Source organism: Variovorax sp. CF079 (assembly GCF_900101545.1).
Taxonomy (GTDB): domain Bacteria; phylum Pseudomonadota; class Gammaproteobacteria; order Burkholderiales; family Burkholderiaceae_C; genus Variovorax.
Genome location: NZ_FMZU01000005.1, coordinates 109,266 through 219,718, shown reverse-complemented (window position 1 = coordinate 219,718; position 110,453 = coordinate 109,266). Strand labels below are relative to the sequence as shown.

Below are 110,453 nucleotides of genomic sequence, written 5' to 3'. Positions count from 1 at the left end.
CCGAGATTCCGCGCACCCTCTCGGGCAAGAAGCAGGAGCTGCCGATCAAGAAGCTGCTGCTGGGCCAGCCGATCGAGAAGGTGGTGAACCGCGAGGCCATGGCCAATCCGGGCAGCCTCGAGTGGTACGTGGCCTTCGCCGTGCGGCATGCGCAGGCGCGGAATGCCGAAATAGGACATTGATGCCGCAGCGCAGCAAATAACAGCCGGGCGTGCTAAGGTCGCGTGACCTAGGGTTAACCCCTAATTCGCGACCGCGCCGCCATGTCCGCACCCTCCCTGCCTTCTTCCGCCTCTGCGCCCGGCTTCGTGCGCGCGATGCTCGCGCTCGGCGTCGGCGGCTTCGCCATCGGGACCGGCGAATTCGTCATCATGGGCCTCCTGCCCGAGGTGGCGCGCGACATCGGCACGAGCATTCCGCAGGCCGGCCACGTGATCAGCGCCTATGCGCTGGGCGTGGTGATCGGGGCGCCTGTGCTCGCGGTGCTGGCCGCCGGCTGGCGCCGGCGCGCGCTGCTCATCGCCTTGATGGCGGTGTTCGCGCTCGGCAATTTCGCCAGCGCCCTCGCGCCCGGCTACCTGTCGCTCAATCTGCTGCGCTTCGCGAGCGGCCTGCCGCATGGCACCTACTTCGGCGTCGCAGCGCTGGTGGCGGCCGCGCTGGCGCCGCCGGACCGCCGCGCACGCGCCGTCGGCCTGGTGATGCTGGGACTCACGGGCGCCACGCTGGTCGGCGTGCCCATCGCGGCCTGGCTGGGCCAGCTCTTCGGCTGGCGCGCCGCCTTCGTCTTCGTCGGCCTGATCGCCGTGCTCGCGATGGTGATGCTGCGCCGCGACCTGCCGGACCTGGCCGCGCCCTCGGGCGCCAGCCCGCTGCGAGAACTGGGGGCGCTCAAGCGCAAGCAGGTCTGGCTCACCTTGGGCATCGGCGCGATCGGCTTCGGCGGCATGTTCTCGGTGTTCAGCTACATCAAGCCCACGCTCACCGAAGTGGCGGGTCTGCCCGTGGCCGGCGTGCCGCTGGTGCTCGCGCTGTTCGGCTTCGGCATGGTGGGCGGCAACCTGGTCGGCTCCCGGCTCGCCGACAAGGCGCTGATGCCCACCATCGGCGGCCTGCTGGTCTGGGCGGCGCTGGTGCTGACCACCTTCAGCTTCGCCGCGCATCACGTGGCGACCGCGGCGCTCAACGTGTTCCTGATCGGCACCATCGTTGCCATCGGCCCGGCGCTGCAGATCCGGCTCATGGACGTGGCCGGCGATGCGCAGACGCTGGCCGCCGCGCTCAATCATTCGGCTTTCAATACGGCGAATGCCCTGGGCGCCTGGCTCGGCGGCGCCGCCATCACGGCCGGCCTGGGCTGGACCTCGACCGGCTGGGTGGGCGCCTTGCTCGCGCTGGCGGGGCTTGGCGTGTTCGCCTGGTCGCTGGCGAGCGAGCGCGGCAGCTTGCGCGCGGTCGCTGCGAGCGCGGGCCGCTGATTCCGTCCCGCGGAGTGGGGCGCGGCGGTTGCCCGTCTCGCTGAACTTCCGTCTGCGTCTTGGCCCGTGGGCAGGGCGCGTTCCAGAATGTGCACGCACGGAGACAAGCATGTACATCAGCGAACAACTGCTCAACCCCGACGAGCGCCGCCTGCGTTTGTCGACCCAGCTTGGCGTCGAGCACGTGGTGCTCGACAACCGCGGCACCGAGCTGGTCTCGGCCCGCGGCGGCGTGAGCGAATGGGACGCGAGGAAGCTGGCCGACTACCGCCAATGGGTCGAGGGTTTCGGCCTCGAGCTCGACGTGATTGCGCTCGATGTCGGCTCCATCCTGCTCGATTCGCTGGTCGACCTCGAAGGCGCGAAGAAGCAGCGCGCCACGCTGGCTGCGAACATCTGCAAGGCGGCCGATGCCGGCATCGGCTGCCTCAAGTACAACGTCCAGATGGTGGGCATCACGCGCACCGGCCTCAAGCCGGGACGCGGCGGCGCGCAGAACTCCGGCTTCGTCCACGCCGAGTACTCGGCGGAGGACGACCGCAAGCATTCGTACTGGGGCGTGGGCTATCCCACAAGTCAAGTCAGCCCCCAGGCGTCGAACATACCGACGACGCCCCCGAGGGGGGCGCGCCGCCTTGGGGCGGCCCGGCGCCGGCGCGGGACGAAGGCGATGCCGAGGCTGCGATGCTCTGCGGGCAGAAGCTGGCGCGCGAGGTGCCGCCGGTCAGCGAGAAGGCCGGCTGGGATGCGATCGAGTTCCTGGTCGAGGGCCTGGTGCCTGCGGCCGACGAAGCCGGCGTGCGGCTGGCCTGCCATCCGCACGACCCGGCCTATCCGGTGGGCGGCTTGAACGGCATCGAGCACGTGGTCGGCTCGGCCGACGGCATTCGCAAGTTTCTTGCGCTGAGCCCGAGCCCGAACCACGGCCTCAACTTCTGCCAGGGCACGGTGGCCGAGATGTGCAGGGAGCCGGGCAAGCACATGATCCCGGTGATCGAGGAGTTCGCCTCCGCCGGCCGCATCTTCATGGTCCATTTCCGCAACATCCGCGGCGGGTACCTCGATTTCCAGGAGGTGTTTCCGGACGAGGGCGACGTCGACACATGTTCGAGGCCGTCAAGGCCTACCAGCGCGGCGGCTACAAGGGGCTGCTGTGCCCCGACCATGTGCCGGTGTCCGATCTCGACGAGAACCGCGAACGCTTCATGGCCTTCGCGCTGGGCTACGCGCGCGGACTGCTGCAGGCAGCGGGAGTCGGTCAGGGCGCGTAGCGGTTGACGACGATGCCGCAGTCGTAGGAGGCCGACCCGATCAGCTGGAGCTGCGGGCCTTCGGTGTGTGCATCCTCGAAGATCGAACGCCCGCTGCCGACGGCCGTCGGATTCACGAAGAACTGGAACTCGTCCACCAGGCCCGCGGCAACGAGCGAAGACGCGAAGCCGACGCCGCCGAAGGCGATGATGTTGCGGCCGGGCCGGCGCTTCAGCGCATTCACCTCGTCGACCATGCTGCCGCGGACGATCTCGGTGCGATCCCACTTCGATGCCTTGAGCTTGCTCGTGAGAACGACCTTGTTCGTCTCGACGATCTTTCGTGCGAAGGCGTAGTGCGGATCCGCAGGATGGTTCTGCGCCACGCGGCCCCAGTGGTCGAGATAGCCTTCCTCGACCATCTTGCGGCCGAGCAGGATGCAGTCGATCGATTCGAAGACGGCGTTGAAGTCGCGCTTGAGCTCGTCGTCCCAGTTCCAGTCCTCGCCCCAGTTCCAGACCTGCCAGTCGAGCGCCGGACTGGCGGCGGCGACATAGCCGTCCAGCGACATCTGCATCTGCAGGATGAGTTTTCTCATGCCGGTCTCCTTGAATTATTGATTGCGAAATGCAAGCAGTTGCAGTATCGAAAGATCGATACGAAAATGCAAGCAGTCTTTGAAAGAAAGCAATGGCCATCCAGCAGCGCTCGCTTTGTCCGATCAATCTCGCGCTCGAAATCTTCGGCGACAAGTGGAGCCTCCTGATCGTTCGCGACCTGATGTTCGCCGGCAAGCGGCACTACCGGGAGCTGCTGCAGTCGGAAGAGGGCATCTCTTCGAACATCCTGGCCGAGCGCCTGGGCAAGCTGGTGGAGGCCGGCATCCTCACGAAGGAGGAGGACCCGAGCCACAAGCAGAAGGCGATCTACAGCCTGACGCCGATGGGCGTCGATCTGCTGCCGGTGCTCGCGAACATCGGCATCTGGGGGCGCAAGTACCTTCCGGTCACCAAGGAGAGCGGCGCGAACGCGGCCGCGCTCGAGAAGGGCGGGCCCGCCCTCTGGAAGCAGATGCGCTCAGAACTGCGCCGCACGCATTCGGGCCACGGCGCCTAGCGCGGCCGGGGAACTCACAGCCAGTTCCCGCCTTGCGGCATCTGGATGGTGGTGGCCGGATCGCCGCCACTGAAGAGCGCATCGAAGAGGATGCTCAGCAGCGACACGAAGATGCTCGCGAACAGCGCGGTCCAGAAGCCGGAGACCTTGAAGCCCTTCACCAGCGCCGCCACCAGCAGCAGCACCAGTGCGTTGATCACCAGCAGGAACAGGCCGAAGGTGAGCAAGGTCAGCGGCAGCGTGAGCACGATCAGGAGCGGCTTGACGATCGCGTTGGCAAAGCCCAGCAGCAGCGCGGAGACCACCAGCGCCGAGGTGCTTTCGAACGTGATGCCGCGGAAGATGTGGCTCGCCACCCAGAGGGAGAAGGCGGTGATGGCCCAGTGGAGGAGAAAGGGCGCCAGGTTGTTCAGCATCTTGCGGATCATATCGGCGCCCCCATCCGCGAGCGGGTCCCACATGCCGGGACGAGCGCGCCGGTGCAGCGCCGGCCGGCCTTGCGACGAGGGCATGGATCACGAGAATGAAAATACATTCGAAAACGGTGATTCCGCGCACCCAAGGAGACAGAGACATGCTCAGCAAGCGATCCTTTTTCATCGCCGGCGCGTTGGCCGGCCTGCTCGCGCTGCCCCTCGCAGCGCAGGCGCAGGACGACTATCCGAGCAGGCCGGTGCGGGTGCTCGTCCCGTTCCCGGCCGGCGGGACCAGCGACATCATGGGCCGCCTGATCGCCGAGGAACTCGGCAAGCAGCTCAGGCAGTCCTTCGTGGTCGACAACAAGGGCGGCGCCGGCGGCACCATCGGCACGGCCGAGGCGGCGCGCGCGGCGCCCGATGGCTACACGCTGCTGCTCTCGGGCATCGGCAGCAACGCGATCGCGCACGGCTTCACGCCCAAGCCGAGCTACGACTCCTCGCGCGATTTCATCCAGATCTCGCAGCTCGCCGCGGGGCCGAACGTGCTGGTGGTGCATCCGAGTTTTCCGGCCAAGACCTTCAAGGAGTTCATCGCCTGGGTCAAGGCCAACCCGGGCAAGTTCAGCTACGGGCAGGTCAATTCGTCCTCGGGGCATCTCACGACCGAGTACCTGAAGCAGACCGCGGGGCTCGACATGGTCGGCATCCCCTATAAGGGCGGTGCGCCGGCGCTCAACGACGTGCTGGCCAATCAGATCCCCGGCATGTTCACCAACCAGGACGCGGTGCTGCAGCACGTCAAGGCCGGAAAGCTGCGCGCATTGGTCGTTACCGGCGCCGAGCGCAACCCGCTCTACCCTGATGTGCCCACCGTGGCCGAATCGGGCTACCCGGGCTTCACGGCCGTGTCGTGGACCGGCCTGTCGGCGCCCAAGGGCACGCCCCAGGCGGTGGTCGACAAGCTCGAGGCCGCGATGGTCACGGCCTTCTCGCAGCCCGCCGTGCGCGCCAAGCTCGAAGGCAATGGCTTCGTGGTGGTGGCTTCGAAGTCGAGCGACTACAGCGAGTTCGTGAAGAAGGAAATCGAGCGCTGGTCCAAGGTGATTCACACCGCCGGCATCAAGGCCGACTGAATTGCAGCAAGGTCATTTCGCAGACAGACAGGAGTTTCAAGTGAGCACCGAACAAAGCGTTTCCTATGCCCGCCAGGCCGTCGGCGAGCGCACCGCCGCCGATGCGGCCGACCGCATCGACTGGGTCAAGCTGTCGCTGATCTACCTGCCGCTGGCCGTGCCGGTCAGCGATGCCAAGGTGCTCACCGGCCGGCAGAAGCCGCTGACCGAAATCGCCTTCATCTTCGCCGAGCTCCGCACGCGCGACGGCCATGAAGGCATCGGCTTCGGCTACTCCAAGCGCGCCGGCGGCCCCGGCATGTATGCCCATGCGAAGGAGCTGGCGCCCAACCTGCTGGGCGAGGACCCGAACGACATCGCCAGGCTCTTCACCCATCTGCTGTGGGCTGGCGCCTCGATGGGCCGCAGCGGCCTGACCACGCAGGCCATCGCGCCCTTCGACATCGCGCTGTGGGACCTGAAGGCCAAGCGCGCCGGGCTGCCGCTGGCCAAGCTGCTGGGCGCGCAGCGCAACTCGGTCCAGTGCTACAACACCTCGGGCGGCTACCTGCACACACCGCTCGAACAGGTACTCAAGAACGTCGGGATCTCGCGCGAGAGCGGCATCGGCGGCATCAAGATCAAGGTCGGCCAGCCCGACATCGCGACCGACCTGAAGCGCGTCGCGGCCGTGCGCGAACTGCTGGGCCCCGACTTCCACCTGATGGTCGACGCCAACCAGCAATGGGACCGCACCACGGCCCAGCGCGTGTGCCGCCGCCTCGAAGAACACAACCTCACCTGGATCGAAGAGCCGCTGGATGCCTACGACATCGAAGGCCATGCCGCGCTCGCCGCCTCGCTCGACACGCCGATTGCCACCGGCGAGATGCTCACCAGCTTCGGCGAGCATGCGCAGCTGATCATGGGCAACGCGTGCGACTTCGTGCAGCCCGATGCGCCGCGCGTGGGCGGCATCACGCCCTTCCTGCAGATCATGCAGCTCGCCGACTTCAAGGGCCGCAAGCTCGCGCCGCATTTCGCGATGGAGATCCACCTGCACCTGGCCGCGGCCTATCCGCAGGAGCCCTGGCTGGAACACTTCGAATGGCTGGAGCCGATGTTCAACGAACGCCTGCAGCTGAGGGACGGCCGCATGTGGGTGCCGGACCGGCCGGGCCTGGGCTTCAGCCTCAGCGAGCAGGCGCTGGCCTGGACGGCGGACAGCGCGGAGTTTGGCAAGCGGGCCTGAGCGCTTGCGTTCGCCCCGGCGCTACTCGTTCGCGTCGGCGGACGGCGCCGGGCGCGAGAAAAGGCGCCGCACCCACGACTCCGAGCGCGAAAGCTTCGCCTTGGCGGCAGCGGCTTCCCGCCCGTTGTAGTAGGCCTCGCGCTCGGCCTGGAGCACCGAAGCGAGGGCCGCGAGATTCGTCGGGTTGTATTCCCACAGCCCGGCGACCACGAAGTGGCCCATGTGCTCGGCGTCGGGCTTGGGCGTGATCATGATGTGGCCGGCGCCGATGCTCTGCAGAAACGCGGAGCGCGCGCCGGCGAGCCGCATGCCGTCGCCGTAGCCCTCGATCTGGCGGCTCAGCGAAAGGCTGATCGCCTGCACGGAGGTGAAGTTCTCGGCGACGAACATCACCATCTCGACCAGCGCGAGCTTGCTGATTTCCAGCTTCTGCTGGCTGACGAGGATCGATGGCGTGAAGTGCTCGATGTGGACCTCGGTGCCTTCGCGGTTCACGGGAACCGGATCCAGGATGCCGATATGTGTCGAGCCGTCGAACAGGTGCATGGGAGCGCCGAGCACGTAGGGGCTCGATTCGGGCCCCGTGATTCGCAGTTTCGCTGTGCTCATGATTCCCTTGCGTGCCTTCGACTTTAGACGCGAGTGCCTCTTCGCGGGCTCTCTTTGTCGCCGATTTCGGCAATTTTGTGACTATTTGGCGATCATGGAGGGCCCCGGGGGGCCTCGTCTTCCGCCATACGGCCTATGGCGCCGGGTCGCGCTTGCGCATACCGGCGGTAGCATGTCTACCTTTTGCTTACATTGTGTAACTGTTTGTACTCTATACCCCACTCCTGGGGTTCGAGAGGCAGATACAACTTGCGTCGTAGCTGAGCAAGTGGAGTAATGCGCAGGCCGGCGAGATTTCGCGACGCTTGCCGGCTCCCCATCACTTCAAGGACACGGTCATGCAACTCTCCGAACTCGAGGAATATCAGGACCAACTCGTGCTGCACCTGGAAGCGTCCGGCCTGAACGTGAGCTTCGGCGACGATCTGGCGGTGCTGCTGAAGACCTATGAAGTCGCCACGGGCACCGGCTACGTCCAGCTTCCTTTCGTTCTGGAAGATCCGAAAGACTTCAATCCCTACAACTTCTGGGTCTGCTTCGACGACGGCAACGCACCCGTGGCGCTGACCGGCTTCCGGACCATGCAGAACAGCGGCGAGACCCGGCGTGTCGGAGAGGCCTACAGCCAGGGCGCGCTCTACCGCCCCAAGAAGCCCGAAGGCTGGTTTCCGGACAGCGGCCCCGAGCTCAGGCCGCACGCGTTGTACGGCTACATCGGCGCCGGCTGGGTGCATCCCCGCTTCCGCGGCCACAATCTCGCCGGCTTCATCGCTCGCATCGCGCAGTCCGAAGCGCTGATGCGGACCCGGGGAACGCTGTCGATGTCGACGGCGATGACTGCGGAGGCGCTGTTCCGCTCCGGCATGAACCTGCGGGCCAGCGGCCTGCATCACCTGCACGTCGAGCAGGTGCTCGGCGGCTACCTGGCCATCGCGGACCACGACATGAAGCTCTTCCTGTCGTACAGCACCGGTACCGAGCTGATGAGCTTTTATGAGCGCGAGCTGGCCATGCTTCGCGAGGGCGAGGTCATCCCCTGGCTGCACGAACACGACAAGGCGTCGGCCGAGGAAGTGATCGCCGCCGTCCCGCAACGCACCAGCGAAGAGGTGCCCGTCAGTACCATGGCCGGCCTGCTGGTCTGAGAGAAGTCAGGGCCCACTCTCCAGCGCGAAGCGCAGGCTGAAGGCCGCGCAGAATTCCCGCGTCCCGCTGATCGACAGCGTGACCGTGCGCCAGCCGGCTTCCTGCGTGTCCTGCAGGTCGTAGTCCCAGTCGCTGCCGTCGCCCACCGGGCCGCGGCGATCCGGAAAGCTGGCGCTCGCCCAATCGAGCACCAGGGCGATCTCCGCATCCACGGCTGCCGCCTGATCCGGCGCCGTGGAGGCCATCGCGTCGAAGACACCGATGCCCTGTGTGTCCTCGCTGTACTCGAAATCCAGGTAGTTCAGCGTCATGGCGCCTCCAGCAGGTGGCGCAGCATGAGCTGCGCATTGGAAGGCAGGTCTTCGCGGCGGCGCACGCAGACCATCAGGTTGCGCACGGCCCAGTCGTCGGTGAGCGCGATGCGCGCGATCTTCATCGACCTGGCGCAGCGCGCGGCCACCGTCTGCGGCACGATGCCGACGCCGATCCCTTGTTCGACCATGCGGCAGACCGCTTCGAGGTGGCGCACGCGCACGCGGTAGGCAAGCCGCCGGCCCAGGCGCTTCGCGTGGTGCGAGACGAGTTCCTGCAGCGGGCTGCTGCCGGTCAGGCCGACGAACTCGCGGTCCACCATGTCGCGCAGCGCCGCCCGGCGCCGCTTCGCCAGCGCGTCGCCGCGCGGCACCACCAGCACCAGGTGGTCCTCCCTGAAGACGAAGCTCTCCAGGCCGGCCAGGTCCACCGCGTCCGACACGATGCCGATGTCGCCGAGCTCGCTGCGCAGCGCCTCGACGATTTCGTGGCTGGCGCGCTCTTCCAGGTCGACCGAGATGCGCGGATGGAGCGCCAGGAAGCTGCTCAACGCCTCGTGCAGATGCTCCGTGAGGGCCGAGGTATTGCACAGCAGCCGCACATGGCCCTTGAGCCCCGCCCCGTATTCGCCCAGTTCGCCGTGCATTCGCTCCATCTGCAGCAGCACGGCGCGCGCATGGTGCAGCAAGGTCCGACCGGCCTCCGTCGGCTCCACGCCGCGCGGGTCGCGCACCAGCAGCGCGACGCCGAGTTCGGCCTCCATGCCGCGCACGCGCTCGCTGGCCGAGGCCAGCGTCATGTGCGTGCGCTCCGCGCCGCCGGTGATCGTGCCGGCCTGGACGACGTTCTGGAAAAGCCGCAAGTCGGTGAGGTCGAAGCGCATGGCATCACCGTATCACGCAGCCCTCAGCCGCTGCCTGAGGCGGCCTTCGCAACTTCCGCATTTTCAGAGGAGGCGCTGGCACGACAGACTGGGCGCCCCATGCTTCCAAGGAGAGATCGATGAACAGCGAATGGCATGCAAGCCTGCGGATCGGCTGGCGCTGCGCGCGGGTCGCCGCGACGGTAGCGATCGCCCTCGCATCGATGCCGAGCGGCGCCGCTGGCACGGCCGCAGTGCCGCTGACGCCCGAACAGCGCTTTGCGCTGGCGCTGGAAGCGCAGACCGAGAAGGACTACCGCGCCATGCTGCGCTGGCTGCGCACATCGGCGGAAGCCGGCTTTCGCCCTGCGCAGGAGATGCTGGGCATGGCCCTGCTGGGCGGACCGGCGCTGTTCGGCAACGCGGTGCAGCGCCAGCCCTGCGAAGCGCTGGACTGGTTCATTCGCGCCGCCGACCAGGGCAGCGAGATCGGCCGGGCGCATCGCAACCTGCTGAACCGGCAGCTGCTGGGCCGGCGCTGCCGCTGAAAGCTCAGCCGGCCGGCTGCCATGCGCTGATTGAGCGTGAGGTCGGTCCGGTCCTCGTGCAGGTGCGGATGCAGCACGCCGACCCGGTGCGAACGCGGGATCACGCGCAGGCAGCAATTCTCTACAGTCGATTCCTCGAGCGCCACCCACGTGCAATTGGCCAGCGGCCGGATCGGCCAGTAGTGGCCGTCCTGGTGCCAGGGCGTTTCGTAACCCCCGGCGGCCGGCTTGATGCTGCCTGCCGGCTGTGGCACGCTGGCGCGAAGAGTGAGGTCCACATGCCGACCCGAGCCGTGGCTGCGCTGAGTGCCCTTGTGCTGTCGCTGCTGGTGTGCGGCTGTGCCAGCCTGCCGAGCGTCGTCGAACGGCCGGTATCGACCAGCATCGCGGCCCCGGCCGATGCGCCTCTGCCGGCGCTCGCGCGCGAGCTGGCCATCCCGCCGGGCCAGTCGGCGCTGCGCTCGATCCCGATGCCGCATCACGCGCTCGCGGCCCGGCTCGAACTGATCGCCCGCGCGCAAAGCTCGCTCGACCTGCAGACCTACCACATCGCCGACGACGCCACCGGCCGGCTGTTGCTGCGCGCGCTGCGCGATGCGGCCAAGCGCGGCGTGCGCGTGCGCCTGCTCGTCGACGATTTCCATACCGAAGGCCTGGACGAGCTGCTGCTCGGCCTGGCCGCCCACCCCGGGGCGGAGGTGCGCCTGTTCAATCCCTTCGCCTACGGCCGCGACGCGTCGCCGGTGCGGCTGTGGCAGTTCCTCACCGACTTCGGCCGCCTCAACCACCGCATGCACAACAAGCTCTTCGTCGCCGACGGCGTCTTCGCCATCGCCGGCGGGCGCAACCTGGTCGACGACTACTTCCTGCGCAGCGCGCGGTCCAACTTCATCGACTTCGATCTGCTCGCGGCCGGCGCGCTCGTGCCCGAGCTCTCGCGCTCCTTCGATGCCTACTGGAACAGCGAGCGCGTCTACCCGCTGCAGGCGGTGGCGGGCAACCGCCTCAATGCGGCGCAGCGCCGGGCGCGCTTCGAGCAGCGGACCGCGGGCGATACCAGGGGCTCGGTGCCGGGGCTCTCGGAGGTGGCCGCCGGCAACGCGCTGCGGCCGCGTCCGGACCCGAGCAACGAGGGCCTGTTTGGCTTCTTCATCGCTCCGGCGGGTGCCTTTGCGGACGCGCCGGTCAAGCTGCGCAACGACAGCTACGAGCCGGGCGCGGACTCGGTCACCGGCCGACTGATCCGTCTGCTGGCCACCGAAGCGAAGTCGGAAGTTATCCTGGTCTCGCCCTACTTCGTGCCCGGACGCGTCGGCATGGCGCATCTGCGGCAGCTGCGTGCGCGCGGTGTCGACGTGCGCATCTTCACCAACGCCACCGGCGTCAGCGACGAGCCGCTGGTCGGCGCCGGCTACGAGCCCTACCGCCTCGAGATGCTGCGCCTGGGGGTGCGGGTGTTCGAGGTCACCTCGGGGCGCCTCAAGCGCGACGCCGGCCTGCGCAGCGTGCTCGGCAGCTCGACCGGCCGGCTGCATGCCAAGCTCGGCTTCGTCGACCGGAAGATCCTGCTGGCCGGCTCCCTGAACCTGGACGGCCGCTCGGCGTTGATCAATACCGAGCTGGGCTTGCTGGTGCGCAGCCCCGGGCTCGTTGCGCAGCTGCTGGACTTCTACCGCGTCGACACCAACGTCGGCGTCTACGAAGTCCGCCTCAAGCCCGATGGACAGAGCCTCGAATGGATCGGCCTCGATCCGGAGGGCGAACCGGAACGGCTCGACGAGGAGCCGGAATCGACCTGGCTGCTGCGGCTCAAGCTGCGCCTGATATCGCTGTTCGTGCCGGAGGAGCAGCTTTAGCGGCGGCCGCGAGCTCAGGGCTCGCGCCCGGCTTTCAGCGGATAACCCGCCTCGCGCCAGGCCTTCATGCCGCCATCGAGCGCGACCGCGTGCAGGAAGCCCATGTCGCGCAAGGTTGCGGCCGCCAGCGTCGAGATGTAGCCCAGCTCGCAGCAGCTCAGGATGCGCCGCGTGGGATCGGGCAGGTCCTGGTTGACGCGCAGCTCCAGCTGGCCGCGCGGCAGCAGGCGCGCGCCGGGAATGTGGCCGCCCTCGTAGGCCTCGCGCTCGCGCACGTCGAGCACGATGAGATCGTCCTCGCCGGCCTCCACGCGCGTCTTGAGCTCGGCCAGCGACATGAAGGGCACCGTCGCGCCCGCTTCGGCCAGGAGGCGCGCCACCGTCTTGCCGCCACTCATGTTGGTGCGCAGCGCCTCGGTCACATGTGTGGGCATCGTGAGATTGAGGCTGTTCATCATGTCGACGAACTCGGCGCGCTCGCGCTTCTGCAGGCGCGGGTTCGATGCCAGCTCCTCGCCGATGGTCGAATGCGTGCGTCCTTTGTAGTCATGCGCCGGACAGACTTTGAGCGCCGGGTCCAGGCGCAGCACGCGGTTGAACAGGCTGTCGTAGAGCGCTTCCGGGTCGCCGCTGGGCAGGTCGGTGCGGCCGGTGGCGCCGATGAGCAGCGTGTCGCCGGTGAACAGCCGGTCTTCCACCTGCAGGCACATCGAGTCGGCGGTGTGGCCCGGCGTGTGCAGCACTTGCAGCCTGAGCTTGCCCAACACGATCATCTCGCCGTCGCCCAGCCGCATGTCGACGAAGGGAGCCGGGCTCTTGCGGTGCATCACCACCGGCACCTTGAGCTGGCGCGCGAGTTCGTGCGTGGCCGAGAAGTGGTCGGCATGCGTGTGGGTGTCGATCAGGTAGCGGATGCGCACGCCGTCGCGGGCGGCGAGCGCGATGTAGTGGTCGATCTGGCTCAGTTCCGGATCGATCAGCGCGGCGACGCAGCTCTGGTCGCAACCGACGAGGTAGGACTGGCAGCCCCCGGTCGCGACCTGTTCGAAGAGCATACCGCGCTCCCGGTTCAGCCCGGTTGCTTGACCACCCGCAGGTAGGGCTTGGGCGCGTCCCAGCCGCCCGGGAACAGCTTCTTCGCGTCGTCGTCCGACACCGAGCCGGCGATGATCACGTCCTCGCCCTGCTTCCAGTTCACCGGCGTGGCGACCTTGTGCTTGGCGGTCAGCTGCATCGAGTCGAGCACGCGCAGGATTTCGTCGAAGTTGCGGCCGGTGGTCATCGGGTAGGTCAGCATCAGTTTGATCTTCTTGTCCGGGCCGATGATGAAGACCGAGCGCACGGTTGCGTTGGTGGCGGCGGTGCGGCCCTCGGAGGTGCCGGGTTCCTCGGCCGGCAGCATGTTGTAGCGCTTGGCCACGGCGAGGTCGGTGTCGCCGATCATTGGGTAGGTCGGCAGGTAGCCCTGCGTTTCCTCGATGTCCTTGGACCAGCGGTCATGGGCATCCACCGGATCGATGCTCAGGCCGATCAGCTTGGCGTTGCGCTTGGTGAACTCGGGCTCGATCTTCGCCATGTAGCCCAACTCGGTGGTGCACACCGGCGTGAAGTCCTTGGGGTGCGAGAACAGGATCGCCCATTGGTCGCCGATCCATTCGTGGAAGTTGATATCCCCCTTGGTCGTCTTGGCCGTGAAGTTGGGGGCTTCGTCGTTGATGCGCAGTGACATGTTCGCTCCTCGAAAAGGTTTGACCTACAACAAACGCGTGCTGCCGACGATGCGGCAAGCCTCAAAGCATAGAAGAGCGCCGGGCCGGATGCCTAGCTCTTCTTGGATGTCCTGGCAAAGAATTGTGTCGGCACCGGCTGGACCGTCTCGCTGCCGCATTTGGGGCAGCGCAAATGGACGGTGGCATGCTCGGCAACATGTTCGGCGTGCTCGAAGACCTCGCCGCATTTCTGGCAACGGTACTGATAGGTAGGCATCGCGCGTCTCCATCCTTGACCGGGACTCGGGGACTCGGGGACCCGGGACGCGATTCTCTTCCTTATTCGCTCTTCAGGTGATAGCCGCGACCCGCATAGTCGAAATCGACCAGCTCGTTGATCGCCACGCTCTTGTCCGCCGGCGAGGCGTAGTAGGCGCGGATCTCGGCGATCCGGCCGCTTTCGGGATCGAACTCGTACCACTCGGCGCCGCGCAGGGCGGTGCCGCTCCTGTTCTTCCAGTGGGTCCACTCGATCATGGCCTCGGGCTTGTCGTGGCTCACGATGATGCGCTCGATGGTCCAGTGCGAGCCCAGGGTCTCGACGCACCATTGCCATTTCTTCGCGATGGTGTCGGCCGTGCGCCAGGGAATCTCGGGCAGGCCGGCGGGGAAGTAGTGCACCGCGTCGGGCGTGAAGCAGTCGACCAGCGCCTGGTAGTCGGCGGCGTTGCAGGCGTCGAAATAGCGGCGGATGAGGGCTTCGTAATAAGCGGGGGTGAAGGCGGTCATAGCGGTCTCTGGTTGGGAACGAGAGGCGGGCGGCCGGCGGCGACCCATTCGCGGTGCTGCTGGCGCGTCGCCTCGCTCGGCGGGTACAGGCCCCACAGCGCCTCGCCGGCGCGCACGCGCAGCGCGAGATAGGCCTCGATGTCGTCGCGCTGCTCGCACAGATCGGCCATCTCCTCGGCCAGGTGCGCCGGGATCACGGTGATGTTGTCGCCGTCGCCGTGGATCACGTCGCCCGGGTAGATGGCCACGCCCGCGCAGCCGATCGGCACCTGCAGGTCCGCCACGTGGTGGAAGGCCAGCCGGGTGGTCGCGGTCACGCCGGTGCACCAGATCGGGAAATCCATCCCGCGCAGCTCGGTGCCGTCGCGGAAGCTGCCGTCGGTGACCACGCCGCGCGCGCCGCGCACCATCATCCGCGTGATGAGCATGTTGCCCATCGAGGCGGCGCGGCCGTCCTTGTTGCTGTCGATCACCAGCACGTGGCCCGGCTCGAGCTGCTCGACGCCCACCCACTGCAGGTTGTCGGCGCTCGGTTCGGTCTTGAGGTTGCCGTAGACGTCGACGTCCTCGCGCGCCGGGATGAAGCGCATCGTGTAGGCGCGGCCCGCGAAAGGCTTGATCCTCCGGTTGAGCGGCGTCAGGCCATGCAGCACCGGCTGGCGAAAGCCCTTGATGTAGAGCTGCGTGGTCAGCGAGCCGCTGCTGGCGCGGGCCAGGCGGTCGAGCACCGCGTCGGGCACATGGGGCGCCGGCGGGCGCTGCGGAATCGCGGCAGGCGGCAAGGGAGCGTGGGCGGTCATGGTCTGTCTCAACATGTGGAACCGAAAGGTGGGCCGGCACCCGGCGCGGGGGAACAGGCATCGTAGTGAGAGGTGGCCAAAAATAGAATCGACGCCACCGCCTGCGCAGGCCTGATCGGCGGGCCAGTACCAGCATCTGAGACAAACTATGGCCACATCCTCCGGCGAAGGCACCGGCGCCCTCGAAAAGGCGCTCGACGTGCTCGACGCGATCGGTTCCGCGCCCGAGGGCCTGGGCCAGAGCGAGCTGGCCGAGCGCCTCGCGCTGCCGCGCACCACCGTCTACCGGCTGCTGGCGACCCTGGTCGCGCGCGGGCTGGTGCGGCGCGATCCGCTGCGCAAGGCCTATTGCCTGGGATTCCGCTGTTTCGAGATGGCGCGCCAGGCCTATGCAATGCCCGACCTGGTGGCCGCCGCCGCCTTCGAGCTGCGCGCGCTGCGCGACCTGACCGGAGAAACCACCTACCTCGCCGCGCTCGACGGCCGCGAGGTGATCTCGCTGGAGCGCTGCGACGGCGCTCACAGCCAGCGCTCGGCCGCGGTGCTGGGCCAGCGCAAGCCGGTGCATTGCACCAGCCAGGGCAAGGCCATCCTGTCGGCCATGCCCGACGCGGCGCGCGATGCGATCGTGCGCGATGCGGTGCTGAAGCCACTCACGCCGCTCACCATCACCGACCGGCGCCGGCTGCAGGCCGAGTTGCGCATCACGCGCTCGCGCGGCTATGCGATCGACGACGAGGAGATCGCGCTCGGCGTGCGCTGCGTCGGCGCGCCGGTGGTCGATGCGGCGGGGCAGGTGCGCGGCGCGATCAGCGTGGCCGGCCCGGCCTGGCGCCTCACGCGCACTCGGCTCGAACTGCTGGGTCCCGAAGTGGCGGAGGCCGCGCGGCGCGTCGGTGCGCAGCTGCAGCCGCAGGGCGCCGAGGCCGCGGCGCAGAGCGAAGCCTCGGTCTCGGCGCTGCCGGGCCCGTGGGCCTTCCATGGTGCGCACCCCTTGTGGTGGGCGGACGGCCAGCGCCTCTGGTGGGCCGACGTGCTCGCGCCCTCGGTGCGCGTGTGGGACGGCGAACAGGATCGCGAACTCGCCACGCTCGAAGCCCCGGTGGTCGGCCTGCTGCGGCGCGGCGATGCACTGGTGGCGGTGCACGAGCACGGCGCCTTCGTGGTCGCGGCCGATGGTTCGACGACTCCGCTGGCGTCCTGGCTGAAGGGCGCGGTCCTCGCGGTGTGCAACGGCAAGGACGATGCGGTCTGGGCCGCCGTCGCGCTGCCCGAAGCGGGCACCGCGATCGGCCTGGTGCGCGAGGACGGCGGCCTGGATGTGAAGTGGCGCATCGGCGAGCCGGTGCAGTGCCTGCGCTGGCGCGGCGACGACCGCACGCTCTATGCGGCGGCGCCGGGCTCGGGGGCCATCCTGCTGATGCAGGCCGGCGCGCCCACCGTGCGCCGGCTGGCCACCGTGCCCAGGGGCTCGGGGCGGATCAGCGGCCTGGCCTTCGATGCGGCGGGCGGCATCTGGACCGCGCTGTGCGACGGCTGGTCGGTGGTGCGCTTCAGCGCCGACGGCCAGCTCGATCGCGTGGTGGGGCTGCCGGTGCCGTGCGCGACCGATCTGGTCTTCGGCGGGCCGGATGGCCAGCAGCTCTACATCACGACCGCGCGTCAGAGCGTGGCACTGGACACGCTGGCGAGCGCGCCGCTGTCGGGGCGCCTGCTGGCCTTGCCGGTCTGATCGGCGGCCGCGCACTGCTCGACCAGCCACTGGCGAAAGAACACGAGCGCCGGGCGCTCGTCGTGCGTCGCGGGCGTCACCAGGAAGTAGCCGCGCTCCGCGCGCAGCGGCCGATTGCAGGCCACGACCAGCTCGCCGCGCGCAAGCTCGGGCTCGATCAGCATGTGCGGCATCAGCGCCATGCCGAGCCCGTGCGCGGCCGCGATCGCCAGCATCGAGAACAGCTCGTAGCGCGGGCCGCTGCGCGCGCGCGGCGCGTCCACCCCCTGCGCGTCGAACCACTGGTGCCAGCCGTCGGGCCGGGTGCTTTGCTGCAGGAGCGGCAGCCGTGCCACCGCGGCCGGCGAGAGCTGCTTGCGCGGCGCCATCAGCGCCGGGCTGCACACCGGCACCACGTCTTCATGCAGCAGAAGGGTCGACTGCGTGCCGGCCCAGTTGGCCGTCTGCGCGATCGTGCCCGCGTAGAGCGCGGCATCGAAGGGGGTGTCGTTGAAGAGAAAGGGACGGGTGCGCGTTTCGATGTGCACCGTGATGTCGGGATGCAGGGCGGCAAAGCCGGGCAGCCGCGGGATCAGCCAGCGCGTGGCAAAGGTCGGCACCGCCGCGAGCTGCAACGAGCCGCCCAGGCCCTGGCGCGCCATCGCGTCGAGCGTGTCGCGCTCCATGGTGTCGAGCTGGCGCGCGATCTGGCGTGCGTAGTCGGCGCCGCCCGGCGTCAGGGCCACGCCGTGGCGCGTGCGGCGGAACAGCGCCATGCCGAGGAAGTCCTCCAGCGCCGTGATCTGGCGCGACACCGCGCTCTGCGTGAGCGCGAGTTCCTGCGCCGCGCGCGTGTAGCTCTCGTGGCGTGCGGCCGCTTCGAAGCAGATCAGGGCCTGGGTGGACGGGATTTTTCGACGCATGGTATGCGAGTGCTACATAGTTGAAGCAACGGCGCTTCCAATGGCAAGACGCTCCGGCATTGTGCTCTGAAGTGAGCAGAACGCATAACTGGGTGTGGAATCCTCGTTTGCGCTCGCCATGCCGCGCGCTTACGATCGCGGACGAACCTCAAGCCCCCTATACCGGAGACCGCCATGGCCCACGCCGCCTTTCACTGGGAAGATCCTCTTCTGCTCGACCAGCAGCTCACCGCCGACGAACGCATGGTGCGCGACGCTGCCAATGCCTACTGCCAGGAACGCCTGGCGCCGCGCGTGCTCGACGCCTTTCGCAGCGGCGAGACCGACCCCGCGATCTTTCGCGAAATGGGTGCGCTCGGCCTCCTGGGCCCGACGATCCCCGAGCAGTACGGCGGCCCCGGCCTCAACTACGTCTGCTACGGCCTGATCGCGCGCGAAGTCGAGCGCGTCGATTCGGGCTACCGCTCGATGGCCAGCGTGCAGAGCTCGCTGGTGATGGTGCCGATCAACGAGTTCGGCACCGAGGCGCAGAAGCAGAAATACCTGCCCAAGCTCGCCACCGGCGAATGGATCGGCTGCTTCGGCCTGACCGAACCCGACCACGGCTCCGACCCCGGCAGCATGGTCACGCGCGCCAAGAAGGTGGCCGGCGGCTACTCGCTCACCGGCGCCAAGATGTGGATCAGCAACAGCCCGATCGCCGACGTGTTCGTGGTCTGGGCCAAGGAAGTGAGCGAGAGCGGCACGGTCGGCCCGATCCGTGGCTTCGTGCTCGAGAAGGGCGCCAAGGGCCTCTCCGCCCCGACGATCCACGGCAAGGTTGGCCTGCGCGCCAGCATCACCGGCGAGATCGTGATGGACAACGTGTTCTGCCCCGAAGAGAACGCGTTCCCCGAAGTGCAGGGCCTGAAGGGCCCGTTCACCTGCCTCAATAGCGCGCGCTACGGCATCTCCTGGGGCGCGCTCGGCGCCGCCGAGGACTGCTGGCACCGCGCGCGCCAGTACACGCTGGACCGCAAGCAGTTCGGCCGCCCGCTCGCGGCCAACCAGCTGGTCCAGAAGAAGCTGGCCGACATGCAGACCGAGATCACGCTGGGCCTGCAGGGCTGCCTGCGCCTGGGCCGCATGAAGGACGAGGGCACGGCCTCGGTCGAGGTCACCTCGCTGCTCAAGCGCAACTCCTGCGGCAAGGCGCTCGACATTGCCCGCCTGGCGCGCGACATGATGGGCGGCAACGGCATCAGCGACGAGTTCGGCGTGGCGCGGCACCTGGTCAATCTCGAGGTGGTCAACACCTACGAAGGCACGCACGATATCCATGCGCTGATCCTGGGACGTGCCCAAACCGGCATCGCCGCTTTCGCCAATTGACATGGCTGCCGCAGCACTCGACGGCATCAAGGTTCTCGACCTCTCCCGCGTGCTCGCGGGTCCGTGGTGCACCCAGATCCTCGCCGACCTGGGGGCCGACGTCGTCAAGATCGAACGCCCCGGCGTCGGCGACGACACGCGTACCTGGGGCCCGCCCTTCCTGAAGGACGCGCACGGCCGCGACACCGACCAGGCCACCTACTTCACCGCCTGCAATCGCAACAAGCGCTCGGTCACCATCGACATGGCCTCGCTCGAGGGCCAGGCGCTCTTGAAGAAGATGGCCGCGCAGAGCGACATCGTGGTGGAGAACTTCAAGACCGGCGGCCTCAAGCAGTACGGCCTCGATCACGAAAGCCTGCGCGCGGCCAATCCGCGGCTCATCTACTGCAGCGTGACCGGCTTCGGCCACGACGGCCCGCATGCCTCGCGCGCCGGCTACGACCTGATGATCCAGGCCACCAGCGGCATGATGAGCATTACCGGCCGGCCCGACGAGGTGCCCGGCGGCGGCCCGCTGCGCGTGGGCGTGGCGCTCACCGACCTGTTCACCGGCGTCTACGCGTCGAGCGCCATCCTGGCCGCGCTCGAGGTGCGGCATCGCACGGGCGAAGGCCAGCACATCGACATGGCGCTGCTCGACGTCGGCATGGCCATCCTCGCCAACCAGGCCAGCGCATTCCTCAACACCGGCGTCGCGCCGCAGCGGCAAGGCAACAGCCACCCGAGCCTGGCGCCCTACCAGGACTTCCATACGAAGGACGGCGCAATGCTGCTGGCCATTGGCAACAACGGCCAGTTCGCGCGCTTCTGCGAGGCGGCCGGCCATGCCGACTGGGCCAGCGACCCACGCTTTGCGACCAACACGCTGCGCGTGCGCCATCGCGAGGTGCTGATCCCGCAGATGGAGGCCGTCACGCGCACGCGCACCACCGCCGAGTGGATCGCGCTGCTCGAGGACAAGGCGGTGCCCTGCGGCCCGATCAACGACATCGCGCAGGCCTTCGAGGACGAGCAGGTCAAGGCGCGCGGCCTCGCGGTGTCGATGCCGCGCCAGGCCGGCGACGGCATCGACCATATCGTCGGCGTGGCGAGTCCGCTGCGCCTGCAAGGCACGCCGCCGGTGCAGCGCCATGCGCCGCCGGCACTCGGGCAGCACACCGACGAGGTGCTGGCCGAACTGGGCATCGACGAAAAGCAGCGCGCCGCGCTGCGCGACGCGGGCGTGGTCTAGCGGCGCGGAAACAGCGTGAACGGCCCAACGCAGGACGCGATCGTCGGCTTGGCCGTTGCGTTGGGCGCGGGCCTTCTGATCGGCATCGAACGCGAGCGCCGCAAGGGCCGCGGTGCGGACCGGGCGGCCGCGGGCCTGCGTACCTTCGCGCTGGCGTCGGTGGCAGGCGCGCTTGCGCAACTGCTGCCGGTGTCGGGTCTGGTCGTCGTGGGCGCGGCGGTGATCGGGCTGCTCGGCGCGCTCTCGTACTGGAAGAGCCGCTCGCGCGATCCGGGGCTGACGACCGAGGTGGCGCTCTTCGCCACCTATCTGGTCGGCGTGCAATCGGTGCTCTCGCCGGCGCTGGGCGCCGCCTGCGGGGCCGGCATCGCGCTGCTGCTGGTTGCACGCACGCGGCTGCACCGTTTAGCGACGCAATGGCTGAGCCAGCAGGAAGTCCATGACGCGATCCTGCTGGCCGCGCTCGCGCTGATCGCGCTGCCGCTGATTCCGTCGCAGCCGATCGCCGCGCTCGGCGGCATCGAGCCGCGGCCGCTCGCGGCACTGGTGCTGCTGATCATGGGAATCCAGGCCTTCGGGCAGCTGGCGCTGCGCTGGCTCGGCGTGCGCGCCGGCCTGTTGGTGTCCGGCCTGCTGTCGGGATTCGTCTCGAGCACCGCGACCGTGGCCTCGTTCGGCGGCCGGGCCCGCGCGCAGCCCGCGCAGACGCCGGTGCTGGCATCGGGCGCCGCGCTGTCGGCGGTGGCGACCTGGGTGCAGGCCCTGCTGATGAGCGTCGCCTTGTCGCCCGTCGCCGCCGCCGCGCTGCTGCCCGCCGCACTCGCCGGTGCGCTCGGCGCGGCGGCCGTCGGCCTGCTGCCGGTCTGGTCGCAGCGATCGGCGGGTGACGCCGAGCAGCCGGAGAGAAAGGGCAGCGCGCTGCGTCCGCGCGAAGCGCTCGCCGTCGCCGCGATGCTGGCGGTGGTCGCAGTGCTGGTGGGCAGCGCACAGCGCCGCTTCGGCGATGCCGGGCTCGGCACCAGCGTCGCGCTCGCCGCCTTGGCGGACGCGCATGCGCCCGTGGCGTCCTTGGCCTCGCTGCATGCGGCCGGCGCCTTGCAGGCCGAGCGTTTCGTGCTCGGCGTCTGCCTGGCGGTCAGTGCCAACACGCTGACGCGCTGCACGGTGGCCGCCATCTCCGGCGGTGCCAGCTATGCGCTGCGCGTCTCGGCCGCGCTCATCGCCAGCCTCGCGCTGGCCTGGGCCGCAGCCTGGTGGACAGTGGTTCGCTGAGGTTTCGGGGTACGCGTCCGCGTCTGTTTGCGGAGATTACGGAGCCTATTCTCCGCATATTTCGCGGTAAATCTTGCGGCGTTTGCGGAGAATAGGGCGCACTATCTCCGCATGAAAAGCGGAGATAGTGAAGCAGGCGTCTATATCTGGCAGCACCCCAGCTGGCCGCGCCTGCGCTACGACCTGTCCCGCCTCGCCGGGCTGCTCGCTGCAGTCCACGGCGCCCAAGGCCATCTGCTTGGGCGGATGACGGCCATGGGCATGCCGGAGCGGGATGCGGCCACCCTGCGGGTGCTGAACGACGACGTGCTCAAGACGAGCGAGATCGAAGGCGAGCAGCTCAACCCGGAGACCGTGCGTTCGTCCATCGCACGCCGCCTGGGCCTGGACATCGGCGCGCTGGCGCCGGCCGACCGGCACGTCTACGGCGTGGTGGAGATGGTGCCCGACGCCACCGGCGCCGCTGGACAACCCCTGACGCGCGAGCGCCTGTTCGGTTGGCATGCCGCGCTTTTCCCGACGGGGTACAGCGGTCTCTCGCCGATCCGCACCGGCGAGTGGCGCGACGATGCGGCAGGGCCGATGCAGGTGGTGTCGGGCCCCGTCGGGCGGCGCAAGGTGCCCTTCGAGGCACCGCCTGCGCAGCAGCTCGAGGCGGAGATGGCCCCGCTTCCTTGAATGGTTCGAGCTGTCGACTGGCGGCGATCCGCTCGTCCACGCGGGCCTGGCCCATCTGTGGTTCGACACGCTCCATTCCTTCGACGACGGCAACGGACAATCGCGCGCGCCGTGGGCGACATGGCGCTGGCCCGCGCAGAAGGGTCGAGCCAGCGCTTCTACAGCCTCTCGGCGCAGATCCAGCGCGAGCGCAAGGACTACTACGAGATGCTGGAGCGGACGCAAAAGGGCACGATGGACGTCACGCCATGGCTGGCCTGGTTCCTGGGCTGCCTGTTGCGCGCGATCGAGGGCGCGGAGACCTCGCTGTCGGCCGTGCTGGGGGGCAAGTCACGCTTCTGGCAGCGCTGGGCCGAGACGCCGCTGAACGAGCGTCAGATCAAGCTCGACAACCGGCTGCTCGATGGTTTCGAGGGCAAGCTGACGAGCAGCAAATGGGCCTCGATGGCGAAGTGTTCGCCCGATACCGCGCTGCGCGATATCAACGAATTGGTTGCACTCAGCGTTCTGAGGAAATCCGACGCCGGCGGACGGAGCACCAGTTACGAACTAGGCTCCTAGCGCGGCCCTCAGAGCACGCGCCCGACGAGCGCCAGCGCGAACACCGCCACGCCGAGCGCCAGGTTGGTCGCCACCAGCTTGCGGATGGTGCCGAGATTCGCCGCCGCCGCCGGCCAATCGCGCACCGCGACCGCGCGCTGCAAGCGCGGGTAGGGCGCGAAGCGGACGTGCAGGAACAAGGCCATCATCACCAACCCGACGGCAAGCATGGCATGCACGCTCCAGTGCACGCGCGCGAAGCCGCCCGCAAGCATCAGCATCCAGAGCCCGCTCGCAAGCAGGACGCCGATGGCGATAGCCACGCCGACGAAAAAGCGCGACAGCGTGTCCGCCATGAAGGGCAACCTGAGAGGCGGCTCGAGCGTGGCAACGGCGGCCGGCCGAACGGCGAAGTGCATCGCGGCCATGCCGCCGACCCAGAAGGCGGCAGCGAGCAGATGCAGGAACAGCAGGATGGCGGGAAGAACGGGCATGGCGAAGGGTAGACCAGAACTCACCCGAGTGCTGCGCGCAGCCTGGCCACCAGCCGGCGCGCCTCGGCGGCCGAGGCGATGTTCGTGAAGCCCATCAGCAGCCCTTGCGCGCCGCCGGCGCCGATGCTGCGCAACGACAGCGCCTGGCAGTTCAAGCCGGCCTGTTGCGCGCGGCCTGCCAGCATGTCGTCGTTGCCGAGACCGTCGAGGCGCGCGATCAGGTGCATGCCGCCGCGGCGAAGGTCGATGCGTACGTGCTCGCCGAAGACCCGCAGCAGCTCGGCCGCCAGCATCGCCCGGCGGCGCGCGTAGAGCAGCCTCATCTTCTTGATGTGGCGCGAGAAATGGCCTTCCTTCAGGAAGTCGGAGACGATGGCCTGCATGAGCTGCGGACATCCGTTGGACCCGATTCGCGCGGTTTCCGCGCAGCGCTCCACCAATGGCTCGGGCACGACCACGTAGCCCAGGGCCAGGCCCGGATAGAGAACCTTGGAGAAGCTGCCGGCGTAGAGCACACGCTCGTGCGTGTCCAGGCTCTTGAGGGCTGGCAGGGGATGGCCGGCATAGCGGTACTCGCCGTCGTAGTCGTCCTCGACGATCCAGGCCTTCGCCTTCGACGCCCAGTCGAGCAGCTGGAGGCGGCGCGCCATGCTCATCGAAAAGCCGAGCGGTGCTTGGTGCGAGGGCGTGACGATGGCCATCCTCGCCTTCGCCGCCCGGCGTGTGCCTTGCGCGACCACGATGCCTTCCTCGTCCACCGGCACCGGCACGCTGCGATGGCCAGCGCTGCGGAGCACTTCGCGCGTCGGCGGAAAGCCCGGGTCCTCGATCCAGACCGTGTCGCCGCGCCGGAGCAGCGCATGCGAGACCAGCGCCAGCGAGGCGCGGTAGCCGGCCGTGACGAAGACCTGCGCCGGCCGGCACGCGACGCCGCGCGAGACCAGCAGGTAGGCGGCGATGGCTTCGCGCAACGGCCCGTAGCCCGAGGGGTCGCCATAGAACATGTCAGCTGCGCTCATCGAGCGCATCCTGCGCGCTGCCAGCCGCGACCAGAGCTTGCGTGGAAAGGCATCGAGCGCAGGAATGCCCAGCTGGAAGGGCAGCGGCACCTCGGCCGCGCCCGGCGGCGCACCGGCAGGTGCCTTGGCCGAGGCGCGGCCGGCGCGCACCGGCCTGCGCTGTGCCAGATGCGGCGAAACCACGGTGCCCGCCTGCCCGCGCGCAACGAAGTAGCCCTCGCCCGCCAGCTGGCCGTAGGCGGCCTCGACCGTTGCGCGCGCCACGCCGAGCTCGCCGGCGAGGCTGCGCGCCGAGGCCAATCGATCGCCCGGCCGGAGCATGCCTTGTTCGATGGCGGCGCGAAACCGCTCGTAGATCTGCCGGTACAGCGGCGCCTGCCGCGTCCTGTCGAGCTCCAGCATGCCGGTAGGGAAAGGGCGCTTCATCATGGCCTGGTCATTCTGTCGATTCTTGGCTCTTTTGCCTGGGGCATCGTAGACCTAAGCTGGACGCCGTGAACTTGAAAGAGAACATGCAATGAGCGAGAAGACGGTATTTCTGGCCGGCGCCACGGGCGCCATCGGCAGGGCCCTCGTGCCGTTGCTGACCGGCGCGGGCTACACGGTGCATGGCAGCACCCGGCGGGTGGAAAGGGCGAAGGCGCTCGAGGCGCAGGGCGTGCAGCCGGTGGTGATCGATGTCTTCGATGCGCCGGCACTGGCCGCGGCCCTGAAGCGCATCGCGCCGGCGGCCGTGATCCACCAGCTCACCGACCTGCCGGGCAGCCTGGACCCGAAGGCGATGGCCGAGGCGGTGGTCCGCAATGCGCGCATTCGCACCGAGGGCACGCGCAACCTGGTGGCGGCGGCGCTCGCGGCCGGCTGCGGCCGCATGATCGCGCAGAGCATCGCCTGGGCCTATGCGCCGGGTCCTAAGCCCTGCCGCGAGGAGCAGCCGCTCGACCTCGATGCGCAAGGCAGCCTCAGTATCAGCGTGCGCGGCGTGGCCGCGCTGGAGCAATCGGTGTTGGGCTCGGCCGCTTTGAAGGGCACCGTGCTGAGATACGGGCAGCTCTATGGACCGGGCACTTGGAGGACGGCGCCCGAAGGCACGAGCCCGGTTCACGTCGAGGCCGCGGCCTGGGCCGCCCTGAAGGCGCTTCAGCGCTCGCCGGGCGGCAGCATCTTCAACATCGCCGAGGATGGCCCGGAAGTCAGCAGCGAAATGGCCAAGCGCGAACTGGGATGGCATGCCGGGCTTCGCCTGCCGCAAGGAGCGATGCAATGAACGCGTTCTCCCTTCACGGCCGTCGCGGCGCCGGGCTCGCCGCGCTGCTCCTGGCCGCCAGCTGGATGCTGCTGGCACCCGCGGCGCCGCGCTCCGCGGTGCAATGGTTCGGGGATCTCTGCACCTCGCTCGGCCGGCCGATGTTCGCGTCGGCCGCAACGACGGCGGGTGCCGGCGCGCGGCCCGCGACCATCGTCAAGCCGCTGTCTTGCGAGCCCTTGCCGAACGTGCCGGGCAAGAACGTGACGACCGTCAGCGTCGAGTTCCCGCCGCTCGCCTACTCGCCGGCACACCGGCATCCGGGCTCGGTGACCGCCGTCGTGATCGAGGGGACTGTGCGCTCGCAGCTTGGAGGCACTCCCGCGCAGGACTACCGGGCCGGCCAGACTTTCTTCGAGCCGCCGGGCACGCTGCACGTGTTCGCGGAGAACCCCGACCCCGTGCGCAGCGCGAAGCTGCTCGCCTTCTTCGTCACGGACGAGAACTGCGGGCCTCTCCTGATTCCCGAGTGAGCGCGGCGCCTCAGATCGCCGCGCAGCCGCACCGGTAGCGCCAGGCACCCCGGTCGCCGATGATGATCGGAGCCGTTGCAGCGCTTCCGCAGCAGCCCGTGCCATGCGACGACGCGGTGCTGCCGGCGCGGCGGTGCTGGTAGCCGCCGTAGACATTGACCGGCAGCCAGTCGGGCATCGGCTTGACGATGGCCGGTGCCTGTGCCGCGAAGGGTCCGCTCGCGTGCACCACCTCGCCGCCGACCATGGTGAGCACGGCCGTGATGTCCTTGATGGCGTCCTCCTTGATCGCGAAGAAGTCGTCGGACAGCACCGCGAAATCCGCCAGCTTGCCGGGCGCGATCGAGCCCTTGCGGGCGTCCTCGCCGGTCAGTGCCGCACCCTCGAGCGTCCACATCCGAAGCGCGACCTCGCGGCTCACCAGGTTGCGCTCGGCGTTGAGCCGCGTGTCGCCCAATGTCTTGCCGGTCACCAGCCAATGCAGCGAGACCCAGGGGTTGTAGCTGGTCACGCGGCTCGAGTCGGTGCCGCAGGCCACCGGCAGGCCCATGGCGCGCATGCGGCCGATCGGCGGCGCATCGGCCGCGGCCTCGCGGCCCCAGGTCTGCGCGTACACCTCGCCGTCGAGCGACATGCGGTTCTGGATCGCGATGCGGCCGCCCATCGCAGCCACGCGCTCCATCGAGCGCGGCGACAGGCCTTCGCAATGGTCGAGCGCCCAGCGCAGGTTCTTGAGCGGCACCTCGCGGTTCACCTTCTCGAGCACGTCGAGGATGCGCGCGGCCGTGCCGTCGTAGCTCGCATGCATGCGGATCGGCCAGCCCTTGCCGGCGAGGTAGGTCGCCACCTCGGTCAGCTTCGATTCCATGATGGCGGGCGCCTGCGCGACGCTCTTGCCGAAGTTGGCCGGATCGGTCGCGGCCCACAGGATGTATTCGCCGGCGCCCACCATGCGCAGATGGTCGTTGCCCTGGCCGGGCGAGACTTTCTGCGACCACAGCTTGTAGTCGTCGATCTCCTGGCCCGGGCGCTGCGCGAACAGGTTGTAGGAGATGCGCAGCGTCATCCGGCGTTCGCTCGCGAGCCGCTGGATGCCGCCGTAGTGCTCCGGGTAGTTCTGCCCGCCGCCGCCCGCATCGACCACGCTGGTGAGGCCCAGCCGGTTCATCTCGCGCATGTAGAGCTCGGTCGACAGCGCCTGGTCCGCATCCGACAGCTTGGGCACGCGCGCGAACAGCGCGACCAGCCCGCCCAGGCTGGTGGTGTTGACCACCAGGCCGGTCGGGTTGCCGGTGGCGTCTTTTTCGAGGGTGCTGCCGAAGGGATTCGGCGTGTCGCGGTTCCAGCCGAGCACGCGCAAGGCCGCGCGATTCAGGAACGCGCGGTCGTAGAGGTTCATGACGAAGCAGGGCACCTCGCCGGTGGCGGCGTTGATCTCGTCCAGGGTCGGCAGCCGCTTCTCGCGGAACTGGTAGGGCGAGAAGCCACCCACCACCTGCACCCAGTGCGGCGGCTGGGTGCGCAGCGCCTGTTCGCGCAACATGCGCAGCGCATCGGCGAGCGTTGGCACGCCGTCCCAGCGCAGCTCCTGCGTGTAGGTGAGCCCGCCGCGGATGAAGTGCGCATGCGAGTCGATGAGGCCCGGCGTGATGCAGCGGCCCTCTGCATCGATGACACGCGTGCGCGGGCCGACCCAGCGCGAGATCTCGCGGTCGCTGCCGACGGCTGCGAACTGATCTCCCGCGATGGCGAAGGCCTGGGCACGCGGTGTCTTCGCGTCCATGGTCGCGACGCGGGCGTTCAGCACCACCGTGTCGGCCGGTGCCGCGGGCGATGCGGTGGCGCAGCCGGAAACCCAGAGGCCCGAAAGGCCGCCGGCGGCGACACCGAGCGAGGTGCGCAGGAATTGCCGGCGCTCCGGTGCCGCAACGGCGGCGTCTTCGGCGTGCGCGCATTCCGCGTCGCACCAGTGCTGCCAGGCGCGTGACGACGCGCCACCGAACAAGCTCATGGCCTTCAATCGACCTTGATGCCGGCCGCCTTCACGACCTGCTGCGCCTTCGCGGTTTCGTCGACGATGAACTTGTCGAACTGGGCTGAGGGCATGGTGAAGGGCTCGGCGCCGAGCTTGTCCAGGCGCTCCTTGAGATCTGGCGCCGCCATAATCTTCGCCACCTCGGCCTGCAGCCGGTCGACCACCGGCTTCGGCGTCTTGGCCGGCGCGAACAGGCCGACCCAGAACAGGTACTCCGAGCCGGGCACGCCGGCCTCGACTGTGGTGGGCAGCTGCGGCATCACGCCCGAGCGCTTGCCGGTGCCGACCGCCAGCGCCTTGAGCTTGCCGTCCTTGACCAGCGGCAGCGCCGACACCATCGGCGCGAAGAACCAGTCGATGCGCCCGCCCATCACCTCGGTCATCGCCTCGGGCGTGCCGCGGAAGGGCACGTGCTGCGCCTGCACGCCGGCGGCCAGGCGGAACACCTCGGCGTTCATGTGGGTGGCCGAACCGTTGCCGGCCGAGCCGTAGTTGAAGCCGCCGGGCTTGGCCTTGACCTGCGCGACCAGGTCCTTCGCGTCGGCAAAGCGGTTGGGCGCCACCACCAGCATGTTGGGCAGGCTCGCCATCGGCGTCACGCCCGCGAAGTCCTTCAGCGTGTCGTAGGAGAGGTTGGGATAGATGGAAGGATTGACCAGGTGCCCCGCCGAGTGGACCAGCAGCGTGTAGCCGTCTGCCGGCGCCTTTGCCACCTGCGCGGCGCCCAGCGTGCCGCCGGCGCCCGGCTTGTTGTCGATGATCACGCTGGTGCCCAGCGCCGGGCCGAGCCGTTCCGCCACCAGCCGCGCCACGATGTCGGTGCCGCTGCCGGCGGTGAAGGGCACGATCAGCTTGACGGTCTGGCCGCGCGGCCAGTCGCCTTGCGCATGCGCGCCGGTGAAGGCGCAGGCGGCGAGCGCCGCTGCGATCAGTTGGCGGCGGCCGGGTAGGAATGTCGTCATGGCTTTGTCTCCGTTGGAATCGTTGGGGGAAAGAGAAGAAGGGCTCAGCCGGCGGGCGGCGCGTTCGCCATCACCAGCGCGACCAGCACGGGCCGGTTGCTGCGGTTCACGAGCTGCCGCTTCTCGCCCGGCGCGAAGCGGCAGGAGTCGTAGGGGCCCAGCACCTGCTCGTCGCGCCGGCCCTCGAACTCGGCCACCACGTGCAGCTGGCCTTCGAGCACGAGGTAGAGCTTCTCGATCGGCGAGCCGTCGAGGCCGGTGTGGCCGCCGGGCAGGATCTGGCTCATGCCCATCCACATCTGCAGCGAAGGCCCGGCCTCCTTGCCCTGCAGGCGCAGGCAGCGCATGTCGATGTGGTTGGGCGCCTCATAAGTCGGCGCCTGTTCGAAACGGGTGACGTGCATGGCGTTGTTTCCTCAGGGGCGCAGCACGACGCGGTCGGTGCTGCCCGAGAGCACCAGGCGGTAGGCCTCGGCCGCGTCTTCGAGCGCGTAGGCGCGCGCCACGGGGAAGGGCTTCAGCGTGCCGCGCTCGAAGCCCTCGCGCATCGCATCGAGCTGCCCGGTGGCGGCCACGCAATCCAGCGCCAGCGAGTCGATGCCCACGTAGGTGTGCATGCCGCGGTAGAAGGCGAAGATGTCGAAGGGCACGGCACGGTCGTGCGTGGCGATGAAGATCTGCGTCGCGCCCTTGGCCATGGCCTTGTTCGCGGCCTCGAAGTAGGCGCTGCCGACGGTGTTGTAGACGATGTCGGCGCCGCGGCCGTTCGTGAGTTCGCGCACCTGGGCGGCGATGTCGCCGGCGCCGGCATCGATCACGTCGACCGGGCCGCTCGCGAAACCTTCGAAGGGGCCGGCGCGCCGCTGGACCGCGATCGCGCGCGCGCCGCCTTGCGCAGCGAGTTGCACGGCTGCTTGCCCGACCTTGCCGTTCGCGCCCAGCACCAGCACCGTCTGGCCGGCCTGCGGCATGCCGCTGCGGCGAAAGCCTTCATAGGCGGTGACGAAGGGCACGCCGACGGCGCCGGCCTCGTCCATCGAGATGCTGCGCGGCCGATCGCGCAAGGCCTCCACCGGCAGCAGCAGGAAGCGCGCGTGCGAGCCGTCGCGCGTGATGCCGATATCGCCGCCCGAGCCGTAGACCTCGCGGCCCACCCATTCGGTCGGGCCCGCGACCACCACGCCCGCGAAGTCGCGTCCCGGCGTGCGCGGCCACACGGCTTGCGGCATCAGGCCCAGGCTGGCCTTCACATCGCTCGGGTTCACGGCGGCCGCGCCGACGCGCACCACCGCGAAGCCGGGCTTGGCGACGGGCTCGGGCTGGTCCGCGAAGTCGAGCTTCAATGCGTCGAGGTTCGCGGCCTTTTCGCGGACGCGCACGGCGCGTGCGACCGTCGTGTTGAGCACGGCGTTCATTGCTCAGCGCCCTCCCGCCAAGCCGAGCATCGTGCGCGCCTCGCGCGCACTCGCCACGTCGCCGCCGAGGCTCCGGATGATGTCGCGCGCCTTGGTCACCAGCTCCGCGTTGCTCTTCGCGAGCACGCCCTTCTCGAGATAGATGTTGTCTTCCATGCCGACGCGCACATGGCCGCCCAGCAGCCAGGCCTGCGCCACGATCGGGAACTCCATGCGACCGATGCCGAAGGCGCTCCAGAAGGCGCCGGGCGGCAGCATGCTGCGCGCGTACATCACGGCCTCGGGCGTCGGCATGAAGCCGTACTTCACGCCCAGCACCAGGGTCCACATCGCAGGCCCTTCGAGCGTGCCGTCGGCGATCAGGTCCAGCGCCATGTGGATGTCGCCGGAGTCGAAGATCTCGAGCTCGGGCTTGACGCCCGCTTCGCGGATCACGCGCGCCATGCGGCGCACGTTCTTCGGCGTGTTGATGACCACGTCCGGGCCCGAGTTCATGGTGTTGAGGTCGAGCGAGCAGACGTCGGGCTTGATCAGCGCGATATGCTCGACGCGCTTTTCCGGCGGCAAGAGGCTGGTGCCGGGCGCGTAGATCTTGGGGTCGTCCTCGCTCGGAACGAAGCGGCCACCCGGCCCGGTCGTGAGGTTGATGACGACTTCGCGGTTCTGCCGGCGGATGCGGTTCACCACATCGCGGTAGAGCTCGACCTGCATCGAGGGCTTGCCGCTTTCGGGATCGCGCACGTGGATATGCACCTGGCCGGCGCCGGCCTCGGCCGCGGCCAGGCATTCGTCGGCGATCTGTGCCGGCGTGATCGGCAGGTGCGGCGTCTGTTCGGGCTTCACCAGGTTGCCGGTGACCGCGCAGGTGATCAGAGTTTTGCTGTTCACAGGTGTCTCCCCCCATCGACCACGATGCGCGTCCCGGTCACGAAGCGCAGCGTGGTGGCCAGCGCTTCCACGGTCGCGGCCACGTCCTCGGGCTTGCCGATGCGGCCGAGCGGCGTGGTGCTGGCCATCTTGGCCTTGAACTCTTCGCCGCGGCCCGGCACGAAGGCCGATTCGACCGCACCCGGCGACACCGAGACCACGCGCACCGCGGGCGCCAGCGCCTTGGCCAGCGCGTCGCCGACCACGTCGAGGCCGGCCTTGGCCGCGACGTAGGCCAGGTTGCTGCCGACGCCGGTGAAGCCGGCGATCGACGAGATGTTGACGATCAAGCCGTCGCCGCTCGCCTTGAGCAGCGGCGCGAAGGCGCGGATGGTGGCGAAGACGCCGCGGAAGTTGGCGGCAAGCAACTCGTCGATGAGTTCATCGCTCAGCGCGTCGAGGTCGCCGGCTGCGATGGGCTGCGTGTGGCCGGCGCTGTTGACCAGGATGTCGCAGCGGCCGTAGCCCTCTTGCACGTCGGCCGCGGCCTTCTGCAGGCTGGGCGTGTCGACGATGTCGGCGCGCAGCGCGGCATGGCGCTGGCCTTGTGCAGTTGGGAGTGCGGTCGCGCGTTCGGCCGCGTCGTCGCCCTTGCGATGCAGCAGCACGCAGCTGGCGCCAAGCGCCGCGAGGCGCTGGGCCGTTGCCCAGCCGATGGCGCCGAGGCCGCCGGTGATGACGGCCACCTTGCCGTCGAGTCGAGGTGTGGGATCGAAGCTCATGCGAGTGAAGTCCGTGGAAGTTCAGGGAATGGGAGGACGGGGAAACTTCATCTCCCCGGGTTCGAGCACGAAGTCGTACTGGAGCGTGGCCTGCTCGCCGCCGCGCTGGGGCTCGAAGCAGCCGATCAGCCTGCGCGTGACGCCGAACACCGGGTCGCTCTCGAGGTTCTCGTCGTCGTCGGCGAAGACCTGGCTGATCAGCACCTTGTGGCCGGGCTTGCTGACCATGAAGTGCAGGTGCGCCGGGCGGTTGGGATGGCGCTGCTGCGCGCGCAGCAAGACGCCGCAGGGCCCGTCGGTCGGCACCGGGTAGCCGGCCGGACGCACCGTGCGGAAGTGGTAGCGGCCCTCGGCATCGGTCTCGAAGCGGCCGCGCAGGTTCATGTCGTCCTGCTCCGGGTCCTGGTTCTCATACAGGCCGACCGGAGAGGCCTGCCAGGCATCGACGATGGCGCCGGCGAGCGGCCGGCCTTGCGTGTCACGCACCACGCCGCGCACCTCGAGCGGAACGCCCGGTGTGCTCGAGCGCGCGATCGACTCGCCGGCCTGGCACAACGGCGCATTGGCGCGCCAGAAGGGGCCCAGCAGCGCGGCCGGCGATTCGCCCTGCGGGTCCTGGTTGTTGAGCAGCGCCACCAGCGTCGAGACGCCCAGCAAGTCGGCGGCCAGCACCACCTCGTTCTTCTTCTCGCCGGTGGCCTGGCCGATGCCGACGATGAATTCGAGCGCCTGCTCGAACTCCTCTTCGCTCAGGTGCACTTCCTGGACGAAGGCGTGCAGGTGGCGGATGAGCGCGGCCATCACGGTGCGCAGGCGTTCGTCGGGCGTGCGGGCCATCGCGGCGGTCGCGATCTGGAGCACGGAATCGGGGGTGGTCACGATGTTCATGGGGCTGCCTCTTTCTTTGCAAACGTTTGCAGATTATGGCGAGGATTAATTTCCACGCAAGAAAGGGGTTTGCGAGAGCCCCCAATGAAATCAAGGCGATACTCTGTGTTCTCGCCAAGATCAATCGTTTGCAGTAAATGAGCCCATCACCGTCTTCCCCGGTCACCATCCGCGACGTCGCGCAGGCCGCCGGCGTGCATGTCTCGACCGTGTCGCGCGCGCTCAATCCGGACAAGCGCGCGCTGATCAGCGAGGAGGTGCTGCGCGTGGTGGAAGAGGCAGCGCAGCGCCTGGGCTACCGGCCCAACCGCGCGGCCTCGGCGCTGCGCACCGGCCGCACCCACACCATCGGCGTGCTGGTGCCGGACATCACCAACCCGGTGTTCCCGCCCATCCTGCAGGGCATCGAGGCCAGCGCCGCGGCACGCGGCTACTTCGTGTTCGTGACCAACGTGATGGACCATGCACTCGCGCGGCCGGTGGTCGAGCGCATGCTGGCGCAGCAGGTCGACGGGCTGGTGATGGCCATCGCCACGCGCGACGATCCGCTGGTCGACTACCTCAAGAAGGCCGGCATGCACACCGTGCTCGTGAACCGCGCCGACGAAAGCGGGCGCCTGCCGGCGGTGGTCAGCGACGACCGGCTGGCGATGAAGCTGGCGGTCGACCACCTGGTGTCCCTGGGGCACCGCCGCATCGCACACCTGGCCGGGCCGCAGAACGTGCCGACCGGCGTCGCGCGCCGGCAGGGCGTGGAGCAGGCGCTGCGCGATCGCGGGCTCGAGCTGGCTTGCGTGGCGGAATGCGAAAGCTACAGCCGCGAGGCCGGCCGCAAGGCCATGGCGCAACTGCTCGCGCAGAACGATCGGCCCGAAGCCGTGGTCTGCTGCAACGATCTGGTGGCGCTGGGCGCCTACGACCTGCTGCGCGCGCAAGGCCTGCGTGTGCCGCAGGACATCTCGATCACCGGCCACAACGACATGCCGCTGGTCGACATGGTCGATCCGCCGCTCACCACCATCCGCCTGCCGCATCGCGAGCTCGGCTGGCGCGCAGCCGAGATGCTGTTCGACGAGATCGAGGGCAAGGCGCTGTCGGCCTCCACCGTCGTGCTGCGGCCCGAGCTGGTGGTGCGCGCGTCGACGCGCCAACTGGTGCCGCGCTGAGGCCTGGGCCGAGCGGGCACGGGGCACGGGGGAGAATGGCCCCATGAATCTGCGCTTCGTCGAAGCTTTTCACTGGGCCGTGGCGCTCAAGAGCGTGACGCGCGCGGCCGAGAAGCTGCACCTCACGCAGTCCGCGCTGTCCAGCCGCATCGCCGCACTGGAGCGCGAGCTCGGCGTGCTGCTGCTCGACCGGCGCGACAAGCAGTTCCGCCTCACGGTGGCCGGCCAGCGCTTCCACCGCCTGGCGCAGCGGCTGCTGGAAATGCAGCAGCAGATCAAGTCCGAGATGGGATCGGGCACGGTGCGCGCGCAGGTGCTGCGCATCGGTGCGATCGAGTCAGTGGTCCACACCTGGCTGACCGACTGGCTCAAGCACATGCAGGCCACGCATCCGGACTTCGAGCTGGAGCTCACGGTGGAAACCACGCCGGTGCTGGTCGACCAGCTGCAGCGCGGCAAGCAGGACCTGGTGTTCGCCGCACTGCCGGCCAGCGGCGAGGGCGTGAGCACGCATGCACTGCCCACCATGGAAATGAGCTTCGTCGGGCACCAGGTGCTGCATCCGCGGCGGCTCTACAAGCTGCAGGACCTGTTCGGCTTCGACCTGCTGACCTTCCAGCGCGGCTCGCAGCCGCATGTGGCGCTGCTGGATCTGTTCAGGCGTGCCGGCCTGGAGACGCCGCGCGTGCATGCGATCTCGTCGATCTCTGCGATGGCGCAGCTGGTCGAGGCCGGCTTCGGCATCGCCACCTTGCCCCGGGCTGCGGCCGAACATCTGGCGCTGCGCTTGCCGCTGCGCGTGCTGAAGTGCGACACCGCGCCGGCGCCGCTGCCGATCCACGCGAGCTACCGCGAAGACCCGACCTCGCACCTGACCGAGGCGGCGCTGGCCTCGGCCTTGCAGTTCGCGTCGCCCAAAACTGGGTCACACAAAAAATCGATGAGCTGAGCAAGAAATTTTGCGTTGGAGTTGGCGCGCGTTAATTTCCACAATGCGTCCCGTCACAGAGCTTTCACACACGAAAGCCTTTTACGAGGATGCACGATGCCCGCAGAACCTACCGCCAACACGAATGCCAGTCCGACTCTTGATGCCGCTTCCGATGCGCTGAGCGTCCGCCGCGCGGCGCGCAGCGGCGCGCTGGCCACGCATACCAGCGGCCTGGCGCGCGAGTACGTGCAGGGCAACGTGGTGATCCTGCCCGAGGCGCTGGCCGGCGATTTCCTGCGCTACTGCCAGCGCAACCCCAAGCCCTGCCCGCTGCTGGCGGTGTCCGAGCCCGGCGATCCGATGCTGCCCGGCCTGGGCGCGGAACTCGACATCCGCACCGACGTGCCGGCCTACCGCGTCTGGCGCGAGGGCGAACTGGTCGAGCAGCCCACCGACATCCGCACGCTGTGGCGCGACGACCTCGTGAGCTTCGTGATCGGCTGCTCCTTTTCCTTCGAGCATGCGCTCTTGGCCGACGGCATCCGGCTGCGCCACGTCGACCAGGGCCGCAACGTCGCGATGTACCGCACCCATATCCAGACCGCGCGCGCCGGCGCTTTCCACGGGCCGATGGTGGTGTCGATGCGGCCGCTCAAGGCCGTCGATGCGATCCGCGCGGTACAGATCACCTCTCGCATGCCCGAGGTCCATGGCGCCCCGGTGCATCTGGGCGACCCGGCCGCCATCGGCATCGCCGACCTGGCCCACCCCGACTACGGCGACGCGATTGAAATCCGCGCCGGCGAGATCCCCGTGTTCTGGGCCTGCGGCGTGACCCCGCAAGCGGCCATCGCCCAGGCCAAGCCGGCGTTCTGCATCACCCACGCACCGGGCGCCATGCTGGTGACCGACCTTCTCAACCGGCAGCTGGGCCGCTGCTGATCCCCATCCCAAGGAGACTCCCCATGAAGATTCGCTTCTCTGCCGCCCTCGTGGCTGCGCTGGCCGCCACCGCCGCCACGGCCCAGACCAAATGGGACCTGCCGTCCGGCTACGGCGCCAACACCTACCAGGTGCAGAACCTGCAGCAGTTCGCCGACGACGTGGACAAGGCCACCGCCGGCAAGCTCAAGATCGCGGTGCACCCCAACGCCTCGCTGTTCAAGGCCAACGAGATCAAGCGCGCCGTGCAGTCGGCGCAAACCCCGATCGGCGAATTCATCCTCTCCAGCGCCGCCAACGAAGCGCCGGTGTTCGGGCTCGATTCGGTCCCCTTCCTGGCCACCAGCTATGCCGAAGCCAGGCGCCTGCACGAGGTGTCGCAGCCCTACCTGACCAAGACGCTCGCGGCGCAAGGCCTGAAGCTGCTGTACGCCGTGCCGTGGCCGCCGCAGGGCCTGTACTCCATCAAGCCGGTGGCCTCGACCAAGGACTTGAAGGGCACCAAGATGCGCGCCTACAACCCGGCCACTTCGGCCATCGCGCAGTCGGTCGGCGCGCAGCCGGTCACGATCCAGCTGGCCGAGCTCAGCGCGGCGCTGGCCACCGGCGGCGTCGACAACTTCCTGACTTCGAGTGCCAGCGGCGTGGACAGCAAGCTCTACGAGCAGGCCAAGTACTTCTACGACGTCAACGCCTGGCTGCCGCGCAACGCGGTGGTGGTGAACCAGAAGGCCTTCGACACGCTCGACAAGGCCACGCAGGACGCCGTGCTCAAGCAGGCCGCCGCCGCCGAGCAGCGCGGCTGGCGCATCAGCGAGGAAAAGGACGGCGAGTACATCAAGCAGCTGGCCGCCAAGGGCATGAAGATCGACGCCACCAGCGAAGTCCTCAAGCAGGAACTCAAGCTCGTCGGCACGCGCATGACCGAGGACTGGCTGCGCGTCGCCGGCGCCGATGGCAAGGCCATCGTGGACGCCTACAAGAAGTAAATCCCCCCACCGGAGACATCCATGCAAACACCGGCACCGAGTGCCACGGTGGAGGGAGCGGCGCGCCTGCCTTCCGACATCGGCACCTTCCCTGCGGCCAGCGCCACCGCGCTGCGCCGCCTGCTCGACGGCCTCTTTCTCGGTGCCGGCATCCTCGGCGCCGGCTGCGTGGCGCTGATCTGCCTGCTGATGGTGGTGCAGAGCCTGGGGCGCCAGTTCGACGTCGCCACCGGCGCCATCACCGACGTGGTGGCCTGGCTGTGCGCAGCAGCCGCCTTCCTGACCATGGCGCATGCCTTCAAGCACGGCGACTTCGTGCGCGTGACGCTGCTGCTGGAAAAGCTCGGACCCGGTGCACGCCGCGTGCTGGAGCTGCTCTCGCTGGGCATCGCGACGCTGGCCACCGCCTACCTGGCCTGGTGGGCCTGCAGGTTCACCTACGAGAGCTGGGCCTTCAACGAAGTGGCGCAAGGCCTGCTGCCGCTGCCGATCTGGATTCCGCAGCTGAGCTTTGCGCTGGGCGCGCTGCTGCTGGTGCTCGCAGTCGTCGACGAATTCGTCATCGTGCTGCGCGGCGGCGTCCCGACCTTTGTGCGACTGGTCGAGGAACGCCATGCGCAGGGCGACTTCTCTTCCGACCTTTGACCTGAGGCCCGAATCATGGACATCCTGATGGTCGGCGGCGTTCTGCTGCTGTTGATGCTGACGCTGCTCTCGGGCGGCGTGTGGATTGCGATGACGCTGGCCATCTGCGGCTGGGTCGGGCAGGCCTTCTTCACCTCGACCCAGCCGGGCCTGAACCTGTTCTCGGCCTTCTGGGAAAGCAACGCGAGCTGGGAGCTCGCCGCGCTGCCGCTCTTCATCTGGATGGGCGAGATCCTGTTTCGCACCAAGCTCAGCGAGGAGATGTTCGAGGGCCTGGCGCCCTGGCTCGGCCGCGTGCCGGGCCGGCTGATGCACACCACCATTCTGGGCTGCGGCATCTTCGGCTCGGTCTCGGGCTCCTCGGCCGCGACCTGCGCGACCATCGCCAAGGTGGCGCTGCCCGAGCTCAAGAAGCGCGGCTACGACGAGAAGATGGCGCTGGGCTCGCTGGCCACGGCCGGCACGCTGGGCATCCTGATCCCGCCCTCGATCACCATGGTGGTCTACGCGGTGGCGGCCGACGCCTCGATCATCCGCGTCTTCCTGGCCGGCTTCCTGCCGGGCTTCCTGTTAATGCTGCTGTTCTCGGGCTACATCATGTGGTGGGCGCTGCGCAACCCGAAGCGCATGCCGCCGGCCGAGCCCGCCATCGGCTTCATCGAGAAGCTGCGCCGCTCGCGCAACCTGATTCCCTGCGGCGCGCTGATCGTCTTCATCTGCTGGGCGCTGGTGGCCGGCTGGGCGACGGCCACCGAATGCGCGGCCTATGGCGTGGTCGGCGCGCTGGCGCTGGCCCTGTGGAGTCGGTCGCTCACCTGGCGCAACTTCGGCGAAGGCCTGATGGGCGCGGCCCGCACCAGCTGCATGATCATGTTCATCCTGGCCGGCGCCGCCTTCCTGACCAAGACCATGGCCTTCACCGGCATCCCGCGCGAGCTGGCGCTGTGGGTCGAAGCCATGCACCTGTCGCCCACGGCGCTGATCGCGGCGCTGGTGGTGGTGTACCTGGTGCTTGGCACCGCGCTCGACGGCATCAGCATGATCGTGCTCACGGCCGCCGTGGTGCTGCCCATGGTGCAGAAGGCCGGCTTCGACCTCGTCTGGTTCGGCATCTTCGTGGTGCTCTTGGTCGAGATCGCCGAGGTCACGCCGCCGGTGGGCTTCAACCTGTTCGTGCTGCAGAACATGACCGGCAAGGACAGCAACCTGATCGCCAAGGCCGCGATTCCTTTCTTCTTCTGCCTGGTGGTGTGCATCGCGCTCATCACGCTGTTCCCGGGCATCGTCACCTGGCTGCCCGACTACGTGATGGGCGTGGCGAAGTGATCGATCGCAGAACCCTTTGCGGCATGGCCTGCGCGAGCCTGCTGCCGGCGGCCCGCGCGCAGACCGTCTGGAAACTGGCCACCGGCTATCGGGCCGAGTCCTTCCATGGCGAGAACCTGCAGCAGTTTGCCGCCGACGCGGCGGCTGGCCCGGGCGGGCTGAGGATCGAACTGCACCCGAACAACAGCCTGTTCAAACTGAACGAGATCGCGCCGGCCGTGCGCGCGGGCAAGCTGGAAGCCGGCGAGACCATCATGGCGAGCCTGGTCAAGGACATGCCTGTCGCCGGCGCCGATGCGGTGCCCTTCATCGTGCGCAGCTATGCCGATGCCCGCCGCATGTGGCGCCACCAGCGGCCGGTGATCGAGGCTAAGTTCGCGGCAGCGGGGCTCAAGGTCCTCTACGCGGTGGCCTGGCCGCCGCAGGGACTCTATACGCAGAAGCCAATCGCCCGCGCGGCCGACCTGCGCGGCGGCAGGATGCGCACCTACAACCGCACCACCGAGCGCATCGCCGAGCTGATGGGCGCCAGTGCCGTCGACGTCCCCATGGTCGAGGTCGGCAAGGCGCTCGCCGACGGCCGCATCGACAGCATGATCACCTCGGCCGTGACCGGCGTGGAGAACCGGGTCTGGGACCACGTCAGGCACTACTACGAGATCAATGCCTGGTTCCCCAAGAACATCGTGTTCGCCGGCGAGACTGCCTTCAAGGCGCTGCCGGCACCCGCGCAGCGCAGCCTGATGAACGCCGCCGAGGCCGCCGAAGCACGCGGCTGGGCTGCCAGCGAAAGGGCCGCCGTCACCTCGGTCGATGAACTTCGCCGGCGCGGCTTGAAGGTCGAGCCCATCCCGCCGGATCTGCTCACCGACGTCAAGCGCCTGGGCGAGCGCTTCTCGCTCGAATGGGTGCGCGAGGTCGGCGCCGACGCCAACTACATCTTCGTTCCCTACTTCACCCAGCAATGAACAAGCAAGCACACTCCCTCTGGCAGTTCTGGATCGACCGCGGCGGCACCTTCACCGACCTGGTGGGCCGCGCGCCCGACGGCACGCTGCACACCCTCAAGATGCTCTCGGAAAACCCCGAGCACTACCGCGATGCGGCCGTCGAAGGCATCCGCCGCCTGCTCGGCCTGAAAGCCGGCGAGCTGATCACCCCCGGACGCGTCGAGTGCGTGAAGATGGGCACCACGGTCGCCACCAACGCGCTGCTGGAGCGCAAGGGCGACCGCACGGTGCTGGTCACCACGCGCGGCTTTCGCGATGCGCTGCGCATCGCCACCCAGGCGCGCCCGCGCCTGTTCGACCGCCACATCGTGCTGCCCGAGCTGCTGTACGAGCGCGTGATCGAGGCGAAGGAGCGCATCGGCGCCCAGGGCGACGTGGTCCAGGCGCTCGACGAAGCGGCCCTGCGCGCCTCGCTGCAGGCCGCCTTCGACGCCGGCATCCGCGCCTGCGCCATCGTCTTCATGCATGGCTGGCGCTACACCGCGCACGAGCTCGCGGCCGAGCGGATCGCACGCGCCATCGGCTTCACCCAGGTCTCGGCATCGCACAAGACCAGCCCGTTGATGAAGCTGGTGCCGCGCGGCGACACCACGGTGGTCGATGCCTACCTCTCGCCCATCCTGCGCCGCTATGTCGACCAGGTGGCGGCGCAGATGCCGGGCGTGCGCCTGTTCTTCATGCAGAGCTCGGGCGGCCTCACGCAGGCGCAGCGCTTCCAGGGCAAGGACGCCATTCTTTCCGGCCCGGCCGGCGGCATCGTCGGCATGGTGCGCACGGCTGTGCAGGCCGGACACGAGAAGGTGATCGGCTTCGACATGGGCGGCACCTCGACCGATGTGTCTCACTACGCGGGCGAGTTCGAACGCGCCTTCGAAACCCAGGTGGCCGGCGTGCGCATGCGCGCGCCGATGATGAGCATCCACACCGTGGCGGCCGGCGGCGGCTCGGTGATCCGCTTCGACGGCGCGCGCCTGCGTGTCGGCCCCGAATCGGCCGGCGCCAACCCCGGCCCCGCGAGCTACCGGCGCGGCGGGCCGCTCGCCACCACCGATGCGAACGTGCTGCTCGGCAAGATCCAGCCGGCCTGGTTCCCCAAGGTGTTCGGCCCCGCGGCCGACGAGGCGCTGGATCGCGAGGCGGCGAGGCAGCGCTTCGAAGCCATGGCACAAGAGATGAGCGACGCCACCGGCCGCAGCGTGAGCGCCGAGGACGTGGCCAGCGGCGCCTTGCAGATCGCGGTGGCGAGCATGGCAAACGCGATCAAGCGCATCTCGGTGGCGCGCGGCTACGACGTCACGCATTACACGCTGCAGTGCTTCGGCGGAGCCGGCGGCCAGCATGCCTGCCTGGTGGCCGACGCGCTGGGCATGCGCACCGTGTACGCGCATCCGTTCGCCGGCGTGCTGTCGGCCTACGGCATGGGCCTGGCCGACCAGATCGCGATGCGCGAGGCGGCGGTGGAGCGCCAGCTCGACGCCGCGGGTCTCGCAGCGGCGGCCGAGGCCGCCGGGCGCCTGCGTGCCGCGGCCGAAGACGAGCTGGCAGCGCAGGGCGTCGGCCGCGCCGGCATCGAAAGCTTCCATCGCGTGCAGGTGCGCTACGAGGGCACCGACACCGCGCTGCCTTGCACGCTGCCGTTGAGCATGACACCCGACGAAGCGGTCGCCGCGATCAGCGACGAGTTCGCGCAGGCCTACCGCCAGCGCTTCGCCTTCCTGATGCCGGATCGGGCGCTGGTGATCGAAGCCGTCTCGGTCGAGGCCGTGGGCGCCGGCGAACGCAGCGTATCGGCGCCGCAGGCCGATCCGGCCGAGGGCCATCGGCCCGAGCCGGCCAGCCACGTCTCGATGTACTGCCAGGCCGACGAGCAGCCGGCCGGCTGGCGCCAGGCGGCCCTCCATGTGGGCGAGTCGCTGGCCCCCGGCGCACGCATCGACGGCCCCGCGATCCTGGCTGGCAAGAACGCCACCACCGTGGTCGAACCGGGCTGGCAGGCGCGCGTCACCGCGCTTGGCGTCGAGCTGAAGCGCATCAAGCCGCGCGTATCGGCCCACGCCGTAGGCACCGAGGCCGACCCGGTGATGCTGGAGGTGTTCAACAACCTGTTCATGAACATCGCCGAGCAGATGGGTCTCCGGCTGTCGAACACGGCCTACTCGGTCAACATCAAGGAGCGGCTCGACTTCTCGTGCGCGCTGTTCGACGCCACCGGCAACCTGATCGCCAATGCGCCGCACATGCCGGTGCACCTGGGCTCAATGAGCGAATCGATCAAGACCGTGATCGACGGCAACCCCGGCATGCGTGCGGGCGACGTGTATGTGCTCAACGATCCCTACCACGGCGGCACGCATTTGCCCGACATCACGATCGTCACGCCGGTGTATCTGGAGCAGCAAGACGCCAGGCCGTCCTTCTTTGTCGCCTCGCGCGGGCACCATGCCGACATCGGCGGCATCACGCCCGGCTCGATGCCGCCGTTCTCGACCACCATCGCCGACGAAGGCGTGCTGATCGACAACTTCAAGCTGGTCGACCAGGGCCTGCTGCGCGAGGAAGAACTGCGCGCGCTGCTGGCCGGCGGCGCCCATCCCTCGCGCAACATCGAGCAGAACCTGGCCGACCTGCGGGCCCAGATCGCCGCCAACGAAAAAGGCGTGCAGGAACTCGGGGCGATGGTCGCGCAGTACGGCCGCGCCACGGTGGCCGCCTACATGCAGCATGTGCAGGACAACGCCGAGGAGTCGGTGCGCCGCGTGATCACCGCGCTGTCCGACGGCGAGTTCACGCTGCCGCTGGACAACGGCGCGCAGATCCGGGTGCGCGTGCATGTGAACACCACCGCGCGCAGCGCGACGGTCGACTTCAGCGGCACCAGCGCGCAGCTCTCCAACAACTTCAACGCGCCCAGGTCGATCACCATGGCTGCCGTGCTCTACGTGTTTCGCACGCTGGTGGATGACGACATTCCGCTCAACGCCGGCTGCCTGAAGCCGATCCACGTGGTGGTGCCCGAAGGCTGCATGCTCAACCCGACGCCGCCGGCCGCCGTGGTGGCCGGCAACGTGGAGACCTCGAGCTGCGTGACCAACGCGCTGTACGGCGCGCTGGGCGTGATGGCGGCCAGCCAGTGCACGATGAACAACTTCACCTTCGGCAACGCGCAGCACCAGTACTACGAAACCATCTCGGGCGGTTCGGGCGCCGGCTCGGGCTTCGACGGCACCAGCGTCGTGCAGACCCACATGACCAATTCGCGCCTGACCGATCCCGAGGTGCTGGAATTCCGCTACCCGGTGCGGCTCGACAGTTACGAGATCCGCGCGCGCTCGGGCGGCGCCGGCCGCTGGCGCGGCGGCGACGGCGGCGTGCGCAGGATCCGCTTCCTGGAGCCGATGACCGCATCGATACTCAGCAACGGCCGCGACCACGGCGCCTTCGGCATGGCCGGCGGCCAGCCGGGTGCCGTCGGCATCAACCGAGTCGAGCGCGCCGACGGGCGCATCGAAGCGCTGGGCCACAGCGCGCAGGTCGAGATGGCGGTGAACGACGTGTTCGTGATCGAAACGCCGGCAGGCGGCGGCTATGGCACGGCCTAGACGGGTTCGCGGCGCGCGCTGGTGTGGCCGTTCAGCAGCGCCGGCACTTCGCTGCGTCCGATGCCGAGGTCGAGCAGCTCGTGCTCGCTCATGGCCGCGAGCTGCAGCGCCTGGTGGCGCTCGCGGCGCTTGGTCAGCGCACGCGCGAACCAGTCGATAAAGGCTTGCAGCGGTTCCTTTGCGGGCAGATTCATCCTGAGTTCCATCGCGTCTCTCCTTGAGATGCAGCGATGGTGCAACGCCGCGTGCTATTGTGGAAGTTGAGATTTCTGAAGCTACTAATCAGGATTCCTGATGCGACAGCTGAACCTGGACCAACTCCGCACCCTGGTATCGATCGCCGACCTGGGCACCTTCTCCGCCGCCGCGCAGGCGCTGCACCTCGCGCAGCCGACGGTGAGCCTGCACATCAGCGAGCTCGAATCGCGGCTCGGCGCGCCGCTGGTGGTGCGCGGCAGCCGGCGCGTGACGCCCACCGCGGCCGGCGCGGCGCTGGTGGAGCGGGCGCGACGCCTGTTGCGCGATGCCGACGAGGCGGTCGATGCGGTGCGGCGCCAGGCCGAAGGGCGCGTGGGCCGCGTGCGCCTGGGCACCTCGACCGGCGTGGTGGTCGACCTGCTGCCGCAGGTGCTCGAAGCGCTGGAGGAGCATCACGCGGGCATCGACGTCGAGGTCAGCATCCTCGGTTCGAACGAGGCGATGTCGCGGCTGGCGGCCGGCACGCTCGACATCGGCCTGGTCGCGATGCCGCAGCCGCCGCTGCGCGACCTGGTGGTCACGCACTGGCGCAGCCAGGCCATGATGGCTTTCGTGCCGCAGCGCTGGAAGGCGCCGAAACGGGCCACGCCGCAGTGGCTGGCCGCGCAGCCCTTGATCTTCAACGACGCCACCACCCACATGTATCGGCTCACGATGGAATGGTTCGCCGCCGCCGGCCACTCGCCGCGCGCCCGCATCGAGCTCAACTACGACGCGGCGATCCGAAGCCTGGTGGCCGCCGGCTACGGCGCCGCGCTGCTGCCGCTGCAGCAGACCACGGATGCGCCGCTCAACGAGCGCATGCAGGTCCTGCCGCTTTCCCCGCGCCTGGTGCGCCGGCTCGGCATCGCGCACCGGCCGCGCGCCACGCTCGACGGCGCCACCGAGAGCGTGCTTGAAATCCTCGCGCGCTTCGGGCAGGCCTAGGCCGTGGCGGCGTGGTGCTCCAGCCGGGCGCGGTCCAGCAGCTCGATGCTGCGGTAGCCCACGCGCAGCGTCCCGTCCTCTTCCCACAGCTTCAGTTGCCGGTTCACGCTCTGGCGCGAAACACCGAGCATGAAGGCGAGGTCTTCCTGCGACACGGCGAGCAGGGTACTGCCGGCGCGCGCATCCAGCGTCAACAGCCGATGCGCGAGCCGGACCGGCAGCGGCATCAGGATCGCGTCGTCGATCCAGGCCAGGGCCTGTCGCAGGCGCAGGCACACCAGCCGCGTGAACGCCATGTGCACGTCCGGACGCGTCGCGATCAGGTGATGGAAGTCGCTCGCGGCCACCACCGCCATCTCGGTGGCGTCGACAGCGCAGGTGTCGTACACGCGCTCGCGTCCGACCAGGAGCGATACTTCGCCGAACCAGTGGCCGGGCTCGAGCATCGAGATCACTGCCTCGCGCCCGCCGGAGGCGACCACGCTCACGCGCAGCGAACCGCTCACCACGCCGAACAAGGCATCGGGCGAGGAGCCCTTGTGGAAAAGCGAATCGCCGCGTGCCAGCGTCCGGCGATGGGCCACGGCGAGCAGGGTTTGCTGAATGTCTTCGGGCAGGCGCATGTCGTCTGCGCCTTGGCCGGGCGGGGGCGTCGAGTCTGGCATTGCGGGTTTCTCCGGAGAAGCAACTGCCAACAAAGGACAGTCTGCGCGCAGACGCCTGCCGATAGTACCCACGATGAACAACCCCACACCACTCCAAGCGCTGCGCGAGCGACTCGTGCTCGACCATTTCGCCGACGAAACCCGGCAGGACTTCGATGCCGTGCTCGGCACCTTCCCGCATCCGCACTACGAACTCATCGCCAGCGGCGAGGTGCACGACGGCATCGACAAGGTGCGTGCGTACTACGCCGAGACGCGCAAGGCCTTTCCGGATCAGCGCCACGAGATCATCCGGCTGCGCCACGCCGACGATTCGGTGGTCGTCGAGTTCTGGCTGCTGGGCACCCATCGCGGGCCGCTCAAGGGCCTGCCGCCGACGGGCAATGCCTTCCGCTGCCGGATGGTCGCGTTCTTCATCTTCGAGGGCGAGCGGCTGGTGTGCGAGCGCGTCTACTACGACACGCTCAGCATGCTCCGGCAGCTGCTGGTCGGCATGCCGAGTACGGCGCTGCCGGGTTTGATCGGAGCGCTGCTCGGCCAGCCCCGGGCCGAGGCGGCGACTGGGGCGGCGCTGGCCTGATCGTGCCATGAACGCAATCGATCTCAAGGAGCGCCATGCCGTCGTCACCGGCGGCGCGCGCGGCATCGGGCTGGCCATTGCACGTCGTTACCTGGAGGCCGGCGCGAGCGTCGCGCTGTGGGACCTCGAAGCCGGCGCACTCGCCGAGGCCCGTGAGCTGCTGGCGCCGCTCGGGCGGGTGCACACTGCGGTGGTCGACGTGCGGCAGGAGGCGCAGATCGAACAGGCCGCGCAAGAGGCGCACGAGGCCTTCGGCGACGTGCACATCCTGGTCAACAACGCGGGCGTGCTCGGCCCGGTGGCGCCGAGCTGGGACTACACGCCGGCGCAATGGCGCGAGGTGCTGGACATCAATCTCACGGGCGCGTACCTCTGTTGCCGTGCGCTGGTGCCCCCCATGCGGGCCGCGCGCAGCCGCGAGCCAAAGCGGGACCCGGGCGCACCGGCGAGGCAGCGCGTGATCAACATCGCCTCGGTGGCCGGCAAGGAGGGCAATGCCTTCAATGCCGCCTACTCGGCATCCAAGGCCGGGCTGATCGCCTTCACCAAATCGCTGGCCAAGGAGCTCGCCGGCGACGGCGTGCTGCTCAACTGCATCACGCCGGCCTCGGCCGACACCGCGATCTTTGCCGGCGTTGCGCCCGAGCACCGCGAAGAGATGCGCCGCGTACTGCTGGCGCGTGTACCGATGGCACGCTTCGTCGAAGTCGACGAGGTCGCCGCCATGGCCTGCTGGCTCGCTTCGGCCGACTGCTCCTTCAGCACCGGCGCCGTGTTCGACATTTCGGGCGGGCGCTCGGTCTACTGAGCGGCACCCGGATCAAGAAAAGAGGAGACAAGCCATGATCCGCGATCCCCATCGGATCGGCCTGCTGCCGATCACCGACTTCGACGGCGCCCGCAGCGCGCCGATGCCGCAGGACCGGCTGCGTGCGCTGCGCCATCGCGGCGCACAGTTCCGCGAGCGCTTTCTCGACGAAGCGCCGGTGCGTTGCGCGCGCAGCGTCGACCTGCTGCGCATCCCGTATCCGGCCTGGTACGCCTTCAGCGGCGTGTATGCGCAGCAGCTGCTGAAGCCGCACATGGTCCACCTGCTGTCGCGCACCGTGTTGATCCAGTTCGAGGACTTCGAAGGCCAGCTTCGCACGCTGCTCTTCACGCCGGCCGACTTCGAGGCTGGCGGCGAGACACCCTATTTCAAGCGGCTGAGCGAGCAGACGCCGAAATTCCTGCACAGCACCATCGCACCGATCTATTCGACCGTGCCGCAGGCCCTGGCGAACATGGGCGTGGCGCCGGCGCAGATCGACTACATCAGCTATGACCACCTGCACACGCAGGACCTGAGGCGTTGGCTCGGCACCGGCACGACGCCGGGCCTCATGCCCAACGCGAAGCTGCTGGTGCATCGGCAGGAGCTTGCGAGCGTGCAGGGCTTGCTGCCCGTGCAGGCCGACTGGTACTGCCCGCACGGGCTGGACGGCATTCCGGCCGAACGCATCCTCGGCTTCGAGGGCAGCGTGCAACTCGGCCGCGGCGTGGCGCTGGTGCATACGCCCGGCCATACCGAAGGCAACCATTCGCTGGTGTACCGCACGCCCGACGGCATCCGCGTGAGCAGCGAGAACGGCGTGTCGGCCGACAGCTGGGCGCCCGAGCATTCGCGCCACAACGGCATTCGCCGCTACGCTCTTGCTACGGGCGCGGAAGCGATCCTCAACGGCAACACGCAGGAAGGCAGCAACGACCAGTACCTCTCGATGGTGCTCGAGAAGACCATCGCCGGCGCCTCGGCCACGCACGAGTTCAGCAACGTCGTGCCGTCGAGCGAGTGCACGCCGCACTGGCTGTTCCCGGGGGCGCCCGCGAGCCACCTGTGGGGCGAGACCGCCTTCGGCACGCCGGTGGCGGCCCGAGACGCGCGCACGAAACACGACAACGAAGGAGAAACCCGATGAACACCGCAACCCTCGCCGGCTCCCTCACCGGCGCCCCGCACGAAATGGCGGCGCGCGCCGACGACGCGCTCTTTCGCAAGATCACCTGGCGGCTGATCCCGCTGTTGTTCGCGTGCTATGTCCTCAACTACCTGGATCGCACCAACGTCGGCTACGCGCAGTTGCAGATGAAGGACCAGCTGGGCTTCAGCGATGCGATCTTCGGGCTCGGCGCCGGCATCTTCTTCGTCGGCTACGCGCTGTTCGAGATCCCGAGCAACCTGATGCTGGCGCGCATCGGCGTGCGCGCGACGCTGCTGCGCATCATGGCGCTGTGGGGGCTGACTTCGGCCGCGATGATGTTCGTCAGCACGCCCACGCAGTTCTACGTGCTGCGCTTCCTGATCGGCGTGTTCGAGGCCGGCTTCGCGCCCGGCGTGCTGTTCTACCTGACGCTCTGGTACCCCTCGCGCCGCCGCGCACAGGTCACGGCGCTGTTCTTCATGGCCTATGGCGCCGCGCCCATCGTCGCGGGGCCGATCGCCGGGCTCACGATGACCTATCTCGACGGCGCTCTCTCGCTCAGGGGCTGGCAATGGCTGTTCCTGCTGGAGGGCCTGCCGAGCGTGCTGCTGGGCATCGCGGCCTTCTTCTGGCTTTCCAACAGCCCCGCCGATGCGCCCTGGCTCAGCGGCGCCGAAAAGCTGCGCGTGCTGCGCACGCTGGAGGAAGACCAGGCCGCGCAAGGCCCGGCCGGGCGCCAGACCATCGGCAGCGCGCTGCGCGACGCGCGCGTGTGGCTGCTGGGCTTCATGTCCTTCCTGATCATCCTGGGCAGCTACGCGCTGGCGTTCTGGCAGCCGACGATGATGAAGGCCATGGGCCTCAGCGTGCTGCAGATCGGCTTCTATTCCATCGTGCCTGCGGTGGTCGGCATCGCGTCAAGCATCCTGGTCGGCCGCCATTCCGACCGCACGCGCGAGCGACGCTGGCACTTTGCGGTGGCGGCAGTCGTCGGCGCGCTCGGCTTGTCGCTCACCACGCTGTTCATGCACAACCCGCCGGCCGCGGTGGCCTGCCTGGCGCTGGCCGCGGCGGGCATCGGCAGCGCCTTCATCATCCTGTGGGCGGTGCCCGGATCCTTCCTGTCGAAGAACGCTGCCGCCACCGGCATCGCGCTGATCAGCACCGTGGGCGGGAGCGCGGGCATGGTGGCGCCGATGATGGTCGGTGTGATCAAGACCGCGACCGGCGGCTTCGGCTTGAGCCTCTACATCCTGAGCGGCGCGCTCGTGCTGTCGGCGCTGTTGATGCTGCTGGCGCTGCCGAGGAGCGCGCTGCCGCAGGCTCAGCGCGGTTTCTGAAAGTCGCCTTCGATCCACGCCGCCGCGCTGTCGGCATTGAGCTTGAAGCCCGGGGCCACGCGCACCTCACCCAGCTGCGCGCCGAGTTCGTCGTGCGCGCGGAGCACGGCATGCGGGTTGTCCTCATCCGGCACGATCTGCAGCGAGACGCGGATGCGCTCCGACCCCGCGCCGACGCTCACGCTCTTGTTGAGCTGCGCATGCAGCTGCTGCTCGTGCCGGCGCAGCACCTCGGCAGCCGTCTTGACCAGCGTGTGGAAGGCCGGCGCATCGAGCGGCTTGGGATTCTTCTTGTCGCGGCCCATGGTCCAGGGCCCGACCAGCGCTGGTTCGGGGTCGCCGTGGCGCGTCATCGAAACGGCCCAGCCGTCGTCGTCTTCGTTCTTGATCACGCGGGCGGTCCAGCGCTCGTCGCTCCAGAGGGTGGCTTCTTGAATGAGGGTGGTCTGTTCTGTCATGGGGGTGGGTCAGAAGATGGAAAGGCCGGTGCGCGCAACGAAGAGTTCGAGCGCCTTCATGCCCAGCAGCGAATTGCCCGTGGCATCGAGCGCGGGCGACCAGACGCACAGCGTGAGCTGGTCGGGCACCACCGCGACGATGCCGCCGCCGACGCCGCTCTTGCAGGGCAGGCCGATCGAGAAGGCCACGTCGCCGGCGGCGTCGTAGGTGCCGCAGGTCAGCATCAGTGCGTTGATGCGCCGCGCATGGCGCTCGGTCGTGATCTCCGGCTCGCCGTCGCGCGGGTGGGCGCCGTCGCGGCACAGGAAGCCGGCGGCGCGCGCCAGTTGCACGCAGCTCATGCGGATCGCGCACTGGTGGAAGTACATGTCGAGCACGGCCTCGACGCCGTTGTCGAGCTTGCCGAAGCTCTTCATGAAATTCGCGAGCGCGTAGTTGCGGTAGCCCGTCGCGGCCTCGGAGGCTGCCACCTCGGCATCGAAGCCGATGGGCTCGCCGCACAGGTTGCGCATGAGTTCGAGGATGTCGGCCTTGGCATCGCCCTGGCTCACGAGCCGGTCGGCCACCGCGATGGCGCCGGCATTGATGAAGGGATTGCGCGGTCTGCCCTGCTCATGCTCGAGCTGCACCAGCGAGTTGAATGGATTGCCCGAAGGCTCGCGGCCGATGCGCTCCCACAGCGCGTCGCCCATGCGCCGCATCGCGAGCGTGAGCGTGAAGAGCTTGGAGATGCTCTGGATCGAGAAGGGCGTCGCAGCATCGCCGGCAGATGCCTCCTGTCCTTGGCAGGTTCGCAGCGCGATGCCGAACTGCTGCGCCGGCACGCGCGCGAGCGCGGGGATGTAGCTGGCGACCGTGCCGCCGGCGCCCAGCAGGGGGCGGATCTGCGCGTTGATCTCGTCGAGGATGGGTTGGAAGTTCATGAGCGTGGGCGTGACGCATTCATTTCGGTGGATTCTGCAGTCGCTTCCACGGAATGACCGGCCAGTCGCTGCGCATCTGGGCCGTCTCGCCGCCATAGACAACACTGCCGCCTTCCAGCGCATCCGGAAATAGCGCAGAAAACCCCGACAGCCCCCTGAAGTAGTCGGAGTTGACCGTGGCGCCGGCCTTGATCTCGACCGCGCGGAATCGACGTCCGGATGGCAGCAGCAGATCGACTTCGTTGCCGGTGGCGTCGCGGTAGAAATACATCTCCGCCGTCTCGCCGCGGTTGAAACGCGATTTCAACGCCTCGATGACCACGAAGTTCTCGAACAGGCTGCCGAACAGCGGATCGCGCGCGACCTGTTCCGGCGTACGCAGGCCGAGCAGCCAGCACGCCAGCCCCACATCGTGGAAGTAGAGCTTGGGACTCTTGACCAGACGCTTCGATGTGTTGGTGAACCAGGGCGGCAGGACGTGCACGATGTAGCTGGTCTGAAGCAGGTCCAGCCAGGCTCGCGCAGTCGCGTGCGAGACGCCGGCATCGTTGCCCAGGCTCGTCAGGTTCACGAGCTGGCCGATGCGACCTGCGCACAGGCGCACGAAGCGCTCGAAGCGTTGCAGGTCGTGCACTGCAGCCAGCTGGCGCAGATCGCGTTCCACGTAGGTGGCAAAGTAGTCGCCGAGGGCCTGCGAAGGATCCAGGCCGCGGTCGTGGATGCGCGGATAGAAGCCCGTAAGCAGGGTCTGTGGAAGTTCGGGAACGGGATGGATCTGTGCGACTTCCGCGAGCGAAAACGGCAGCAGGCGCAGCACGGCCGTTCGGCCCGCCAGCGACTGGCTTACGTGCGACATCAGTTCGAATTGCTGGCTGCCGGTCAGGATGAAACGGCCCGGCGACGTATCCTCGTCGACCAGCGATTGCAGATAGGACGGCAGTTGCGACGCGCGCTGGATCTCGTCGACGATGGCGCCGGCTTCGATGCCCTTCAGGAAGCCGCGCGGATCTTCGTGCGCAAAGCGGCGGGTGTCAGGGTCTTCCAGCGTGACATAGCGCTTGCCGGCGAACAGCTCGCGGCACAACGTGGTCTTGCCGCTTTGCCGTGGACCCGTGAGAGTGAGCACCGGGTACTGCTGTGCCAGGCGTGCGGCCAATGGGGCGATGTCGCGCGGGATCATGCCCCGATTCTAGGCAGGTCGTGCAAATTGAAGAAATTTTCTTCAGTTTGCACGACCCATTGATTCAGGCTTTTCCTTCACGCCCGCGCGTCGGTTCACCAGCAAGATACCCAGGGCCACGCCTGCCAGCGCCAGCACCAGCTGCAACGTCAGCGGCTCCTTGAGCAGTACCACGCCGAACACCAGCGCGAACAGGGGCGTGAGAAAGGTGAAGGAGGAGATGCGCGTCGCCGGATAGTGCCGGAGCATCCACATCCAGGCCAGGTAGCTCGCGAAGGCGCCGATCGCGGTCTGCAGGAAGATCGAGAACCAGGCGTAGGTGGAGTATGAGAAGCCCCACCGCTCGCCGAGCGCGAGCGACAGCAGCGGCGAGACCGCCGCGGTGACCGCGATCTGATAGAAGAGCGTCTTCTCGGCGCTGGCGGTGGCGAGCCGGGTGGTGCGGATCGCGAGCGTCGTCAGCCCCCACAGCACGCCGGCCGCGAGCGCGAGCGCATCGCCGAACAACTGGCCCGAGCTGCTGTGGCCGAAGCTCTCGCTGAAGGCCAGCACCACGCCGGCGAAGGCGATCGCAAGCCCGATCCATTGCATGCCGCGCAGCCGCTCGGCCGGCACGAAGCGCGGCAGCAGCAATGCCACCACGAAGGGCGAGGTATAGAGAAACACCGTGAGCCGCGAGGCGGTGGTGTGCTGCAGCCCTATGTAGATGCAGGTGAACTCACCCGCGAACAACAAGCCCGCGAGCAGGCCGCCGGCGAGCGTGCCGTCGCGCTCGAACAGCGGCACGCGGCGCCACAGGCACCACAGCCAGAGCAGCACCACCGCGCCCACCATGCGGATCGATGCCTGCCACAGAGGAGGCACCTCGGTCACGGTGGTCTTGATCAGGATCTGCTGCAGTCCCCAGAAAGCGCAGCAGGCGAGCAGCAGGGTGGTGGCACGGGTGTCAAGGTGGTGTCTTCTTTCAATCATTCTTTTCTTCTGGGACTTGTCTCTGTTCTGGGTGGGGCAAGCGCATACGAGGGCTTGCCGTGCGTGCCGATCATCAGGTCGTCGACGACGAGCTCGACATCGGGCACGGCGCGCGCCGCCTGCGTCAGCCGCTGCGCCAGCGCGCGCGATGGCACGCAGCCTTGCAGATAGACCCAGCGCCGCTGCACCACGGCCCAGACGCTCGCGCGCTTCACGCCGGGCACTGCGCCGAGCGCGGCCTGCACCTTGGGTGCCAGAACCTTGTCGTAGCGGTAGGCGTTGCTGTCGCTGCACTTGCCTTCGAGCCAGCAGCTGGTGCCGCGCTCCAGCCGCGCATGCATCTGGCTGCGGCGCTCTTCGGCGGTGTAGAGCGGGCCTTCGGGCACGGGGCAGCCGTGTGCACCCGACGACACCTGGAAGAAGGGATCGTCGAACCAGTTTTTCTTCTCGGAGCTGGCGATGGCTGCTGCGCAGGCCATGGCGAGCAGTGCCACCGGCGCGGCGCGGCGCAGGCGTAAAGGCATGCGCCGATCGTAGCCCGCCTGCGCGATTCCTTCAGGCGGCAGCCGGGGGACGTTGCTGCGCGCGGTGCAGGTCGGTCGTGGGATGCACGCGCTGGATCGGCGCGCGCTGGACATCGCGGCGCGCAATGGCGGCCACTTCGCTCATCAGCGCGCGCGCATCCCAGGCTGGCGGCCAGCCCTTCCACAGGCGCAGCGCGCCGTTGACGAACACCGCCTCGATCTGGTCGCGGTTCGCGAAGCGCACCAGCTCCCATGTCAGGTCCCAGCTCGGCACGAACTCCGGCACGTCGAGGTCCAGCAGCAGGAAATCGGCGGCCAGGCCGCAGGCGATGCGGCCGGTGACACTGCCCAGGCCCGCGGCCTCGGCACCGCGGTGCGTGGCGTGATCGAGCCAGAGCCAGCCGCCACCGCAGGAGGAGTCGCCGTTGGCCAGGCCGTGCGTCAGGCGCTGGGTGGCCTCGGCCGCGTCCATCAGCCGAAAGCCGTCGGCGCGCGTGCCGTCGGTGCCGAGGCCGAAGGGCACGCCCAGCATGGCCAGCAGGCCGGCATCGAGCACCGCGTTGCCTTTCCATTGGCTGGCCACCGGGTTGTAGGCGACGGCGGCGCCGCTGTCGCGCAAGAGGCCCATTTCACGCGGCGTCAGCAGCGTGGCATGCGCGAGCAGGGCCGAGGCGTTGAGCGCGCCGCAGGCATGCAGCAGTTCGAGCGGACGCTGGCCGCGCGCGACCAGCGAGCGTTCGACGGCAGCCAGGTGTTCGTTCACATGGGTCTGGAAGCGGCGCCCGCTTTCCTGCGTGAGGGCCGCCACGTCGTGCAGCATGCGATCGGTCGCGGCCTCCGGGATCGAGATCGCGAGCGAGGGATGCACCAGCGGGTCGTGTTCGAGCCGGGCCAGGAAGGTCGCGGCCGCGTCGAGGATGCACCGGGTGCCGGCCTCGTCGCCTTCGAGGCCCGCGTCGTTGCAGATCATGCCGAGCACGCAGCGGATGCCGGTGTCGCGTGCCGCGCTCGCCACGGCATCCAGGCCGGCCTCCGACCGGGTGCCCGCATCGACCACCGTCGTGAAGCCGCCGCGCAGCGACTCAAGCGCCGAGAGCTTGGCGGCGAGGTAGGCCGCTTCGGCACCGAGCATGGATTCCATCGGCACCCAGATGCGGCGGAAGATCTCTGAGGGTTCGCCGAAGGCGAGCGCCTTGCCGAAGGACTGGGTCAGGTGCGTGTGGGTGTCGACCAGGCCCGGCATCAGGAGCCGCTGGGGCAATGCGATCGGCGCCAGGCCCGGATGCGCCGCGCTCACCTCGGCCAGCCGGCCCACCTGCGCGAAGCGGCCGTCGCGCACCAGCACGGCCATGTCCTGCTGCGGGCCCTCGGGCAGCATCAGCCATTCGGGGGCCAGCAACAAGTCCTTGCGTGTATCGAGTTGGTCAGGAGACAGCATGGTCGCTCCGTTGAAAGTTTCAGGCCAGCAGCAGCCAGGCGAACCAGGCCCCCACGGCCAGCAGCAGCAGGGACACCATGCGCTGCATCTGCCGCACGTCGAGCAGGGCCGCGGCGCGCTGCCCCGCGATCGAGCCCGCCAGCATCAACACGCCGCAAAGCAGCGCAAGTGAAAGATCGAGCCGGCCTTCGATCGCATGCACCGTGCTGCTCGCCAGCGCCACTGGCAACTGGATGGCCTGCGCCGCGACCACCGCGAAGGCGAGCGGCTGGCGCAGCAGCATCAGGAGCGGGATCACCAGCACCGGCCCGCCGGTGCCGGTGAGTGCGGAGCCGAGCCCCACCAGCGCACCCAGCGCGAGCAGGGCCGTGGTGCCGAGAGGCGCCGCGGATGCGGGCGCCGGGTTCGATGCCGCCATCAAGCCGCGCCAGCCCGCGAAAAGCACCAACGCCGTCACGCCGGACATGAGGAGGCCGGCCGGCAGCCAGCGCAGCATCAGCGCCCCGGCGGCGGCACCCGCGAGCGCGCCAGCGAGCAGCGGCACGCAGCGCGCGGCCAGGGCGCGCTCCCGGCGCAGCGGGCCGAGCGCGACCAGTGCGGGCAGCGCGAAGCCCAGCGATGCCGCGGCGATCGCCTGCGGCAGCGGCACCGCGCCCAGCTGGGTCAGCACCGGCACCAGCAGCACGCCCCCGATGCCGCTGGCGCCGATCAGCGCGCCGGCCAAGAGCACGGCCGGCAGCACGATCCAGGCGCTGGTCATCGTCATCAGCATCGGGACACTCTCGTTACTCGGCCTTGATGCCGGCGGTCTGGACCACGCCGGCGATGGTCTTGCGTTCCTTGGCCAGGTAGTCGGCGAAGGCCGGTCCGGCGATCAGCTGCGGTTTGACCGCGACGTCGCCGAGCTTGCGCGCGATCTCCGGGTCCTTGAGGGTGGCGTCGAGCGCGCTCACCCAGGCCGCGATCACGGCGGGTGGGGTGCCGGCCGGGGCCAGCACGCCGAGCCACGAATCCATCTCCAGGCCCTTGAGCTCCGGCGTCTCGGCCAGCGCCGGGATCGCCGGCGCACTGGGCGAGCGGGCCAGCGAGGTGACGCCGAAGGCCTTCACCTTGCCGTCCTTGATGAAAGGCTGCGCCAGCGTGAGCGGCAGCACCGCCAGATCGACCTGGCCGCCGGCCACGTCGGTCAGCACCTGCGGCCCGGACTTGTAGGGCACGTGCACGATGTCGATGCCGGCGCGCTGCTTGAACATCTCGGCCGTGACGTGCAGCGAGGTGCCGACGCCGTCGGTGCCGAAGTTGAGCTTGCCCGGCTGCGCCTTCGCGAGCTGGATGAGTTCGCCCGCGGTGCGCGCGGGCAGCGCCGTCTTGCCGATCAGCACGAAGGGCGAGGTGCCCACCGTCGCGATCGGCACGAAATCCTTGAAGGTGTCGTAGCGCACGGCCGAGGGTGCGACCAGCGGCGCGACGTTGAGCGGGCTGGCCACCGCGAACAGCAGCGTGTAGCCGTCGGCCGGCGAGCGCGCGGCCTTCTGGGTGCCGATGGTGCCGGCCGCGCCGGCCACGTTCTCGATCACCACCGGCTGCTTGAGCAGCTCGCCGAGCTTGGCAGTCAAGAGGCGCGCCGTGGCGTCGACGCCGCCGCCGGCCGAGAACGGCACAATCAGCGAGATCGGTTTGGCGGGGTAGCCCTGGGCCTGGGCGGCGCCGAGGCTGGCGCCGAGCGCGAGCGCGGCGGCGGAACGGAAGAAGGCGCGGGTTGCAAACATGGTCGTTTCCTCGGTCGATGGAATGAACGGAAAAAAAGCACCCAGACAGTGCGAGATACTACTTGTTATGACATGTCATAACAAGCCATGCAAACCCTATGCCAAATCAAATCCCAGGGTGACGAATGTCTGAACTTCCGCAATCGCTGCATGCGCAGCTTCGCGACGCGCTGCGTGCGCGCATCCTCGACGGCCAGCTCGCGCCGGGGGCCAAGCTGCCTTCCGAATCGGAATTGACCGCCGAGCACGGCGTGAGCCGCATCACCGTGCGGCAGGCCCTGGGTGCGCTGCAGGCCGAGGGCCTGATCGTCAAGCTGCACGGAAAAGGTGCCTTCGTATCCCACCCGAAGGCGGCGCAGAGCCTGAACCGCCTGCAGGGCCTCAACGAGGCGCTGGCGCTGGAGCAGCACGCGGTCAGCAGCAAGCGGCTCGCGTGGCGCGAAGTGAAGGCGCCGGCTGCCGTGGCGCGCCAGCTGCAGCTCACTGCCGGCGAGACCGTGTACCACCTGCAGACGCTGCGCTACCTCGACCGCGAGCCGCTCTCGGTCAACAACTCCTACCTGCCGCGCTTCCTGGGCGAGCGGCTGGCGCGCGTGGACTTCTCGCAGCGCGACCTGATCGAGATCTTCGAGCACGAAGGCGGCCTGGAGATCGGTGAGGCGCAGCTGGAGATCGGCGCCGGGCTGGCGCGGCCGCAAGAAGCGAAGCTGCTGCAGCTCGCGCCCGGCTCGCCGGTGCTGCAGGTCGAGCGGCTGGTGCACGCGGCCGGCGGCGGGCCGGTGCACGTGGAGATCGCGGTCTACCGCGCCGACACCTTCCGCTACAAGCTCAGCCTGCGGCGCTGAGCGCTGCCTGCGCTACAGCGGATGCTCGGTGTAGAAGCGCCCGCCGTGAAACAGCAGCGGCGAGGCGCCCGGGTTGTGGGTGCAGCGTTCGACCTCGCCGACGAAGATCACGTGATCGCCTTCGTCGTAGCGGCTGCGGTTGAAGCACTCGAAGCTCGCAGCCGCGCCCACCAGCACCGGCGCACCGCCCACGCCCTCGCTGAAGGCGACATCGGCCCAGCGGTCGACGTCCTTGGTCGCAAAACGTTCGGCCAGCTCCTTCTGGCTGGCGGCGAGGATGTTGATCGCGTAGTGCGAGCCGGTGCTGAGCGCCGCCATCGAGGCCGCGCCGCGCGCCAGGCTCCACAGCACCAGCGGCGGGGCCAGCGACACCGAGTTGAAGGAGTTGGCCGTCAGGCCGACGAGGCTGCCGTCGGCGGCGCGCGCCGTGACGATGGTCACGCCGGTCGCGAACATGCCGAGCGCCTCGCGGAATTCGTCGGACGTGAAGGAAGGCGGTTGCGCCTGGGCGGGAGCGGTCACGGGGAAGCGGGGAAGTGAAAGCCTATTCTGGCCGATCGCCTCGGATGGCGCTGTCGCAAGCTTTCAGCCGAAGAACCAGTAGCCGACGGCGATGGCGCCGACCACGCCGGCCAGTTCCGCCAGCAGCGCACACCCCACCGCATGCCGCGCGCGCTGGATGCCCACGGCCCCGAAGTACACGGCCAGCACGTAGAAGGTGGTCTCGGTGCTGCCCTGGATGGTGGCCGCGACCCGCGCCGCGAAGCTGTCGACGCCCTGGCTCTGCATGGTCTCGATCAGCATCGCGCGCGCCGCGCTGCCGGAGAAGGGCTTGACCAGCGCCGTGGGCAGCGCATCGACGAAGCGTGCGTCCCAGCCCGTCAGCCCTACCAGCCAGCGGATGCCGGCGAGCACCATGTCGAGCGCGCCCGAGGCCCTGAGCACACCGACCGCGCACAGCATCGCGACCAGGTAGGGCAACAGGTTCTTCGCGACGTCGAAGCCTTCCTTGGCGCCCTCGATGAAACACTCGTAGACCTTCACGCGCCGCAGCGCGCCGGCCAGCAGGAAAGCGAGCACGATTCCGAACAGCGTGAGGTTGCCGAGCAGCGAGGACAGCGAAGCCAGGGCAGCCGATGAAAGCGTTGCCAGCAGCGCCATGAAGCCGCCGAGCAGCAGCGCGCCCGGCAGCAGGTAGGCCAGCACCACCGGATCCCACAGCCTGAGGCGCTGCACGAAGGCCACCGAGAGCAGCCCGACCAGCGTGGAAGCGCTGGTCGCGATCAGGATCGGCAGGAACACCAGCGTCGGATCGGCCGCGCCCTGCTGCGCGCGGTACATGAATATCGTGACGGGCAAGAGCGTCAGCGAGGAGGCGTTGAGCACCAGGAACAGGATCTGCGCGTTGCTTGCCGTGGTCGCGCTCGGATTGAGCGTCTGCAGTTCGCGCATCGCCTTCAGGCCGATCGGCGTGGCCGCGTTGTCCAGGCCCAACGCATTGGCCGCGAAGTTCATCGTGATGAGGCCCAGCGCCGGGTGGCCCGCGGGCACCTCGGGCATGAGGTGCCGGAACAGCGGCCCCAGCATGCGCGCGAGCCCGGCCACCAGCCCGGCTGCCTCGGCGATGCGCAGGAAGCCCAGCCACAGCGTGAGCGTGCCGAACAGCAGCACCATCACTTCGACCGACAGCTTGGCCATCGCGAACAGGCTTTCGACCAGGGCGGCGAACACCGCGGCGTCGCCGCCGACGAGCCAGCGCACAAGCGCAGCCAGCGCTGCCGTCAGAAAGAAACCGAGCCACAGGCCGTTGAGCACGCGTATCCCTTGTTGAATGCGCGCCGATCATAGGGGGCGGTGCAGCGTTACATTGCGGCGCATGTCGAAGCTCGCGAAATTCGGCGCCGTGCTGATGTTCCTCGCTCCCCTGCTGCTCGGCGGCTGTGCCACGCTGCCCGCACCGGTGCCGGGCGTGCCGACGCACGCGATCACCGACGTCGCAGATACGCACCTGGCGCAGCTCGCTGCAAACGCTGCCCCGGCTGGGCAGTCCGGCTCCTCGGGCTTTCGCCTGCTGCCCGAAGCGCCCTTCGCCTTCGATGCGCGCATCTCGCTGGCCCGCCATGCCCGGAAGTCGCTGGACGTGCAGTACTACCTGATCCACAACGACGAAGTGGGCCTCTTCTTCCTGCGCGAGCTGCGCGACGCGGCCGCGCGCGGTGTGCGCGTGCGCCTCTTGATGGACGACCTCTACACGGGCGGCCAGGACGAGCTGCTCCTCGCGCTGGCCGCGCACCCGAACGTCGAAGTGCGGCTGTTCAATCCACTGCCTTCACGCGGTGGGTCGCTGGTCATGCGGGTCCTGTTCTCGCTGCATGAATTCGGCCGCATCAACCACCGCATGCACAACAAGCAGCTGGTGGCCGACAACAGCTTCGCGGTCTCGGGCGGCCGCAACATCGCGAGCGAATACTTCATGCGCAGCACGTCTGCGAATTTCATCGACGTGGACCTGCTGTCCTGCGGACCGATCGTGCGCGAGATGTCCGACGCCTTCGACCGCTACTGGAACAGCGAGCAGGTGCGGCCGATCGGCAACGTGGTGCCGGGCGCGATGCCGCCCGAGCTTGCCCGGCGCCGTTTCGACGAGCTCGCAAGCGCGGCCGCGCCCGATGTGCCCCTGCGCCCGCGCGACGTGCTGGACCGCAGCGCCGTCGGCCAGCAGCTCGAGGCGGGCGCGCTCGACCTTTACTGGGCCAGCGCGCAACTGTTCGCCGACGATCCGGCCAAGATCACGCGCGCGAGCAGCGAAGAAGCCTATCGCGGCAGCGTGAACGAAGGCGCGCTCGGCGTGGTGAATTCGGCACGCAAAGGGGTGATGATCGTGTCGCCGTACTTCATTCCCGGCGAGCGTGGCATGGCGATGATGAAGACGGCGATGGCGCGGGGCGGACGCATCGAGCTCGTCACCAACTCGCTGGGCGCCACCGACGAACCGTTGGTCTACGCGGGCTACGCGCGCTACCGCGCCGACATGCTCAGGATCGGTGTGACCATTCGCGAGATCGGGCCGGTGCTCAGCGGAAAGTCCGGCCGCTTCGGCGATTTCGGCAAGTCGATCAGCCGGCTGCATGCCAAGCTGGCGGTGATCGACGACAACCGCCTCTTCATCGGCTCCATGAACCTGGACCGCCGCTCGTCCTCGGTCAATACCGAGACGGGCTTGGTCGTCAACAGCGCCGAGCTGGTCGCGGACTTCAGGCGGCTCCTGTCAGGCACGCGGACCAACATCTCGTACCGGCTCCGACTCGCACCCGACGGCCAGCACGTGCAGTGGCTCGAGTACGACGAGGCCGGCAAGGACATCGTCCATGATGACGAGCCGGGCGGCTACTTTTGGCTGCGCTTCCAGAACTGGATGTTGTTGCCGCTGGTGGGCGAAGAGCTGTTGTAAGGAGTGCCATGAATCTCAGCCGTCGAGACCTCAATCGTGCCGCCCTGTGGCTTGCGCTCGCCGGCTGCGCTGCACCGCTGGCCGCCTGCGCGCAGGCCGCGCCGCGCTGGCGCTCGAACCCCTTCACGCTCGGGGTCGCGAGCGGCCAGCCGCGGCCGGACAGCGTCGTGCTCTGGACCCGGCTGATGCCGGATGCCGAAGATGAATCGGCCCGCAATGCCATGCCGGCCTGCACCGTGCGCTACGAGATCTACGGCGACGCCGCGCTGCAACGCCTGGTCATGCAAGGCGAGGTCGTGACCGATGCCTCGCGCGCCTTCAGCGTGCACGTCCACGCGCAGGGCCTGGCGCCGCAGCGCGACTACTGGTATCGCTTCAGCTGCGGCGACGCGCAAAGTCCGGTGGGCCGCACGCGCACCGCGCCGGCGCCGGATGCGGATGTGCGGCGGCTGCGCTTCGCGCTCGCCTCCTGCCAGAACTACGAGCATGGCTTCTATGCCGCGCACCGCGAGATCGCCGGGCGCGAGCTGGACTTCGTGCTCTTCGTCGGCGACTACATCTACGAGGGCAGCAGCACGGCCCCCGAAATGCGCCGGCACGGCGCGCCCATACCGCACACGCTGGGGGCCTACCGCGAGCGCCATGCGCTCTACAAGCGCGATGCGGACCTGCAGGCGGCGCATGCCGCGCATCCGTGGATCCTGACCTGGGACGACCACGAGGTGGTCAACGACTATGCCGACGATCGCGACCCGGCCTATACCGAGCCCGCACTTTTCCTGGCCCGCCGCGCCGCGGCCTACCGGGCCTATTTCGAGCACATGCCGCTCGCGCTGCCGCCGCAGGGCGCGGCGATGCGCATCCACGACCGCTATGCCTGGGGCCGGTTGGCCGAGCTCTGGACGCTGGACTGCCGCCAGTACCGCAGCCACCATGCCTGCGCCGATCCGGCCCGTGATTCCGGCCGTGGGGTGATCGGCTGCGCGGAGCTCGCGGACCCCGCGCGCACCATGCTCGGCGCCGAGCAGTCGCAATGGTTCGCGCAGGGCCTGGCCGGTTCGAGGCGGCAGTGGAAGCTTTTCGGCCAATCCACCCAGATGAGCCCCACTGGCCTCGAGACGCCGCAGGGCCGCCAGACCTGGACCGACGGCTGGGACGGCTATCCCGAAGCGCGCCGGCGCCTGTTTCAGGGCGTCGCCGACGCGGGCGTCAAGGATGTGGTGGCGCTGGGCGGCGACGTGCACCGCTACGTCGCCGCCAATCTGCGCGTGCAGCCGAACGATCCCGGCTCGCCGGTGGTCGCGAGCGAATTCGTGGGCGGTTCGATCAGCTCGCGCGGCGCGAGCCAGGCTGCGATGGCGCGCATGCGGCGCGACAACCCGGACGTCGTGCATGCCCGCGGCGACGAGCGAGGCTATGCGCTGATGGAGCTCACGCCCGAGGCGATGCAGTGCGAATTCCGCGCGACCGCGTATCCGGTAGCGTCCGATGCGAGCTTCCACACGCAGGCGCGCTTTGCGGTCGAGGCCGGTCTGGCCGGGGTGCTGCCAGCCTAGATTCTTTCAGCGACGCGGCACTTCGATCAGCAAATCGGGCCTGAAGCCCTCCTGTTCGCCCTTGCCCATGTACCCCAGCGGGTTCGCGACCACGCGGCAGCCGTTCTTCACGTAGTCAAAGGCATGGTGAAGATGCCCGTGCAGCCAGAAGTCGGCGCTCGGCAGCAGCTCATCGAGCGAATTGCAGAAACCTGCCGTTCCCGGACTCAGGCCGTAGCGCGGATCGGCGCTCGCCAGCGTGGGTGCAAAGTGCGTGATCGCCACGGTGGGGCCGTCGAAGGGTTGGGCGAGCGCGCTGCGCAGCCACGCTTGGCACGTCAGTGAGTGCTCTCTCAGTGCGTCTGCCAGGAAGATCTCGCCCGAGCGCAAGGTGGCGGCTTTCTCGAGGTAGAAGTTCGCCGCGCGCATCGCCTTGCCGCGTTTCCTGAGCGCCTCGGTCATGGTGTCGGCCGGTTCGACCAGCGCATCGAAGTCGGCCCACAGCGTGGTGCCGATGAAGCGCACGCCCTCGATGACGCGGCTTTCGCGCTCCAGCCACAGGATGTCCAGCGCTTCGCAGAGTTCGCGCAGGCGGGCATGAACCGTGTCGAAATCGGCGTTGTCGTATTCGTGATTGCCCGGAACGTAGAGCACCGGCATCGGCCAGCCATGGCGAGGCGAAAAGCGGGTCAGCCCGAAATCGGGCTCGATGATGCGTGTTCCGGGCTGATAGGAGCCGATATCGCCCGCAAGAACCAGCAGATCGGCGCCCGGCGCGGGTGCAATCTGGAGCTGGGGATGCACTTCCAGGTGCAGGTCCGAGAGCAGCTGAAGCTTCATGGCGCGCCAGTCTAGGCGAATATCCTCATGCGTAACGCGCATGAGAAGGGACTGGAAATACTGGGGAAAACCCTTAATCTTGGTTCCATCACCACTCCAACGCCGGCTCGGGCCGTGCACCATCATGTTCAGCCTTGTTGCCCAAGTGGCACGTTTCTTCCGTTTCGACACCATCGAAGTCCCCGCCAGCCCGGCCGCCGCGCTGATGGAAAGCGCCGACCATAGCGCCGGCGTCGACGCCCATCACGCCCAGGAACTGCGCGCCGCCGCCAGCGCCTGGCTAAGCGTCGTCCGCTGAGCCAGCAAAGGCCGCCTCGGCGGAGCGCAGCAGCGCCTGCCGCAGCCATTCGTGCGCATGGCCGTGCTGCGCCCGCCGGTGCCAGATCGCATCGACGTGCACCAGCGGTTGCTGGAAGGGCAGTTCGCGCAGGACCAGCTGCTCGTCGATGCCCGTGACCTTGACGAAGTGGCGCGGCAGGACCGTCAGCAGATTCGAGTTGGCGACCACCCGTCCGGCAGTGAAGAACTGGTTGACCGTGACCACGATGCGCCGCTCCCGTCCCAGCGCGCCCAGCGTCTGGTCAATGAAGCCGTAGGGTCGGCCGGAGAAGCTCACCAACAGGTGGCGTGCGGCGCAGAAGCTGTCGAGCGTCAGGGGCGCCCGCGCCAGCGGATGGCCGCGCCGCATCACGCAGACATATTCTCCGACGTAGAGCCGCTGCGTCTCGAAAGGCACCGCGGCATCGGACTGGCCGCGTGCCGCCAGGCTGGCGATCACGGCCGGGAAGTAGCCGATCGCCATGTCCACCTCTTCGTTCTCCAGCATGCGCCGGGGATCGCGGGTGGTCAGCGGCAGCACGCGCAGCGAGACGGCGGGCGCTTCCTTTTCGACGATCTGCACCAGGCCGGGGATCAGTTCGGCGGCCGTGGCGTCGGCCATGGCCAGCAGGAAGGTGGTGTCGGCAATGCCGGCATCGAATTCGCCCGGCGCCAGCGTGTGCTGCAGCTGCCGCAGGGCGTCGCGCACGGTCGGCCACAGCGCCAGCGCGCGCGGCGTGGGCTCCACGCCGCTGCCCGAACGGCGCACCAGCTCGTCGCCGAGCGTCTCGCGCAGGCGGCGCAGCGCATTGCTGACGGCCGGCTGGGTGATCGAGAGATTGCGCGCCGCGCGCGTGAGGTTGCGCTCCGCCATCACCTCGTCGAAGACGCGGAGCAGGTTGAGGTCGAGCGTGCGGAAGTTGACGTCCATCAGTCATGTGAATGATAGGCATCACGAAGATAAAGTGGTGGAACATTAGGGAAACTACTAATATCACCCCATCGGCTTCAGCCTTTCGTCCTTTTGGAGGGACTTCATCATGACCAGCTTTGTTCACGTAGACCAACCGGCCACTCACCCGGGCGTCGCCCGCGCCGAGGCCGTGATCGACCACATTCGCGTCGCACGCCGCAGCTTCGACGGTGCCCGCGGCCTGGCAGCGCTGCTGCTGGCCGCCATCGTCGCGTCCCTGCTCGTGGTGGCGGACAAGCTCATGTCGACCTGGAACGACGGCGGCCTGCTCGTCGCCTGGCTCGTGCTCTGGGGCGTGGCGTTCGCCGCCATCGCGTTCTTCGCCGGTACCGCACGCAGCCTGGCCGTCCGTGCCCTGTCTGCCATGCGCGCCGCAGCTCGCCGCCGTGCCGCGGCCCGCGCCGACGAGCAGTTCATGGCCTATGCGAAGCTCGATCCGCGCATTCTTCGCGACCTGCAGGCGATCGCTTCGCGCCAGGAAGCGGACACGGTCGAAGAGCCGGTGCTCGCCAAGCGCTCCGCCGATGCTGCGACGCCGACGCTCTACCAGGCGATGCGCCGCGTGAACCTCGGCCAGTACTACTGATCTTCTTTAACCTGAAAAAAAGCCGCCCTCGGGCGGCTTTTTTTTGGGGCGAGCGCAGCGATCAGGCTGCCAGGCGCTGCTCGATGGCGGCCTTGGTAGCCGACAGCTCCTTCGGCAGGTGGTGCGCCAGCTGCCGGAACAGCTCGGCATGCAGCTTCAGCTCGGCCTGCCAGGCGGCCTTGTCGATGTGGGTGACGGTGTCGAACTGCTCGGCGCTGAAGTCCAGGCCGGTCCAGTTGAGATCCTCGTAGCGCGGGCTGACGCCGAACACATGCTCGGTGCCCTCGGCCTTGTGCTCGATGCGGTCGATCATCCACTTCAGGACGCGCATGTTCTCGCCGTAGCCGGGCCAGACGAACTTGCCGTCCTCGCCCTTGCGGAACCAGTTGGTGGTGTAGATCTTCGGCAGCTGCGCGCCCAGGGCTTCGAGCTTCTTGCCGAGGTCCAGCCAGTGCTGGAAGTAGTCGCTCATGTTGTAGCCGGCGAAGGGCAGCATCGCGAACGGATCGCGCCGCACCACGCCCTGTTTGCCGCCGGCCGCGGCGGTGGTTTCCGAACCCATCGTGGCAGCCATGTAGACGCCTTCGACCCAGTTGCGGGCCTCGGTCACGAGCGGCACGGTGGTGGAGCGCCGGCCGCCGAAGATGAAGGCGTCGATCGCCACGCCCTTCGGGTCGTCCCAGGCGTCGTCGAGCGCCGGGTTGTTGATTGCCGCGACCGTGAAGCGGGCGTTCGGATGCGCGGCCTTGGCGCCGGTCTCTTTCGCGATGGCCGGCGTCCAGTCATTGCCCTGCCAGTCGATGGCATGCGCCGGGGCTTCCTCGGTCATGCCTTCCCACCAGACGTCACCGTCGTCGGTCAGCGCCACGTTGGTGAAGATCACGTCGCGGTCCAGGCTGGCCATGCAGTTCGGGTTGGTCTGGATGTTGGTGCCGGGCGCGACGCCGAAATAGCCCGCCTCGGGGTTGATCGCGTGCAGCTTGCCGTCGGCGCCCGGCTTGATCCAGGCGATGTCATCGCCGATGGTCGTGACCTTCCAGCCTTCGAAGCCGGCCGGCGGGATCAGCATCGCGAAGTTGGTCTTGCCACAGGCGCTGGGGAAGGCGGCGGCCACGTGGTACTTCTTGCCCTCGGGGTTGGTCACGCCGAGGATCAGCATGTGCTCCGCGAGCCAGCCTTCGTCGCGGCCCATGTTCGAGGCGATGCGCAGCGCGAAGCACTTCTTGCCCAGGAGCGCGTTGCCGCCATAACCCGAGCCATAGCTCCAGATCTCGCGCGTGGCGGGGTAGTGGACGATGTACTTGGTCTTGTTGCAGGGCCAGGCCACGTCCTTCTCACCGGGCTCGAGCGGCGCGCCCACCGTGTGCACGCAGGGCACGAATTCGCCGTCGGCGCCGAGCACGTCGTACACGGCACGGCCCATGCGGGTCATGATCTTCATGTTGACCGCCACGTAAGGGCTGTCGGACAGCTCGATGCCGACGTGCGCGATCGGCGAGCCCAGCGGTCCCATGCTGAAGGGCACGACGTACATCGTGCGGCCTTTCATGCAGCCGTCGAACAGCGGTTGCAGGGTGGCACGCATTTCCGCCGGCGCCATCCAGTTGTTGGTGGGGCCGGCGTCTTCCTTCTTCTCGGAGCAGATGAAGGTGCGGTCTTCGACGCGGGCGACATCGCTCGGATCGGAACTCGCGAGGAAGGAGTTGGGGCGCTTGGCGGGGTTGAGCTTCTTGAAGGTGCCGGCGTCGACCAGGCGCTGGCAGAGCCGGTCGTACTCTTCGGTGCTGCCGTCGCACCAGTGAATGGCCTCGGGTTTGCACAGCGCGGCCATGTCGGCCACCCAGGCGATCAGCTTCGCATTCCTGACATACGAGGGCGCCTGTACGGTCAAACCCTTGAGAGGTGCGTTCATCAATGTGTCTCCTAAGTTGAAAAATCGTCTTTCCGAACGGGGCTCGGTGCCTGGAACAGGCGAGGTCCGTTGGAAAAAACGTTTCCCGTCTCGGGAGGCGAGGATCGATGCGGCCGGGTGGGCTCGTGCATCCTCGGTGGGCGGGGCGGCGCTCGGTGTCCGCCGGCGCCGCAGCCGGATGTCAGGCCATATAGACGGCGATGGATGCCAAAAGCAGCATCAGCACGCCGCCGGCCACCGGCAGGACAAGGGGCATCAGATGAACGATTGATTCGACGGCGTCGTTCTCGACGACGGCGTCTTGGCCGGGTTCGACAGGCGTTGGGTTGGACATCGTTGTTCCTTGGGTTCGCAAAACTGAGGCCATTTTACCGACTGGCCTGCGGATGGCCATCTAGGGGCTTGCCAGAGCTTTCAGCGCTGCTCGGCCGCTTCGAAACCGGCATCCCGCAACGCGTCGAGCACCGCCGACAGGTGGGGGCGCCCGCGGGTCTGCAGCACCAGTTCGATCTCGACGTTCTGCGCCGCCAGCATGGTGAAGGCGCGCTGGTGATGCACCTCATCGACGTTGGCGCCCGCTTCCGCCACAGTGGCCGTGATCTGGGCCAGGGAGCCGGGCACGTCGCGCGCGCTGACGCGCACGCGCGCGAGCCGGCCGGCCCGGACCATGCCGCGCTCAATGATCGCGGCCAGCAGCAGCGGGTCGATGTTGCCGCCCGAGAGCACCAGCCCGACCCGCTTGCCCTTGAAGCGCTCCGGATGCCGGATCAGCGCGGCCAGCCCGGCGGCACCGGCGCCTTCGACCAGCGTCTTCTCGATTTCGAGCAGCATCAGCACGGCCTGCTCGATGTCGCCCTCGTCGACCAACAGCAGGTCGTCGACCTGGGAGGCGATGATCTCCCGCGTCAGCACGCCGGGCGTGCCCACGGCGATGCCCTCGGCGATGGTGCTCGTGCCCTGGACGTGCTGCGTACCCTGAACGGCGTTGACCATCGCCGGAAAGCGCCGGGTCTGGACGCCGACGATCTCGATCCCCGGCTTGCGCGCCCGCGCCGCCAGCGCCATGCCGGCGATCAGGCCGCCGCCGCCGACCGAGACCACCAGCGTGTCGAGATCGGGCACTGCATCGAGCATCTCGAGCGCCACCGTGCCTTGCCCGGCAATGATCGCTTCGTCGTCGTAAGGATGGACGAAGGCCAGGCCTTCGCGCTCCGCAAGCGCCAGCGCGTGGGCGCGCGCCGCGTCCAGGGTGTCGCCGTGCAGTTCGATCTCGGCGCCGAAGCCGCGCGTGCGCTCGATCTTCACGCCCGGCGTGAAGCGCGGCATCACGATCAGCGCCCGGAGGCCGAGGCGCTGCGCGTGATAGGCCACGCCCTGGGCGTGGTTGCCGGCCGACATGGCGATCACGCCATGGGTGCCGGCCAGGGACAGGTCGACCAGCTTGTTGCAGGCGCCGCGTTCCTTGAACGACGACGTGAACTGCAGGTTCTCGAATTTGAGGAACACCTGCGCGCCGACGATTTCGGAAAGAGTGCGCGATTCCACGCAGGGCGTATTGAGCACTTGCCCGCGCAGGCGCACGGCGGCGCGTTCGATGTCTTCGATTCCAAGCATGGGCGGCATTGTGGCCGGATTCGCAACATCAGGGTTTTTACCGTTCCCGAGTCTTCCCCAAGCCAAAACTCTGCGCTATGGTCGCGCTCAGGTTCTCATTCTCCTAGCGTGAGGTTGTTCGATGGTCAAGCGTTCCGGGGTCGACGTGGTAGCGGCTGCTTCGCGCGGGCACGCATTGCCGTCGCCCGGGCTCAAGGAAGCGCCCGTGCTCGAGCTCATGTGCTCGCATTTCGTGCTCACGCTGGCGGCCAAGCAGGGCCCGCGCTTCAACGTGCGGCGCGACCTCAACGGCCTTCTTTCGCTCACCGGCCGGCACCTGGTGTGGCCGGCGCCGGTGCTCTTGCGCCTGCGCGAGTTCCTGGGGCGCCGCTGCGCGGGCAATGAGATCTGGAAGGGCGTCGAGAACTTCGACGGCCGCACGCTGCTCGAGCGCCACGGTGTCTGGCGCGGCCCTTATGAAGAAGGCACGCTGTTCTTCTACCTCGACGAATACGCCAAGGACCAGCCGAAGGACCTGCTCTCGGTGCTCTCGGTCACGCGCGACTGGCTCACGCATGCGCTGCGCAAGCAGTCGACCCTGGTCGAGAAGAACATCGACGCGCTCGCCGGCCTGCTGCAGCTCAACAAGGCCGAGCGCGCGCTGCTGCTCTACGGCACGCTGGCGCGCTACCAGCGCGACCTGCGCTCACTGCTGGTCGAGTTCAAGGTCAACAACGCGCCCGAGGCCTACGCCGCGATCGCCGAGGTGGCCGGCGTCAATGCCAGCGATGTGGGCGAAGCGCTGCGCGCGGGCTCGCGGCTCGAGCGCATTGGCCTGGTCGAGAACCTGATCTCCGAGCACAACATCACCGACCTGGCCGACCTGATGAAGGTCAGCGAGAAGCTGCCGCCGGTGCTGATGCGCGAATACCGCGACCACAACGAGCTGATGGCCGTGTTCACGCGACCGTCCGCGAAGAGCGCGCTGTCGGTGCAGGACTTCGCCTTCGTCCAGGACGACGCGCAGATGCTGGTCACCTTGCTGTGCGCCGCGGTGGCGCGCAAGGAGGCCGGCGTCAACGTACTGCTCTACGGCCCGCCCGGCACCGGCAAGACCGAGCTCGCCAAGGTGGTCGCGCAGGCGGCGGGGCTCGAGCTTTTCGAGGTCGAGTACGCCGATCGCGACGGCAACTCGCTGTCGGGCCGCGACCGCTACCGTTCGCTGCAGATCGCACAGGTCTTTCTCAAGGGCAGCGCGCAGGCGGCGCTCTTGTTCGACGAGGTCGAAGACGTGTTCCCGCCGATCAGCACCGAGGCCGCCCAGCTCATGGCGCGCGCCGAGCAGGTGCCCGCCCCGGCCAGCGGCAGCGTGAGCGGCAAGGCCTGGGTCAACCAGATCCTGGAATCGAATGCGGTGCCCACGCTGTGGGTGACCAACCGCATCGAGCAGATCGATCCGGCCTTCCGGCGCCGCTTCGCCTACCACCTCGAGCTCAAGTCGCCGCCGCCCGGCGCGCGCGAGCAGCTGGTTCGCAAGACGCTCGAAGGCGTTTCGGTGTCCGAGGCCTTCACCGCCAAGCTGGCCGGCCGCAAGGGCCTGACGCCGGCGCAGATCCGCACCGCGGTGCGCTTCGCCGGCCTGGCCATGACCGAAGGCGCGTCAGTCGAAAGCCTGATCGAGCGGCAGCTGCGCAATGCCGATCTCGCCCTGGGCACGCCCGACGCCCTCGGCGCGCGCCGCAGCGTGACCACCTACGACCTCGGCATGCTCAACGTCGAGACCCGCTTCGAGATCCCACGCATCGTCGAGGCGCTCAAGGCGCGCGGCCACGGCACGCTGTGCTTCTACGGCGCGCCCGGCACCGGCAAGACCGCGCTGGCCGAACACATCGCCAAGACCATCGGCCGCCCGCTGATCATTCGGCAGGCGAGCGACCTGATGAGCAAGTACGTCGGCGAGACCGAGCAGAACATGGCGGCCATGTTCAAGGAAGCCGAAGCCGAGAAGGCGATCCTGTTGCTCGATGAGGCCGACAGTTTTCTGCAGGACCGCCGCGGCGCGCAGCGCACCTACGAAGTGACCGAGGTCAACGAGATGCTGCAGGGCATGGAGCGCTTCGACGGCATCTTCGTCTGCACCACCAACCTGCTCGACCGCATCGACCAGGCGGCGCTGCGCCGCTTCACCTTCAAGATCAAGTTCATGCCGCTGACCGGCGAGCAGCGCGAGCGCATGTTCGTCACCGAGGCGCTGGGTGGCGACGCGACCCGCATGACGAGCGAGATCACGCGGCGGCTGGCCCGCCTCCCGCAGCTTTGTCCGGGCGATTTCGCGGCCGTGAAACGCCAGACGGATATTCTTGCGGTTGAGTTTTCGGCCGCCGAGTTTCTCGATCAGCTCGATGCCGAGCACCGGATCAAGCCCGAAGTGCGCGAATCGCGCGGCATCGGCTTCGTCCAATAAGCAAGACCAACGCAATAGCCGCGCCGGGCACCGGCGCGCGAGGGAGAGCTTCATGAGGGTTGTACTGCCCATGCGCGCAGCGCTGGCCATGCTCGTGGCCGCGGCCGCGCTCACGGCCTGCGGAGGCGGCGGCGGTGGGGGCGGCGGTGGATTGCCGCTGGCCATGGCGCCGACGCCTGCGGCTTCCGGCGACGAGCCCATCGTCGCGTCCTCCAGCGTCGCCGGCCAGTGCGCGGCTCCGCGCACCGGCGTCGACCCCGACACCGGCGCCGCCTTCCCGGATCAGCTCGGCACCCTCGCCGCCGAGAAGCGCTGGGTGCGCGGATGGATCGACGAAACCTACCTCTGGTTCGACGAGGTGCCGACCACGCTGGTCGCCGGCGACTACGCCACGCCGATTACCTACTTCAACGTGCTCAAGACGCCCAAGCTCACGGCGGCCGGCCGCGCCAAGGACCGCTTCCATTTCACGCAGGACACTGCCGCCTACCGCGCCTTGTCGCAGAACGGCGTCGGCGTGGGCTATGGCGCCGAGCTGGCTTTTCTGAGCGCCTCGCCGCCGCGCGACGTGCGCGTGGCCTACACCGAGCCCGGTTCGCCCGCGGCGCAAGCCGCAATCGTGCGCGGCACGCGGCTCATCGAAATCGATGGCGTCGATCTGGTGAGCGGCACCGACACCGCCACGCTCAATGCCGGCCTCGCGCCGGCGCGCGAAGGCGAGGCGCACAACTTCAAGCTGCGGGCGCCCGACGGCAGCGAGCGCACGTTGACGCTGACCGCGGCGCGCATCACGCGTACACCGGTGCAGAACGTGAAGACCATCGCCACGGCGAGCGGCCCGGTCGGCTACCTGCTCTTCAACGACCACCTCGCAACGGCCGAAGCGCCGCTGGTCGCGGCCGTGAATCAGCTCAAGAGCGCCGGCATCGCCGACCTGGTGATCGACATGCGCTACAACGGCGGCGGCTTGCTCGACATCGCCAGCGAGCTGGCTTCCATGGTCAGCTCGGGCGCAGCGACCACCGGCGCCGTGTTCGAGCGCCTGCAGTTCAACAACAAGAACCCCTTCAACCTGGCGCCTTCGCAGGCCACCCTGCCTTTCCACGCGACTTCGCGCGGCTTCTCGGTGCCGGCGGGCCAGGCCTTGCCGCGGCTGGGCCTGTCGCGCGTCACCGTGCTGGCGGGCCCCGACACCTGCTCCGCCAGCGAATCGGTGGTCAACGGCCTGCGAGGCATCGGCGTCACCGTGAACCTGGTCGGCGGCACCACATGCGGCAAGCCCTACGGCTTCTTCCCGCAGGACAACTGCGGCACCACCTACTTCGCGATCCAGTTCCAGGGCGTGAACCAGCAGGGCTTCGGCGACTACAGCGACGGCTTCGCGCCCGCCTGCGTGGTCGCCGACGATTTCGGCCATGCGCTCGGCGATCCGGCGGAGGCGCGGCTCGCGGCCGCGCTGGCGCTGCGCAGCGGCGGCGCCTGTCCTGCGCCGGTTTCATCGAACAAGGAAGAGATGGCGCTGCGCAAGGCCGAGGCGGCCGGCCAGCCCTACCTGGTGCGCTCGCCGGCGCGTGAAAGCCGGCTGCTGGCGCGGCCCTAGAACGCCGCGCAGACCCGCAGCACGTCCGACCCGTAGGCTTCCAGCTTCTTGCTGCCGATCCCGCTGATGCCCTGCAGGTCCTCGAGCGTGGCCGGCGCGCGCTCGGCGATGGCGGCGAGCGTGGCGTCGTGGAAGATCACGTAGGCCGGCAGGTTGTGCTCGCGCGCCACCTCGGCGCGCCAGGCCTTGAGTGCTGCGAAGCGTGCCTGGCCGGTCGCATCGAGCGTGGCCGCGGCCGGCGAGGGCGCGCCGCGCGCGGTTTTCTCGCGCCGCGGCTTGCGCTCGGCCGGCGATGACACCGACTCGCGCAGCAGCACCTGCGTCTCGCCCTTGAGCACGGCGCGCGAGCCCTCGGTGAGCTGCAGCGTGTTGTAGGCCTGCGCATCGACGGCCAGCGCGCCGGTCGCGATCAGCTGGCGCAGCACGCCGCGCAGCTGCGCCTCGCTGAACTCGCTGCCGATGCCGAAGGTGCTGAGCGAGCCATGGCCGAACTGCGTGACCTTCTCGGTCGTCTTGCCGCGCAGGATGTCCATGATGTGGCCGGCGCCGAAGCTGATGCCGCTTTGCTGCTGCACGCGGTAGATGGTGGACAGCAGCTTGCGCGCCGCATCCGTGCCGTCCCACACCTGCGGCGGGTTCAAGCAGTTGTCGCAATTCCCGCATGTGGCCCCCACGCTCGGCACTTCGTGTCCTCGCGGCCCCCCGAGGGGGCCGCGGCCGCCTTGGGGCGGCCCGGCGTCGGCCGAGGCGCGCTGGTAGCTCTCCCCGAAATAGCCGAGCAGCCGCACGCGCCGGCAATCGCTGGCCTCGGCCAGCGAGAGCAGCGCATCGAGCTTGCCGCGCATCACCTGCTTGAACTCCTCGCCGGCCGGACTCTCGTCGATCATGCGGCGCTGATTCACCACGTCCTGCAGGCCGTAGGCCATCCAGGCGTCGGCTGCTGCGCCGTCGCGGCCGGCGCGGCCGGTCTCCTGGTAGTAGCCCTCGATGTTCTTCGGCATGTCGAGGTGGGCGACGAAACGCACGTCAGGCTTGTCGATGCCCATGCCGAAGGCGATGGTCGCGACCATCACGATGCCTTCGTCGCGAAGGAACTGGTCCTGGTGCTTCTGGCGCACGGCGGCATCCAGGCCCGCGTGGTAGGGCAGGGCGTTGGTGCCCGCATCGCGCAGCGTCTGGGCCACGTCTTCCACGCGCTTTCTCGACTGGCAATAGACCACGCCTGCATCGCCTTCGTGCTCGCGCTCGATGAAGCGCAGCAACTGCGTGGTCGCGTCCTTCTTCTCGACGATGGTGTAGCGGATGTTGGGCCGGTCGAAGCTGGAGACGAACTGGCGCGCCTCTTCGAGCTGCAGCCGCTCGACGATGTCGGCGCGCGTCAGCGCATCGGCCGTGGCGGTGAGCGCGATGCGCGGCACGCCGGGATAGCGCTCGTGCAGCACCGTCAGCGCGCGGTACTCGGGCCGGAAGTCGTGGCCCCACTGGCTCACGCAATGCGCCTCGTCGATCGCGAACAGCGAGAGCTTGCCGCGCTCCTGCAGCGAATCGAGCTGCGAGATAAAGCGCGGCGTCGTCACGCGCTCGGGCGCCGCGTAGAGCAGCGTGATCTCGCCGCGCAGCATGCGGCGCTCCACGTCCTGCGTCTGCTCCCAGTCGAGCGTGGAGTTGAGAAAGGCCGCGTCGACGCCGGCTTCGTGCAGCGCACCGACCTGATCGTGCATCAGCGCGATCAGCGGCGACACCACCACCGTCACGCCGCGGCCTGCGCGCTGCCGCGCAATGGCCGGGATCTGGTAGCACAGCGACTTGCCGCCGCCCGTGGGCATCAGCACCAGCGCATCGCCGCCGGCCACCGCGTGGTCGACGATCGCCTGCTGCGGGCCGCGGAACTGCGCGTAGCCGAAGACCTCGTGGAGGATCTGCTCCGGCGCGGCGTCAAGTGAATCGGAAGCCAGGGTGGACAAGGGATTGCTGTATTTCTAGGGGCGCCCCGAGGGCCGGGGCTGCATGCGGGGAAACGGACGCGCGCACCTCCCGTGCGCGCGATGGCGATTGTCCACGAAGCGAGGGCGGGCAGCGAGCGGCTTTCCGGCTGGCATGGCGCTTGCGAACAAGGGCGCTATTCGCTGCTGCGCTATCCTGTCTAGACAGCTTTTGGTGCATGAAACCGATTCTGCGCACTGGGAGCGGGCAAAGCCGGGCTTGATCGGGGCCGCAATCCCGGGTTAACCTGTATATACAGGTGCATCGCAGCGAATGAAACTCGGCCCCTTGCCAGCAAACCGTCCCTGCGGACGCTTGCAGCGAGCCGAATTTTTTTCAAATGCAACAGGAGAACCTTGATGGTCAAGACGGTCGGAAAAATCGCCTCGCTGCTGGCGGCGGGCGTGTGTGTCGCTGGCATGGCGGCGAACGCCCACGCGCAGGAAACCAAGATCGCCCTCGGCATGTCCGGCTGGACCGGCTTCGCGCCGCTCACGCTGGCTGACAAGGCCGGCATCTTCAAGAAGAACGGGCTGGACGTCGAGATCAAGATGATCCCGCAGAAGGACCGCCATCTGGCGCTTGCCTCGGGCGCGATCCAGTGCGCGGCCACGACGGTCGAGACCCATGTGGCCTGGAACGCCAACGGCGTGCCGATCGTGCAGATCTTCCAGATGGACAAGTCCTATGGCGCCGACGGCCTGGCCGTGCGCAACGACGTCAAGAGCTTCGCCGACCTCAAGGGCAAGGCCGTCGGCGTCAGCGCGCCGGGCACCGCGCCGTACTTCGGCCTGGCCTGGATGCTCAACAAGAACGGCATGACGATGAAGGACGTCAAGCTGGTCTCGCTCGAGCCGCAGCCCGCTGCGCAGGCCTTCGTGGCCGGCCAGAACGATGCCGCGATGACCTACGAGCCCTACCTCTCAACCGTGCGCGCCAACCCTGCGGCCGGCAAGATCCTCGCCACCACGCTCGACTACCCGATGGTGATGGACACGGTGGGCTGCGCGCCGACCTGGCTCAAGGCCAACGCCAAGGCAGCCCAGGCTCTGACCAACTCGTACTTCGAAGCCATCGAGATGATCAAGGCCGACCCGGCCAAGTCGAACGAGATCATGGGCGCGGCCGTCAAGCAGACCGGCGAGCAGTTCGCCAAGTCCTCGGCCTATCTGCGCTGGTCGGACAAGGCGGCCAACCAGAAGTTCTTCGCCAGCGAGATCACGCCCTTCATGAAGGACGCCCAAGCCATCCTGCTGGAGGCCGGCGTGATCCGCAAGGCGCCCGAGGATCTCTCGGTCACCTTCGACACCAGCTTCATCAAGTAAGAGCGAGCAGCAAGCATGGACGCGACGCCCGTCATCAACGCTTCGAAGCCGGCAGTCTCTGCCGGCCCGGCCGCCACAGAGCCGGCGCCGCGGCGGCGCCGCGCCCTCGCGCCGCTCGAGCCCGTCAGCGCGCGTGCGCGCTGGCTGCTGGGTCTGGGCTTCTTCGTGCTCTTCGTGGTCGTCTGGACCTTCTTCACGCTCGGTGGCTTCGTGTCGCCCACCTTCCTGGCCAGCCCGGTCACGATGCTCAAGGAAGGCGTTTCGCTCTTCACCGAGTACAACTTCATCCACGACATCGGCATGACGGTGTGGCGCGTGTTCGGCGGCTTCGTGCTGGCCGCCATCGTCGCCGTGCCGCTGGGTATCGCGATGGGCACCTGGAAGAGCGTCGAGGCCTTCTTCGAACCCTTCGTTTCCTTCTGCCGCTACCTGCCGGCCTCGGCCTTCATCCCACTGCTGATCCTGTGGGCCGGCATCGGCGAGGCGCAGAAGTTGCTGGTCATCTTCATCGGTTCGGTGTTCCAGATCACGCTGATGGTGGCCGTCACCGTCGGCAGCGCGCGCCGCGACCTGGTCGAGGCTGCGTACACGCTGGGCGCCAACAGCCGCGGCATCGTCGCGCGGGTGCTGATCCCGGGCGCCGCACCGGGCATCGCCGAAACGCTGCGCCTGGTGCTGGGCTGGGCCTGGACCTACGTGATCGTCGCCGAGCTGATCGGCTCCTCTTCGGGCATCGGCCACATGATCACCGACAGCCAGGCGCTGCTCAACACCGGGCAGATCATCTTCGGGATCATCGTCATCGGCGTGATCGGCCTCATCTCGGATTTCGCCTTCAAGGCCTTGAACCGCCGCCTGTTCGCATGGAGCACGATCTGATGAACCAGCTTTCGATCCGCGGCGTGTCCCGCACATTCACCGGCACGCGCGGCCAGAGCACGCAGGCGCTGTTGCCCATCGACTTCGAGGTCAAGGAAAACGACTTCGTCACCATCCTCGGCCCCTCGGGCTGCGGCAAGTCGACCTTGCTGCGCATCGTCGCCGGCCTCGACTATCCGACCGAAGGCCGCGTGCTGCTCGACGGCCAGACCATCGAAGGCCCGGGCGCCGACCGCGGCGTGGTGTTCCAGAGCTACACGCTCTTCCCCTGGCTCACCATCGCGCAGAACATCCGCTTCGGCCTGCGCGAGCGCGGCATGAGCGAGGCCGAGCAGAAGGAGCGCAGCGACTACTTCATCGCCAAGGTGGGGCTGCGCGGTTTCGAGAGCCACTTTCCCAAGCAGCTCTCGGGCGGCATGCAGCAGCGCACCGCGATCGCGCGGGCGCTCGCCAACGACCCGAAGATGCTCCTGCTCGACGAGCCCTTCGGCGCGCTCGACAACCAGACCCGCGTGCTGATGCAGGAGCTCTTGCTCGGCATCTGGGAATCGGCGCAGAAGACGGTGCTCTTCGTCACTCACGACATCGACGAAGCCATCTTCATGGCCAATCGCGTTGCGGTGTTCAGCGCCCGGCCTGGCCGCATCAAGAGCGAGATCGCGGTCGACTTCCCGCATCCGCGCCACTACACGATCAAGACCTCGCCCGAGTTCATGGAAATCAAGGCACGGCTGACCGAGGAGATCCGCGCCGAATCGATGGCGGCGGCGGAGCATTGAGATGAACCCACGCAAGGCCCAGCCGCCGCAGCCCGCACTCGCGCTGTACGAGCAGGTCAAGGCCTTCATCACGCACAAGATCCAGGACGGCTCCTGGCCGGCCGGCCATCGGCTGCCGTCGGAGAGCGAACTGGTCGCGCAGTTCGGCGTCGCGCGCATGACGGTCAACCGCGCGCTGCGCGAGCTGGTGGAGCAGGGGCGCATCGTGCGCGTGGCCGGCGTGGGCAGCTTCGTGGCCGAGAACAAGCCGCAGTCGACGCTCTTGCAGATCGCCAACATCGCGAGCGAGATCCGGGTGCGCGGCCACGACTACCGCTGCGAATTCCTGGTGGCCGAGCGCATCGCGGCCTCACCCGACGTCGCCGTGTGGCTGGACCTCAGGCCCGGCGAGTCGGTCTTCCATACCGTGTGCCTGCATCTGGAAAACGAAATCCCGGTGCAGCTCGAAGACCGCCACGTCAATCCGCACGCCGTGCCGACTTTCCTGGAGCAGGACTTCTCCACCGTCTCGCCCAGCGAGTACCTGGTTCGCAACGTGCCCTTCGACCAGATCGAGCACGTCGTCGATGCGGTGCTGCCCACGGCCGAGCAGGCCGAGCGCCTCGCGATGCCGGTGACCGATCCCTGCCTGCTGCTCACGCGCCGCACCTGGACGCGCAGCGTGCCGGTGACGATGGTGCGCTGCCTGCATCCCGCTTCGCGCTATCGGCTGGGCAGCCGCTTCCGCGCCGACGGCAATCCCAGCTTTGGCTGACGGGCGAATCCAGAACCGGCTTCGCACGCACCTACTTGTATAGACAGGACCCCGCATGGACAACGCCTCCCTTTCCCTCCCACCGCTGGTGCTCACCCCCGGCGAAGTCGACCTCGCCACGCTGCGCCGCGTGCATGCCGGCGGCGTGCAGCTCGCGCTGGATCCGTCGGCGCGCAGCGGCCTGCTCGCGTCCCAGGCGACGGTGCGCAGGATCGTCGATGCCGGCGAGACGGTCTACGGCATCAACACCGGCTTCGGCAAGCTCGCGCAGACCACCATTCCGCATGAGCGCCTGGCCGAGCTGCAGCGCAACCTGGTGCTCTCGCACAGCGCCGGCACCGGTTCGCCCTTGCCCGAGGGCGTGGTGCGGCTGGTGCTTGCGACCAAGGCCGTGAGCCTGGCGCGCGGCCACTCGGGCATCGCGCCCGAGATCGTCGATGCGCTGATCGCGCTCGGCAATGCCGGCCTGCTGCCGCGCATTCCGTCCAAGGGCTCGGTCGGCGCGTCGGGCGATCTGGCGCCGCTGGCGCACCTGGCCTGCGTGCTGATCGGGGAGGGCGAGGTCACGGCGCCCGACGGCGCGGTGATCGGCGGCGCGGAGGCGCTGTCGCGCATCGGGCTCAAGCCCTTCGTGCTCGGCCCCAAGGAAGGTCTCGCGCTGCTCAACGGCACGCAGGTGTCGACGGCGCTCGCGCTCGCCGGCCTGTTCGGCGCCGAGGACGTGTTCGCGGCCGGGCTGATGGCGGGCGCGCTCTCGCTCGAAGCGATCCAGGGCTCGATCAAGCCCTTCGATGCGCGCATCCATGCCGCGCGCGGCCAGCCGGGCCAGATCGCCGTGGCGGCCGCGGTGCGCACGCTGCTCGAAGGCAGCGAGATCATTCCCTCGCATGCCGATTGCGGCCGCGTGCAGGACCCGTACTCGGTCCGCTGCGTGCCGCAGGTGATGGGCGCCTGCCTCGACAACCTCGCGCATGCGGCACGCGTGCTGCGCATCGAAGCCAATGCCGCATCCGACAACCCGCTCGTGTTCGACAACGGCGATGTGATCTCCGGTGGCAACTTCCACGCCGAGCCGGTCGCCTTCGCGGCCGACATCATCGCGCTCGCCGTGAGCGAAATCGGCGCCATTTCCGAGCGCCGCATGGCGCTGCTGCTCGACAGCGGGCTCTCGGGCCTGCCGCCTTTCCTGGTGCGCGACGGCGGCGTCAACTCGGGCTTCATGATCGCGCAGGTCACGGCCGCGGCGCTTGCCTCCGAGAACAAGTCGCTCGCGCATCCGGCCAGCGTCGACAGCTTGCCGACCTCGGCCAACCAGGAAGACCATGTGTCGATGGCCACCTTCGCGGGCCGGCGCCTGGCCGAGATGGTGGAGAACACGGCGGTCGTCGTCGGCATCGAAGCCATGGCCGCCGCGCAAGGCATCGAGTTGAAGCGTGGCCCCAAGAGTTCACCGCTCGTCGAAGCCGAATTCACCACCATCCGCGAGCGCGTCGCCTTCATCGACCAGGACCGCTTCCTCGCGCCCGACATCGAATCCATGCGCCAGTGGGCGCGCAGGGGCCGCTGGCCCGAAGCCCTGCAAGCCATCCTGCCCAGCCAGGCCTGACACACCGCTCCTCCGTCATCGAAAGGACACTACGCCATGAATGCACCCGACAAGTTCGTCGCCCAGAAGAACGATCCTCGCCATGACGCGAGCCGCGTGGTCCGCGCCCCGCGCGGCAGCACGCTCAGCTGCAAGAGCTGGCTCACCGAGGCGCCGTTTCGCATGCTGCAGAACAACCTCGATCCCGAGGTCGCCGAGCGCCCGCAGGACCTGGTGGTCTACGGCGGCATCGGACGCGCCGCGCGCGACTGGGCCTCCTTCGACCAGATCCTCGCGACGCTGAAGGAGCTCAACGACGACGAGACGCTGTTGGTGCAGTCGGGCAAGCCGGTCGGCGTGTTCAAGACGCACGAGAACGCGCCGCGCGTGCTGATCGCCAACTCCAACCTCGTGCCCAAGTGGGCCACCTGGGAACACTTCAGCGAGCTCGATCGCAAGGGCCTGATGATGTACGGCCAAATGACTGCTGGCAGCTGGATCTACATCGGCAGCCAGGGCATCGTGCAAGGCACCTTCGAGACTTTCGTCGAGGCCGGCCGCCAGCACTACAACGACGATCTTTCGGGCAAGTGGATCCTCACCGCAGGCCTCGGCGGCATGGGCGGCGCGCAGCCGCTGGCGGCCACGCTCGCCGGCGCGGTCTCGCTCAACATCGAATGCCAGCAGGCCAGCATCGACTTCCGCCTGCGCACGCGCTACCTCGACAAGCAGGCCAAGGACATCGACGACGCGATCGCGCTGATCAAGCAGCACACGGCCGCCAAGGAAGCGGTGTCGATCGGCCTCTTGGGCAACGCGGCCGAGGTGCTGCCCGAACTCGTGAAGCGCGCCAAGGCCGGCGGCATCAAGCCCGACCTCGTGACCGACCAGACCTCGGCGCACGATCTCGCGAGCGGCTACCTGCCGATCGGCTGGACGCTTGCGCAATGGGAGGCCGCCAAGGCAGACGTGACGCAGCATCCGACCTTGCGCAAGGCAGCCGCCAAGTCCTGCGCGGTGCATGTGCAGGCCATGCTCGACTTCCAGGCCATGGGCATTCCCACGGTCGACTACGGCAACAACATCCGCCAAGTCGCTTTCGACGAGGGGGTCAAGAACGCCTTCGACTTCCCCGGCTTCGTTCCGGCCTACATCCGGCCGCTGTTCTGCGAAGGCAAGGGCCCGTTCCGCTGGGTGGCGCTTTCGGGCGACCCGGAAGACATCTACAAGACTGACGCCAAGATCAAGGAACTGTTCCCCGAGAACACGCACACGCATCGCTGGCTCGACATGGCGCGCGAGCGCATCGCGTTCCAGGGCCTGCCGGCGCGCATCTGCTGGCTGGGCCTGGGCGAGCGCCACAAGGCGGGCCTCGCCTTCAACGAGATGGTGAAGTCGGGCGAACTCAAGGGCCCGATCGTGATCGGCCGCGACCACCTCGACACCGGCTCGGTCGCAAGCCCCAACCGCGAGACCGAAGCAATGAAGGATGGCAGCGACGCCGTCTCCGACTGGCCGCTGCTCAACGCGCTGCTCAACACCGCCGGCGGCGCGACCTGGGTCAGCCTGCACCACGGCGGCGGCGTCGGCATGGGCTACTCGCAGCATTCGGGCGTGGTGATCGTCTGCGACGGCAGCGACGCGGCGGCCAAGCGCATCGAGCGCGTGCTCTGGAACGACCCGGCCACCGGCGTGATGCGCCATGCCGATGCGGGCTACGAGCAGGCCGTCGCCACCGCGAAGAAGCACGCGCTGAACCTGCCGATGGTCAAGCAGGGCTGACGCGATGTCGTCCGAGATCTACCTGCACTACCTGAACCATCTCCACGTCAAGGCGCTGGCGATGACCGACGCCGAGATCGTCGCTGCGGTCGAGGACGGCTTGCTGGCCCAGGGTCGTGGCCAGACCACCATCGAGCCGCGCATGCACCTGGTGCCCGAGAAGGATTACCCGGGCCACTTCAACGTGCTGCGCGGCTACATCCGGCCGCTCGGCGTGGCGGGCGTGAAGGTGGTGGGCGACTTCTATCGCAACTACGAAGTGGGCCTGCCGTCGGAGCTCGCGCTGCTCAACCTCTTCGACCCGAAGACCGGCGTCCCTGTGGCGATCATCGATGCCTCCGACATCACCGACATGCGCACCGGCGCGCTCACCGCCATCGGCGCCAAGCATCTGGCGCGCAAGAATTCGAAGATCCTCGGCCACATCGGCGCGCGCGGCACCTCGTACTGGAATGTGCGCCTCTTGCATTCGATCTTCCACTTCGACGAGATCCGCGTGCACTCGCGCCGGCCCGAGAGCCGCGACGCCTTCGCCGCACGCCTGGAACGCGATCTCGGCATGAAGATCACCGTCACCGAAGACTGGGAATCCTGCGTGCGCGGCGCCGACATCGTGGTCGAGGCCTCGCGCCTCGAGAAGCCCGCGCCGATGCTCAAGACCGAGTGGATCAAGAAGGGCGCCTGCGTGATTCCCTACGGCACCATGAGCGCGGTCGAGCTCTCGCTGACCGACATCATGGACAAGATGGTGATGGACGACTGGGGCCAGGCCAAGGCCGGCCCCTTCGGTGCGCTGCGCGCGCACGTGGACAGCGGCAAGTTGTCCGAGAAGACGCTGCATGCCGAGCTCGGCCAGATCGTGGCCGGCCTCAAACCCGGACGCGAAAGCGAAGAAGAAACCAATCTCTTCTGGCACCGCGGCCTCTCGCTGTCGGACATCGCACTCGGCTCCGCCATGCTCGCGAAGGCGAAGACCATGGGCCTCGGACAGCAGCTGCGCTTCCGCTGAGATCGATGACGCCGGTCGCCAACGCGCGCATGTACTCGGCCACCGCCTCGGCGCGCGCCGACTGGAAAGCGCTGTTCGCGTGGGCGCTCGCGCGCGCCGGGCTTGATTGGGACGTGATCGACTACGACGCCCCGGCTCCGCTCTCGGCGCTGTGGGCGCGCGATGACCTGGGCCTCGCGATGATGTGCGGCCTGCCGTTCTCGCAACGCGCGCCGCGGCCCGCGCTGGTCGCCGCGCCGATCCCGTCGCCGGCGCGCTACGAGGGCCGGCCGGTCTACTTCACCGACATCGTGGTGCGTGCCGATTCGAAGTACGAACGCCTCGAAGATACCTTCGGCGGCGTGGTGGGCTACACGCTGGCCGACTCGATGTCTGGCGGCGTCGCCTTCCGCAACCATCTCGCGCCGTACCGCGCCACGCACAGGCCGCGGCTCTATGCCCGAGCGGTGGGCAATCTCATCCACGCACGCGGCGTCATCGAAGCCCTGGCCGCAGGCCGCATCGACGTCGGCCCGCTCGACAGCTACTACCATGACCTGCTGCGTCACAACGAGCCCGCGTCGGCGCAGCGGGTGCGCATCATCGCCAGCACCGAGGCGATGCCGATCCCGCCGCTGGTTGCGACGGCGGCGCTCGCGTCCGACGAACTCGCGCGCCTGCGCGATGCCTTGCGCGCGGCGGCGGATGCACCGGAACTCGAAGCCGTGACGGAACGCTTGTTGCTTGCAGGCTTCGCCGTCCCCGATCCCGCAGACTACGAGGTCCTCGCGGCGATCGCCCAGCGTGCCATTCCACCGTTCGAGGAACTCTGATGATGATCAAGCGCCGCCTCGCCTTTCTGTTGCCCCTGCTGCTCGCCCTGCCGTTGGCGGCGCACGCGCAGGCCTATCCCGCCAAGCCGGTCCACGTGATCGTGCCCTTCGCGCCGGGCGGTCCGGCCGATGTGGTGGCCCGCGTGCTGGGGCAGGAGTTCACCGAGATCCTGGGCCAGCCCTTCGTGGTCGAGAACAAGGTCGGTGCCGCCGGCAACATCGGCGTCGACCTGATTGCCAAGGCCGCGCCCGACGGCTACACGCTCGGCATCGTGCCGGTCGGCAACATCGCGGTGAACCCGAGCCTCTTTCCTGCGCTGCCGTACAAGGCCTCGGAGCTGCAGCCGGTCGCGATGCTCGCGACGGTCGAGAACGTGCTGGTGGTGAACGCCGCCGTGCCGGCGAAGTCGGTGAAGGAGCTGCTGGCGCTCGCCAGGCAGAAGCCCGGCAGCTTGAGCTTCGCATCGCCCGGCGCGGGCAGCCAGGCCCATCTGGCCGGCGAGCTGATGGCGCTCGATGCCGATCTGCAGCTGATCCACGTTCCCTACAAAGGCATCGGGCCGGCGCTGAACGACGTGGTGGGCGGGCAGGTGACGATGATGTTCGGTTCGATGTCCGCGGTGCTGCCGCACGTCAAGTCCGGCAAGCTGCGCGCGCTCGGCGTCGCCAGCCTCAAGCGCTCCGCCACGATGCCCGAGCTGCCGACCATCGCCGAGCATGGCTTGCCTGGCTTCGAGGCCGTGTCATGGTACGCACTGATGGCACCTGCTGCGACGCCCAAGGCCGTCGTCGATCGCCTCAACGCCGAAAGCGCGCGTGTGCTGGCCAAGCCCGAGATGAAAGAGAAGTTCGCCGTGCTCGGCCTCGAGCCCGGCAGCGGCACGCCGCAGCAGATCGTTGCGACGATCCAGACGGAAACCGCGCGCTGGGCCGATGTGATCAAGAAGAAGAACATCAAGCCCGAGTGAGCACGCAACAAGCCTTCGATCCACCCTCTCGTCACCAAGAAAGAATTTCTCATGCCATTTCGCCGCCACCTCCTGATCGCAGGCCTTGCCGGCTTCGCCGCGTTCGGCTTCACGGCTTCTGCGCTGGCGCAGAACAACGTGCTCACGGTCGCCACCGACGCCACCTTCCCGCCGATGGAATTCGTCGAAAACGGCAGGCGCACCGGCTTCGACGTCGAGCTGGTCGAGGCCATCGGCAAGACGCTGGGCCGCAAGATCGAGTGGGTCGACATCGACTTCAAGGGCTTGGTGCCGGGCCTGGTGTCGAAGCGCTTCGACATGGCCGTGTCGGCGATCTACATCACCGACGAGCGCAAGAAGGTGGTCGACTTCACCATTCCCTACTACGCCGGCGGCCTGGTCGCGATGGTGAAGGAGGGCAATGCCGCCATCAAGACGCCCGCCGACCTCAACGGCAAGAAGGTCAGCGTGCAGGTCGGCACCAAGTCGGTCGGCTACGTGAAGGAGAAGTATCCGCAGGTGCAGCTGGTCGAGGTCGAGAAGAACCAGGAGATGTTCAACCTCGTCGACATCGGCCGCAGCGACGCGGCCGTGACCGGCAAGCCCGCCGCCTACCAGTACGTGCGCACGCGCCCCGGCCTGCGCGTGCTCGACGAGCAGCTCACGACCGAGGAGTACGGCATGGCGATCCGCAAGGACACGCCCGAACTCACCAAGGCCGTGAACGGCGCCATCGAGAAGCTCAAGGCCGATGGCACCTACGCGCAGATCGTCAAGAAGTGGTTCAGCAACACCGCGAAGTAGACCGGCACCGCCATGGATCTGGACTTTGCGCCGGTTTTCGAGGGCTGGCCCGCGCTGCTGCGCGGCGCGCTGGTCACCGTGGAGATCACGGCCTGCGCCTTGCTGCTGGGCTGCGTGCTGGGGCTTCTGGTGGGCATCGGCCGGCTCGATCCGCGCCGCAAGACGCTCTACGCGCTCTGCACCGCCTACGTGGCGGCGATCCGCGGCACGCCGCTTTTGGTGCAGCTCTTCATCCTGTTCTTCGGGCTGCCGCATTTCGGCCTCTTGCTGCCGGCCTTCGTGTGCGGCGTGCTCGGGCTCGGCGTGTACTCGGGCGCCTACGTGTCGGAGATCGTGCGCGGCGCGATCCAGTCGATCGACCGCGGCCAGACGATGGCGGCGCAGTCGCTCGGCATGCGGCCTTCGGCGGCGATGCGGCACATCATCCTGCCGCAGGCGGTGGTGCGCATGATCCCGCCGCTGGGCAACGAGTTCATTGCGCTCATCAAGAACTCGGCGCTGGTGTCGCTGCTGACGATCCACGATCTGATGCACGAAGGCCAGAAGATCATCAGCGTGTCGTACCGCTCGCTCGAGCTCTACCTGGCCATCGCGGCCGTCTACTTCGCGCTGACCGGCGCGGTCACGCTGGTGCTGCGGCATTTCGAGCAGCGGCTGCGGCAGGGAGGGCTGGTGCGATGAGCCTGCACGGCTTCGATACCGCCACCTTGCCCGTCACGCCGTGGAAGAACGGCGGCGGCAGCACGCGCGAGATCGCCTGCTGGCCGCCCGGCGCGGGGCTCGGTGATTTCGAATGGCGCCTGTCCATCGCCACCATCGCCGCGAGCGGCCCGTTCTCGGTGTTCCCGGGCATCGACCGCACGATCATGCTGCTGGCCGGCGATGGCGTGCAGCTGCGTTCGGCCGACCCGGCCGGCCACGCGCTCGACCACCGCCTCGCGACCCTGCACCACCCCTTTGCCTTCAGCGGCGACCTGCCGCTGGCCTGCACGCTGCTGGGCGGCGCGTCGAGCGACTTCAACGTGATGACGCGCCGCGGGCGCTGGCATGCGAAGCTCCAGGTGCTGGAAAGCGCGGCGCTGCTGGGCAGCGCGACCCACGGCATGCTGCTGGCGCTGCGCGGACAGTGGGAGCTCGACGGCATGTCGATCATCGACTGCGCCGAAGGCGAGGGCCTGTGGTGGGCCGATGCGCCGCATGCCTGGCACGCCAGGCCCGACGGTGCCGATGCGCGGCTGTTGGCCGTTCGATTCGATCCATGCCACGAACAGGCGGACAACCCGGAGACCTGACCCATGCCATCTTCTCTTGCCTCCGCCGACGGCCTGTGGACTGGCCTGCTTCTCGCGCCCGGCGCCTTGCGCTATGCAGACCTGCCCGAGGACACTGAGGCTGCCATCGTGGTCGAGCAGGGTGTGATCCGATGGATCGGCGCCGCGGCCTCGTTGCCGGCCGAGTGCGCGGGATTGCCGCGGCACGAGGGCGGCGGCGCACTCGTCACGCCCGGCCTGGTCGACTGCCACACGCACCTGGTCTATGGCGGCCAGCGCGCCAACGAGTTCGCGATGCGGCTCGCGGGTGCCAGCTACGAAGAAGTGGCGAAGGCCGGCGGCGGCATCGTCTCGTCGGTGCGCGCCACGCGCGAAGCCGACGAAGACACGCTCTATGCACAGGCCGCGCCGCGGCTCGAACAATTGCTGGCCGACGGCGTGTGCGCGATCGAGATCAAGTCCGGCTATGGCCTCTCGCTCGAACACGAACGCAAGCAGCTGCGCGTGGCGCGGCGGCTGGGCGAGGCCTACGGCGTCACGGTGCGCACCACCTTCCTCGGCGCCCATGCGCTGCCGCCCGAATACGCGGGGCGCAGCGGCGACTACATCGAGCTCGTCTGCAACCAGATGATGCCGGCGCTGGCGGCCGAAGGGCTGGTCGATGCGGTCGACGTGTTCTGCGAGCGCATCGCCTTCTCGCTCGCCGAGACCGAGCGCGTGTTCCAGGCCGCGCAGGCGCTCGGTCTGCCGGTCAAGCTGCATGCCGAGCAGCTCTCCGACATGGGGGGCGCGGCGCTCGCGGCGCGCTACGGTGCGCTGTCCTGCGACCACGTTGAGCACCTCTCGGCCGAGGGCATCGCCGCGATGCGCGAGGCCGGCACGGTGGCCGTGCTGCTGCCCGGCGCCTACTACACGCTGCGCGACACCCACCTGCCGCCGATCGAGGCGCTGCGCGCGGCCGGCGTGCCGATGGCCGTTTCCACCGACCACAACCCCGGCACCTCGCCGGCGCTGAGCCTGCTCTTGATGATGAACATGGCCTGCACGCTGTTCCGCCTCACCGTGCCCGAGGCGCTGGCCGGCGTGACCGTGCATGCGGCGCGCGCGCTGGGCCTGCAGGAAACGCACGGCGTGATCGCCATCGGCGCGCCGGCCAACTTCGTGCTGTGGGACGCCCGCGACGTGGCGGAACTGGCCTACTGGTTCGGCCGGCGTGCGGCGAGGCGCATCGTGCGGCAAGGACGCATTGCATAGAAGTAAATCCCGATGAGCAAGACCCTCTTCGCCAAAGATGCGCTGCTGCCCACCGGCTGGCGCCGCAACGTGCTGCTGAGTTGGGACGATGCGGGCCGGCTCACGCAGGTGCAGCCCGATGCCGTGGCGCCCCGGGACGCGCCCGTGTCCGCAGGCCCCCTGATCCCCGGCATGCCCAACCTGCACTCGCATGCCTTCCAGCGCGCCTTCGGCGGGCTCACCGAATTCCGCGGCGCGGCGCAGGACAGCTTCTGGAGCTGGCGCACGCTGATGTACCGCTTCGCCGCGCAGATCTCGCCCGCGCAGGTCGAGGCGATCGCGACCTGGCTCTACATCGAGATGCTCGAAGCCGGCTACAGCGCGGTCTGCGAGTTCCACTACCTGCACCACGCGCCCGACGGCACGCCCTATGTCGACGACGCCGAACTCGCGCTCGCTTTGCTGCGCGCGGCCGAGCGCACCGGCATCGGCCTCACGCTGCTGCCCGTGCTCTACCAGACCAGCGGCTTCGGCGGGCTGCCGCCGAACGAGGGCCAGCGCCGCTTCATCCGCGCTACCGATTCGATGCTGCGCCTGCTCGAGCGCCTGCGCCCGCTGTGCGAAGCGCAGGGCGCGCGGCTGGGCCTGGCGCCGCACTCGCTGCGCGCCGTGCCGCCCGAGGGCCTGCGCGAGGCGCTGGCGGGCCTGGATGCGATCGATGCCACGGCGCCCGTCCATATCCACATCGCCGAGCAGACCGCCGAAGTCGATGCCTGCCTGGCCTGGAGCGGCCAGCGCCCGGTCGCCTGGCTGCTGGACCACGCCGAGGTCGATGCGCGTTGGTGCCTGGTGCATGCCACGCACATGGATGCGGCCGAGTACCGGCGCGCCGCCGCGAGCGGCGCAGTCGCGGGCCTGTGCCCGACCACCGAGGCTAACCTCGGCGACGGCATCTTCGATTTCGGCGCCTGGCGCGGGGCCGGCGGCCGCTGGGGCGTGGGCTCGGATAGCCACGCCTGCGTCAACGCGGCCGAGGAATTGATGATGCTCGAATACAGCCAGCGGCTGGCGACCCGCCAGCGCAATGTCGGGGCCGATGCGGGCGAGCCTTCGGTGGCGAGCGCGATGACGCTGGCGGCCGTGCAGGGCGGGGCGCAGGCATCGGGCCGCGCAGTCGCCGGGCTCGCGCCCGGCCAGCAGGCCGACTTCGTGGTGCTGGATGCTGCGCATCCGTCGCTGGCCGGCCTGTCCGCCGCCGACATGCTCTCGGCCCATGTGTTCGCGAGCCATCGCAGCAGTGCCGTCGACACGGTTTGGGTCGCGGGCCGGCCGCGCGTGTCGGCCGGGCGCCATCCTCTTCATTCCCAAGCGGCGGCTGCGTTCATCGCCGCGCGCACGCAACTTCTCACAACACCATGAGCTTCGAAACCACCGAACCCGCTTTCCGATTCCGGCAGGGCACACGCCCGCTGCTGATTTCGATGCCGCATGTCGGCACGCATGTGCCGCCGGCGCTGGCGGCGCGCTTCACCGAGGAGGCGCGCCACGTGCCGGACACCGACTGGCATCTGGAGCGCCTCTACGACTTCGCCGACGAGCTCGGCGCCTCGGTGCTGGTCGCCACCCATTCGCGCTATGTGGTCGACCTGAACCGCCCGCCGGACAACCAGAACCTCTACCCCGGTCAAGACACCACCGGCCTGTGCCCGGTCGATACCTTCGACAAGACCCCGCTCTACGCCGCCGGCGACCTGCCCGGCGAGGCCGAGATCGCAGCGCGCGTCGACGCGATCTGGCGCCCCTACCACCAGCAGCTGCAGGCCGAGCTCGACCGCCTGAAAGCCGCCCACGGCACCATCGCGCTGTGGGATGCGCACTCGATCCGCTCGGTGCTGCCGCGCTTCTTCGAGGGGCGGCTGACCGACCTGAATCTCGGCAGCGCTGACGGCGCGAGCTGCGATCCGGCGCTGGCCGCCGCGCTGCTCGGCATCGCGACCTCGAACCCGGCCTACACCGCGGCGCTCAACGGCCGCTTCAAGGGCGGCCACATCACGCGCCAGTACGGCAACCCGGCCGCCGGCGTGCACGCAGTACAGCTCGAAATGACGCAGGCCAGCTACATGCAGGAGAAGCTGCCCTTCGACTACCTGCCCGAAGTCGCGGCCGGCGTGCAGCCGCAGGTGCGGCGCATGATCGAGGCGGTGCTTGATTTCGTCGAGCAATAGAACCGATAACCGCCCACGGGCCGGGCCATGGCGCGCTTTCTACAATCCGGGGCATGAAGCCCCTCGTCTACACCCGCGCCCAGCAACTGCCCGGCATCCTGGCCGAACGCATCGCCATCCTCGACGGTGCGATGGGCACGATGATCCAGCGCTTCAAGCTCAGCGAGGCCCAGTACCGCGGCGAGCGCTTCAAGGACTTTCCGCGCGACGTCAAGGGCAACAACGAGCTGCTCTCGCTGACCCGCCCCGACGTGATCCGCGACATCCACGAAGGCTATCTGGCCGCCGGCGCCGACCTGATCGAGACCAACACCTTCGGCGCGACCCGCATCGCGCAGGAGGACTACAAGATGGCCGAGCTGGCGCGCGAGATGAACCTCGAATCGGCCCGCATCGCGCGCGCCGCCTGCGACAAGTTCAGCACGCCCGACAAACCGCGCTTCGTGGCCGGCGCCCTCGGCCCGACGCCCAAGACCGCCAGCATCAGCCCCGACGTGAACGACCCCGGCGCGCGCAACGTGAGCTTCGAGGAGCTGCGCGCGTCCTATTACGAGCAGGTCGAGGCGCTGGTCGAAGGCGGCGCCGACGTGCTGCTGGTCGAGACCATCTTCGACACCCTCAACGCCAAGGCCGCGCTGTTCGCGATCGACGAGTACTTCGAGACCAGCGGCGAGCGCCTGCCGCTCGTCATCAGCGGCACCGTGACCGATGCCTCCGGCCGCATCCTGAGCGGCCAGACCGTGACCGCCTTCTGGCACAGCGTGCGCCATGCGCGGCCGCTGGCCATCGGCCTCAACTGCGCGCTGGGCGCGGCGCTGATGCGGCCCTACATCCAGGAACTGGCGCGCGTGGCCGACGACACCTTCATCAGCTGCTACCCCAATGCCGGCCTGCCCAATCCGATGAGCGAAACCGGCTTTGACGAAACGCCCGAGGTCACCTCGCGCCTGCTGCACGAGTTTGCGGCCGAGGGGCTGGTCAACATCGTCGGCGGCTGCTGCGGCACCACGCCCGACCACATCGCCGCCATCGGGCGCTCGGTGGCGCCGCTCGCGGGGCGCACGCTGCATCGCGCGGCCGCGTATCCCGAAGCGGCCTGAGGTAAAGAAGCACCCTGGCGGTGCACGTCTTTGCGCGGCTGGCCGTTGCTGAGGGTAGGCCGTGGCTGATTGACAACATGTCGAGCGCGCGTAGCCTGAGCGCAAAGGAACATTCCATGAACAAGCTCGTCCAGCGATGGATCGGCATCGGCACCATCGCCCTGGTTCTGCCGGTCGCCGCGGCGGCGCAGGAGGCCTTCGCCCGCGGCACGGTCAATCTGCGTGCCGGCCCCTCGGGCGACTACCCGCTGGTGGCGCGACTCGGCCATGGCCAGCCCTTCGAGGTGCTCGGCTGCACCAGCGGCTATGCATGGTGCGACGTGGTGCTGCCCGACGGGCTGCGCGGCTGGGTCTATGCCGCCAACATCGACTACGCCTACGATGATGACCGGCGCGTGCCCTTGGCCACCTACGGCGCCATCATCGGCGTGCCGATCGTCGGCTTCACGATCGGCAACTACTGGAGCAACCACTACCGCGACCGCCCCTGGTACGGCGAGCGGCGCTGGTGGGGCGGCCACCATCCGCCGCCGCCCGTCGCCGGCTGGCGCCCGGTGCCGGCGCCGCGGCCGGACTGGCGGCCCAATCCGTGGCGCGACCCCGGCTACGCGCATCCGGGACCGGGCTTCCGTCCGCAGCCGCAGCCGGGCTGGCGGCCTTCGCCAGGGCAGCATCCACCGCCGGATCACGGTGTCCGGCCGCCGCGTCCCGACCGCGGTTTCCGTCCGCCGGAGCACGCCGGCCCGCCGGACGTGCATCCGGGCCGACCGCCGGACGTCCATCCGGGTCGTCCACCGGACGTGCATCCGGGACGTCCGCCGGCCATGAATCCGGGCCAGCCGGGCGTTCGTCCGCCGGCTGCCCTGCCCGGCGCCGAGGCGCGGCAAAGGCAACTGGACCGGATCAACCGCGCGCCGCCCGGCACGACGCCGGGGGACAGCAGGCCAGGCGGCGGCCTGTAGCGCTCTAGGGCTTCTTCTTGCGCGCGATCAGCGCGACGAAGCGCTGCGCGCCCAGGCCCAGCGGGCGCTCGCGCGACCACACCACGTCGACCCACAGGTCGAGCCCGTTCGACAGGTTCTCGAACGGAATCTCCACCAGCGCGCCGGCCGCCACGTGCGGCCGCGCGAAATTGCGCGGCAGCCAGCCCCAACCGAGACCGGCCGTGATCAGGCTCAGCGCGGCCAAGGCGTTGTCGGTGCGCCAGACATGGCGCGCAAAGACGAAGCGCGGGTCGCTGGTCGCGAGATCGCGCCCGGCCACCACGATCTGGCGCGTGGTCGTCAGGTGCTCCTCGCGCAGCCGGCCGCCGGCCGCGGCCAGCACCGGATGGTCGGGCGCCATCACGGCCACCATGGTGTCGCTGGCCACTTCCTGAAAGCCCTCGCGGCCGTCGAGGCTGGGCCGCTCGAAGACCAGCGCCAACTGCGCGCGGCCGCTGTGCAGCAGCGCCAGCGCATCGGCTTGCGGCGCCGCCAGCACCTCGACTTCCAGCAGCGGGTATTCCCGCGCCAGCGCGGCCAGCGGCGCGCTCCACGGCGCGGCCAGCAGCTCGGGCGCGATCGCGAGCGTGAGCCGGTTCTCCAGGCCCTGCGTCAGCGCCAGCGCCTGCACCTGCAGCTGCTTGAGCTGCGCGGCGAGCAGCCGCGCCTGCGGCTCCAGCGAACGCGCCGCGGCCGTCGGCTGGGGCTCGCGGCCGCCGCGGTCGAAGAGCGGCAGGTCCAGCTCGGCCTCGAGGTTCGCGATCGCCATGCTCACCGCCGAGGGCACGCGGCCGAGCGCCCGCGCGGCGGCCGAGAAGGAGCCGTGGTCGAGCACGGCCAGAAACACGTGCACGTTGTCGCTGGAAAAACTCATGGCAACGGCCTTTCAATAATTTTGAAAGAAGATGACTTTTTATATCAGATGAGCGCACATAAAGTAGGGGCCAAACCGCCAATCCAAACAGGAAGATTTCATGCAAGGGCTCAAGCGCCGCGTCGTCTACATCACGCTCTACGAAGGTCTCGCCATCGTCGCGGCCAGCGCTGGACTGGCGCTGATGTCGGGGCAGGGCATGGGCCACTCGGGCGTGCTGGCCGTCATCGCCTCGGTCATCGCGATCCTCTGGAACCTCGCTTTCAACACCCTGTTCGAGCGCTGGGAGTCGCGCCAGGCCGTGCGCGGCCGCAGCTTGCGCCGTCGCGTCGCCCACGCGATCGGCTTCGAGGGCGGCCTGGTCGCCTTCCTGGTGCCGGTCTTCGCCTGGTGGATGGAGGTGAGCCTGTGGCAGGCGCTGGTGATGGACCTGGGCCTGGTGGTGTTCTTCCTGGTCTACACCTTCGTCTTCAACTGGGCCTTCGACCTGCTGTTCGGCCTGCCCGCATCGGCCGCCGGCGTGGCCCAGCCGGCGTAAAATCCGCGGCTCCCAAGGAGCGTTGCAGCGCGGTACCTTCCGTCCGAAGCGTCCGCGTCAGGCTTGGGCTTGCAACGACGCTCGCCTGACCCACGTTCCGCAGGTGAGCCCATGTCCTCCGATCCGTCTTCCGTCCCTGTTCTCCCGGTTCCTCCGATGAAGCTGTCCGGCCTCGAGCCGGTGCAGATCGGCCGAGGCACGCTCTTCGTCAACATCGGCGAGCGCACCAACGTCACCGGCTCCAAGGCTTTCGCCCGCATGATCCTGAACGGCCAGTTCGAGGAAGCGCTGGCGGTCGCGCGCCAGCAGGTCGAGAACGGCGCGCAGGTGATCGACATCAACATGGACGAGGCCATGCTCGACAGCAAGGCCGCGATGGTGCGCTTCCTGAACCTGATCGCCAGCGAGCCCGACATCGCGCGCGTGCCGATCATGATCGACAGCTCCAAGTGGGAGGTGATCGAAGCCGGCCTGCGCTGCATCCAGGGCAAGGGCATCGTCAACTCGATCAGCATGAAGGAGGGCGAGGCCCAGTTCAAGCACCACGCGACGCTGCTGCGCCGCTACGGCGCGGCCGCGGTCGTGATGGCCTTCGACGAGCAGGGTCAGGCCGACACCTACGAACGCAAGATCGAGATCTGCGAGCGCGCCTACCGCATCCTGGTCGACGAGATCGGCTTCCCGCCCGAGGACATCATCTTCGACCCCAACATCTTCGCGATCGCCACCGGCATCGAGGAGCACAACAACTACGCGGTCGACTTCATCAACGCCACGCGCTGGATCAAGGAAAACCTGCCGGGCGCCAAGGTGTCGGGCGGCGTCTCGAACGTGAGCTTCAGCTTCCGCGGCAACGACCCGGTGCGCGAAGCGATCCACACCGTGTTCCTCTACCACGCGATCAAGGCGGGCATGGACATGGGCATCGTCAACGCCGGCATGGTGGGCGTCTACGACGACCTCGAACCCGAGCTGCGCGAGCGCGTGGAAGACGTGGTGCTGAACCGCCGCCCCGACGCCGGCGAGCGCCTGGTCGAAGTGGCCGAAACCGCCAAGAGCGGCGCCAAGGACGAGAGCAAGAAGCTCGAGTGGCGCGGCACGCCCGAGCATCCGGTGCACGTGAACCAGCGGCTCTCGCACGCGATGGTGCACGGCATCACCGACTTCATCGTCGAGGACACCGAAGAGGCCTACCAGCAGATCCTGGCCAAGGGCGGCCGGCCGCTGCACGTGATCGAAGGCCCGCTGATGGACGGCATGAATATCGTCGGCGACCTGTTCGGCCAGGGCAAGATGTTCCTGCCGCAGGTGGTGAAGTCGGCGCGCGTGATGAAGTCGGCCGTGGCCCACCTCATTCCCTACATCGAGGAAGAGAAGCGCCAGGACGAAGCTGCGGGCCGCGACGTGCGCACCAAGGGCAAGATCATCATCGCCACCGTCAAGGGCGACGTGCACGACATCGGCAAGAACATCGTGACCGTCGTGCTCCAGTGCAACAACTTCGAGGTGGTGAACATGGGCGTGATGGTCCCGTGCCACGAGATCCTGGCGCGCGCCAAGGTCGAGGGCGCGGACATCGTGGGCCTGTCGGGCCTGATCACGCCCAGCCTCGAGGAGATGCAATACGTCGCCGGCGAGATGCAGAAGGACGAGCATTTCCGCATCAAGAAGATCCCGCTCCTGATCGGCGGCGCCACCACCAGCCGCGTGCACACGGCGGTGAAGATCGCGCCGCACTACGAAGGGCCGGTGGTCTACGTGCCCGACGCCTCGCGCAGCGTGAGCGTGGCGCAGTCGCTGCTGTCCGACCAGGCGGCGGCCTACATCGACGAGATCAACGCCGACTACGACAAGGTCCGCCACCAGCACGCCAACAAGAAGCAGACGCCGCTGTGGCCGCTGGCGAAGGCGCGCGCCAACAAGACGCCGATAGCCTGGTCGAATTACCTGCCGCCGGTGCCGAAGTTCATCGGCCGGCGCGTGTTCAAGAACTTCGACCTGACCGAGCTCGCGAAGTACATCGACTGGGGGCCCTTCTTCCAGACCTGGGACCTCGCGGGCCCGTTCCCGGCGATCCTGAAGGACGAGGTGGTCGGCACCGAGGCCGTGCGCGTGTATGCCGACGGCCAGCGCATGCTCAAGCGGCTGATCGAAGGGCGCTGGCTCAGCGCCAGCGGCGTGATCGGCTTCTGGCCCGCCAACACCGAGAACGACGATGACATCGTGCTCTACACCGACGAATCGCGCACCGAAGCCGCGCTCACCTGGTACGGGTTGCGCCAGCAGACCGAGAAGCAGGCCATCGAAGGCGTCATGCGCCCGAGCCGCTGCCTGGCCGACTTCGTCGCGCCGCGCGAGAGCGGCCTGAAGGACTACGTCGGCATGTTCGCCGTCACCGCCGGGCTCGGCGTCGAGAAGAAGGAGAAGTACTTCGTCGACGACCTCGACGACTACTCGGCCATCATGCTCAAGGCGCTGGCCGACCGGCTGGCCGAAGCCTTCGCCGAAGCGCTGCATCACCGCGTGCGCACCGATCTCTGGGGCTATACGCCCGACGAGGGCTTGAGCAACGAGGACATGATCGGCGAGAAGTACCGCGGCATCCGCCCCGCGCCGGGCTATCCGGCATGCCCCGACCACAGCGTGAAGCGGCCGATGTTCGACCTCCTGAACTGCGCGGACATTGGGATGACCCTGACGGAGAGCCTCGCCATGATGCCCGCCGCCAGTGTCAGCGGCTTCTACCTGAGCCATCCTGAGGCGACCTACTTCAACGTCGGCAAGATCGGGCACGACCAGTTGCAGGATCAGGCAGCGCGACGCAAGCAGAGCGAAGCGGATCTCGAGCGGCTGCTGGCCCCCAATCTCTGATGCTTCAGAAACTGATGTTTGCTGCCGCGCACTATGCGGCGCTGGCGATCTTCGTTGCCGGCTGCTGGGGCTTCGGGCGGGTGGTGCAGTCGCGCATGGGTTCGCCGGTGCGCCGCGACGTCTGGCTCGAGACCGCGATGGCCACCGCGCTCGGCGTCGGGGTCTTCATCTGCGCGTTCCAGCTGCTCGGCATCGCGGGCGCGTTCGACACCGCCGGCGTGCTGCTGCTGGCCGCGATCGGCTTTGCGGTGGCGTGCGTGCAGTTTCCGGCATGGAGGCGGGAGGTGCGCGCCTTCGACCCGGGGCTGCCCCTGTCATGGGTCGACAAGGCGGGCCTGGTCGCGCTGGCGCTGGTCGCGCTGCCGACGCTGCTGGCGCCGCTGGCGCCGCCGGCCGCCTTCGACGAGTTGATGTACCACCTGCCGTATGCGCGCGAGGTGGCGCAAAGCGGCTCTCTCGGCATCCATGAGTGGCTGCGCTATCCCTGGTTTCCGTACAACTACAACCTGCTCTATGCCGCCGCGCTCTTGATCGGCGACGACGTGCTGGCGCATTTCCTGAACGCGCTGGCCGGCTGGCTGTCGGTGTGGATGGTCTACCGCCTGGGCGTGCTGCACCTGAACCGCGTGCTGGGCTGCGCGGGCGCCGCCATCTGGCTCGGCATGGGCGACTATTCGAACGCCTTGATCGACACGGGCGTCGCGCTGTTCGTGCTGGCGGCCTGCACGGCCCTGTGGTGGTGGCGCCAATCGCCGCCGGAGCAGGGCCCGCGCTGGCTGGCGCTGGCGGCTTTCTTCCTCGGCCTCGCGGCGGGCTCCAAGTACCAGGCGCTGACCTTCCTGCCGCTGGTGGCCTGGTTCGTGATCCGCCGCGAACGGCGCCCGGGCGTCTGGGCCGTCGCGCTGCTGTGCTTTCTCGTTCCCTGCATCTACTGGTATGCGCGCAATGCCGTGATGACGGGCGATCCCTTCAATCCCATCGGCGCCAAGCTCTTCGGCTTCAGCAACTGGAACCTGGCCGACTACAAGAACCAGCTCGACGACGTGCGCATCCATGCCGCCTTTCCCAGCCTCCTGATCTGGCCCGTGGTGCTCGCGCCTCTCAGCAAGGCCTGGCGACGCTCGCCGGCCGTGCACGCCGCGATCATCTTCTGCGCCTACTCGGTGCTCGTGTGGGCGCTGACCTCGCGCTACCCGCGCTACTTGACGGCTTCGTTCCCGCTGATCGCGCTGATCGCGGTGCTGGGCTGGCAGGTGCTGCTCGGCTGGATCGTGGCGGGGCTGCGCTGGCTGCTGCCGGTAGCCGGCCGCGTGGGCTGGCCGGCGCGCGCGGGCAGTCTCTTCGTCGTTGTCTTTCTGGCAGCGCTCGCGGCGGTGTCGGTCCGGCATACCGCGCGCGCGCTCACCAAGGTGTCGCCGACGCCCGAGACGCGGGAGGCCTTCCTGCGGGCCAACGTGCCCGGCTATGCCGTCATGAACTACCTGCGCGAGCACGCCACCGGCCGCGTCTACCAGATCGCGCTGAGCGAGGCGATCTACTACGGGCCCAACCCGATCTGGGGCGACGCGCTGGGACCGTGGCGCTACACGGACTTTCTTCCTCTTCCCCCGGCCGAGATGGCGCGCAAGCTCGCGGCACTGGGCTTCGAGGCCATCGTCATGCCCTACACGATGGTGCCGCAGATCACGACCAAGCCTGGATTCGACGATCATTTCGCCTTGATGTACGAGAAAGACGGCGCCAAGGCCTATCGCATCCTGCAATACAAGAATGACCGAGCACCCTGATCCGCGCCCAGCCCCGCTGCCCGCACTGCCCGCACTGCGTATAGCCGCCGTGATCCCGTGCTTCAACGAGGCACTGGCCATCGCGCAGGTGGTGGACGAGTTCCGCGCGGCCCTGCCCGAGGCCGAAGTCCATGTGTTCGACAACGCCTCGACCGACGACACCGCGGCCGTCGCCCGCGCCGCTGGTGCGCGCGTGACGCACGTGGCGCTGCGCGGCAAGGGCAATGTGGCGCGGCGCATGTTCGCCGACGTCGAGGCCGACATCTACGTGATGGTCGACGGGGATGCAACCTACGACCTCGGCGAGCTGCGCCGCCTGGTCGACACGCTGGTCGAAGGCAACCTCGACATGGTGGTCGGCTCGCGCGTCGACGATGGCCACGACGCCCACACCTACCGAACGGGGCACCGCTTCGGCAACCGCCTTCTGACCGGCGCGGTGGCGGGGCTCTTCGGCGGCCATCTCACCGACATGCTCTCGGGCCTGCGCGTGTTCTCGCGGCGCTACGCCAAGTCCTTCCCGGCCGTCTCGGAGGGCTTCGAGATCGAGACCGAGCTCACGGTCCATGCGCTGGAATTGCGCATGCCCTTCGCTGAACTGCCGGTGCGCTACCGCTCGCGCCCGGAGGGCTCGCACAGCAAGCTCTCGACCTACCGCGACGGCTGGCGCATCCTCAAGACCATCTGCAAGCTGTTCGTGAGCGAGCGGCCGCTGCTCTTCTTCTCGGGCATCGCGACCGTGCTGGCGCTGGCCTCGCTCGCGGCGGCCGTGCCGCTGGCCCTTACCTACATCGACACGGGCCTGGTACCGCGCCTGCCGACGGCCGTGCTGCTGACCGGCACCATGCTGGCCGCGATGCTGGCCTTCGTCTGCGGCATCGTGCTGCACACCGTGACCATCGGGCGGCAGGAGGCCAAGCGGCTGCGCTATCTCTCCATCCCGGGTGTGCGCCATCGCGGCCGGCCATGAGGGCGGGCCGCGAGTTCCTATTCTTCGCGGCCGCCGGCGTGGCGGGCCTGGGCGTCGATGTCGGCGTGCTGTATCTCGCGGCCCCCGTGCTCGGCTGGTATCTGGCACGGGTGCTGTCCTTCGTCGCAGCCGCGACGGCGACCTGGGCGCTGAACCGGCGCTACGCCTTCGGCGCGCGGCATTCGGAGGTATCGCTGGCGCGCGAATACCTCGGCTACCTGCTGACCATGCTGGGCGGCGCGTTCGTCAACTATGGCGTCTACGTACTGGTGCTGCACACGCTGAGCGGCCCATGGGCGCCGGCGGCAGGCGTGGCGCTTGGCAGCCTGACGGGGATGGTGCTCAACTTTCTTTCCGCGCGGCACCTGATATTCAAGTCGAGGCGCGAGCGGTGAGGGATGCTGTCGCCTGATCACGGTCACAACGAGTAGCACGGCATCGCGCGGCCGAGTAGCGCCACGCGTGACTTGCCGGGCTGGGCCGGATCGCCGCTGGGTTTTCAGGAGACGCCGTCCTCCCATATTTCGTCCTGGATTGTGGACTGCGCCCTTATGGGGTGCACGCCGACAGTGACTGCCTGCGATGCGGATACGCTGCTACTTCCATCCGCTCGCGCAGGCGTCGCTCGATGACCTTTCCCCGCCGCAAGTTCCTGCTGATTGCTGGGGCGCTCGCTGCATCCGGTGCATCGTGGGCGGCCTGCGCTGCCAAGACATCGGCCGCAGCCAAGACCGCCCCCTCCGATGCGCAGAAACCCAGGGCATTGGACCGGCTCAATGCGGCGACTGAGATGCCGATGCTTTCCCAGGGCGCCAGAGGCGCCGCGGTGGTTCGTGCCCAGATCCTGCTTGACCGCGCATGGTTCTCGCCCGGCGAGATCGACGGCGGCTTTGGTGCAAACATGCGGCGTGTGGTGGCCGCGTACCAGACGGCGAGCGGCATCGCCCCCACCGGCAAGGTGGACGCCGCCACCTGGAAGGCCCTCAGAAACGACACCGCGCCTTTGTTCGCCGCATACGTCGTCACCGAGAGGGATGCTGCCGGGCCCTTCACGGCGACGCCAAAGGACATGGCCGATAGGGCAAAGCTGAAATCGCTCGACTACGAATCCGTCGAGGAAGCGTTGTCGGAGAAGCATCACATGGCGCCGAAGCTGCTGGCGGACCTGAACAAGGGCGCGCGCTTCAGGGCCGGCGATGAGATCGTGATTGTCAACGTGGCCGGCGCTGCGGATCCAGCGGTTGTGAAAGCCGCGGCGTCGATCGAGATCGACAAGTCCGAGCACATGCTCTTCGTGCTCGACCGCGACGGCAAGCCGCTGGCCGGCTTCCCGATCAGTATCGGCGGGCGGCTTGATCCCTTGGAGCTCGGCAGGATGAAGATCACCAACGAAGTGAAGAATCCGACCTTCACCTACGATCCCGGGCTCCTCAAGAATGCGCCAGCGAAGGCGAAGAAGGTCGAAGTGCCGCCCGGCCCCAATAATCCGGTGGGCAGCACCTGGATTGGACTTTCGAAACCGCACTGGGGCATTCACGGAACGCCGTCTCCCGCGCGCGTCGGTCACCAGGAAACCAATGGCTGCATTCACTTGACCAACTGGGATGCGGCGCGATTGTCGACACTGGCCAAGACCGGGTTTGCGGTGGAGGTAAAGCCATAGTGGCCGTGGGTGGGTCGGCGCAGTCTCGTGGCGGCCGCGCTCTTCGTTTCGCCACTCTGCGCCTCGGCGCAGGCAGGAGGCGCGCCATCGGAGGCGCCCGCAGCGCAAGCGCCGGTCATGGCCGATGGGGCGGCCTTGCTGGCAAATCGCAGCAGACCGTTCTCGGCTTCATAAGTCGCGCCATGAATCGAGGCAGTGAGCGGCAAGAGCGGTGACCCAGAACGGATCATCCGGATCGAAGGCAAGCCCGAACTTGGGAGTGATGAGAAGGCCTGCCTTCTCAAACGCAGACGGATCTGTAGCTCGAACGAAAGATGCAACTGCGGTGAACGGCACTGACAGATTGCCGATAGTCACGACCGGTGCTTGCGCGGTGATCTCTTCCAACCTACCGCAGTCCTGGAAACGGTAGACCACCGAGTCGTAGTCGAGCTCATTGAGCCCGACGCCGTTCGGCACGTTCTCGCGGGCTTGCCTCGCATCTTCACGACCTCTTGTCTTGAGGCCGAGAACGGTGTTTCATCGACGCATACGAACGGATCCAGATCCATTTGATCGCCGCGCGCGCTTCGTTCAGTCAGTGCACCCCCGACACCACCACCGGAATCTCGGTCGCCGGCGGCGTGTTGCGGCTGCGGCCGCAGCGCACGATGCCGTCGATCATCACCATGCCGACGCCCGGGATGTCGCCGAGCTGCACGCTTTCGAGCAGCGTCCTGCCGGCCGTGTGCTGCGCGCGGTCCATGAAGACGAAGTCGGCCGCGCGGCCGACCTCGATCAGCCCGCAATTGAGCTTGCGGATGCGTGCCGTGTTGCCGGTCGCGAAGCAGAACACCAGCTCGGCCGGGATGTTCGCGATCGAGGACAGCATCGCCACCATGCGCAGGATGCCCAGCGGCTGCACGCCCGAGCCGGCCGGCCCGTCGGTGCCGAGGATCACGCGGTGCGGGCACTTCAGGTCCAACGCCGCCTTGGCAGCCGCGATGGCCACGCGCTCGTTGCCGTTGTGCACGATCTCGATCGCGCGCGAAGACTTCTCGCACAGCTCGCACACATGCGCCTCGGGCAGCGAGGTGTGGCCGCCGTTGATGTGGCCGATGATGTCGGCATCGGCTTCGAGCACCACGTCCTTGTCGATCAGGCCCGAGCCGGGGATCGAGGGGCCGCCGGTGTGGATGGTGCTCTGGATGCCGTACTTGCGCGCCCAGGCCACCATCTCCTTGGCCTCGTAGCCGGCCTTCACCGAGCCCAGGCCCACTTCGCCGAGCAGGCCCACGCCGGCCTCGGCCATTTCCTTGAAGTCGCTCTCGACCATGCCCTTCTCGAGCACCGGCGCGCCCGCCAGCACCTTGACGCCGCCGGGGCGGAAGTTGTCGAAGGCGCGCTGCGCGGTGATGGCCAGGGCCTTCACGCCCACGATGTCCTTGGGCCGGCCCGGCAGGTGCACTTCGCCGGCCGAGATCATCGTGGTCACGCCGCCGTTCATCGTCGAATCGATCCAGCCAAGCTGGCTCTGGCGCGGCGTCCAGTCGCCGAACACCGGGTGCACGTGGCTGTCGATCAGGCCGGGGGCGACGCAGGTCTTCTTGGCGTCGATCACGGTCTGCGCGCCTTCAAGATCGCAGTCCTTTTCCTTGCCGAGCGCGACGATCAGCCCGTCGTTCACGACCAGGGTGTCGGCGTCCAGGATGGGCTTGTCGATGTCGCCCGAGAGCAACAGACCTATGTTCCGGATGACGACCTTGCCCGACTTTGCGCCGGTTGCGACTTCTGCCATTTCTTTGCCTCTTCGTGGGGTGAGGTTGAGGTGGTTTCTTCGTCGGAAGCGCCCGCGTCGACCGTGCGCAGCACGGTTTCGATCACGAAGTCTTCCCAGTGCGCCACGGCTTCCGGCGTCTCCAGCGGCTCGCCGAGGAAGGCGGTCAGCGTGTGGCGGTTCGATGTGTAGAAGTAGCCGGTGGAGGCGATCAGCAGGTAGAGATCGCGCGCCGCCACGGCGTCGCGGAACAGCCCCTGCGCGACGCCGCTTTCGAGCAGCTTCTGGATGATCGCGATCGCCCGCGACGAGTATTCGCGCGCGCGCAGCGACTTCGCGACGTGCCGGCCCTTGTGCAGGTTCTCGGTGTTGAGCAGCGTGACGAACTCGGGGTTCTTGCGGTAGTAGCCGAGCACGAAGCGGATCACCGCCGTCAGCGCCTCGACCGGCCGCGATGCGTCGAGGTCGATCGCGGCCTCGGCCTCGTCCATGCGCCGATAGATGCCCTCGAGCACCGCGATGAAGAGGCCTTCCTTGCTGCCGAAGTAGTAGTAGATCATGCGGTCGTACGACTTCGCGGCCTTCGAGATCTTCTCGACGCTGCCGCCGTCGTAGCCGTACTTCGCGAACACCTTGGTGGCCGCGCGCAGGATGCTCTCGCGCGTGGCCTGCGCGGCGGCCTCGCGCACGCCGGTGCGGCGCGTGGCCGGCTTGGGCAGGCTGCGGCCGTTGGCCATTTACTTCTCGGCGAAGGCGCGTTCTACGACGAAATCGCCGGGGGTCGACGTGTTGCCTTCCTTGAACCCGCGCGCTTCCAGGATGTGCTTCAAGTCCACCAGGAGGCCCGGGCTGCCGCAGAGCATCACGCGATCTTCCGCGGCATTGAGCGGCGGCAGACCCAGGTCGTCGGTCAGCTTGTTGGTCTCGATCAGCTCGGTGATGCGGCCCATGTTGCGGAACTCCTCGCGCGTCACGGTCGGGTAGTAGAGCAGTTGCTTCTCGATCATCTCGCCCAAAAACTCGTGCTTGGGCAGGTGGTCGGTCACGAGGTCGTGGTAGGCCAGCTCGTCGATCTGGCGCACGCCGTGCACCAGGATGATCTGCTCGAACTTCTCGTAGGTGTCCGGGTCGCGGATGATGCTCATGAACGGTGCAAGACCCGTGCCGGTGCCGAACAGATAGAGGCGCTTGCCCGGCAGCGTGTAGTCGATCAAGAGCGTGCCGGTGGGCTTGCGGCCCACGATGATGGTGTCGCCCACCTGGACGTGCTGCAGCCTGGAGGTGAGCGGGCCTTCCTCGACCTTGATGCTGAGGAACTCCAGGTGCTCCTCGTAGTTGGGGCTCACGATGCTATAGGCGCGCAACAAGGGCTTGTTGTTGACCTTGAGGCCGATCATCGTGAAGTGGCCGTTGGAAAAGCGCAGCGCCGGGTCGCGCGTGGTGGTGAAGGTGAACAGGCGGTCGGTCCAGTGGTGGACGCTCAACACGCGTTCTTCGCTGAATGCACTCATAGGAATCAGGGATGGTTATGAATGAAAAGGGAACCTGCCGATTGTCGGCGACGCCGCGAAAACACCATTGCAAGCATCGATTCTGTTTGCTACATTGGCCTTCAATGTAGTGATTGCAACATGAAAGTGTAGGGAATACTACACAAACCGTGAGTCCAATACAAGCCGGTTTCCGGCACGGTTGTTGCAGATCCGATCGGCCCCGATTTCAAGAGTAGCCCCCGATGACCGAACACACCAAGACAGACGGATTGCCCGGCATGGACATGCCGGTATTGCCCGAGGCCGGCGGCCGCTCGCCCCTGCGCAACGAGCGCATGAGCACCAGCAAGGTCGAGTGCAACGCCTGTCCGGTGCTGTGCCAGATCTCCGAGGGGCGCACCGGCGCCTGTGACCGCTACGCCAACCGCGAGGGCGTGCTGGTGCGCGTCGATCCGGTGCTGCTGCTGCGGCGCGAACTCGCGAGCGAATCGCCCGCGCTGGTGCCTTTTGCGCGGCCGGCGGCCGAACAGGCGCCCGCGGAAGCGGACCCGGACTGGCAAGGCGATCTCCTGCATGCCGACGAGGTCTTTGTCACCGGCGTGGGCTCCTCAACCACCTACCCCGACTACAAGCCCGCACCCTTCATCGTGGCTTCCAAAGCCCAGGGCGTCGACATGGTCACGGTCGTGACCGAGGGCATCTTCAGCTACTGCAGCTTCAAGGTGAAGATCGACACCGACCGCTTCCTCGGCGCCGAGCAGGCCAACGTGCGCTACCGCGGCGAGGTGGTAGGCCACGTCACCACGGCCGAGTACGGCTCGCAGATGCTCTCACTCGGCGGCGTGCACCATCTCACCGGCGGCAGCAAGAAGGAGGGCCGCATGACGGCCGAGCTGATGCAGCTGCTGGGCAACAAGAAGGCGGTCGAATGCGTGATCGACGGCGGCGCCAGCATGGTGATCCAGGCCGGCAAGGCCCCCATCGTCAACGGCGTGGAGGAAAAGCGCATGCGCGTGGGCTGCGGCTCGGCGGCCGTCGGCATCTTCGCGCGCCAGCTCTTCAGCCAGGCCGACGAGGTGGTGGTGGTCGACGACCACATCACCGGCGTGCTCACCGAGCACCAGGCCGGGCGTTGCCTCGACATGCCGCCCTCGGGCATCCAGATGCGCGGGCGCAAGTCCACGCCCGGGCGCTACTTCCAGGTGGCGAACCCCGGCAACGGCTGGGGCGGCACCGACATCGACGATCCGCTGTCGATCATCGAGGGCTGGGAAGAGGGCGTGGCCAAGCCGGGCCTGCGTCTCCTGATGACCTCCACCACCGGCGAACATGCGCAGTGGTACGTACTCGACGATCAACTGCAGCCGGTCGAGCAGGAGATGCCCGCCGAAGTGCGCCGCATCGTCGAGCGCATCGGCGAGAACTGCGAGCCCTCGCTGTGCAGCGTGCTCTTCCTCGGCGGCGCCGGCGGGTCCTTGCGCGCCGGCGTCACCGAAAACCCGGTGCTGCTCACGCGCGCCATCAAGCGCGCGCTGGTCAACGTGACCTGCGGCGGCGCGCCGGCCTATGTGTGGCCCGGCGGCGGCATCACGGTGATGGTGGACGTGCTGCGCATGCCCGACAACAGCTTCGGCACCGTGCCCACGCCCGCGATCGTGGCGCCCATCGAGTTCAGCATGCGGCGCGAGGACTATGCGGCGCTGGGTGGGCATATGGAGCATGTGTTCTCGCTCGAACAAGCGCTGGCGCGCGGCGCTTGGCAGAACGACGGTGCGCCGCTGGCGCGCCAATGGCTTCGCATGGACGATGCGAATCCCTGGCCGCTCGGTCAACCGCCCATGCTGGGCTGAACGGACTTCATTCCCATGACCGCCCAACGCACCGCGCTCGACGGCGGCCGCTGGCATCTCAACCACGGCCCGATCGACATCGTGGCCGAGGCGCACGGTGACGCGGTCGAGGTCGCCGTCGCGCACGAACTCGCGTGGCGGCGCTTCGGCGCCGTGCTCGAAGAGCTGGTGACCGAGCTGCCGCTGCTGCGCCAGCCCGTGGGCACCGAATGCGCGCTGCAAGGCCCCATCGCGCAACGCATGTGGAAGGCCTGTGCCCCGTTCAGTGCCGGCTTCATCACGCCGATGGCCGCCGTGGCCGGTGCCGTGGCGCAGGAACTCATCGCCTGCTACCAGCGCTCCGGCATCGAGCGCGCGTGGATCAACAACGGCGGCGATATCGCGCTGCATCTGGCGCCCGGTCATTCGGCGCGCGTCGGCCTGTTCGCCGATCTCGCGCGCTTCGATCTGCGTGACAGCGGCCCGCTCGCGACCGACGGCCAGTTCGAGATCGGCGCCGAGATGCCGGTGCGCGGCGTCGCCACCAGCGGCTGGCGCGGCCGCAGCTTCTCGCTCGGCATCGCCGACAGCGTGACCGTGCTCGCAGCCACGGCGGCCGAAGCCGATGCCGCGGCCACCGTGATCGCCAACGCGGTCGATGTCGTTGACCCCGGCATCCATCGCCTGCCGGCCAGCGCCTGCAAGGACGACAGCGATCTGGGCGACATCCCGGTGACGACCGACGTGGAGCCGCTGGCGCCAGCGCAGGTGCGCCGCGCACTGGATGCGGGCGCGGCCCGCGCCGCGGCCTTGCAGCGCGCGGGGCTGGTGTGGTCGGCCGTGCTGGTTTGTCAGGGGCAATGGGCGATGGTCGAGCCCTTAAGCTCGCATGCGTCCGGTGTCTCGGCCATTGCGGGGCCGCCCCGTGCCGCTGCAGTTGGTTCAGTATTTGCTTAACGAAAAGCAGGGCTTCTTTTCATGATCGATATACGTCGCGTTTTCACCCATGTCGAGCACATCCACCACGAGTTCGGTCCACGCGCCGCAACGCCGCTGGTGCGCGGCGCCATCAGCGCGGTGCTGACCAATCCCTTCGCGGGCCGCTACGAGCCCGACATCCTGCCGATGATGAGCCTGCTGGATCCGGTCGGCGTCGACATGGCGCACCGCCTGCATGCCGCGATGGACGTGCCGCTCGAGCAGATCGCCACCTACGGAAAGGGCGCGATCGTCGGCGCCGCCGGCGAGCTGGAGCACGGCGCGCTGTGGCATGTGCCAGGCGGCTATGCGATGCGCGAGCTGCTCGGCTGGAAGGGCGACCGCGACGCCTATCGACAGGGCAAGGCCGAGGAGAAGACCGGGCAGCCCGGCAATGCGCTCTCGATCGTGCCCTCCACCAAGAAGGTGGGGCCGCCCGGCGCAGCGCTCGATGTGCCGCTCACCAACATCAATGCCAGCTACGTGCGCGGGCAGTTCGACGCGATCGAAGTGCGCGTGCCTGGTGCGCCGCTGTCCGACGAGATCGTCTTCATCCTCGCGATGAGCACCGGCTACCGCGTGCATGAGCGCGTCGGCGGCCTGCGCGCAGAAAACATCGCCAAGTGGGACGGCTTGCGCTGAGCGCACCATCCCTGATCCAGAGACAAGACAAGGAAAGAGAACCATGAGCGCCAACATCCGCAAGCTCGTCGTGCAGGTCGACGAAACCCGCAAGGAAATGGGCCAAAGCATCGAGCCGCCCACGCGCCGCGCCGTCGCCATCGCGGTGATCGAGAACCCCTATGCAGGCCGCTACAGCGAATCGCTGGACGAACTGATCGCCATCGGCGAAGAGCTGGGTGCGCTGCTCGGCCAGAAGGCCGTCGCCGCGCTGGGCATCGAGCCCGGCCGCGTGCAGAGCTACGGCAAGGCTGCGATCGTCGGCGAGTCCGGCGAACTCGAGCATGCCGCGGCCATCCTGCATCCCAAGCTCGGCGCGCCGCTGCGCGTGGCGGTCGAGAAGGGCGCGGCGCTGGTGCCCTCGGCCAAGAAGCGCGGCACGCTCGGCACCGCCATCGACGTGCCGCTGGGCCACAAGGACGCGGCCTTCGTGCGCAGCCACTTCGACGCCGTCGAGGCCCGCGTGTCGGATGCGCCGCGCGCCAACGAGATCGTCGTCGCGGTGGCGGTCACCGACAGCGGCCGTCCGCTGCCGCGCATCGGCGGCCTGCAGGTTTCCGAGATCAAGGGCGAAGACGGCCTCCGCTGAGCCGCTCTTGCCACTCATCCATTTCCTCTTCCGTTCGACCCCAAGGAGCTTTCAATGAACCCCCTGCGTCATGTCTTCAGTGCGGCCGCCGTCGCCACGCTCGCCACTGCACTCGTCCCCGCGCATGCGCAGGGCGTGATCAAGATCGGCGAGGTCAACAGCTACAAGGCCCAGGCCGCCTTCCTCGAGCCCTACAAGAAGGGCATGGAGCTCGCGGTCGAGGAGATCAACGCCAAGGGCGGCGTCAACGGCAAGAAGATCGAGCTCATCACGCGCGACGACAACGCCAACCCCGGCGACGCGGTGCGCGTGGCCGAAGAGCTGATCTCGCGCGAGAAGATCGACGTGCTGACCGGCACCTTCCTGTCCAACACCGGGCTGGCCGTCGCCGACTTCGCGAAGCAGAAAAAATTCTTCTTCCTGGCCGGCGAGCCGCTCACCGACAAGATGACCTGGCAGGGCGGCAACCAGTACACCTTCCGCCTGCGCCCGGGCACCTACATGCAGGCCGCGATGCTGGTGCCGGAAGCGGTCAAGCTCAAGAAGAAGCGCTGGGCGATCGTCTACCCCAACTACGAGTACGGCCAGTCGGCGGTGGCCGCGTTCAAGCAGCTGCTGAAGGCCGCGCAACCCGATGTGGAGTTCGTCGCCGAGCAGGCGCCGCCGCTCGGCAAGGTCGATGCCGGCAGCGTGGTGCAGGCGCTGGCCGATGCCAAGCCCGATGCGATCTTCAACGTGTTGTTCGGCGCCGACCTGTCGAAGTTCGTGCGCGAAGGCAACACGCGCGGCCTGTTCAAGGGCCGCGAAGTGGTGAGCGTGCTGACCGGTGAACCCGAGTACCTCGATCCGCTGAAGGACGAGGCGCCGAACGGCTGGATCGTCACCGGCTATCCCTGGTACGGCATCCAGACGCCCGAGCACAAGGCCTTCTTCCTCGCGTACCACAACAAGTACAAGGACTATCCGCGCCTCGGTTCGGTGGTGGGCTACACCATGATCAAGTCGGTCGCCGCCGGCGCCGCCAAGGCCAAGAGCACCGAAACGCCGAAGCTGGTCGCCGCCTTCGAGGGCCTGCAGGTGGACACGCCCTTCGGCAAGATCCTCTACCGCCCCGAAGACCACCAATCGACCATGGGCGCCTTCGTCGGCAAGACGAAGAACGACAACGGCAAGGGCGTGATGGTCGACTACCAGTACTTCGACGGCGCCAAGTTCCAGCCTTCCGCCGCCGACGTGAAGAAATCGCGCACCGCGGATTGATCGAGCACGTCCACCATGAGTTTCTCGGGGTTCATTGTTCAATTGCTCAACGGCCTGGCCGGTGCGTCGTCGCTGTTTCTGGTGGCGGCCGGCCTGTCGCTGATCTTCGGCGTCACGCGGATCGTGAACTTCGCGCATGGCTCGTTCTTCATGGTGGGCATCTACGTGGCGTATACGCTGGTCGAACGGCTGGGCACGGGACTCGGCTTCTGGCCGGCGCTCGTGATCGCCGCGCTCGCCGTCGGCGTGCTCGGCGCGCTGATCGAGGTGGTGCTGCTGCGCCGCATCTACAAGGCGCCCGAGCTGTTCCAGCTGCTCGCGACCTTCGCGCTGGTGCTGGTGATCAAGGACGCGGTGCTGTGGTTCTGGGGGCCCGACGAATTGCTGGGCCCGCGCGCGCCCGGCCTCTCGGGCTCGGTGATGATCCTCGGACGCCAGTTTCCTTCCTATGACCTGTTCCTGATCGTCGTCGGCCCCCTGGTGCTCGGCCTGGTCTGGATGCTGCTCACACGCACGCGCTTCGGCACGCTGGTGCGCGCCGCCACGCAGGACCGCGAGATGGTCAGCGCGCTCGGCGTCAACCAGGCATGGCTGTTCACCGCCGTGTTCGCGCTCGGCGCGTTGCTCGCGGGCCTGGGCGGCGCGCTGCAGCTGCCGCGCGAACCGGCCACGCTCGAGATGGACCTCAACACCATCGGCGCGGCCTTTGTCGTCGTCGTCGT

The 110,453-nt window shown here is 68.4% G+C and carries 108 protein-coding genes, 2 pseudogenes and 1 riboswitch (2 of these 111 cut by a window edge); of the genes and pseudogenes, 66 read left to right on the top strand and 44 right to left on the bottom strand.

Annotated elements, in window-relative coordinates; all coding sequences use genetic code 11:
* The 4 genes from BLS74_RS08565 to BLS74_RS35045 form a co-directional block, all read left to right on the top strand.
* On the top strand, nt 1-182 hold the 3' end of the coding sequence (locus BLS74_RS08565) for an acetoacetate--CoA ligase (protein WP_093104480.1). The gene continues 1,843 nt to the left of window position 1, outside the view; 182 of the gene's 2,025 nt are visible here — the last part of the coding sequence; its start codon lies beyond the left edge, outside the window; its stop codon occupies nt 180-182.
* Nucleotides 183-263: 81 nt separating this feature from the next.
* The gene (locus tag BLS74_RS08560) at nt 264-1,478 is read left to right on the top strand and encodes an MFS transporter (protein ID WP_093104479.1); all 1,215 of its coding nucleotides are present in this window, start codon (nt 264-266) and stop codon (nt 1,476-1,478) included.
* 109 nt (nt 1,479-1,587) lie between these two features.
* Nucleotides 1,588-2,328 (top strand): hypothetical protein, encoded by a 741-nt coding sequence (locus BLS74_RS35050; protein ID WP_244503801.1) that lies wholly within the window; start codon nt 1,588-1,590, stop codon nt 2,326-2,328.
* 253 nt (nt 2,329-2,581) lie between these two features.
* Nucleotides 2,582-2,749, top strand: coding sequence for a hypothetical protein (locus BLS74_RS35045; RefSeq protein WP_244503800.1), 168 nt, complete (start codon nt 2,582-2,584; stop codon nt 2,747-2,749).
* On the opposite strand, the gene BLS74_RS08550 is transcribed toward BLS74_RS35045, so the two are convergent.
* Complete coding sequence (locus tag BLS74_RS08550) at nt 2,737-3,327, bottom strand: dihydrofolate reductase family protein (RefSeq protein WP_093104477.1); 591 nt, start codon at nt 3,325-3,327, stop codon at nt 2,737-2,739. The two genes, BLS74_RS35045 and BLS74_RS08550, sit on opposite strands and share 13 nt — an antisense overlap.
* Nucleotides 3,328-3,419: 92 nt before the next feature.
* On the opposite strand from BLS74_RS08550, the gene BLS74_RS08545 reads away from it, so the two are divergent.
* The gene (locus BLS74_RS08545) at nt 3,420-3,845 is read left to right on the top strand and encodes a winged helix-turn-helix transcriptional regulator (RefSeq protein ID WP_093104475.1); all 426 of its coding nucleotides are present in this window, start codon (nt 3,420-3,422) and stop codon (nt 3,843-3,845) included.
* Between the two features lie 14 nt (nt 3,846-3,859).
* Here BLS74_RS08545 and BLS74_RS08540 read toward each other — a convergent pair whose 3' ends face one another.
* Entirely contained in the window at nt 3,860-4,261 is a 402-nt protein-coding gene (locus tag BLS74_RS08540; protein ID WP_093104696.1) for a phage holin family protein, read from the bottom strand.
* Nucleotides 4,262-4,419: 158 nt separating this feature from the next.
* On the opposite strand from BLS74_RS08540, the gene BLS74_RS08535 reads away from it, so the two are divergent.
* Nucleotides 4,420-5,397, top strand: a complete 978-nt coding sequence (locus BLS74_RS08535; RefSeq protein ID WP_093104474.1) for a Bug family tripartite tricarboxylate transporter substrate binding protein — start codon at nt 4,420-4,422, stop codon at nt 5,395-5,397.
* 40 nt (nt 5,398-5,437) lie between these two features.
* Complete coding sequence (locus BLS74_RS08530) at nt 5,438-6,628, top strand: L-talarate/galactarate dehydratase (RefSeq protein WP_093104472.1); 1,191 nt, start codon at nt 5,438-5,440, stop codon at nt 6,626-6,628.
* Between the two features lie 21 nt (nt 6,629-6,649).
* Here BLS74_RS08530 and BLS74_RS08525 read toward each other — a convergent pair whose 3' ends face one another.
* Nucleotides 6,650-7,237 (bottom strand): hypothetical protein, encoded by a 588-nt coding sequence (locus tag BLS74_RS08525; RefSeq protein WP_093104471.1) that lies wholly within the window; start codon nt 7,235-7,237, stop codon nt 6,650-6,652.
* A 338-nt stretch (nt 7,238-7,575) separates the two neighbouring features.
* Here BLS74_RS08525 and BLS74_RS08520 point away from each other — a divergent pair, with 338 nt between their 5' ends.
* Nucleotides 7,576-8,382 carry a hypothetical protein gene (locus tag BLS74_RS08520; RefSeq protein ID WP_093104469.1) on the top strand — a complete coding sequence of 269 codons (807 nt, stop codon included), beginning with the start codon at nt 7,576-7,578 and terminating at the stop codon, nt 8,380-8,382.
* Between the two features lie 6 nt (nt 8,383-8,388).
* Here the strand turns inward: BLS74_RS08520 and BLS74_RS08515 are convergent, their stop codons facing one another.
* Together BLS74_RS08515 and BLS74_RS08510 are read right to left on the bottom strand one after the other, a co-directional pair.
* A complete protein-coding gene (locus BLS74_RS08515) occupies nt 8,389-8,694 on the bottom strand; it encodes a hypothetical protein (RefSeq protein WP_093104468.1) in 306 nt (101 codons plus the stop codon).
* Nucleotides 8,691-9,578 carry a LysR family transcriptional regulator gene (locus tag BLS74_RS08510; protein WP_093104466.1) on the bottom strand — a complete coding sequence of 296 codons (888 nt, stop codon included), beginning with the start codon at nt 9,576-9,578 and terminating at the stop codon, nt 8,691-8,693. Before BLS74_RS08510 ends, BLS74_RS08515 begins: the two co-directional genes overlap by 4 nt.
* A gap of 119 nt (nt 9,579-9,697) precedes the next feature.
* Between BLS74_RS08510 and BLS74_RS35040 the strand changes: the two genes are divergently transcribed.
* The gene (locus BLS74_RS35040) at nt 9,698-10,105 is read left to right on the top strand and encodes an SEL1-like repeat protein (RefSeq protein WP_244503799.1); all 408 of its coding nucleotides are present in this window, start codon (nt 9,698-9,700) and stop codon (nt 10,103-10,105) included.
* A gap of 122 nt (nt 10,106-10,227) precedes the next feature.
* On the opposite strand, the pseudogene BLS74_RS35035 reads toward BLS74_RS35040, so the two are convergent.
* Nucleotides 10,228-10,506 (bottom strand): annotated as a pseudogene (locus tag BLS74_RS35035) (phytanoyl-CoA dioxygenase family protein); the annotation flags it as partial.
* Here BLS74_RS35035 and BLS74_RS08500 point away from each other — a divergent pair.
* Nucleotides 10,399-11,961 carry a phospholipase D family protein gene (locus tag BLS74_RS08500; protein ID WP_244503812.1) on the top strand — a complete coding sequence of 521 codons (1,563 nt, stop codon included), beginning with the start codon at nt 10,399-10,401 and terminating at the stop codon, nt 11,959-11,961. The pseudogene BLS74_RS35035 and the gene BLS74_RS08500 overlap by 108 nt on opposite strands.
* Nucleotides 11,962-11,975: 14 nt before the next feature.
* Here BLS74_RS08500 and BLS74_RS08495 read toward each other — a convergent pair whose 3' ends face one another.
* The 5 genes from BLS74_RS08495 to BLS74_RS08475 all read right to left on the bottom strand — a co-directional run bounded on the left by BLS74_RS08495 (nt 11,976) and on the right by BLS74_RS08475 (nt 15,259).
* The gene (locus BLS74_RS08495) at nt 11,976-13,016 is read right to left on the bottom strand and encodes an MBL fold metallo-hydrolase (protein ID WP_093104463.1); all 1,041 of its coding nucleotides are present in this window, start codon (nt 13,014-13,016) and stop codon (nt 11,976-11,978) included.
* A gap of 14 nt (nt 13,017-13,030) precedes the next feature.
* Nucleotides 13,031-13,690, bottom strand: coding sequence for a peroxiredoxin (locus tag BLS74_RS08490; protein WP_093104462.1), 660 nt, complete (start codon nt 13,688-13,690; stop codon nt 13,031-13,033).
* A gap of 92 nt (nt 13,691-13,782) precedes the next feature.
* Nucleotides 13,783-13,947: an FmdB family zinc ribbon protein gene (locus BLS74_RS08485; RefSeq protein ID WP_093104460.1), complete on the bottom strand. Its 165-nt coding sequence runs from the start codon at nt 13,945-13,947 to the stop codon at nt 13,783-13,785.
* A gap of 62 nt (nt 13,948-14,009) precedes the next feature.
* Nucleotides 14,010-14,459 carry a nuclear transport factor 2 family protein gene (locus BLS74_RS08480; protein WP_093104458.1) on the bottom strand — a complete coding sequence of 150 codons (450 nt, stop codon included), beginning with the start codon at nt 14,457-14,459 and terminating at the stop codon, nt 14,010-14,012.
* The gene (locus tag BLS74_RS08475) at nt 14,456-15,259 is read right to left on the bottom strand and encodes an RraA family protein (protein ID WP_093104457.1); all 804 of its coding nucleotides are present in this window, start codon (nt 15,257-15,259) and stop codon (nt 14,456-14,458) included. Before BLS74_RS08475 ends, BLS74_RS08480 begins: the two co-directional genes overlap by 4 nt.
* A gap of 148 nt (nt 15,260-15,407) precedes the next feature.
* Here BLS74_RS08475 and BLS74_RS08470 point away from each other — a divergent pair, with 148 nt between their 5' ends.
* Nucleotides 15,408-16,991, top strand: coding sequence for an IclR family transcriptional regulator domain-containing protein (locus BLS74_RS08470; RefSeq protein WP_093104455.1), 1,584 nt, complete (start codon nt 15,408-15,410; stop codon nt 16,989-16,991).
* On the opposite strand, the gene BLS74_RS08465 is transcribed toward BLS74_RS08470, so the two are convergent.
* Nucleotides 16,922-17,893, bottom strand: coding sequence for a LysR family transcriptional regulator (locus BLS74_RS08465; protein WP_093104454.1), 972 nt, complete (start codon nt 17,891-17,893; stop codon nt 16,922-16,924). The genes BLS74_RS08470 and BLS74_RS08465 overlap by 70 nt on opposite strands.
* Nucleotides 17,894-18,067: 174 nt before the next feature.
* Here BLS74_RS08465 and BLS74_RS08460 point away from each other — a divergent pair, with 174 nt between their 5' ends.
* The 4 genes and pseudogenes from BLS74_RS08460 to BLS74_RS08445 all read left to right on the top strand — a co-directional run bounded on the left by BLS74_RS08460 (nt 18,068) and on the right by BLS74_RS08445 (nt 23,009).
* Nucleotides 18,068-19,264, top strand: coding sequence for an acyl-CoA dehydrogenase (locus tag BLS74_RS08460; RefSeq protein ID WP_093104453.1), 1,197 nt, complete (start codon nt 18,068-18,070; stop codon nt 19,262-19,264).
* A 1-nt stretch (nt 19,265) separates the two neighbouring features.
* The gene (locus BLS74_RS08455; RefSeq protein ID WP_093104451.1) at nt 19,266-20,498 is read left to right on the top strand and encodes a CaiB/BaiF CoA transferase family protein; all 1,233 of its coding nucleotides are present in this window, start codon (nt 19,266-19,268) and stop codon (nt 20,496-20,498) included.
* A 15-nt stretch (nt 20,499-20,513) separates the two neighbouring features.
* Nucleotides 20,514-21,770 carry an MgtC/SapB family protein gene (locus BLS74_RS08450; RefSeq protein WP_093104450.1) on the top strand — a complete coding sequence of 419 codons (1,257 nt, stop codon included), beginning with the start codon at nt 20,514-20,516 and terminating at the stop codon, nt 21,768-21,770.
* Between the two features lie 111 nt (nt 21,771-21,881).
* Nucleotides 21,882-23,009, top strand: a pseudogene (locus tag BLS74_RS08445) (Fic family protein).
* A gap of 8 nt (nt 23,010-23,017) precedes the next feature.
* On the opposite strand, the gene BLS74_RS08440 reads toward BLS74_RS08445, so the two are convergent.
* A complete protein-coding gene (locus tag BLS74_RS08440; protein WP_093104449.1) occupies nt 23,018-23,482 on the bottom strand; it encodes a CopD family protein in 465 nt (154 codons plus the stop codon).
* A gap of 20 nt (nt 23,483-23,502) precedes the next feature.
* Nucleotides 23,503-24,930 (bottom strand): MocR-like pyridoxine biosynthesis transcription factor PdxR, encoded by a 1,428-nt coding sequence (locus BLS74_RS08435; protein WP_244503798.1) that lies wholly within the window; start codon nt 24,928-24,930, stop codon nt 23,503-23,505.
* 88 nt (nt 24,931-25,018) lie between these two features.
* Between BLS74_RS08435 and BLS74_RS08430 the strand changes: the two genes are divergently transcribed.
* On the top strand, nt 25,019-25,768 hold the full coding sequence (locus tag BLS74_RS08430; protein ID WP_093104448.1) for an NAD-dependent epimerase/dehydratase family protein: 750 nt from the start codon (nt 25,019-25,021) through the stop codon (nt 25,766-25,768).
* Nucleotides 25,765-26,280, top strand: a complete 516-nt coding sequence (locus tag BLS74_RS08425; RefSeq protein ID WP_093104447.1) for a cupin domain-containing protein — start codon at nt 25,765-25,767, stop codon at nt 26,278-26,280. Before BLS74_RS08430 ends, BLS74_RS08425 begins: the two co-directional genes overlap by 4 nt.
* 10 nt (nt 26,281-26,290) lie before the next feature.
* Here the strand turns inward: BLS74_RS08425 and BLS74_RS08420 are convergent, their stop codons facing one another.
* The 7 genes from BLS74_RS08420 to BLS74_RS08390 are packed head-to-tail and all read right to left on the bottom strand — an operon-like array spanning nt 26,291 to nt 33,229.
* Complete coding sequence (locus BLS74_RS08420) at nt 26,291-28,291, bottom strand: amidohydrolase (RefSeq protein ID WP_093104446.1); 2,001 nt, start codon at nt 28,289-28,291, stop codon at nt 26,291-26,293.
* Nucleotides 28,292-28,296: 5 nt separating this feature from the next.
* Nucleotides 28,297-29,277, bottom strand: a complete 981-nt coding sequence (locus BLS74_RS08415) for a tripartite tricarboxylate transporter substrate binding protein (RefSeq protein ID WP_093104444.1) — start codon at nt 29,275-29,277, stop codon at nt 28,297-28,299.
* Between the two features lie 44 nt (nt 29,278-29,321).
* Nucleotides 29,322-29,681 carry a cupin domain-containing protein gene (locus BLS74_RS08410; protein ID WP_093104443.1) on the bottom strand — a complete coding sequence of 120 codons (360 nt, stop codon included), beginning with the start codon at nt 29,679-29,681 and terminating at the stop codon, nt 29,322-29,324.
* A 12-nt stretch (nt 29,682-29,693) separates the two neighbouring features.
* Nucleotides 29,694-30,692: a quinone oxidoreductase family protein gene (locus tag BLS74_RS08405; protein ID WP_093104441.1), complete on the bottom strand. Its 999-nt coding sequence runs from the start codon at nt 30,690-30,692 to the stop codon at nt 29,694-29,696.
* Nucleotides 30,693-30,695: 3 nt separating this feature from the next.
* Nucleotides 30,696-31,580, bottom strand: a complete 885-nt coding sequence (locus BLS74_RS08400) for a beta-keto acid cleavage family enzyme (RefSeq protein ID WP_093104440.1) — start codon at nt 31,578-31,580, stop codon at nt 30,696-30,698.
* Entirely contained in the window at nt 31,577-32,341 is a 765-nt protein-coding gene (locus tag BLS74_RS08395) for an SDR family NAD(P)-dependent oxidoreductase (protein ID WP_093104439.1), read from the bottom strand. The genes BLS74_RS08400 and BLS74_RS08395 overlap by 4 nt, the downstream gene beginning before the upstream one ends.
* 21 nt (nt 32,342-32,362) lie before the next feature.
* Nucleotides 32,363-33,229: a dioxygenase family protein gene (locus tag BLS74_RS08390; RefSeq protein WP_093104438.1), complete on the bottom strand. Its 867-nt coding sequence runs from the start codon at nt 33,227-33,229 to the stop codon at nt 32,363-32,365.
* A 137-nt stretch (nt 33,230-33,366) separates the two neighbouring features.
* Here BLS74_RS08390 and BLS74_RS08385 point away from each other — a divergent pair, with 137 nt between their 5' ends.
* The 8 genes from BLS74_RS08385 to BLS74_RS08350 all read left to right on the top strand — a co-directional run bounded on the left by BLS74_RS08385 (nt 33,367) and on the right by BLS74_RS08350 (nt 43,837).
* Nucleotides 33,367-34,395, top strand: a complete 1,029-nt coding sequence (locus BLS74_RS08385) for a LacI family DNA-binding transcriptional regulator (protein ID WP_093104437.1) — start codon at nt 33,367-33,369, stop codon at nt 34,393-34,395.
* 43 nt (nt 34,396-34,438) lie between these two features.
* On the top strand, nt 34,439-35,344 hold the full coding sequence (locus BLS74_RS08380; RefSeq protein ID WP_093104436.1) for a LysR family transcriptional regulator: 906 nt from the start codon (nt 34,439-34,441) through the stop codon (nt 35,342-35,344).
* Nucleotides 35,345-35,440: 96 nt separating this feature from the next.
* A complete protein-coding gene (locus BLS74_RS08375) occupies nt 35,441-36,268 on the top strand; it encodes a putative hydro-lyase (RefSeq protein WP_093104434.1) in 828 nt (275 codons plus the stop codon).
* Nucleotides 36,269-36,291: 23 nt separating this feature from the next.
* Nucleotides 36,292-37,257, top strand: coding sequence for a TRAP transporter substrate-binding protein (locus BLS74_RS08370; RefSeq protein WP_093104433.1), 966 nt, complete (start codon nt 36,292-36,294; stop codon nt 37,255-37,257).
* Between the two features lie 111 nt (nt 37,258-37,368).
* On the top strand, nt 37,369-37,902 hold the full coding sequence (locus BLS74_RS08365; protein ID WP_093104691.1) for a TRAP transporter small permease: 534 nt from the start codon (nt 37,369-37,371) through the stop codon (nt 37,900-37,902).
* Nucleotides 37,903-37,917: 15 nt separating this feature from the next.
* Complete coding sequence (locus BLS74_RS08360) at nt 37,918-39,228, top strand: TRAP transporter large permease (RefSeq protein ID WP_170855542.1); 1,311 nt, start codon at nt 37,918-37,920, stop codon at nt 39,226-39,228.
* Entirely contained in the window at nt 39,225-40,196 is a 972-nt protein-coding gene (locus BLS74_RS08355; protein WP_244503797.1) for a TRAP transporter substrate-binding protein, read from the top strand. Before BLS74_RS08360 ends, BLS74_RS08355 begins: the two co-directional genes overlap by 4 nt.
* Complete coding sequence (locus tag BLS74_RS08350) at nt 40,193-43,837, top strand: hydantoinase B/oxoprolinase family protein (protein ID WP_093104430.1); 3,645 nt, start codon at nt 40,193-40,195, stop codon at nt 43,835-43,837. The genes BLS74_RS08355 and BLS74_RS08350 overlap by 4 nt, the downstream gene beginning before the upstream one ends.
* Here BLS74_RS08350 and BLS74_RS08345 read toward each other — a convergent pair.
* Nucleotides 43,834-44,043, bottom strand: coding sequence for a YjiS-like domain-containing protein (locus BLS74_RS08345; protein WP_093104428.1), 210 nt, complete (start codon nt 44,041-44,043; stop codon nt 43,834-43,836). The genes BLS74_RS08350 and BLS74_RS08345 overlap by 4 nt on opposite strands.
* 88 nt (nt 44,044-44,131) lie before the next feature.
* On the opposite strand from BLS74_RS08345, the gene BLS74_RS08340 reads away from it, so the two are divergent.
* A complete protein-coding gene (locus BLS74_RS08340) occupies nt 44,132-45,022 on the top strand; it encodes a LysR family transcriptional regulator (protein WP_093104427.1) in 891 nt (296 codons plus the stop codon).
* Here the strand turns inward: BLS74_RS08340 and BLS74_RS08335 are convergent.
* On the bottom strand, nt 45,019-45,645 hold the full coding sequence (locus BLS74_RS08335) for a Crp/Fnr family transcriptional regulator (protein WP_244503796.1): 627 nt from the start codon (nt 45,643-45,645) through the stop codon (nt 45,019-45,021). The two genes, BLS74_RS08340 and BLS74_RS08335, sit on opposite strands and share 4 nt — an antisense overlap.
* Before the next feature lie 115 nt (nt 45,646-45,760).
* Between BLS74_RS08335 and BLS74_RS08330 the strand changes: the two genes are divergently transcribed.
* From BLS74_RS08330 to BLS74_RS08315, 4 genes are read left to right on the top strand one after another with little or no spacing between them, the layout of a single operon-like run.
* Nucleotides 45,761-46,267: an ester cyclase gene (locus BLS74_RS08330; protein ID WP_093104424.1), complete on the top strand. Its 507-nt coding sequence runs from the start codon at nt 45,761-45,763 to the stop codon at nt 46,265-46,267.
* 7 nt (nt 46,268-46,274) lie between these two features.
* Nucleotides 46,275-47,075 carry an SDR family NAD(P)-dependent oxidoreductase gene (locus tag BLS74_RS08325; protein ID WP_093104422.1) on the top strand — a complete coding sequence of 267 codons (801 nt, stop codon included), beginning with the start codon at nt 46,275-46,277 and terminating at the stop codon, nt 47,073-47,075.
* A 34-nt stretch (nt 47,076-47,109) separates the two neighbouring features.
* Nucleotides 47,110-48,225, top strand: a complete 1,116-nt coding sequence (locus BLS74_RS08320) for an MBL fold metallo-hydrolase (RefSeq protein ID WP_093104421.1) — start codon at nt 47,110-47,112, stop codon at nt 48,223-48,225.
* Complete coding sequence (locus tag BLS74_RS08315; protein ID WP_093104419.1) at nt 48,222-49,568, top strand: MFS transporter; 1,347 nt, start codon at nt 48,222-48,224, stop codon at nt 49,566-49,568. The genes BLS74_RS08320 and BLS74_RS08315 overlap by 4 nt, the downstream gene beginning before the upstream one ends.
* Here BLS74_RS08315 and BLS74_RS08310 read toward each other — a convergent pair.
* The 8 genes from BLS74_RS08310 to BLS74_RS08275 are packed head-to-tail and all read right to left on the bottom strand — an operon-like array spanning nt 49,553 to nt 56,833.
* The gene (locus tag BLS74_RS08310) at nt 49,553-50,026 is read right to left on the bottom strand and encodes a hypothetical protein (RefSeq protein ID WP_093104418.1); all 474 of its coding nucleotides are present in this window, start codon (nt 50,024-50,026) and stop codon (nt 49,553-49,555) included. The genes BLS74_RS08315 and BLS74_RS08310 overlap by 16 nt on opposite strands.
* Nucleotides 50,027-50,035: 9 nt before the next feature.
* Nucleotides 50,036-50,950 (bottom strand): glutaminase, encoded by a 915-nt coding sequence (locus tag BLS74_RS08305; RefSeq protein WP_093104416.1) that lies wholly within the window; start codon nt 50,948-50,950, stop codon nt 50,036-50,038.
* 19 nt (nt 50,951-50,969) lie between these two features.
* A complete protein-coding gene (locus BLS74_RS08300) occupies nt 50,970-52,130 on the bottom strand; it encodes an ATP-binding protein (protein ID WP_093104414.1) in 1,161 nt (386 codons plus the stop codon).
* A gap of 42 nt (nt 52,131-52,172) precedes the next feature.
* On the bottom strand, nt 52,173-53,102 hold the full coding sequence (locus BLS74_RS08295) for a DMT family transporter (protein WP_093104413.1): 930 nt from the start codon (nt 53,100-53,102) through the stop codon (nt 52,173-52,175).
* Entirely contained in the window at nt 53,099-53,626 is a 528-nt protein-coding gene (locus tag BLS74_RS08290; protein ID WP_093104411.1) for a BON domain-containing protein, read from the bottom strand. The genes BLS74_RS08295 and BLS74_RS08290 overlap by 4 nt, the downstream gene beginning before the upstream one ends.
* A 31-nt stretch (nt 53,627-53,657) precedes the next feature.
* Nucleotides 53,658-55,064, bottom strand: a complete 1,407-nt coding sequence (locus BLS74_RS08285) for an amidohydrolase family protein (RefSeq protein WP_093104410.1) — start codon at nt 55,062-55,064, stop codon at nt 53,658-53,660.
* 19 nt (nt 55,065-55,083) lie between these two features.
* Entirely contained in the window at nt 55,084-55,836 is a 753-nt protein-coding gene (locus tag BLS74_RS08280; RefSeq protein WP_244503795.1) for a sulfite exporter TauE/SafE family protein, read from the bottom strand.
* A 13-nt stretch (nt 55,837-55,849) separates the two neighbouring features.
* Complete coding sequence (locus tag BLS74_RS08275) at nt 55,850-56,833, bottom strand: Bug family tripartite tricarboxylate transporter substrate binding protein (RefSeq protein ID WP_093104408.1); 984 nt, start codon at nt 56,831-56,833, stop codon at nt 55,850-55,852.
* Between the two features lie 125 nt (nt 56,834-56,958).
* Here BLS74_RS08275 and BLS74_RS08270 point away from each other — a divergent pair, with 125 nt between their 5' ends.
* Entirely contained in the window at nt 56,959-57,678 is a 720-nt protein-coding gene (locus BLS74_RS08270) for a GntR family transcriptional regulator (RefSeq protein ID WP_093104406.1), read from the top strand.
* Between the two features lie 12 nt (nt 57,679-57,690).
* Here BLS74_RS08270 and BLS74_RS08265 read toward each other — a convergent pair whose 3' ends face one another.
* Nucleotides 57,691-58,200: a flavin reductase family protein gene (locus BLS74_RS08265; RefSeq protein WP_093104405.1), complete on the bottom strand. Its 510-nt coding sequence runs from the start codon at nt 58,198-58,200 to the stop codon at nt 57,691-57,693.
* Nucleotides 58,201-58,263: 63 nt separating this feature from the next.
* The gene (locus tag BLS74_RS08260; protein WP_093104403.1) at nt 58,264-59,493 is read right to left on the bottom strand and encodes a nucleoside recognition domain-containing protein; all 1,230 of its coding nucleotides are present in this window, start codon (nt 59,491-59,493) and stop codon (nt 58,264-58,266) included.
* Between the two features lie 61 nt (nt 59,494-59,554).
* Here BLS74_RS08260 and BLS74_RS08255 point away from each other — a divergent pair, with 61 nt between their 5' ends.
* On the top strand, nt 59,555-61,129 hold the full coding sequence (locus tag BLS74_RS08255; RefSeq protein ID WP_093104401.1) for a phospholipase D family protein: 1,575 nt from the start codon (nt 59,555-59,557) through the stop codon (nt 61,127-61,129).
* Nucleotides 61,130-61,137: 8 nt separating this feature from the next.
* Nucleotides 61,138-62,685: an alkaline phosphatase D family protein gene (locus BLS74_RS08250; RefSeq protein WP_093104400.1), complete on the top strand. Its 1,548-nt coding sequence runs from the start codon at nt 61,138-61,140 to the stop codon at nt 62,683-62,685.
* A gap of 6 nt (nt 62,686-62,691) precedes the next feature.
* Here BLS74_RS08250 and BLS74_RS08245 read toward each other — a convergent pair whose 3' ends face one another.
* On the bottom strand, nt 62,692-63,504 hold the full coding sequence (locus BLS74_RS08245) for a metallophosphoesterase (RefSeq protein WP_093104398.1): 813 nt from the start codon (nt 63,502-63,504) through the stop codon (nt 62,692-62,694).
* A 124-nt stretch (nt 63,505-63,628) separates the two neighbouring features.
* Here BLS74_RS08245 and BLS74_RS34330 point away from each other — a divergent pair, with 124 nt between their 5' ends.
* The gene (locus BLS74_RS34330; RefSeq protein WP_170855541.1) at nt 63,629-63,802 is read left to right on the top strand and encodes a hypothetical protein; all 174 of its coding nucleotides are present in this window, start codon (nt 63,629-63,631) and stop codon (nt 63,800-63,802) included.
* On the opposite strand, the gene BLS74_RS08240 is transcribed toward BLS74_RS34330, so the two are convergent.
* Nucleotides 63,785-64,753, bottom strand: a complete 969-nt coding sequence (locus tag BLS74_RS08240) for a LysR family transcriptional regulator (RefSeq protein ID WP_093104397.1) — start codon at nt 64,751-64,753, stop codon at nt 63,785-63,787. The two genes, BLS74_RS34330 and BLS74_RS08240, sit on opposite strands and share 18 nt — an antisense overlap.
* 109 nt (nt 64,754-64,862) lie before the next feature.
* Here BLS74_RS08240 and BLS74_RS08235 point away from each other — a divergent pair, with 109 nt between their 5' ends.
* Complete coding sequence (locus tag BLS74_RS08235) at nt 64,863-65,381, top strand: hypothetical protein (RefSeq protein WP_093104395.1); 519 nt, start codon at nt 64,863-64,865, stop codon at nt 65,379-65,381.
* A gap of 61 nt (nt 65,382-65,442) precedes the next feature.
* On the opposite strand, the gene BLS74_RS08230 is transcribed toward BLS74_RS08235, so the two are convergent.
* The 3 genes from BLS74_RS08230 to BLS74_RS08225 all read right to left on the bottom strand — a co-directional run bounded on the left by BLS74_RS08230 (nt 65,443) and on the right by BLS74_RS08225 (nt 68,907).
* A complete protein-coding gene (locus tag BLS74_RS08230; protein WP_093104394.1) occupies nt 65,443-67,293 on the bottom strand; it encodes a phosphoenolpyruvate carboxykinase (GTP) in 1,851 nt (616 codons plus the stop codon).
* Nucleotides 67,294-67,474: 181 nt separating this feature from the next.
* Nucleotides 67,475-67,627: a hypothetical protein gene (locus tag BLS74_RS34325; protein WP_170855540.1), complete on the bottom strand. Its 153-nt coding sequence runs from the start codon at nt 67,625-67,627 to the stop codon at nt 67,475-67,477.
* Nucleotides 67,628-67,707: 80 nt separating this feature from the next.
* The gene (locus BLS74_RS08225; protein ID WP_170855539.1) at nt 67,708-68,907 is read right to left on the bottom strand and encodes a threonine ammonia-lyase; all 1,200 of its coding nucleotides are present in this window, start codon (nt 68,905-68,907) and stop codon (nt 67,708-67,710) included.
* A 121-nt stretch (nt 68,908-69,028) separates the two neighbouring features.
* Between BLS74_RS08225 and BLS74_RS08220 the strand changes: the two genes are divergently transcribed.
* Together BLS74_RS08220 and BLS74_RS08215 are read left to right on the top strand one after the other, a co-directional pair.
* Nucleotides 69,029-71,350 carry an ATP-binding protein gene (locus BLS74_RS08220; RefSeq protein WP_093104391.1) on the top strand — a complete coding sequence of 774 codons (2,322 nt, stop codon included), beginning with the start codon at nt 69,029-69,031 and terminating at the stop codon, nt 71,348-71,350.
* 52 nt (nt 71,351-71,402) lie between these two features.
* Complete coding sequence (locus BLS74_RS08215) at nt 71,403-72,950, top strand: S41 family peptidase (RefSeq protein ID WP_212733650.1); 1,548 nt, start codon at nt 71,403-71,405, stop codon at nt 72,948-72,950.
* On the opposite strand, the gene BLS74_RS08210 is transcribed toward BLS74_RS08215, so the two are convergent.
* Nucleotides 72,947-74,914: a RecQ family ATP-dependent DNA helicase gene (locus BLS74_RS08210; protein WP_093104388.1), complete on the bottom strand. Its 1,968-nt coding sequence runs from the start codon at nt 74,912-74,914 to the stop codon at nt 72,947-72,949. The genes BLS74_RS08215 and BLS74_RS08210 overlap by 4 nt on opposite strands.
* A 378-nt stretch (nt 74,915-75,292) precedes the next feature.
* Here BLS74_RS08210 and BLS74_RS08205 point away from each other — a divergent pair, with 378 nt between their 5' ends.
* From BLS74_RS08205 to BLS74_RS08125, 17 genes are all read left to right on the top strand, one after another.
* The gene (locus BLS74_RS08205; RefSeq protein ID WP_093104386.1) at nt 75,293-76,258 is read left to right on the top strand and encodes an ABC transporter substrate-binding protein; all 966 of its coding nucleotides are present in this window, start codon (nt 75,293-75,295) and stop codon (nt 76,256-76,258) included.
* 15 nt (nt 76,259-76,273) lie between these two features.
* Nucleotides 76,274-77,137, top strand: a complete 864-nt coding sequence (locus tag BLS74_RS08200; protein ID WP_093104385.1) for an ABC transporter permease — start codon at nt 76,274-76,276, stop codon at nt 77,135-77,137.
* Complete coding sequence (locus tag BLS74_RS08195; protein WP_093104676.1) at nt 77,137-77,916, top strand: ABC transporter ATP-binding protein; 780 nt, start codon at nt 77,137-77,139, stop codon at nt 77,914-77,916. The genes BLS74_RS08200 and BLS74_RS08195 overlap by 1 nt, the downstream gene beginning before the upstream one ends.
* A 1-nt stretch (nt 77,917) precedes the next feature.
* Entirely contained in the window at nt 77,918-78,670 is a 753-nt protein-coding gene (gene hutC / locus BLS74_RS08190; RefSeq protein ID WP_093104383.1) for a histidine utilization repressor, read from the top strand.
* 55 nt (nt 78,671-78,725) lie between these two features.
* On the top strand, nt 78,726-80,276 hold the full coding sequence (gene hutH / locus BLS74_RS08185) for a histidine ammonia-lyase (protein WP_093104382.1): 1,551 nt from the start codon (nt 78,726-78,728) through the stop codon (nt 80,274-80,276).
* Between the two features lie 36 nt (nt 80,277-80,312).
* A complete protein-coding gene (hutU, locus tag BLS74_RS08180; RefSeq protein WP_093104380.1) occupies nt 80,313-82,037 on the top strand; it encodes a urocanate hydratase in 1,725 nt (574 codons plus the stop codon).
* A 4-nt stretch (nt 82,038-82,041) separates the two neighbouring features.
* Nucleotides 82,042-83,046 (top strand): ornithine cyclodeaminase family protein, encoded by a 1,005-nt coding sequence (locus BLS74_RS08175; RefSeq protein WP_093104379.1) that lies wholly within the window; start codon nt 82,042-82,044, stop codon nt 83,044-83,046.
* 5 nt (nt 83,047-83,051) lie between these two features.
* Entirely contained in the window at nt 83,052-83,858 is an 807-nt protein-coding gene (locus tag BLS74_RS08170; protein ID WP_093104377.1) for a phosphate/phosphite/phosphonate ABC transporter substrate-binding protein, read from the top strand.
* Complete coding sequence (locus tag BLS74_RS08165; protein WP_093104376.1) at nt 83,858-84,826, top strand: tripartite tricarboxylate transporter substrate binding protein; 969 nt, start codon at nt 83,858-83,860, stop codon at nt 84,824-84,826. Before BLS74_RS08170 ends, BLS74_RS08165 begins: the two co-directional genes overlap by 1 nt.
* A gap of 51 nt (nt 84,827-84,877) precedes the next feature.
* A complete protein-coding gene (locus BLS74_RS08160) occupies nt 84,878-85,630 on the top strand; it encodes a transporter substrate-binding domain-containing protein (RefSeq protein WP_093104374.1) in 753 nt (250 codons plus the stop codon).
* Nucleotides 85,631-85,642: 12 nt separating this feature from the next.
* A complete protein-coding gene (locus BLS74_RS08155) occupies nt 85,643-86,311 on the top strand; it encodes an amino acid ABC transporter permease (RefSeq protein WP_093104373.1) in 669 nt (222 codons plus the stop codon).
* Nucleotides 86,308-86,922, top strand: coding sequence for a HutD/Ves family protein (locus BLS74_RS08150; protein WP_093104371.1), 615 nt, complete (start codon nt 86,308-86,310; stop codon nt 86,920-86,922). Before BLS74_RS08155 ends, BLS74_RS08150 begins: the two co-directional genes overlap by 4 nt.
* Before the next feature lie 3 nt (nt 86,923-86,925).
* A complete protein-coding gene (gene hutI / locus BLS74_RS08145) occupies nt 86,926-88,155 on the top strand; it encodes an imidazolonepropionase (RefSeq protein ID WP_093104370.1) in 1,230 nt (409 codons plus the stop codon).
* Nucleotides 88,156-88,167: 12 nt separating this feature from the next.
* Nucleotides 88,168-89,553 carry a formimidoylglutamate deiminase gene (locus BLS74_RS08140; protein ID WP_093104368.1) on the top strand — a complete coding sequence of 462 codons (1,386 nt, stop codon included), beginning with the start codon at nt 88,168-88,170 and terminating at the stop codon, nt 89,551-89,553.
* Nucleotides 89,550-90,359, top strand: coding sequence for an N-formylglutamate deformylase (gene hutG, locus BLS74_RS08135; RefSeq protein WP_093104367.1), 810 nt, complete (start codon nt 89,550-89,552; stop codon nt 90,357-90,359). Before BLS74_RS08140 ends, hutG begins: the two co-directional genes overlap by 4 nt.
* A gap of 53 nt (nt 90,360-90,412) precedes the next feature.
* Nucleotides 90,413-91,459, top strand: a complete 1,047-nt coding sequence (locus BLS74_RS08130; protein ID WP_093104365.1) for a homocysteine S-methyltransferase family protein — start codon at nt 90,413-90,415, stop codon at nt 91,457-91,459.
* 116 nt (nt 91,460-91,575) lie between these two features.
* The gene (locus tag BLS74_RS08125) at nt 91,576-92,421 is read left to right on the top strand and encodes an SH3 domain-containing protein (RefSeq protein WP_093104364.1); all 846 of its coding nucleotides are present in this window, start codon (nt 91,576-91,578) and stop codon (nt 92,419-92,421) included.
* A 4-nt stretch (nt 92,422-92,425) separates the two neighbouring features.
* Here BLS74_RS08125 and BLS74_RS08120 read toward each other — a convergent pair whose 3' ends face one another.
* Nucleotides 92,426-93,316, bottom strand: a complete 891-nt coding sequence (locus BLS74_RS08120) for a LysR family transcriptional regulator (protein WP_093104362.1) — start codon at nt 93,314-93,316, stop codon at nt 92,426-92,428.
* Nucleotides 93,317-93,416: 100 nt separating this feature from the next.
* Between BLS74_RS08120 and BLS74_RS08115 the strand changes: the two genes are divergently transcribed.
* The 6 genes from BLS74_RS08115 to BLS74_RS08090 all read left to right on the top strand — a co-directional run bounded on the left by BLS74_RS08115 (nt 93,417) and on the right by BLS74_RS08090 (nt 101,145).
* Nucleotides 93,417-93,854: a PACE efflux transporter gene (locus BLS74_RS08115; RefSeq protein ID WP_093104361.1), complete on the top strand. Its 438-nt coding sequence runs from the start codon at nt 93,417-93,419 to the stop codon at nt 93,852-93,854.
* A 10-nt stretch (nt 93,855-93,864) separates the two neighbouring features.
* Nucleotides 93,865-93,944, top strand: a riboswitch (S-adenosyl-L-homocysteine riboswitch).
* 21 nt (nt 93,945-93,965) lie between these two features.
* Entirely contained in the window at nt 93,966-96,725 is a 2,760-nt protein-coding gene (gene metH, locus BLS74_RS08110) for a methionine synthase (protein ID WP_093104359.1), read from the top strand.
* Entirely contained in the window at nt 96,725-98,512 is a 1,788-nt protein-coding gene (locus BLS74_RS08105) for an ArnT family glycosyltransferase (RefSeq protein ID WP_244503793.1), read from the top strand. Before metH ends, BLS74_RS08105 begins: the two co-directional genes overlap by 1 nt.
* Nucleotides 98,496-99,482, top strand: coding sequence for a glycosyltransferase family 2 protein (locus BLS74_RS08100; RefSeq protein WP_093104358.1), 987 nt, complete (start codon nt 98,496-98,498; stop codon nt 99,480-99,482). The genes BLS74_RS08105 and BLS74_RS08100 overlap by 17 nt, the downstream gene beginning before the upstream one ends.
* The gene (locus tag BLS74_RS08095; RefSeq protein WP_093104356.1) at nt 99,479-99,877 is read left to right on the top strand and encodes a GtrA family protein; all 399 of its coding nucleotides are present in this window, start codon (nt 99,479-99,481) and stop codon (nt 99,875-99,877) included. Before BLS74_RS08100 ends, BLS74_RS08095 begins: the two co-directional genes overlap by 4 nt.
* Before the next feature lie 233 nt (nt 99,878-100,110).
* On the top strand, nt 100,111-101,145 hold the full coding sequence (locus BLS74_RS08090) for a L,D-transpeptidase family protein (RefSeq protein ID WP_093104355.1): 1,035 nt from the start codon (nt 100,111-100,113) through the stop codon (nt 101,143-101,145).
* A gap of 168 nt (nt 101,146-101,313) precedes the next feature.
* Here the strand turns inward: BLS74_RS08090 and BLS74_RS08085 are convergent, their stop codons facing one another.
* The 4 genes from BLS74_RS08085 to BLS74_RS08070 all read right to left on the bottom strand — a co-directional run bounded on the left by BLS74_RS08085 (nt 101,314) and on the right by BLS74_RS08070 (nt 104,412).
* The gene (locus BLS74_RS08085) at nt 101,314-101,604 is read right to left on the bottom strand and encodes a hypothetical protein (RefSeq protein ID WP_244503792.1); all 291 of its coding nucleotides are present in this window, start codon (nt 101,602-101,604) and stop codon (nt 101,314-101,316) included.
* Between the two features lie 118 nt (nt 101,605-101,722).
* The gene (locus BLS74_RS08080) at nt 101,723-102,922 is read right to left on the bottom strand and encodes an amidohydrolase family protein (RefSeq protein ID WP_093104353.1); all 1,200 of its coding nucleotides are present in this window, start codon (nt 102,920-102,922) and stop codon (nt 101,723-101,725) included.
* Complete coding sequence (locus BLS74_RS08075; protein ID WP_093104352.1) at nt 102,868-103,638, bottom strand: TetR/AcrR family transcriptional regulator; 771 nt, start codon at nt 103,636-103,638, stop codon at nt 102,868-102,870. Before BLS74_RS08075 ends, BLS74_RS08080 begins: the two co-directional genes overlap by 55 nt.
* Entirely contained in the window at nt 103,639-104,412 is a 774-nt protein-coding gene (locus BLS74_RS08070; protein ID WP_093104350.1) for a ferredoxin--NADP reductase, read from the bottom strand.
* 224 nt (nt 104,413-104,636) lie between these two features.
* On the opposite strand from BLS74_RS08070, the gene BLS74_RS08065 reads away from it, so the two are divergent.
* The 6 genes in view from BLS74_RS08065 to BLS74_RS08040 are tightly spaced (at most 54 nt apart) and all read left to right on the top strand, a layout consistent with a single transcriptional unit that may run on beyond the window.
* The gene (locus tag BLS74_RS08065) at nt 104,637-106,244 is read left to right on the top strand and encodes a 6-hydroxynicotinate reductase (protein ID WP_093104349.1); all 1,608 of its coding nucleotides are present in this window, start codon (nt 104,637-104,639) and stop codon (nt 106,242-106,244) included.
* 15 nt (nt 106,245-106,259) lie between these two features.
* On the top strand, nt 106,260-107,180 hold the full coding sequence (locus BLS74_RS08060) for a UPF0280 family protein (protein ID WP_093104347.1): 921 nt from the start codon (nt 106,260-106,262) through the stop codon (nt 107,178-107,180).
* Nucleotides 107,181-107,201: 21 nt separating this feature from the next.
* Nucleotides 107,202-107,843, top strand: a complete 642-nt coding sequence (locus BLS74_RS08055; protein WP_093104346.1) for an amino acid synthesis family protein — start codon at nt 107,202-107,204, stop codon at nt 107,841-107,843.
* Nucleotides 107,844-107,886: 43 nt separating this feature from the next.
* Nucleotides 107,887-108,471 carry an amino acid synthesis family protein gene (locus BLS74_RS08050; protein WP_093104344.1) on the top strand — a complete coding sequence of 195 codons (585 nt, stop codon included), beginning with the start codon at nt 107,887-107,889 and terminating at the stop codon, nt 108,469-108,471.
* 54 nt (nt 108,472-108,525) lie between these two features.
* Nucleotides 108,526-109,731 carry an ABC transporter substrate-binding protein gene (locus BLS74_RS08045; RefSeq protein WP_093104343.1) on the top strand — a complete coding sequence of 402 codons (1,206 nt, stop codon included), beginning with the start codon at nt 108,526-108,528 and terminating at the stop codon, nt 109,729-109,731.
* A 15-nt stretch (nt 109,732-109,746) separates the two neighbouring features.
* On the top strand, nt 109,747-110,453 hold the 5' end (the start) of the coding sequence (locus BLS74_RS08040) for an ABC transporter permease (RefSeq protein ID WP_093104341.1). Its footprint extends 1,207 nt past the window's final position; the window shows 707 of its 1,914 coding nt (coding positions 1-707); the start codon lies at nt 109,747-109,749; its stop codon lies off the right edge, out of view.

Excerpts from the sequence above, each read along its gene's own strand:
- BLS74_RS08560 (WP_093104479.1), top strand. The coding sequence starts at position 264 with ATGTCCGCACCCTCCCTGCCTTCTTCCGCCTCTGCGCCCGGCTTCGTG.
- BLS74_RS35050 (WP_244503801.1), top strand. The coding sequence starts at position 1,588 with ATGTACATCAGCGAACAACTGCTCAACCCCGACGAGCGCCGCCTGCGT.
- BLS74_RS35045 (WP_244503800.1), top strand. The coding sequence starts at position 2,582 with ATGTTCGAGGCCGTCAAGGCCTACCAGCGCGGCGGCTACAAGGGGCTG.
- BLS74_RS08550 (WP_093104477.1), bottom strand. The coding sequence starts at position 3,327 with ATGAGAAAACTCATCCTGCAGATGCAGATGTCGCTGGACGGCTATGTC.
- BLS74_RS08545 (WP_093104475.1), top strand. The coding sequence starts at position 3,420 with ATGGCCATCCAGCAGCGCTCGCTTTGTCCGATCAATCTCGCGCTCGAA.
- BLS74_RS08540 (WP_093104696.1), bottom strand. The coding sequence starts at position 4,261 with ATGCTGAACAACCTGGCGCCCTTTCTCCTCCACTGGGCCATCACCGCC.
- BLS74_RS08535 (WP_093104474.1), top strand. The coding sequence starts at position 4,420 with ATGCTCAGCAAGCGATCCTTTTTCATCGCCGGCGCGTTGGCCGGCCTG.
- BLS74_RS08525 (WP_093104471.1), bottom strand. The coding sequence starts at position 7,237 with ATGAGCACAGCGAAACTGCGAATCACGGGGCCCGAATCGAGCCCCTAC.
- BLS74_RS08520 (WP_093104469.1), top strand. The coding sequence starts at position 7,576 with ATGCAACTCTCCGAACTCGAGGAATATCAGGACCAACTCGTGCTGCAC.
- BLS74_RS08515 (WP_093104468.1), bottom strand. The coding sequence starts at position 8,694 with ATGACGCTGAACTACCTGGATTTCGAGTACAGCGAGGACACACAGGGC.
- BLS74_RS08510 (WP_093104466.1), bottom strand. The coding sequence starts at position 9,578 with ATGCGCTTCGACCTCACCGACTTGCGGCTTTTCCAGAACGTCGTCCAG.
- BLS74_RS35040 (WP_244503799.1), top strand. The coding sequence starts at position 9,698 with ATGAACAGCGAATGGCATGCAAGCCTGCGGATCGGCTGGCGCTGCGCG.
- BLS74_RS08495 (WP_093104463.1), bottom strand. The coding sequence starts at position 13,016 with ATGCTCTTCGAACAGGTCGCGACCGGGGGCTGCCAGTCCTACCTCGTC.
- BLS74_RS08490 (WP_093104462.1), bottom strand. The coding sequence starts at position 13,690 with ATGTCACTGCGCATCAACGACGAAGCCCCCAACTTCACGGCCAAGACG.
- BLS74_RS08485 (WP_093104460.1), bottom strand. The coding sequence starts at position 13,947 with ATGCCTACCTATCAGTACCGTTGCCAGAAATGCGGCGAGGTCTTCGAG.
- BLS74_RS08480 (WP_093104458.1), bottom strand. The coding sequence starts at position 14,459 with ATGACCGCCTTCACCCCCGCTTATTACGAAGCCCTCATCCGCCGCTAT.
- BLS74_RS08475 (WP_093104457.1), bottom strand. The coding sequence starts at position 15,259 with ATGACCGCCCACGCTCCCTTGCCGCCTGCCGCGATTCCGCAGCGCCCG.
- BLS74_RS08470 (WP_093104455.1), top strand. The coding sequence starts at position 15,408 with ATGGCCACATCCTCCGGCGAAGGCACCGGCGCCCTCGAAAAGGCGCTC.
- BLS74_RS08465 (WP_093104454.1), bottom strand. The coding sequence starts at position 17,893 with ATGCGTCGAAAAATCCCGTCCACCCAGGCCCTGATCTGCTTCGAAGCG.
- BLS74_RS08460 (WP_093104453.1), top strand. The coding sequence starts at position 18,068 with ATGGCCCACGCCGCCTTTCACTGGGAAGATCCTCTTCTGCTCGACCAG.
- BLS74_RS08455 (WP_093104451.1), top strand. The coding sequence starts at position 19,266 with ATGGCTGCCGCAGCACTCGACGGCATCAAGGTTCTCGACCTCTCCCGC.
- BLS74_RS08440 (WP_093104449.1), bottom strand. The coding sequence starts at position 23,482 with ATGCCCGTTCTTCCCGCCATCCTGCTGTTCCTGCATCTGCTCGCTGCC.
- BLS74_RS08435 (WP_244503798.1), bottom strand. The coding sequence starts at position 24,930 with ATGATGAAGCGCCCTTTCCCTACCGGCATGCTGGAGCTCGACAGGACG.
- BLS74_RS08430 (WP_093104448.1), top strand. The coding sequence starts at position 25,019 with ATGAGCGAGAAGACGGTATTTCTGGCCGGCGCCACGGGCGCCATCGGC.
- BLS74_RS08425 (WP_093104447.1), top strand. The coding sequence starts at position 25,765 with ATGAACGCGTTCTCCCTTCACGGCCGTCGCGGCGCCGGGCTCGCCGCG.
- BLS74_RS08420 (WP_093104446.1), bottom strand. The coding sequence starts at position 28,291 with ATGAGCTTGTTCGGTGGCGCGTCGTCACGCGCCTGGCAGCACTGGTGC.
- BLS74_RS08415 (WP_093104444.1), bottom strand. The coding sequence starts at position 29,277 with ATGACGACATTCCTACCCGGCCGCCGCCAACTGATCGCAGCGGCGCTC.
- BLS74_RS08410 (WP_093104443.1), bottom strand. The coding sequence starts at position 29,681 with ATGCACGTCACCCGTTTCGAACAGGCGCCGACTTATGAGGCGCCCAAC.
- BLS74_RS08405 (WP_093104441.1), bottom strand. The coding sequence starts at position 30,692 with ATGAACGCCGTGCTCAACACGACGGTCGCACGCGCCGTGCGCGTCCGC.
- BLS74_RS08395 (WP_093104439.1), bottom strand. The coding sequence starts at position 32,341 with ATGAGCTTCGATCCCACACCTCGACTCGACGGCAAGGTGGCCGTCATC.
- BLS74_RS08390 (WP_093104438.1), bottom strand. The coding sequence starts at position 33,229 with ATGAACATCGTGACCACCCCCGATTCCGTGCTCCAGATCGCGACCGCC.
- BLS74_RS08385 (WP_093104437.1), top strand. The coding sequence starts at position 33,367 with ATGAGCCCATCACCGTCTTCCCCGGTCACCATCCGCGACGTCGCGCAG.
- BLS74_RS08380 (WP_093104436.1), top strand. The coding sequence starts at position 34,439 with ATGAATCTGCGCTTCGTCGAAGCTTTTCACTGGGCCGTGGCGCTCAAG.
- BLS74_RS08375 (WP_093104434.1), top strand. The coding sequence starts at position 35,441 with ATGCCCGCAGAACCTACCGCCAACACGAATGCCAGTCCGACTCTTGAT.
- BLS74_RS08370 (WP_093104433.1), top strand. The coding sequence starts at position 36,292 with ATGAAGATTCGCTTCTCTGCCGCCCTCGTGGCTGCGCTGGCCGCCACC.
- BLS74_RS08360 (WP_170855542.1), top strand. The coding sequence starts at position 37,918 with ATGGACATCCTGATGGTCGGCGGCGTTCTGCTGCTGTTGATGCTGACG.
- BLS74_RS08350 (WP_093104430.1), top strand. The coding sequence starts at position 40,193 with ATGAACAAGCAAGCACACTCCCTCTGGCAGTTCTGGATCGACCGCGGC.
- BLS74_RS08345 (WP_093104428.1), bottom strand. The coding sequence starts at position 44,043 with ATGGAACTCAGGATGAATCTGCCCGCAAAGGAACCGCTGCAAGCCTTT.
- BLS74_RS08340 (WP_093104427.1), top strand. The coding sequence starts at position 44,132 with ATGCGACAGCTGAACCTGGACCAACTCCGCACCCTGGTATCGATCGCC.
- BLS74_RS08335 (WP_244503796.1), bottom strand. The coding sequence starts at position 45,645 with ATGCGCCTGCCCGAAGACATTCAGCAAACCCTGCTCGCCGTGGCCCAT.
- BLS74_RS08330 (WP_093104424.1), top strand. The coding sequence starts at position 45,761 with ATGAACAACCCCACACCACTCCAAGCGCTGCGCGAGCGACTCGTGCTC.
- BLS74_RS08325 (WP_093104422.1), top strand. The coding sequence starts at position 46,275 with ATGAACGCAATCGATCTCAAGGAGCGCCATGCCGTCGTCACCGGCGGC.
- BLS74_RS08320 (WP_093104421.1), top strand. The coding sequence starts at position 47,110 with ATGATCCGCGATCCCCATCGGATCGGCCTGCTGCCGATCACCGACTTC.
- BLS74_RS08315 (WP_093104419.1), top strand. The coding sequence starts at position 48,222 with ATGAACACCGCAACCCTCGCCGGCTCCCTCACCGGCGCCCCGCACGAA.
- BLS74_RS08310 (WP_093104418.1), bottom strand. The coding sequence starts at position 50,026 with ATGACAGAACAGACCACCCTCATTCAAGAAGCCACCCTCTGGAGCGAC.
- BLS74_RS08305 (WP_093104416.1), bottom strand. The coding sequence starts at position 50,950 with ATGAACTTCCAACCCATCCTCGACGAGATCAACGCGCAGATCCGCCCC.
- BLS74_RS08300 (WP_093104414.1), bottom strand. The coding sequence starts at position 52,130 with ATGATCCCGCGCGACATCGCCCCATTGGCCGCACGCCTGGCACAGCAG.
- BLS74_RS08295 (WP_093104413.1), bottom strand. The coding sequence starts at position 53,102 with ATGATTGAAAGAAGACACCACCTTGACACCCGTGCCACCACCCTGCTG.
- BLS74_RS08290 (WP_093104411.1), bottom strand. The coding sequence starts at position 53,626 with ATGCCTTTACGCCTGCGCCGCGCCGCGCCGGTGGCACTGCTCGCCATG.
- BLS74_RS08285 (WP_093104410.1), bottom strand. The coding sequence starts at position 55,064 with ATGCTGTCTCCTGACCAACTCGATACACGCAAGGACTTGTTGCTGGCC.
- BLS74_RS08280 (WP_244503795.1), bottom strand. The coding sequence starts at position 55,836 with ATGCTGATGACGATGACCAGCGCCTGGATCGTGCTGCCGGCCGTGCTC.
- BLS74_RS08275 (WP_093104408.1), bottom strand. The coding sequence starts at position 56,833 with ATGTTTGCAACCCGCGCCTTCTTCCGTTCCGCCGCCGCGCTCGCGCTC.
- BLS74_RS08270 (WP_093104406.1), top strand. The coding sequence starts at position 56,959 with ATGTCTGAACTTCCGCAATCGCTGCATGCGCAGCTTCGCGACGCGCTG.
- BLS74_RS08255 (WP_093104401.1), top strand. The coding sequence starts at position 59,555 with ATGTCGAAGCTCGCGAAATTCGGCGCCGTGCTGATGTTCCTCGCTCCC.
- BLS74_RS08250 (WP_093104400.1), top strand. The coding sequence starts at position 61,138 with ATGAATCTCAGCCGTCGAGACCTCAATCGTGCCGCCCTGTGGCTTGCG.
- BLS74_RS08245 (WP_093104398.1), bottom strand. The coding sequence starts at position 63,504 with ATGAAGCTTCAGCTGCTCTCGGACCTGCACCTGGAAGTGCATCCCCAG.
- BLS74_RS34330 (WP_170855541.1), top strand. The coding sequence starts at position 63,629 with ATGTTCAGCCTTGTTGCCCAAGTGGCACGTTTCTTCCGTTTCGACACC.
- BLS74_RS08240 (WP_093104397.1), bottom strand. The coding sequence starts at position 64,753 with ATGGACGTCAACTTCCGCACGCTCGACCTCAACCTGCTCCGCGTCTTC.
- BLS74_RS08235 (WP_093104395.1), top strand. The coding sequence starts at position 64,863 with ATGACCAGCTTTGTTCACGTAGACCAACCGGCCACTCACCCGGGCGTC.
- BLS74_RS08230 (WP_093104394.1), bottom strand. The coding sequence starts at position 67,293 with ATGAACGCACCTCTCAAGGGTTTGACCGTACAGGCGCCCTCGTATGTC.
- BLS74_RS34325 (WP_170855540.1), bottom strand. The coding sequence starts at position 67,627 with ATGTCCAACCCAACGCCTGTCGAACCCGGCCAAGACGCCGTCGTCGAG.
- BLS74_RS08225 (WP_170855539.1), bottom strand. The coding sequence starts at position 68,907 with ATGCTTGGAATCGAAGACATCGAACGCGCCGCCGTGCGCCTGCGCGGG.
- BLS74_RS08220 (WP_093104391.1), top strand. The coding sequence starts at position 69,029 with ATGGTCAAGCGTTCCGGGGTCGACGTGGTAGCGGCTGCTTCGCGCGGG.
- BLS74_RS08215 (WP_212733650.1), top strand. The coding sequence starts at position 71,403 with ATGAGGGTTGTACTGCCCATGCGCGCAGCGCTGGCCATGCTCGTGGCC.
- BLS74_RS08205 (WP_093104386.1), top strand. The coding sequence starts at position 75,293 with ATGGTCAAGACGGTCGGAAAAATCGCCTCGCTGCTGGCGGCGGGCGTG.
- BLS74_RS08200 (WP_093104385.1), top strand. The coding sequence starts at position 76,274 with ATGGACGCGACGCCCGTCATCAACGCTTCGAAGCCGGCAGTCTCTGCC.
- BLS74_RS08195 (WP_093104676.1), top strand. The coding sequence starts at position 77,137 with ATGAACCAGCTTTCGATCCGCGGCGTGTCCCGCACATTCACCGGCACG.
- hutC (WP_093104383.1), top strand. The coding sequence starts at position 77,918 with ATGAACCCACGCAAGGCCCAGCCGCCGCAGCCCGCACTCGCGCTGTAC.
- hutH (WP_093104382.1), top strand. The coding sequence starts at position 78,726 with ATGGACAACGCCTCCCTTTCCCTCCCACCGCTGGTGCTCACCCCCGGC.
- hutU (WP_093104380.1), top strand. The coding sequence starts at position 80,313 with ATGAATGCACCCGACAAGTTCGTCGCCCAGAAGAACGATCCTCGCCAT.
- BLS74_RS08175 (WP_093104379.1), top strand. The coding sequence starts at position 82,042 with ATGTCGTCCGAGATCTACCTGCACTACCTGAACCATCTCCACGTCAAG.
- BLS74_RS08170 (WP_093104377.1), top strand. The coding sequence starts at position 83,052 with ATGACGCCGGTCGCCAACGCGCGCATGTACTCGGCCACCGCCTCGGCG.
- BLS74_RS08165 (WP_093104376.1), top strand. The coding sequence starts at position 83,858 with ATGATGATCAAGCGCCGCCTCGCCTTTCTGTTGCCCCTGCTGCTCGCC.
- BLS74_RS08160 (WP_093104374.1), top strand. The coding sequence starts at position 84,878 with ATGCCATTTCGCCGCCACCTCCTGATCGCAGGCCTTGCCGGCTTCGCC.
- BLS74_RS08155 (WP_093104373.1), top strand. The coding sequence starts at position 85,643 with ATGGATCTGGACTTTGCGCCGGTTTTCGAGGGCTGGCCCGCGCTGCTG.
- BLS74_RS08150 (WP_093104371.1), top strand. The coding sequence starts at position 86,308 with ATGAGCCTGCACGGCTTCGATACCGCCACCTTGCCCGTCACGCCGTGG.
- hutI (WP_093104370.1), top strand. The coding sequence starts at position 86,926 with ATGCCATCTTCTCTTGCCTCCGCCGACGGCCTGTGGACTGGCCTGCTT.
- BLS74_RS08140 (WP_093104368.1), top strand. The coding sequence starts at position 88,168 with ATGAGCAAGACCCTCTTCGCCAAAGATGCGCTGCTGCCCACCGGCTGG.
- hutG (WP_093104367.1), top strand. The coding sequence starts at position 89,550 with ATGAGCTTCGAAACCACCGAACCCGCTTTCCGATTCCGGCAGGGCACA.
- BLS74_RS08130 (WP_093104365.1), top strand. The coding sequence starts at position 90,413 with ATGAAGCCCCTCGTCTACACCCGCGCCCAGCAACTGCCCGGCATCCTG.
- BLS74_RS08125 (WP_093104364.1), top strand. The coding sequence starts at position 91,576 with ATGAACAAGCTCGTCCAGCGATGGATCGGCATCGGCACCATCGCCCTG.
- BLS74_RS08120 (WP_093104362.1), bottom strand. The coding sequence starts at position 93,316 with ATGAGTTTTTCCAGCGACAACGTGCACGTGTTTCTGGCCGTGCTCGAC.
- BLS74_RS08115 (WP_093104361.1), top strand. The coding sequence starts at position 93,417 with ATGCAAGGGCTCAAGCGCCGCGTCGTCTACATCACGCTCTACGAAGGT.
- metH (WP_093104359.1), top strand. The coding sequence starts at position 93,966 with ATGTCCTCCGATCCGTCTTCCGTCCCTGTTCTCCCGGTTCCTCCGATG.
- BLS74_RS08105 (WP_244503793.1), top strand. The coding sequence starts at position 96,725 with ATGCTTCAGAAACTGATGTTTGCTGCCGCGCACTATGCGGCGCTGGCG.
- BLS74_RS08100 (WP_093104358.1), top strand. The coding sequence starts at position 98,496 with ATGACCGAGCACCCTGATCCGCGCCCAGCCCCGCTGCCCGCACTGCCC.
- BLS74_RS08095 (WP_093104356.1), top strand. The coding sequence starts at position 99,479 with ATGAGGGCGGGCCGCGAGTTCCTATTCTTCGCGGCCGCCGGCGTGGCG.
- BLS74_RS08090 (WP_093104355.1), top strand. The coding sequence starts at position 100,111 with ATGACCTTTCCCCGCCGCAAGTTCCTGCTGATTGCTGGGGCGCTCGCT.
- BLS74_RS08080 (WP_093104353.1), bottom strand. The coding sequence starts at position 102,922 with ATGGCAGAAGTCGCAACCGGCGCAAAGTCGGGCAAGGTCGTCATCCGG.
- BLS74_RS08075 (WP_093104352.1), bottom strand. The coding sequence starts at position 103,638 with ATGGCCAACGGCCGCAGCCTGCCCAAGCCGGCCACGCGCCGCACCGGC.
- BLS74_RS08070 (WP_093104350.1), bottom strand. The coding sequence starts at position 104,412 with ATGAGTGCATTCAGCGAAGAACGCGTGTTGAGCGTCCACCACTGGACC.
- BLS74_RS08065 (WP_093104349.1), top strand. The coding sequence starts at position 104,637 with ATGACCGAACACACCAAGACAGACGGATTGCCCGGCATGGACATGCCG.
- BLS74_RS08060 (WP_093104347.1), top strand. The coding sequence starts at position 106,260 with ATGACCGCCCAACGCACCGCGCTCGACGGCGGCCGCTGGCATCTCAAC.
- BLS74_RS08055 (WP_093104346.1), top strand. The coding sequence starts at position 107,202 with ATGATCGATATACGTCGCGTTTTCACCCATGTCGAGCACATCCACCAC.
- BLS74_RS08050 (WP_093104344.1), top strand. The coding sequence starts at position 107,887 with ATGAGCGCCAACATCCGCAAGCTCGTCGTGCAGGTCGACGAAACCCGC.
- BLS74_RS08045 (WP_093104343.1), top strand. The coding sequence starts at position 108,526 with ATGAACCCCCTGCGTCATGTCTTCAGTGCGGCCGCCGTCGCCACGCTC.